This is a genomic window from Thermoclostridium stercorarium subsp. stercorarium DSM 8532, assembly GCF_000331995.1.
GTDB lineage: Bacteria > Bacillota > Clostridia > DSM-8532 > DSM-8532 > Thermoclostridium > Thermoclostridium stercorarium.
Genome location: NC_020134.1, coordinates 1,209,234 through 1,324,576, shown reverse-complemented (window position 1 = coordinate 1,324,576; position 115,343 = coordinate 1,209,234). Strand labels below are relative to the sequence as shown.

Annotated in this window: 94 protein-coding genes, 1 tRNA gene, 2 pseudogenes and 4 riboswitches (2 of these 101 cut by a window edge); of the genes and pseudogenes, 15 read left to right on the top strand and 82 right to left on the bottom strand. The window is 43.0% G+C overall.

All coding sequences use genetic code 11. The annotated features are described in order from the left end of the window. Nucleotides 1-1,014: the 3' portion of a Gfo/Idh/MocA family protein gene (locus CST_RS05710; protein ID WP_015358893.1), read on the top strand. 15 nt of this gene lie to the left of the window's left edge; the window shows 1,014 of its 1,029 coding nt (coding positions 16-1,029); its start codon lies off the left edge, out of view; it ends in the stop codon at nt 1,012-1,014. A 9-nt stretch (nt 1,015-1,023) separates the two neighbouring features. On the opposite strand, the gene CST_RS05705 is transcribed toward CST_RS05710, so the two are convergent. The 4 genes and pseudogenes from CST_RS05705 to CST_RS13220 form a co-directional block, all read right to left on the bottom strand. After that, nucleotides 1,024-3,867: a glycoside hydrolase family 3 protein gene (locus tag CST_RS05705; protein WP_015358892.1), complete on the bottom strand. Its 2,844-nt coding sequence runs from the start codon at nt 3,865-3,867 to the stop codon at nt 1,024-1,026. A gap of 216 nt (nt 3,868-4,083) precedes the next feature. Next, nucleotides 4,084-4,191 (bottom strand): OadG-related small transporter subunit, encoded by a 108-nt coding sequence (locus CST_RS13905; protein WP_410177103.1) that lies wholly within the window; start codon nt 4,189-4,191, stop codon nt 4,084-4,086. A 42-nt stretch (nt 4,192-4,233) separates the two neighbouring features. Further along, on the bottom strand, nt 4,234-5,496 hold the full coding sequence (locus CST_RS05700) for a sodium ion-translocating decarboxylase subunit beta (protein WP_015358891.1): 1,263 nt from the start codon (nt 5,494-5,496) through the stop codon (nt 4,234-4,236). A gap of 320 nt (nt 5,497-5,816) precedes the next feature. Further along, nucleotides 5,817-6,188: pseudogene (locus tag CST_RS13220) on the bottom strand (IS30 family transposase); the annotation flags it as partial. Between the two features lie 60 nt (nt 6,189-6,248). On the opposite strand from CST_RS13220, the gene CST_RS05690 reads away from it, so the two are divergent. After that, the gene (locus CST_RS05690; protein ID WP_015358103.1) at nt 6,249-7,475 is read left to right on the top strand and encodes an IS256 family transposase; all 1,227 of its coding nucleotides are present in this window, start codon (nt 6,249-6,251) and stop codon (nt 7,473-7,475) included. A 19-nt stretch (nt 7,476-7,494) separates the two neighbouring features. Here CST_RS05690 and CST_RS13380 read toward each other — a convergent pair. The 9 genes and pseudogenes from CST_RS13380 to CST_RS05650 form a co-directional block, all read right to left on the bottom strand. After that, nucleotides 7,495-7,626, bottom strand: a pseudogene (locus tag CST_RS13380) (IS30-like element ISCth2 family transposase); the annotation flags it as partial. Between the two features lie 150 nt (nt 7,627-7,776). Next, nucleotides 7,777-7,983 carry a heavy-metal-associated domain-containing protein gene (locus CST_RS05685; protein ID WP_015358890.1) on the bottom strand — a complete coding sequence of 69 codons (207 nt, stop codon included), beginning with the start codon at nt 7,981-7,983 and terminating at the stop codon, nt 7,777-7,779. A gap of 122 nt (nt 7,984-8,105) precedes the next feature. After that, the gene (locus tag CST_RS05680) at nt 8,106-9,176 is read right to left on the bottom strand and encodes a type I phosphomannose isomerase catalytic subunit (protein WP_015358889.1); all 1,071 of its coding nucleotides are present in this window, start codon (nt 9,174-9,176) and stop codon (nt 8,106-8,108) included. Nucleotides 9,177-9,192: 16 nt separating this feature from the next. Next, a complete protein-coding gene (gene pfkB, locus CST_RS05675; RefSeq protein ID WP_015358888.1) occupies nt 9,193-10,137 on the bottom strand; it encodes a 1-phosphofructokinase in 945 nt (314 codons plus the stop codon). A 64-nt stretch (nt 10,138-10,201) separates the two neighbouring features. Then, entirely contained in the window at nt 10,202-11,359 is a 1,158-nt protein-coding gene (locus tag CST_RS05670; RefSeq protein ID WP_015358887.1) for a DUF5711 family protein, read from the bottom strand. A 35-nt stretch (nt 11,360-11,394) separates the two neighbouring features. Continuing rightward, nucleotides 11,395-12,882, bottom strand: coding sequence for a S41 family peptidase (locus tag CST_RS05665; RefSeq protein ID WP_015358886.1), 1,488 nt, complete (start codon nt 12,880-12,882; stop codon nt 11,395-11,397). Nucleotides 12,883-12,973: 91 nt separating this feature from the next. Beyond that, nucleotides 12,974-14,506, bottom strand: a complete 1,533-nt coding sequence (locus CST_RS05660; protein WP_015358885.1) for an S-layer homology domain-containing protein — start codon at nt 14,504-14,506, stop codon at nt 12,974-12,976. Nucleotides 14,507-14,527: 21 nt separating this feature from the next. Continuing rightward, on the bottom strand, nt 14,528-16,489 hold the full coding sequence (locus tag CST_RS05655; RefSeq protein WP_015358884.1) for an S-layer domain protein: 1,962 nt from the start codon (nt 16,487-16,489) through the stop codon (nt 14,528-14,530). 151 nt (nt 16,490-16,640) lie between these two features. Next, nucleotides 16,641-17,444, bottom strand: a complete 804-nt coding sequence (locus CST_RS05650) for a CvpA family protein (RefSeq protein ID WP_015358883.1) — start codon at nt 17,442-17,444, stop codon at nt 16,641-16,643. Between the two features lie 414 nt (nt 17,445-17,858). Between CST_RS05650 and CST_RS05645 the strand changes: the two genes are divergently transcribed. After that, nucleotides 17,859-19,619, top strand: a complete 1,761-nt coding sequence (locus CST_RS05645; RefSeq protein ID WP_015358882.1) for an Rqc2 family fibronectin-binding protein — start codon at nt 17,859-17,861, stop codon at nt 19,617-19,619. A gap of 38 nt (nt 19,620-19,657) precedes the next feature. Here the strand turns inward: CST_RS05645 and CST_RS05640 are convergent, their stop codons facing one another. From CST_RS05640 to ylxM, 6 genes are all read right to left on the bottom strand, one after another. Continuing rightward, a complete protein-coding gene (locus CST_RS05640) occupies nt 19,658-20,965 on the bottom strand; it encodes an amidohydrolase (protein WP_015358881.1) in 1,308 nt (435 codons plus the stop codon). Nucleotides 20,966-21,087: 122 nt separating this feature from the next. Beyond that, entirely contained in the window at nt 21,088-21,453 is a 366-nt protein-coding gene (gene trxA / locus CST_RS05635; RefSeq protein ID WP_144050616.1) for a thioredoxin, read from the bottom strand. Nucleotides 21,454-21,648: 195 nt separating this feature from the next. Continuing rightward, nucleotides 21,649-21,879, bottom strand: coding sequence for a KH domain-containing protein (locus CST_RS05630; RefSeq protein WP_015358879.1), 231 nt, complete (start codon nt 21,877-21,879; stop codon nt 21,649-21,651). A gap of 74 nt (nt 21,880-21,953) precedes the next feature. Next, complete coding sequence (rpsP, locus tag CST_RS05625) at nt 21,954-22,199, bottom strand: 30S ribosomal protein S16 (RefSeq protein ID WP_034837838.1); 246 nt, start codon at nt 22,197-22,199, stop codon at nt 21,954-21,956. A 75-nt stretch (nt 22,200-22,274) separates the two neighbouring features. Beyond that, nucleotides 22,275-23,618, bottom strand: coding sequence for a signal recognition particle protein (ffh, locus tag CST_RS05620; RefSeq protein ID WP_015358877.1), 1,344 nt, complete (start codon nt 23,616-23,618; stop codon nt 22,275-22,277). Between the two features lie 15 nt (nt 23,619-23,633). Next, entirely contained in the window at nt 23,634-23,987 is a 354-nt protein-coding gene (gene ylxM, locus CST_RS05615; RefSeq protein WP_015358876.1) for a YlxM family DNA-binding protein, read from the bottom strand. A gap of 354 nt (nt 23,988-24,341) precedes the next feature. Continuing rightward, a riboswitch (Lysine riboswitch) is annotated at nt 24,342-24,522 on the top strand. A gap of 160 nt (nt 24,523-24,682) precedes the next feature. On the opposite strand from ylxM, the gene CST_RS05610 reads away from it, so the two are divergent. The 3 genes from CST_RS05610 to dapB are packed head-to-tail and all read left to right on the top strand — an operon-like array spanning nt 24,683 to nt 27,356. Next, on the top strand, nt 24,683-25,684 hold the full coding sequence (locus CST_RS05610) for an aspartate-semialdehyde dehydrogenase (protein WP_015358875.1): 1,002 nt from the start codon (nt 24,683-24,685) through the stop codon (nt 25,682-25,684). Between the two features lie 5 nt (nt 25,685-25,689). Further along, the gene (gene dapA / locus CST_RS05605) at nt 25,690-26,568 is read left to right on the top strand and encodes a 4-hydroxy-tetrahydrodipicolinate synthase (RefSeq protein WP_015358874.1); all 879 of its coding nucleotides are present in this window, start codon (nt 25,690-25,692) and stop codon (nt 26,566-26,568) included. 32 nt (nt 26,569-26,600) lie between these two features. Further along, nucleotides 26,601-27,356: a 4-hydroxy-tetrahydrodipicolinate reductase gene (gene dapB, locus CST_RS05600; RefSeq protein ID WP_015358873.1), complete on the top strand. Its 756-nt coding sequence runs from the start codon at nt 26,601-26,603 to the stop codon at nt 27,354-27,356. A gap of 61 nt (nt 27,357-27,417) precedes the next feature. On the opposite strand, the gene CST_RS05595 is transcribed toward dapB, so the two are convergent. The 9 genes from CST_RS05595 to CST_RS05550 form a co-directional block, all read right to left on the bottom strand. Beyond that, nucleotides 27,418-28,350, bottom strand: coding sequence for a YesL family protein (locus CST_RS05595; RefSeq protein WP_015358872.1), 933 nt, complete (start codon nt 28,348-28,350; stop codon nt 27,418-27,420). A 157-nt stretch (nt 28,351-28,507) separates the two neighbouring features. Further along, a complete protein-coding gene (locus CST_RS05590; RefSeq protein ID WP_015358871.1) occupies nt 28,508-28,879 on the bottom strand; it encodes a zinc ribbon domain-containing protein in 372 nt (123 codons plus the stop codon). Nucleotides 28,880-29,262: 383 nt separating this feature from the next. After that, nucleotides 29,263-31,191 (bottom strand): ABC transporter ATP-binding protein, encoded by a 1,929-nt coding sequence (locus tag CST_RS05585; protein WP_015358870.1) that lies wholly within the window; start codon nt 31,189-31,191, stop codon nt 29,263-29,265. After that, complete coding sequence (locus CST_RS05580) at nt 31,191-32,927, bottom strand: ABC transporter ATP-binding protein (RefSeq protein ID WP_015358869.1); 1,737 nt, start codon at nt 32,925-32,927, stop codon at nt 31,191-31,193. The genes CST_RS05585 and CST_RS05580 overlap by 1 nt, the downstream gene beginning before the upstream one ends. Before the next feature lie 4 nt (nt 32,928-32,931). Then, a complete protein-coding gene (locus CST_RS05575) occupies nt 32,932-33,411 on the bottom strand; it encodes a MarR family winged helix-turn-helix transcriptional regulator (protein WP_015358868.1) in 480 nt (159 codons plus the stop codon). 278 nt (nt 33,412-33,689) lie between these two features. Continuing rightward, nucleotides 33,690-34,415 carry a DUF554 domain-containing protein gene (locus CST_RS05570; RefSeq protein ID WP_015358866.1) on the bottom strand — a complete coding sequence of 242 codons (726 nt, stop codon included), beginning with the start codon at nt 34,413-34,415 and terminating at the stop codon, nt 33,690-33,692. Nucleotides 34,416-34,527: 112 nt separating this feature from the next. Then, nucleotides 34,528-36,339 (bottom strand): chitobiase/beta-hexosaminidase C-terminal domain-containing protein, encoded by a 1,812-nt coding sequence (locus CST_RS05565; RefSeq protein ID WP_015358865.1) that lies wholly within the window; start codon nt 36,337-36,339, stop codon nt 34,528-34,530. 677 nt (nt 36,340-37,016) lie between these two features. After that, complete coding sequence (locus CST_RS05555; protein WP_015358863.1) at nt 37,017-37,667, bottom strand: ABC transporter permease; 651 nt, start codon at nt 37,665-37,667, stop codon at nt 37,017-37,019. A 10-nt stretch (nt 37,668-37,677) separates the two neighbouring features. Then, nucleotides 37,678-38,406 carry an ABC transporter permease gene (locus tag CST_RS05550; protein ID WP_242823598.1) on the bottom strand — a complete coding sequence of 243 codons (729 nt, stop codon included), beginning with the start codon at nt 38,404-38,406 and terminating at the stop codon, nt 37,678-37,680. Between the two features lie 7 nt (nt 38,407-38,413). Here CST_RS05550 and CST_RS05545 point away from each other — a divergent pair, with 7 nt between their 5' ends. The 3 genes from CST_RS05545 (at nt 38,414) to CST_RS05535 (ending at nt 39,401) form a co-directional block, all read left to right on the top strand. Further along, entirely contained in the window at nt 38,414-38,602 is a 189-nt protein-coding gene (locus CST_RS05545) for a hypothetical protein (RefSeq protein ID WP_169316000.1), read from the top strand. Between the two features lie 158 nt (nt 38,603-38,760). After that, nucleotides 38,761-38,846 (top strand) — tRNA-Leu (locus tag CST_RS05540). Between the two features lie 204 nt (nt 38,847-39,050). Continuing rightward, entirely contained in the window at nt 39,051-39,401 is a 351-nt protein-coding gene (locus CST_RS05535) for a HEAT repeat domain-containing protein (protein WP_015358861.1), read from the top strand. A 68-nt stretch (nt 39,402-39,469) separates the two neighbouring features. Here CST_RS05535 and CST_RS05530 read toward each other — a convergent pair whose 3' ends face one another. After that, complete coding sequence (locus CST_RS05530; RefSeq protein WP_015358860.1) at nt 39,470-40,600, bottom strand: amidase domain-containing protein; 1,131 nt, start codon at nt 40,598-40,600, stop codon at nt 39,470-39,472. Between the two features lie 215 nt (nt 40,601-40,815). On the opposite strand from CST_RS05530, the gene CST_RS05525 reads away from it, so the two are divergent. Next, nucleotides 40,816-41,445: a VanW family protein gene (locus CST_RS05525; RefSeq protein ID WP_242823597.1), complete on the top strand. Its 630-nt coding sequence runs from the start codon at nt 40,816-40,818 to the stop codon at nt 41,443-41,445. Between the two features lie 102 nt (nt 41,446-41,547). Here the strand turns inward: CST_RS05525 and CST_RS05520 are convergent, their stop codons facing one another. The 4 genes from CST_RS05520 to CST_RS05505 all read right to left on the bottom strand — a co-directional run bounded on the left by CST_RS05520 (nt 41,548) and on the right by CST_RS05505 (nt 47,902). Beyond that, nucleotides 41,548-41,763, bottom strand: a complete 216-nt coding sequence (locus tag CST_RS05520) for a hypothetical protein (RefSeq protein ID WP_015358858.1) — start codon at nt 41,761-41,763, stop codon at nt 41,548-41,550. A gap of 85 nt (nt 41,764-41,848) precedes the next feature. After that, on the bottom strand, nt 41,849-42,454 hold the full coding sequence (locus tag CST_RS05515) for a DUF3298 and DUF4163 domain-containing protein (protein WP_015358857.1): 606 nt from the start codon (nt 42,452-42,454) through the stop codon (nt 41,849-41,851). Between the two features lie 66 nt (nt 42,455-42,520). Then, complete coding sequence (locus tag CST_RS05510; protein WP_015358856.1) at nt 42,521-46,276, bottom strand: phosphoribosylformylglycinamidine synthase; 3,756 nt, start codon at nt 46,274-46,276, stop codon at nt 42,521-42,523. 240 nt (nt 46,277-46,516) lie between these two features. Further along, nucleotides 46,517-47,902 carry a S1C family serine protease gene (locus tag CST_RS05505; protein WP_015358855.1) on the bottom strand — a complete coding sequence of 462 codons (1,386 nt, stop codon included), beginning with the start codon at nt 47,900-47,902 and terminating at the stop codon, nt 46,517-46,519. 225 nt (nt 47,903-48,127) lie between these two features. After that, nucleotides 48,128-48,261: riboswitch (cyclic di-AMP (ydaO/yuaA leader) on the top strand. On the opposite strand from CST_RS05505, the gene CST_RS05500 reads away from it, so the two are divergent. Beyond that, nucleotides 48,262-49,029 (top strand): LysM peptidoglycan-binding domain-containing protein, encoded by a 768-nt coding sequence (locus tag CST_RS05500; RefSeq protein ID WP_015358854.1) that lies wholly within the window; start codon nt 48,262-48,264, stop codon nt 49,027-49,029. A gap of 65 nt (nt 49,030-49,094) precedes the next feature. Here the strand turns inward: CST_RS05500 and CST_RS05495 are convergent, their stop codons facing one another. The 4 genes from CST_RS05495 to CST_RS05480 form a co-directional block, all read right to left on the bottom strand. Next, nucleotides 49,095-50,567 carry a sensor histidine kinase gene (locus CST_RS05495; RefSeq protein ID WP_237266379.1) on the bottom strand — a complete coding sequence of 491 codons (1,473 nt, stop codon included), beginning with the start codon at nt 50,565-50,567 and terminating at the stop codon, nt 49,095-49,097. Next, entirely contained in the window at nt 50,564-51,250 is a 687-nt protein-coding gene (locus tag CST_RS05490) for a response regulator transcription factor (protein ID WP_015358852.1), read from the bottom strand. The genes CST_RS05495 and CST_RS05490 overlap by 4 nt, the downstream gene beginning before the upstream one ends. Nucleotides 51,251-51,378: 128 nt before the next feature. Beyond that, the gene (locus CST_RS05485; protein WP_015358851.1) at nt 51,379-51,909 is read right to left on the bottom strand and encodes a spore maturation protein; all 531 of its coding nucleotides are present in this window, start codon (nt 51,907-51,909) and stop codon (nt 51,379-51,381) included. A gap of 2 nt (nt 51,910-51,911) precedes the next feature. Next, entirely contained in the window at nt 51,912-52,499 is a 588-nt protein-coding gene (locus tag CST_RS05480; protein WP_015358850.1) for a nucleoside recognition domain-containing protein, read from the bottom strand. Nucleotides 52,500-52,788: 289 nt separating this feature from the next. On the opposite strand from CST_RS05480, the gene CST_RS05475 reads away from it, so the two are divergent. Beyond that, on the top strand, nt 52,789-53,031 hold the full coding sequence (locus tag CST_RS05475) for an AbrB/MazE/SpoVT family DNA-binding domain-containing protein (RefSeq protein WP_015358849.1): 243 nt from the start codon (nt 52,789-52,791) through the stop codon (nt 53,029-53,031). Between the two features lie 50 nt (nt 53,032-53,081). Here the strand turns inward: CST_RS05475 and rsmI are convergent, their stop codons facing one another. Both rsmI and CST_RS05465 read right to left on the bottom strand, forming a co-directional pair. Next, nucleotides 53,082-53,972, bottom strand: coding sequence for a 16S rRNA (cytidine(1402)-2'-O)-methyltransferase (gene rsmI / locus CST_RS05470; RefSeq protein WP_237266378.1), 891 nt, complete (start codon nt 53,970-53,972; stop codon nt 53,082-53,084). Beyond that, a complete protein-coding gene (locus CST_RS05465; RefSeq protein ID WP_015358847.1) occupies nt 53,950-54,795 on the bottom strand; it encodes a fumarate hydratase in 846 nt (281 codons plus the stop codon). Before CST_RS05465 ends, rsmI begins: the two co-directional genes overlap by 23 nt. A 329-nt stretch (nt 54,796-55,124) precedes the next feature. Between CST_RS05465 and CST_RS05460 the strand changes: the two genes are divergently transcribed. Further along, nucleotides 55,125-55,739 carry an ECF transporter S component gene (locus CST_RS05460; protein ID WP_015358846.1) on the top strand — a complete coding sequence of 205 codons (615 nt, stop codon included), beginning with the start codon at nt 55,125-55,127 and terminating at the stop codon, nt 55,737-55,739. Between the two features lie 116 nt (nt 55,740-55,855). Beyond that, on the top strand, nt 55,856-56,695 hold the full coding sequence (coaW, locus tag CST_RS05455; protein WP_015358845.1) for a type II pantothenate kinase: 840 nt from the start codon (nt 55,856-55,858) through the stop codon (nt 56,693-56,695). A 47-nt stretch (nt 56,696-56,742) separates the two neighbouring features. Here coaW and CST_RS05450 read toward each other — a convergent pair whose 3' ends face one another. The 18 genes from CST_RS05450 to CST_RS05365 form a co-directional block, all read right to left on the bottom strand. Continuing rightward, nucleotides 56,743-57,759, bottom strand: a complete 1,017-nt coding sequence (locus CST_RS05450) for an elongator complex protein 3 (RefSeq protein WP_015358844.1) — start codon at nt 57,757-57,759, stop codon at nt 56,743-56,745. After that, a complete protein-coding gene (gene rnc, locus CST_RS05445) occupies nt 57,756-58,475 on the bottom strand; it encodes a ribonuclease III (RefSeq protein WP_015358843.1) in 720 nt (239 codons plus the stop codon). The genes CST_RS05450 and rnc overlap by 4 nt, the downstream gene beginning before the upstream one ends. Before the next feature lie 77 nt (nt 58,476-58,552). Beyond that, a complete protein-coding gene (fabF, locus tag CST_RS05440; RefSeq protein ID WP_015358842.1) occupies nt 58,553-59,788 on the bottom strand; it encodes a beta-ketoacyl-ACP synthase II in 1,236 nt (411 codons plus the stop codon). A gap of 114 nt (nt 59,789-59,902) precedes the next feature. After that, on the bottom strand, nt 59,903-60,133 hold the full coding sequence (locus CST_RS05435; protein ID WP_015358841.1) for an acyl carrier protein: 231 nt from the start codon (nt 60,131-60,133) through the stop codon (nt 59,903-59,905). Between the two features lie 63 nt (nt 60,134-60,196). Continuing rightward, entirely contained in the window at nt 60,197-60,934 is a 738-nt protein-coding gene (gene fabG / locus CST_RS05430) for a 3-oxoacyl-[acyl-carrier-protein] reductase (RefSeq protein WP_015358840.1), read from the bottom strand. Nucleotides 60,935-60,983: 49 nt separating this feature from the next. Continuing rightward, nucleotides 60,984-61,916 (bottom strand): ACP S-malonyltransferase, encoded by a 933-nt coding sequence (gene fabD, locus CST_RS05425; RefSeq protein WP_015358839.1) that lies wholly within the window; start codon nt 61,914-61,916, stop codon nt 60,984-60,986. 19 nt (nt 61,917-61,935) lie between these two features. Beyond that, entirely contained in the window at nt 61,936-62,928 is a 993-nt protein-coding gene (locus CST_RS05420; protein ID WP_015358838.1) for a beta-ketoacyl-ACP synthase III, read from the bottom strand. A gap of 1 nt (nt 62,929) precedes the next feature. Continuing rightward, nucleotides 62,930-63,928: a phosphate acyltransferase PlsX gene (gene plsX, locus CST_RS05415; protein ID WP_015358837.1), complete on the bottom strand. Its 999-nt coding sequence runs from the start codon at nt 63,926-63,928 to the stop codon at nt 62,930-62,932. A 6-nt stretch (nt 63,929-63,934) separates the two neighbouring features. After that, nucleotides 63,935-64,579 (bottom strand): transcription factor FapR, encoded by a 645-nt coding sequence (gene fapR / locus CST_RS05410; RefSeq protein WP_015358836.1) that lies wholly within the window; start codon nt 64,577-64,579, stop codon nt 63,935-63,937. A gap of 116 nt (nt 64,580-64,695) precedes the next feature. Beyond that, the gene (pgsA, locus tag CST_RS05405) at nt 64,696-65,265 is read right to left on the bottom strand and encodes a CDP-diacylglycerol--glycerol-3-phosphate 3-phosphatidyltransferase (protein ID WP_015358835.1); all 570 of its coding nucleotides are present in this window, start codon (nt 65,263-65,265) and stop codon (nt 64,696-64,698) included. 24 nt (nt 65,266-65,289) lie between these two features. Beyond that, the gene (rimO, locus tag CST_RS05400) at nt 65,290-66,630 is read right to left on the bottom strand and encodes a 30S ribosomal protein S12 methylthiotransferase RimO (RefSeq protein ID WP_015358834.1); all 1,341 of its coding nucleotides are present in this window, start codon (nt 66,628-66,630) and stop codon (nt 65,290-65,292) included. Nucleotides 66,631-66,751: 121 nt separating this feature from the next. Next, nucleotides 66,752-68,356, bottom strand: a complete 1,605-nt coding sequence (gene serA, locus CST_RS05395) for a phosphoglycerate dehydrogenase (RefSeq protein ID WP_015358833.1) — start codon at nt 68,354-68,356, stop codon at nt 66,752-66,754. A gap of 103 nt (nt 68,357-68,459) precedes the next feature. Next, a riboswitch (glycine riboswitch) is annotated at nt 68,460-68,534 on the bottom strand. 2 nt (nt 68,535-68,536) lie between these two features. Next, a riboswitch (glycine riboswitch) is annotated at nt 68,537-68,612 on the bottom strand. A 212-nt stretch (nt 68,613-68,824) separates the two neighbouring features. Next, the gene (locus CST_RS05390; protein WP_015358832.1) at nt 68,825-69,091 is read right to left on the bottom strand and encodes a YlzJ-like family protein; all 267 of its coding nucleotides are present in this window, start codon (nt 69,089-69,091) and stop codon (nt 68,825-68,827) included. Next, entirely contained in the window at nt 69,088-69,846 is a 759-nt protein-coding gene (locus CST_RS05385) for a ClpP family protease (RefSeq protein WP_015358831.1), read from the bottom strand. Before CST_RS05385 ends, CST_RS05390 begins: the two co-directional genes overlap by 4 nt. Before the next feature lie 199 nt (nt 69,847-70,045). Continuing rightward, on the bottom strand, nt 70,046-71,539 hold the full coding sequence (locus CST_RS05380) for an IMP dehydrogenase (protein WP_015358830.1): 1,494 nt from the start codon (nt 71,537-71,539) through the stop codon (nt 70,046-70,048). Between the two features lie 140 nt (nt 71,540-71,679). Continuing rightward, on the bottom strand, nt 71,680-72,588 hold the full coding sequence (ftsY, locus tag CST_RS05375; protein ID WP_015358829.1) for a signal recognition particle-docking protein FtsY: 909 nt from the start codon (nt 72,586-72,588) through the stop codon (nt 71,680-71,682). Nucleotides 72,589-72,660: 72 nt separating this feature from the next. Further along, a complete protein-coding gene (gene smc / locus CST_RS05370) occupies nt 72,661-76,239 on the bottom strand; it encodes a chromosome segregation protein SMC (RefSeq protein WP_041746643.1) in 3,579 nt (1,192 codons plus the stop codon). A gap of 243 nt (nt 76,240-76,482) precedes the next feature. Continuing rightward, entirely contained in the window at nt 76,483-77,856 is a 1,374-nt protein-coding gene (locus tag CST_RS05365; RefSeq protein WP_015358827.1) for a citrate/2-methylcitrate synthase, read from the bottom strand. A gap of 440 nt (nt 77,857-78,296) precedes the next feature. Here CST_RS05365 and CST_RS05360 point away from each other — a divergent pair, with 440 nt between their 5' ends. Further along, nucleotides 78,297-78,716, top strand: a complete 420-nt coding sequence (locus CST_RS05360; protein WP_015358826.1) for a YggT family protein — start codon at nt 78,297-78,299, stop codon at nt 78,714-78,716. Here the strand turns inward: CST_RS05360 and CST_RS05355 are convergent. From CST_RS05355 to CST_RS05240, 25 genes are all read right to left on the bottom strand, one after another. Beyond that, nucleotides 78,709-79,212 carry a GAF domain-containing protein gene (locus tag CST_RS05355; RefSeq protein ID WP_015358825.1) on the bottom strand — a complete coding sequence of 168 codons (504 nt, stop codon included), beginning with the start codon at nt 79,210-79,212 and terminating at the stop codon, nt 78,709-78,711. The two genes, CST_RS05360 and CST_RS05355, sit on opposite strands and share 8 nt — an antisense overlap. A gap of 159 nt (nt 79,213-79,371) precedes the next feature. Next, a complete protein-coding gene (locus CST_RS05350; RefSeq protein WP_410177091.1) occupies nt 79,372-80,121 on the bottom strand; it encodes an NAD-dependent protein deacylase in 750 nt (249 codons plus the stop codon). A gap of 74 nt (nt 80,122-80,195) precedes the next feature. Then, complete coding sequence (locus CST_RS13810) at nt 80,196-81,455, bottom strand: 2-hydroxyacyl-CoA dehydratase (RefSeq protein WP_015358823.1); 1,260 nt, start codon at nt 81,453-81,455, stop codon at nt 80,196-80,198. After that, nucleotides 81,428-84,439 (bottom strand): acyl-CoA dehydratase activase, encoded by a 3,012-nt coding sequence (locus tag CST_RS05345; RefSeq protein WP_015484963.1) that lies wholly within the window; start codon nt 84,437-84,439, stop codon nt 81,428-81,430. Before CST_RS05345 ends, CST_RS13810 begins: the two co-directional genes overlap by 28 nt. 162 nt (nt 84,440-84,601) lie before the next feature. Then, nucleotides 84,602-85,180 carry an HDIG domain-containing metalloprotein gene (locus CST_RS05340; RefSeq protein WP_015358821.1) on the bottom strand — a complete coding sequence of 193 codons (579 nt, stop codon included), beginning with the start codon at nt 85,178-85,180 and terminating at the stop codon, nt 84,602-84,604. 292 nt (nt 85,181-85,472) lie between these two features. After that, nucleotides 85,473-86,489 (bottom strand): glycoside hydrolase family 130 protein, encoded by a 1,017-nt coding sequence (locus CST_RS05335; RefSeq protein WP_015358820.1) that lies wholly within the window; start codon nt 86,487-86,489, stop codon nt 85,473-85,475. Nucleotides 86,490-86,502: 13 nt separating this feature from the next. Next, a complete protein-coding gene (locus tag CST_RS05330) occupies nt 86,503-88,032 on the bottom strand; it encodes a glycosyl hydrolase (protein WP_015358819.1) in 1,530 nt (509 codons plus the stop codon). Between the two features lie 112 nt (nt 88,033-88,144). Continuing rightward, entirely contained in the window at nt 88,145-89,635 is a 1,491-nt protein-coding gene (locus tag CST_RS05325; protein WP_015358818.1) for an ABC transporter substrate-binding protein, read from the bottom strand. A gap of 50 nt (nt 89,636-89,685) precedes the next feature. Next, entirely contained in the window at nt 89,686-90,675 is a 990-nt protein-coding gene (locus tag CST_RS05320) for a carbohydrate ABC transporter permease (protein WP_242823596.1), read from the bottom strand. A gap of 53 nt (nt 90,676-90,728) precedes the next feature. Further along, nucleotides 90,729-91,637 carry a carbohydrate ABC transporter permease gene (locus CST_RS05315; protein ID WP_015358816.1) on the bottom strand — a complete coding sequence of 303 codons (909 nt, stop codon included), beginning with the start codon at nt 91,635-91,637 and terminating at the stop codon, nt 90,729-90,731. Further along, nucleotides 91,634-94,219 (bottom strand): DUF5696 domain-containing protein, encoded by a 2,586-nt coding sequence (locus CST_RS05310; protein ID WP_015358815.1) that lies wholly within the window; start codon nt 94,217-94,219, stop codon nt 91,634-91,636. The genes CST_RS05315 and CST_RS05310 overlap by 4 nt, the downstream gene beginning before the upstream one ends. Before the next feature lie 9 nt (nt 94,220-94,228). After that, the gene (locus CST_RS05305) at nt 94,229-94,852 is read right to left on the bottom strand and encodes a Yip1 family protein (RefSeq protein ID WP_015358814.1); all 624 of its coding nucleotides are present in this window, start codon (nt 94,850-94,852) and stop codon (nt 94,229-94,231) included. Next, nucleotides 94,849-96,327 (bottom strand): NHL repeat-containing protein, encoded by a 1,479-nt coding sequence (locus tag CST_RS05300; RefSeq protein WP_015484961.1) that lies wholly within the window; start codon nt 96,325-96,327, stop codon nt 94,849-94,851. Before CST_RS05300 ends, CST_RS05305 begins: the two co-directional genes overlap by 4 nt. 6 nt (nt 96,328-96,333) lie before the next feature. Next, entirely contained in the window at nt 96,334-97,227 is an 894-nt protein-coding gene (locus CST_RS05295) for a carbohydrate ABC transporter permease (RefSeq protein WP_015358812.1), read from the bottom strand. A 1-nt stretch (nt 97,228) separates the two neighbouring features. Continuing rightward, the gene (locus CST_RS05290) at nt 97,229-98,197 is read right to left on the bottom strand and encodes a carbohydrate ABC transporter permease (protein ID WP_015358811.1); all 969 of its coding nucleotides are present in this window, start codon (nt 98,195-98,197) and stop codon (nt 97,229-97,231) included. A gap of 10 nt (nt 98,198-98,207) precedes the next feature. Next, on the bottom strand, nt 98,208-101,132 hold the full coding sequence (locus CST_RS05285; RefSeq protein ID WP_015484960.1) for an extracellular solute-binding protein: 2,925 nt from the start codon (nt 101,130-101,132) through the stop codon (nt 98,208-98,210). Nucleotides 101,133-101,416: 284 nt separating this feature from the next. Continuing rightward, nucleotides 101,417-102,454: a LacI family DNA-binding transcriptional regulator gene (locus CST_RS05280; protein WP_015358809.1), complete on the bottom strand. Its 1,038-nt coding sequence runs from the start codon at nt 102,452-102,454 to the stop codon at nt 101,417-101,419. A 257-nt stretch (nt 102,455-102,711) separates the two neighbouring features. Continuing rightward, nucleotides 102,712-104,325 (bottom strand): ABC transporter substrate-binding protein, encoded by a 1,614-nt coding sequence (locus CST_RS05275; RefSeq protein ID WP_144050598.1) that lies wholly within the window; start codon nt 104,323-104,325, stop codon nt 102,712-102,714. Continuing rightward, complete coding sequence (locus tag CST_RS05270; RefSeq protein ID WP_015358807.1) at nt 104,288-105,268, bottom strand: carbohydrate ABC transporter permease; 981 nt, start codon at nt 105,266-105,268, stop codon at nt 104,288-104,290. Before CST_RS05270 ends, CST_RS05275 begins: the two co-directional genes overlap by 38 nt. After that, a complete protein-coding gene (locus tag CST_RS05265; protein ID WP_015358806.1) occupies nt 105,265-106,260 on the bottom strand; it encodes a carbohydrate ABC transporter permease in 996 nt (331 codons plus the stop codon). The genes CST_RS05270 and CST_RS05265 overlap by 4 nt, the downstream gene beginning before the upstream one ends. Then, nucleotides 106,257-108,506 (bottom strand): DUF5696 domain-containing protein, encoded by a 2,250-nt coding sequence (locus CST_RS05260; protein ID WP_242823595.1) that lies wholly within the window; start codon nt 108,504-108,506, stop codon nt 106,257-106,259. The genes CST_RS05265 and CST_RS05260 overlap by 4 nt, the downstream gene beginning before the upstream one ends. Nucleotides 108,507-108,510: 4 nt before the next feature. Then, nucleotides 108,511-110,577 (bottom strand): YIP1 family protein, encoded by a 2,067-nt coding sequence (locus CST_RS05255; RefSeq protein ID WP_015358804.1) that lies wholly within the window; start codon nt 110,575-110,577, stop codon nt 108,511-108,513. Nucleotides 110,578-110,598: 21 nt separating this feature from the next. After that, nucleotides 110,599-111,471, bottom strand: coding sequence for a carbohydrate ABC transporter permease (locus tag CST_RS05250; protein WP_015358803.1), 873 nt, complete (start codon nt 111,469-111,471; stop codon nt 110,599-110,601). 17 nt (nt 111,472-111,488) lie between these two features. Continuing rightward, the gene (locus CST_RS05245; protein ID WP_015358802.1) at nt 111,489-112,409 is read right to left on the bottom strand and encodes a carbohydrate ABC transporter permease; all 921 of its coding nucleotides are present in this window, start codon (nt 112,407-112,409) and stop codon (nt 111,489-111,491) included. A 3-nt stretch (nt 112,410-112,412) separates the two neighbouring features. After that, on the bottom strand, nt 112,413-115,343 hold the 3' portion of the coding sequence (locus tag CST_RS05240) for an extracellular solute-binding protein (protein ID WP_015358801.1). 33 nt of this gene lie beyond the right edge of the window; 2,931 of the gene's 2,964 nt are visible here — the last part of the coding sequence; its start codon lies beyond the right edge, outside the window; it ends in the stop codon at nt 112,413-112,415.

Here is a 115,343-nt window from a genome sequence, read left to right as displayed (position 1 = left end):
TACGGAAATACAGGCCACGCCACAACAGCACTGGCTGCAAGGAACAAACTCCCCGGGGTTCAGTACACCGCCTGCTGTCCGAGTTATCCGGGAGAAAACCTGAACAAGCTTCATACTACGGCGAAAAAACTCGGCATCACCCTTCTTCAGTATTCGTGCCTTGATGAAATGCTCGATGCGGAAAAACCCGATATTCTTGTTGTGGACAACCGCTTTGCCGAACGGTATCCCGTTGAAACGAAAGCCCTCCTGGCGGGGATACATGTTTATGCCGACAAACCCATTGCCACAAATCTTTCTGACCTTTTTGATCTGTACAAAACAGTCAGGGAAACGGGCAAGCACCTTTGGGCAATGCATACAACGCGTTATGAACTGCATTTTTACACCGTCAGGCAGTTAATACTGAACGGCGCCATTGGAAAGGTAAGAATGGTAAACTGTCAGAAATCCTACCGCCTTGGGACGAGGCCTGATTTTTTTAAAAAAAGGGAAACCTACGGCGGCACAATTTTATGGGTTTCAATCCATGCCATAGACATGATTCGCATGGTCACGGGAAAGGAATGCCTTTCGGTGTATTCAACCCAGTCTTCTGCTGACAATTTCGGCAACGGTGAAATGGAAATCATAGCAACGTCAACTTTGGAATTGGAAGACAACATTCTTGCAACAATTTCCACCGACTACTACCGCCCCGCGAATGCTCATTCCCATGACGACGACAGGCTGAGAGTGGTAGGCACCGAAGGAATTATTGAAGCAGCCCGCCGTGACGGAGAACATGAGGTACGGTTAATAAATGCTTCAAACAACGGCTTTACGCCGATAAAACAATTACAGCCTCCAATGATATTCGAGGATTTCGTCCATACCATTGAAGGCCGCATTTCCGGAATATTCAGCATGCGTGAAACGTTTTTAAATGCTTATACCGCAATCCGTGCACAGGAGTCCGCAGACAAAAGGGAGGTAATACGTATCAGCCATCCGGTTAATTTCAGCTTCGACTGACATTTGTCTTTATGTAAATTTAAAATTACTGATATTGGCGCTGCCGTCGAAAACAAAATATATATCATGATGTCCTGACGTCCGGGCAACATTACACTGTATATGGGCCCATTCCATGCTAAGCCGTCCTTCCGGCATTGACGGGGCACAGGTATTCGGTATGAAAAACTTACCGATTACCTCGCCGTCCGGTGAATCAATCCTTACCGTAACATTTGCCCCCGGGGCGGCGGCACTCGCCTGTACAGTTAGACAGCTCACTTCCCGTTTGAACAATACATTGTGAAAAGATATCCAGCTTCCTTTTCCAAGCGCCTTTACCGAGCTTCTGCCGTTTTCAAACATGTCAAAAACTATGTTTTCATAATAATCACAGTTTTCCGCCCAGGTTGTAAAAGTCAGATCCCTTTCAGGAATAACCTCACCGTCCACCGGAATCGTTTTCTGAAGCCGTATGTCTTCGGATGAGGCGCCGGCCATTATCGTAAGCAGGCATTTTTCAACGCAGTATATTTCCCGGCTTACGTCGTAAAAACAAAACTCCTCGGGTTTAAGTTCAAATTCAACCGTTTGGGTTTCGCCCGGGTTAAGGCAAATCCTTTTAAAGCCTTTAAGCTGTTTCTTCGGCCTTTTAACCTTTGATTCACTAAATGAAATATAAAGCTGTACCACTTCCTCGCCGGCAATTTCGCTTACATTTGTCACATCAAGACTTATCCTCAATTCCGATCCTTTTTTCAGGACATCGGCGCTGAGCTTCATGTTCCCATATTCGAACGAGCTATATGAAAGGCCATACCCAAACGGATACAAAGGCTCCCCGTCAAAATACATATATGTCCGTTTAGTTTTGATTATGTCGTAATCCATAATCGATGAAAGCTGCTCAGACGATTTATACCATGTCATGGGTAACCGGCCGGCGGGATTATAATCGCCGAACAGAACATCTGCAATGGCATTTCCCATTTCCTGCCCGCCATGGGCGGAGTAAATTATTGCAGGTATATTTTCATTCGCCCAGTTAATTGCCACCGGATATGAGCTTATTAATACCAGGACGGTGTTTTTGTTCACCGAATATACTTCCTTCAGCAATTTTTCCTGATGAGGCGCCAAAGATATTTCAGGCCTGTCCATTTCCTCCTTGCCGTTAATCACAGGATTGTTTCCAAGCGTAACCAATACTATGTCCGCATCCGCAGCAACGGCTTTTGCCATACTTATGCCGTCCTTAACAGTTTCAAGAATGAATATGTCATCTTCACTTCTGTTAAGGTAATCCTTTTCAACGATAATACCCGAACTTTCATCCGAAAATCCGGCAACGTTTCCGTTGTATGTTTTAATTGTGTACTCATTGCCGCCTTTCGGAATTAAATTGAACAATTCCTTGACAAACCAGCCGAAGGCCCTGTCTGACACCGCCGAAAGCCTGCCTTCGCAGGTAACATACTTTTTATTCGTAATATTTTTCAAAGTAAAGCTCCCCCATCCCCAGTCGGTAAGACTGAACAGCGATTTATCCGAGGGCTCGGCGCCGCAGGCACGCAGTACCCCGCTATCATCCGGCTCAATATATTTCATACCGCGCACCGATTTTATCCGAACGAGATCAGAACCGTCCGTAAAGCTGATTTCTGCATTCGGGAGCTTATTTTTCAGGCCGTCAAGAATTGTAACCTTATACGGATACGTTCCACTGTACCAGTCATTATAAAGCTCATCACCCATAGGTCCGATAACGGCTATCTTTTTTATTTTCTCCTTTTTCAGCGGAAGAATATTTTCATTTTTCAGAAGCACTATGGCTTTCTGCGCGGCTTTATATGCGACTTTACAATGTTTCTCACAGCAAAGTACATTTTCCGGGATATTTTTGTATGGATTCTTATCACTTTTATCAAACTGACCGTACCTGATCCTCATTCTGAAAATATTAGATATTGCCCGGTCAATATCCTCTTCGGTAATTAAACCTCTTTCAAGCGCTTCCCTTGCGGAATTTATAACCAGTTCAGGCTCGTCGGTGAAACAGTCCACCCCGTTCTTTAACGCGAGTGCAAATGTCTCGGCATGGGTTCTGCAGAATTTATGGTCATTTACGTTTTGCCTGAAATCTTCGGCATCGCATACGACAAAACCTTCAAGCCCCCATTTTTCCTTTACAACGCTTTTCACCCACGGATTTACAATCATTGGCAACCCGTTTACCTCATTGTATGCCGTCATAATACATTTGGCACCATATTCGGTTATAATCCTTCTGAAGGGCTCCCAGTAATATTCCCTTATACTCCTCGGATTAATGCTTGCGGAACATTTAGTTCTGTCTTTTTCGTTATTGTTGGCAAAAAAGTGCTTTAAAGTCGTGGCCGCCCTTAAGTAGAAGGGATGATTTCCCTGCACCGCTTTCACAAGTGTTCCTGCCATTGCCGCCGTCAAATACGGATCTTCTCCGTACGCTTCCTCGGTCCTTCCCCATCGCGGATCCCTTTCCATATCAACGGTGGGAAACCATATGCTCAGCCCGTGTTTTTCATCACTTTTCTGATAATAAACCCTGTATTCATCGCCAATTACATTCCCTATTTCCTCCATTAATCCCGTATCCCATGTAGAAGCAAGACCTATTGTCTGAGGAAATACGGTGGCTTTTCCGAGCCACGCCACTCCATGAGCCGCTTCCCCGCCGACTGTATATTCTTTTATGCCAAGCCTGGGTATTGCGGCTTGTTTTGTCGGAAGCAGCGATATTTTCTCGTCCAGTGTCAGATTTTCCAGTAAATCCTTTATTCTCTCTTCCAATGGCAGATCCTCGTTAAGAAACCGGCTTTTGTTATTTACCGTCACGTTTTTTCACCCCTGAATCTAAGAGTATTTTCGGGACATTTTTACAAAAAGTTCAAAACGGTATGAGGCAGCTTTCAAAAACATATTTTCCGTTAATGATTTTATCAGCAACCCAACTCATGATATTGCAGTATTATAACAAAATATACCATTAATTTGACTTTTTTATAAATAAAAAATGGCGGTTAGTCATTAACCGCCGAAACCGAATTTATTCTAATCTTTATTGTCCTCATTGCGATATGGTAAAATTTTTCTCAGAATCAATATAACTATATAAAAAAGTATTATTACTGCAAAAGTGCCCAATAAACCATATTCCATAAGTTTTAACCCCAAATAAATATCGCTCATTCAAATCACTCCTTATAATGTCAGCAACCACGGTACAAGGGCAAGGACCATACCGCCTGCTACGATAGAACCCAACTGCCCTGCGACATTGGCTCCGACCGCATGCATTAATATGAAGTTACTGGGATCTTCTTTTATGGCCATCTTCTGGACAATTCTTGCAGACATCGGAAATGCGGAAATTCCGGCAGCACCGACCATCGGATTAACCTTCTCTTTCGAGAACAGATTCATCAGTTTTGCCAGCAGAATTCCGCCCACTGTATCGAAAACAAATGCTACAAGACCCATTAACATTATAAAGAGAGTGGTCGGGCTTAAGAAATTTTCATAATACATCGTTGAACCGATTGTAATACCGAGAAGCAACGTAACAAGGTTTGAAAGTTCGTTCTGGGCAGCCTTTGACAGTCTTTCAACAACCCCGCACTCCCTTAACAGGTTACCGAACATTAACAAACCGACAAGAGCAACACTGCTCGGCACAATTATACCTGCAATAATGGTTACGCAAATGGGGAACAGAATCAGTGCTGTCTTTGATACCTTAACGTCTTTGTATTCCATTCTGATCATGCGTTCTTTTTTGGTTGTAAGCGCTTTAATGACAGGAGGCTGAATGATGGGCACAAGGGACATATACGAATAAGCAGCTACGGATATTGGCCCTAACAGGTGTTTTGCGAACTTGGATGCGACGAATATTGACGTCGGTCCGTCAGCAGCACCGATAATGCCTATTGAGGCAGCGGCTTTCAAATCAAATCCCAAGCCCGGGAAAATCTTGTTCAAAACAAGTGCAACCAGTACGGTAAAGAATATACCAAACTGAGCGGCAGCCCCAAAGAAAATCATTTTCGGAGTTTTAAGAAGGGGAGTAAAATCACACATTGCACCAACCGCGATGAATATAAGGCACGGGAATAATTCTGTAAGGATACCTGAATTGAATATTATCTGCATTAAACCGGGTTCGACTTTGTAAGCCTGTCCATTTTCAAAAACATAATTGAAATGCTCGGTGAAGAATTCTTGTAAAGCTGGGAACTGATTTACTATTTTCGTTACTGTCTCATCCAACACGGGTTCATATTCCCAAATGGACTTGAAGGGCAAGTTAACCAGAATTGCACCGAAACCGATTGGCAGCAGCAGCATGGGTTCATAATCCTTCTTGATGGCCAGATAAATCAGTATTCCGCCGATTGCATACATGATCAAATACTGCCACTTAAACTCCAGAACTCCTCCGAAGATTTGTGCAAGTTGTTCCATAAAAAACACCTCATATTATAAGGATTTTTATGTATGCATAAAAAAATACCAAAACTTAAGTTCCGGTATAAGCTTCGCTTTCATAATTAATTATGATTAACTGACCGGATGCCTGAGCATCTGCCTGGCGATCAGTTAAACAGGGACCCCTGCAAGCTACCGTCTTAAACCTTTCAATGCAACATTATATCCTAAAAAAACAAAAATATCAATGTTTTCTACTTAACAATTATGCATTTATAAATTGCAATATTAAATGCCGTGAAAAATTTGGTAAATCCATTGCTTACTGGAATAATTACTGGAATAAATTCTATACATCATACCGCCATTTCTATGGCTGACCTATAACCAAACATTCTTCTTGGATATTCATTAATCCATCTCTCTATACTTTTTATTTTTGCTTTACTTACTTTTGATATATCTGTTCCTTTTGGTATAAATCTTCTTATCAGTTTATTAATATTTTCGTTCGTTCCTCTTTCCCAAGAACTATAAGGATGAGCATAATACACTTTCGTCCTGTCCTTGCCTGGCTCTGTTTTTGATTTCTCTATCCCTCTATAGTCCAAAAACTCTGTCCCGTTATCTACTGTTATCGTTTTAAACTTCTCCCTAAATTTCCTTCTATACTTCCTTTTTAATTCATCTATTGCTTTGATTACTGATTCCTGCGTTTTGTCTGGTAGTGGGTGTTAAAATAAAATTGTGTCTGGTGTATAATAAAATCACAAAGGAGGCTGGTAATTATGGATAAAAATACCTATTATGAAACAGTCAAAAATATGGCGGTTGAAAAAGTATTAAACCAGTATTGCTCTGATTCAGATCCATCACGCCCTGCCCTCAAAAAGTTGCTGGAGGATTTGCTCGACTGGTTTATGTTGTCTGAACGCCAAATCTATCTCTTGAAAAACGAGAACGACAAAGGCAACGGCTTTTATGATAGAAAACTTGGTACACCTATGGGTAACCTGGACATCTCTGTCCCAAGAACTCGCACTGGCGATTTCAGACCCCACATCCTACCTGAACCGTATAAAAGGGTGGATGAATCCTATACAGACCTTCTTATGTCCCTTGTTGTCAACGGTTATTCAGAATCTTCTCTCTTAAATACCCTCAAAAGCCTCAACCTTCCTTACTCTGATGATGAACTCAACAAAATCAAAGATGACCTAAAAAGTGAATTAGACCTTTTCAAACAACGGGAATTACCCGAATCGGTGTTTGCTTTATTAATCGATGCTTATCATTGTGAGATAAAAGACGGCTCAAAAGTGAAGAAAGCCGCATGCTACATAATCCTTGGCGTTGATATGGAAGGTAAGAAAGACATCTTTGGCCTTTACACCTTCTTCGGCAAAGAAAACAGAGCCGATTGGAACAAGGTCTTTGAAGACTTGATAAACCGCGGTCTTAAACGAGTTTTAGTGGTTGTAAGTGATGATTTCCCAGGTATTATCGAGACCGTCAAAGCTGTATATCCATATGCTGATCATCAGCTCTGTTTTGTACACCTTCAGAGAAATATCCGCAAATACATGACCAAAGCTGATGCCGCAGAATTCAATAAAGAACTCGATAAAATAAAATTTGCTTCTTCCTTTGATGAAGCTGTTCAAAAGTTTTATGACCTTTGCAGTAAATTTAAGAGTAAATATAGCCGATATATGAACATTCTCATGGAGAAAGCAGAACATTATATGGCTTTCATTAAATACCCCGAATCCTTGAGGAAGCATGTTTATACTACCAACAGTGTAGAGAGTATCAACAGTCTAGTTGAAAAAATTCGGATAAGATCGGGTGGTTACTTTAACTCTGTCGAAGTATTGGAAATTAACATATATTTACAGAGGGAGAACTTGAGGCGGACAAAATGGAAAAAAGCGGTACCAATGATAAATGCTCACATTTATGAAATACAACAAATTTTCCAGTTACGTTACTTTAATCAGACACAAAATTCTTGACAACTCTCAGGTACAACTATATGGCGTATCTTTCTCTTTCATTTAGGTGTTTGTTTTTTCTTGTTTCTGTGTTATTATTCATATATAACTCATGGTACTCCTTTGCTAATGTTTTTCTTTGGTTATTAAACATTTTACAATGGATTACCATGAGTTTTCTATATATTACGGCATTTTATTTTACAACTTCCCTAACAATTATGCATTTTGTACTGTTTCATATACAATTTCTACTGTTAAATGCAATAGTTTCAACAGATAAAATCAATGAAAAAATTATATGACAAAAACAACACAAAGGCTATTTAACTTCATAGCCTTCGTCTTCAATTGTTTCCCTTATTAATTTTTCGTTTATTTTTTCGTCGTCATACTCAATATAAATTTTTTTGTTTTCAATATTAATAATTACATTCTCCACACCGTTAATTCTTATTAAAGCGTTTTTTATGGTTTGAGCACAATCTTCGGTCAAGGCGTTCACTGTCAAAATCAATTGAGATTCCATACTCAAAGCACCCCTGAAAACAGATTAATTTATAATATGGGAATAGCCTACGGATTTTGCAATACAGACAATTATAGCATGTAAAATCCTTTTTTTTCAATGGTTCTGTCGTTCCGTATCTGCTAATTATTAGGCTTCTGCCAATCAAGTCCTGCTATTTTTTCCTTTATTTCCTCTTTTTTGTATCCCATCTCCATAAGTTTTCCATATATGTCGGCATCCAGATCAGGCACATATGTCTTCAGGAGTGTCAGTTTTCCCTTTATCCGGTATTCTCCAATGCATGCGGGAATTAAAACCGTTTCCCCCTGCCCAATGCTCACCCTTTCATTTTGATATCCGATTTCCCCGCTGCCGGCAATGCAAATATAGGCGTGAAACTTTCTGAAATTTGTCTCCTGTGTTATATTACCCGAGATTTTATATAATTCAACACAAAAATGTTTATTCGCCACCAAAACTTTCAAGGAAACGTTATCTGATCTCTTATATTCCAGGCCTTCATAGGGATACTTAATATCACCTGCGTTAAAATTAATAACCTGCATTGCCTTTTCAATATGCAGCGGCCTTAAGTTTCCGTGCGCATCCCTTCTGTTATAATCATACACTCTATAAGTGACGTTTGAGCTCTGCTGAATTTCGGCAAGTATAATCCCGTCACCTATGGCGTGAATTAGGCCCGCCGGAATGTTGATAAAATCCCCAGCCTTAACGTTTATATAATTAAGGCAGTCCTCTATCCTGTTTTCTCTTACCGCTTTTTCAAAATCTGATTTCGTAATGCCCTTTTTCAGTCCGTAAACAAGTTTCGCGCCGGGTTTCGCATCAAGAATATACCACATCTCGTTTTTGCCATTATCCCCTTCATGGGCTTTTGCAAATTCATCATCAGGATGGACCTGTACCGAAAGCCTGTCATTGGCATCAATAAGTTTTATCAGCAACGGAAAACCTGCGCTTTCAGCGCCCAACTCCCCGACAATATCTCCGCCGAATTCCTCAATCATGGATTTCAGTGTCCTGCCTTCATAAATACCGTTCCGCACAACACTCATACCATCGGGATGACATGCCAGTTCCCAGCTTTCAGCAACTTTCCCTTCCGGAAGCTGTTTTCCGAATTTTGAAAGATTTCTGCCACCCCAGATGTAATCCTTATATACAGGATGAAATTTCAACGGATACAGCATTTCCACCAACTCCCGCTTAAATTTCCTCAATATGGACTTTGTCGTATTCTTTCTTAATATCCTCCCATTCCGCCATATCCGAGCCATCAAGAGCTGCAGTGAGACTACCTGCGGCAGAAGTTATTCTGGCTGTTTTCTCAGGCGGAAAATCATTTATAATACAATATGCGAGCGCAGCAACCATTGCGTCCCCCGAAGCAACCGTTGATTTTATCTGAACAGGTATTGGCATTGCATGATATATTTTATTCCTGTAACTCAGTATAGATCCTTTATCGCCGAGAGAAACAAGTATAAGCTCAATCCCAGATTTATGCAGAGATTTTATTTCATCCTTTATTTCTTTGTAATTTATTTCTTTGTAATCTGAAAAGGTTTTGCCGGTTAGACGTTCAAATTCGTGAATGTTCGGCTTAATTGCAAAAGGACGCGCACCGCATCCATGTCTCAGGGTTTCCCCGTCGGCATCAAGAACGGTCCTAACCTTCATTCCCGATGCCAGCCGAATACACCTGCCATAGAAATCAGAGGGCAAACCTTTCGGAAGGCTTCCCGACAGGATTACAAGCTCACATTCCTCAAGGTATTTCATTAAAAGTTCAGTGAATTTTTCTGCTTCTTCTTTTAAAATAACCGGCCCGGGCTCATTAATTTCTGTAACAATACCGGTTCTAATATCTATGACTTTTATGTTGATGCGGGTCTCCCCTGAAATTACAAGAAAATCTTTCCGAAAAACATAATCGTCCAGCAAATCCATGAAAAGCCTTCCGTTAGCTCCGCCGACAAAACCCGTTGCTATTTGTTCCATACCGTATGAACACAATGCTTTGGATACGTTTATTCCCTTTCCGCCCGGATCGGTTCTCGCATTCTTAACTATGTTCAGCTCTCCCTTTTTTAGTTCTTCCACATAAAGGGTTTTGTCTATTGCAGGGTTAGGCGTAACCGTCAAAATCATATGCAAACACCTGTTTTATATATTTATATATACGCATACAATGCATATACAAACAATAAATATGCTATCTGCCAGAAATGTTATAAAGAACTGCTTCATGCTCGGTTACAAGGAAAGCCTGCCCGGTATTTACAAAATGTACATCCATGCTTAAGCCCGGCATTGAAGCCTCGCCGATAACTTTACCGGAACTGTCGTAAAAAGTTACTTTCGAGCCAAATACAACAGCAGCGGTATTTTTATAAGTCACAATGCTCTGAACATTGTTCCTGGTTTCAATGCTTTTTGTCTCATCGCCATTGGAATTGTAAAACTTTATCATTTTCTTTTCACCGTTTAACGCTACGACAACGGCGTTGTTCTCAAAAAGCCCCGCTGCAGCAATATTATCCGTATATTTCTGCGACCACAGCAGCTCCAAATCACTGTTATAACAAAAAAGTCTGTAATCGCCTACGAAAACATACCGGCTGCCGTTGCCGTACATAACGGGATACAGACCCTCAATCTCAACATTAGCCAACGGAGCTGTTTTCCCGCTGCTTTCATATATTCTTATAATAGTAGATATATCGGTCGAATTCATTCCAAGACCATAAAGTATAAAACTGTTACCGCTATTTAATGTTTTAAAATAATAAGGATAATAATCGTCAATATACATCGCACCAAGGCTTAAACCCGTTTCGGGGGAAACAAACTGCAGCGTACGCTTGTAACCGTTGTTGCCTGCAGTAATAAACAATATATACCTCTCGGTCGCTTCCCCGAAAGCTATTTCTTCATCCAATGTTTCTTTCAGAACTACTTTTCCGTCCTTTATCACCATGTAGGATTTCCCGTTTTTTTCATATACAAGTATCCATTGCCCGCTTATATTAAGAACGGGATGCCGCACTTCATGAGTATAGTACCAGATCTCTTCCCCCTCGGGCGAAATCAGCCTGATATCATAATTTGTAAGCACCAGTAAATTACCGTCATATTCTGCAGTCCGGGAAATGTCAAGATCATCAAAACTGATGTTTTTTGCCTGGTTTATTGAGTTTTCAATGTGGAGCTTCTCAGCAACTGCCTTGAGATTCAATGTACTCCAGTCAAAATTGATATCATTTTCATCCATCGAAATTAAAACTGCAGACAAAATGACACTTATTAAAATTATCAATATAAGTATCTTCAGAGCAATTTTAACAGGTTTTACCGTTCTTTCCTTTGTCATTTGTACCTCAGCATATTCCCCGTTTAGGTTATAAGTTAATTCAACAGTTTCAGAAGCTCAATGGCTTTTGCCAGCGGCTTGTCAATCGTAAAACGAAGATTGTTCAAATCTTCATTCAGTTTGTTCTTCGTTGTACCGTCCAACACACCGGTTACCTTAATCCCCTTATCCGCCTGGTATTTTTTCAGCGCGTCACTTGTCTTTGCGTCAAGAATATTATCCGGGGTATCGATATCATACCCCTTAATCTTCAGTATTTTTTCACAGCTGTACACGTCATTGCCCACGCCGTTTAACTCTATCGTCCTGTCTGAACCCAGTTCCTTAATACTGTTTATGTCTATTCCTTCAATAAGGCTATAATCTTCAACGGCAAAGTCGGGTATCAATCCCACTCCGTCAATCATTCTGCCGTTCCTGGTCAGGTAATGACCGGTGGTTATCTTAACCCAGCCAATAATATCCGACTGCATTACCCGAATGTTGTACTTATTCATCCACTCATAACCATCCACAATGCTTTCCCCGCACAAACTTTTATATTTTTCATACGCTTCAGGGTTAAGAATTGGGTATACATTCTGGAAAACGCCCTTGCCGAAGGTTTTGGTCCCCACCAGGAAACCGTCCCCTGAATCCTGTATGGCGCCCGCAAGAATTTCCGATGCGCTCGCGGTATTACCGTTAACAAGAACAGCTGTCACATATTTCGGTTTTTCAAGATGGGAACGGTAAACCACATCCTGATATTCTTCGGATTTAAAATCCAGGGTTGTTATAATTCCTTTTGACACAAGGAATTTTGCAATGTTTACTGCCTGACTGACCTCGCCTCCGGGATTGTTCCGAAGATCCAGAACCAGTTTCTTTATTCCCCTGCTGTCCGCTTCCTTCAGGGCCTGCCCGAAATAATGGGCGCTGTTGCTGCTGAATGACTCAAGTTTTATATACATAACATCGTCATAAATTTTCCACTCAACGGGACTTAAATTTACAACATTCCTTTCCACGCTGAAATAAATTATCTCGTCAGACGAGCCACGTATAACTCCGATTTCTACAATAGTCCCCTTTTCACCCTTTATAAGGTTTGCTATATCCTGTGTTGACAGCCCTTTCACATCCTGCCCGTTAACCGTCACAATTATATCATCGGGTAAAAGCCCAGCACTTTCAGCCGGAGAATTGTCAAACACGCGTGTAATAAGCGCCCCTTCCGAGGTTTGCATTATTTCAACGCCAATCCCCTGATAGTTACCTTCCATTGACGTGAAAAAACTTTCTGCTTCTTCCATATCATAGAATACCGTATAATCATCCAGACCGCCGAAAATACCTTTCAGCGCACCTTCCAAAAGCTTTTCTCTTGTTACGTCCCTGTAATAGCGTTCCAGAACCATATTCATAACGCTGTCAAGGTAATCGGAATATTCTCCCGCGGCATTGACAGGTAATACTAATATGTATGATAAAACGATAATAAAAGACAAAAAGCATACACAAAACTTCTCAATCTTCTTCATTACTTATCCCTGCTTTCTGCATCGTCAGCCCAATTTCGACCTACATTACTCTTAAAATTTTATCACCGTTAACCAGTTCTTTCAATAATTTTTACCAGTAGCTTAAAAAGCGTTCACGGTAATCTTTTACCAGCTCCTCGCCCATGTATCTGATAAGTTTGTATAAAAGCACCGACGCATCTTCGTAGGTCATGTACCTGTTAGGATGGAAATAACCCCTGCTGTCACCACTGATAAGACCTATTTTATAGGCCACTGCTACATAATTCCTCGCATAGGCAGGGATTTCGTCATTATCAACAAAAGGCGTTACCGCATATGGATACGGCGCAAGACTTTCAAGACCAAGAGCCCTAATCAGCATCGTTACTGCTTCCGCAGAAGTTATATTCTTTTCCGGCGAAAAGTATGCATCGCCTGTTCCCTGAATTATGCCACGGCTGTTTGCCTTTTTAATATCCTCATAAAAAGGATCATCGGTTGAAACGTCCCGGAAAGGTGAAATTTCCGGAGTTTTATTCCGTGTGGTTCTCGCGGTCGTTTTCTGCTTCTTTGTTATATCCGGATCCTCAGGGATATCTTTTATCGCTCTTACCACCATTACGGTAAATTCCTTTCTTGTAATATATTTCGCCGGATTAAAATCCTCCCCTATACCCGGTATTATTCCAAGGCTGAAAAGTACCTTTACCGGTTCTTCGGCCCAATACCCTGCCAGGTGTTTCAAATCGGGAACTTGTAATCTGGTAAGAACCGGTGTGGATTCAATCCCGATTCTCTCTTTATAATCCTTCATAACCCCGGTCGGTTTTCCGTCCTTGTCAAATTCAGGAAGCTGCGCTTCATACTCAAGAACACTCTCTTCGTAATCCTTCTCCACGTATCCTCCTTCAAAACTTATCTGATACGGTTGGTTTTCAACGTATTCAAATCCCTTCTTGGCAACGCTGGAAACGAAAATTTTGGCCTGACCGCCCCATGCCACAGTTTTCCCGCCTATTTCCGGTCTGGCGGCAATGGCGACATCCACATTCGCCGATTTTGCAGAGCTCCAGTACTGATCATATCCGTACTGGCTCCCCGTCATTTCAACAGTTATCGTTCCGCCGCTGTTTATTCTGTAGGTTTTCCTTAGAATATACTCACCTGTATTGTAATAAACAGCAGGACGCGCATCCGTGATGCCTGAACGGGTGAATTCATAATTTGTTAATTCAAATATTTTGCTCCCCACCTTAACTATCTCTGTCGGCTTTTTTGAAATACTGCTCTTTTCAGTGGTCTGTCCGTTTTCATTCGTCGTCTTCACTGTTTCCATAACAATTGTCCGGGTAATCGTAGCATTCTGTTCCTTATTTTCAAGATTATATTTATAAGTGGTGGTAACCTTTTCATTTTTCACATTTTTCTTAACAGTCATTGTGCCCTCAAGTATAATCGGGGTTCCTGTAAGAAAACACACTTCACGGTATGTGTATGTGTTTTCTTCAAAGGGATTCGCCGCCGATATTCCCCCCTCAAAACCCATCGACCCCACATATGCCGAAGAAACAGTAGGGCTCAGGAGTATAAAAGCACAAAGTATAAAAGATATAACAGCTGTTTTTCGGTCTCTCAATTTCATTCCAATCCCCCGTGTTCGCAATTAAAATGTATCAACAATCACAACAAAAGCGTTTTCGCCCGTTTCAGACTTAATTACGGTTATCCTGTCCCCTGTCTCCAGCTGGGACGCATCAATGATTTTGCCGTTTTTCATAAAAACGGTATTGGGCAGGAATGAAAACTGCACCTCACTTACTTCTTCCCACTTAGCCTGACTGTCATTGTACCGTATTCCGTCCCTGATAACCAGCGATGTGGCGGGTGTGACCACATGATTGAAGGCATCCTTTTTCAATCCCGGCAAATCATATATTCTTCCCTTATAAACCACATCGCCGAACGGAGCGGTACTCACAAGAAGGGCTTTCCCCTCCTGAGCAAGAACGTAAACAGTACGTTTTTTATAACTTTTCTCACCCGCATCGTCAAAAAGAGTCAGGTCTATTCTTCCGTCATCATCGAATACCCTTGTAAGCATTGGATCAATAGTCAGCGTCTTCCTGACGTTATTATACTCCCAGTCGGGTTCCCTGAATTCCGAGAAGGATTCAAGAGTCATACTGCTTAGCAAATCAATCTGGGCTATCCTTCCGCGGAGCAGCGTCACCCCTGTATCCAAAAGCTGTTCTTTGACCCAAATGACATTTGCTCTGACAGTTCCGTCGCTCTGAACACCTGTAACGAAATAGGCATCATCCATGATTTTAATCTGGTTAGGACTAAGAAGTTTTCCGTTTTTTACTATTATTGAACTGTTATCATAATTTATATATGAACTTTTATTCAAAAGAGAAAGCCGGCCACGTCCGGGATCCACATCAACAATCGTATCTCCGGAAATTTCGGCTTTGAGCTCGTCATCTGCGAAGGCAAGGCACACAACCGATTCCTTGCCTGTTATATTTTTCCCGGTTGCGATATATACCGTCGAACCATTCATACCTTTAGGTATACCCGGGACGTAGTTCTCGTTTATATTCAATTTACTGAAACCATACCCTGGCATTTCCCAAATGCCGTCCTTAAACTGCTGGATATTATGAACAAGGATACTGTTACTTAGTTTGTCATAAGAATAAAATTTTGCTCTGTAAACGGCATCTATCTCTGTTTCTTTCTTTTTAGCCACAATTTCCCCTATTATTGTCTGGTTACCGCTTGTCTGGATCAATATGCGTACCTCGTCTCCTTCCTTAATGTCACTCCATTGAGCCTTTTTCTTATCAATAAAAATTGGGGTATTGGAAGGAATGCGGTATTGCACCACGTCTCCGGACGTTGTTTCCAACTGAAGCAACCAGTTTCCCTTTGTCCTCACCCTTCCATAAACCGGATAAAAATTATCGGTAGCGCTTATTTTAACTACCGTGCCTTCACCGTTCACTTTCACAAAAACGCTGTCCCCCGGCTTTAAATCTTCGATGTCGGCAGGCTCACCGTTTTTGTATACCTCAACCTCATCGGCTCTCAGATATGAATATGTACGGTAATAGGAAAGAGCATTCCTTAAACCAGGTGAAGTACCTGACCCATCAGGAAAATAAAGGGTTATATATCCCAAACCGGTGTTATTCTCCTCAAGAATACCGTTGTAAATACCCGCTTCCTGCAACAGTAATCCGTCAACACTAACCATCCTGGTTACAATATTGTCTTCCATCGTAACAACCATTAAACTCTCGGGTTTTATATCACTTAATGTCCCCTGAGCTGAACCTATATAAATGGGACATTCCCGGCTTACGGTCAATTCTACAAAAACACCCGTGGATTCAATGCTGTAAATTTTATCCCGGTTAACTGATCCCGGATCAGGAGACGAAAGCTCGAGCAGAGTTTCGGCCCGGACGGTCCTGTTTGTCGGATTTACCGAAAAGATACGTACAAACCTGTATTTCACACCTGCATCATTAGCCACAGTATCGACAGGAAAAACAGTTATCATAATAAGGGCAATTATCAAAACTGCAATTCTGCTCCTGTTTTTCTTCGCAAATACCAATTTTATCCCCCGTTTCAACCAAACATATTCTATATTTTTTTATCGGAAAAGTGTCGGGATAAATGAAGTAAAATACTGTTTCAATAATATGACAAAAACAGACAGGTCGGTTTCATATGCGTTAAACCTAAACTAAAGGAAATGTTAATGCTTACAGGGATTTTTTTGCGAAAATTAATCCCAATATCACCGATTCACCATATTCTTTTGGTATGGCTATGATATTGAGCGAGCCAAGAAAAGGAATGACATAAAACATTGCCACATAAACAATGACGCAGCCTATAACCATTCCAAGAATCATGCCTACCGTTTTGTTCGTAGTGCTCAAGATACCGCTGTGGGAAATCAGCGAGTTAATCATTCCGCCGATGATGGAAACAATCAGCTTAACCAAAAAGAAAACAATAATAATTGAAATAACCTTAAGGACTGAAAAAACAAGGAGATCGGCCAAAGACGCAACAGCGTCGCTTAAAACATTCGCTCCAGCTTCCAAAGGATTGGCCATGTCAAACAACTGCCCCAATATCGTATTGTCATTCAGAAATTCTTTCAGGACGGGATATTTCTCAAAAAGCTGGTTACTGTTTTCGATAACCGAAAAATCAACGCTTTGCCTGAACGCAGGAACGGTGAATCCTGAATAGGCTTCTTCAAGGGTCTTGACTATTGTTTCCCTGATATTCGTCTTTTCCATAATAAAAAGAGCCACAGGTTCGGAAAAAAGGGCAGAGCATACAACGGCCGCTATATACCCTGCCAAGCTGAAAACTGCCTTAATCAGCCCCCTGACATAGCCAACAAAAGCACTTATGAATATAACACCAATAATGGTATAATCGATCCAGTTCAGGCCCCATTGCAGTATATAATTCAAAAATACTACGGCTGCAAGGGCAATCATCAGAATCACAATGGGAATCCGGTCTATATTTAAGCGCTCCCGCGACATATTTACCTCCAGAAAAAAAATCATCGTACCAGCTTTTTCATACCCGTGACACTAATATATCATGTATACCACGAAACAGCAATTACTTAATGAAAGTGGACATATTCACCATCAGAAACAGTATAATCGAAACTATCAGAACACTTATCGCAACCGATCTTTTTTTCAGAAGCATAGCAATTTCTCCTTTCAGAACTGAGATGAACTCATAAAAACATTGCAGTTGCTTTGATCTCTCTATAGGCTTGTCCTGACTGGAAAAAATTATAACACATTTTATTGATTTTGTAAAACAAAACTAATAAAACTGTAATATTTCCCTTTTTGAGAGTTATCATTTCTCTATTCCCCGTTGTATGCTAAAATAAAGCATAATTATATCCTAAGAAACATGGCGAAACGGAGTGAAATGAAATGCCTTTTGACGGAATTGTTGCGGAAGCCGTGGCTGACGAATTAAGCAAAAAAATATCAGGCGGGCGTATTTTCAAAATATACCAACCTGAGAAATATACACTGATATTTCATATCAGGGCCAATAATGAAAACTACAGGCTTTTAATGAACTGTAACGCAAATTCGGCAAGAATCCATTTAACTGAACTGGACCTGGAAAACCCTGAAACTCCGCCGGTATTTTGCATGCTTCTCAGAAAGCACCTTATTGGCGGAACCGTAACTGCAGTTGAATGTCTGGATTATGAGAGGATTATTAACCTGTATGTGGAATCTTCCGATGAACTCGGAGACAAAAGCATAAAAAAGGTCGTCGTTGAAATAATGGGAAGGCACAGCAATATAATTCTTGTGAACAGCTCAGGGAAGATTATTGACGCAATAAAGCACATTGATCAGGACATAAACCGGGTAAGGGAAATAATGCCTGCAAGGACATATGTCTTACCTCCTCCGCAGGATAAAACAATTCCCACCGAACTGAATATTGAAAATTTTATTCTATCCCTTGAAAATGAACAAATCCCCATTTCCAAAGTCCTGCTGAACAGGATTAAGGGCTTCAGTCCGGTGCTTTGCAACGAAATCTGCCACAGGGCCGGAATTGAACCCGGCACTCCTGCAAACAGCATAAAAAGCGAAAAGCTTTCCGTGTTGACCAGAGTATTGCAAAATATTACCAATACTATCAAAAGCGGAGAATATTCACCAAATGTGGTGATAGATGAAAACCTGAAAAAGGCGGTTGACTTTCACGTAATTAAACTTACCCAGTATGGGTGGTTCAAAGAATACGGCAGCATCAGTGAGGCAATTGACAATTATTTCAGATATACTGCCGTCAAAGACCTTATAAAGTCAAAAACAAATGAACTGATAAAAATTGTAAAACAAAACATTGAGAGATGCGAAAAGAAAATTAGCATTCATGCCACAACCATTGATGAAAACTCCAATATGGAGACTTACAGGTTATACGGGGAGCTTATAACCGCAAACATACACATGCTAAAAAAAGGAATGAAAAGTTGCAGGTTGCTGAATTACTATGAGCATGAGGAAACTTATGTAGATATTGAACTTGACGAAAGTCTTACACCCCAGGAGAACGCACAGAAATATTTCAAAAAGTACAGCAAGGCAAAGTCTGCCATGGCTTTCGCGGCAGAACAGATGAAAATTGCAAAAAGAGAGTTGGAATACCTTGAAAATGTTCTTTTCAACCTCGAAGAAGCCAATTCTGTCGAAGAGGTGGAAGAAATTCGTGAAGAGCTGAGTAACCAGGGTTATATACGGAAAACGGCAAAACCGAAAAGAAACGTTCAGAAATCCGGTCCTCTTTGTTTTAAATCGTCGGAAGGTTATCAGATATGGGTTGGAAGAAACAACGTGCAAAATGACGAACTGACGCTTAAATTTGCAAAACCGGATGATTTATGGCTTCATGCGAAAAATATCCCTGGCTCGCATGTTATTGTACGCGTTCCCGATCCAATACCCGAAAAAACTTTATTCGAAGCTGCGTCTCTTGCGGCATGGTTCAGCAAGGCACGCAATTCATCAAAAGTTCAGATTGACTATACCAGGGCAAAATACGTCAGAAAACCTTCCGGCGCAAAGCCTGGTATGGTTGTATATGTAAACTATAAGACAGTGGTTGTGGACCCAAAAGAACCTGCTTTTCTGTCTGCGGAGAACAATCAGTTCATCGGGCAATAATAAGTGCCCGACGAACTGACGGGTTTATATATCTTGTTTCACCCGAAAAGTCTTTGGCATACTTTATTGACATTATACAGGATTTTTTCGGTGTCCAGTGTTTTATACTCCCCTTTATCATACAAAATTCTCCCATCAACGAAAACTGTCTCTACATCTGAAGCCTGGGCGGAGTATGCCAGATTGGAGACAGGATTGTGTTCAGGCAGATAATGGGGTTTTGAAAAATTCAGAATAACCATGTCTGCAACAAAGCCTTCTTTTATCTGACCCACGTTATTAAATCCCAATGCTTTTGCCCCGTTAACCGTGGCCATTTTGAACGCCTCTTCCGCCCTAACTGCCAGCGGATCCCTCCTTACTCCTTTATGAATAAGAGCGGCAAGGTTCATTTCTTCCCACATATTTAAATTATTATTGCTGGACGCACCGTCGGTTCCCAAAGCAACGTTTAAGCCTTTTCTTAACGCTTCTGGTACAGGCGCGATTCCGCTGCCGAGTTTCAGGTTGCTTCCCGGATTGTGAACAAAAGATACGCTTTTTTCCTTCATTAACTCCATGTCCTGTTCGGTTACATGAACACAGTGCGCGGCTATCGTCGGCAAATCAAAGAGCCCCAGGTCATATAAATGCCGAACAGGCGTTTTCCCGAACTGATTAAGGGAGTCATTATGCTCTTTTAAAGTTTCGTCAACATGAACATGAATGCAAGTACCGAATTTTTCAGCCGTATTTCTTATCGCTCGGATATATTTTGGGGCGCATGTATATATTGCATGGGGCGCAAACGCAACCCTAATCCGATCATTCATTGCACCGTGCCATTTTTTGAATGTCTCAACGGCTTCCTTTATTCTGTAATCATCGCTGTAATCATCCTTATCCTCATTATTCGTCAAACCGCGGGAAAGTAACGCACGCATCCCGGATTCCGCAGTGGCTTCGGCGATCCGGTCAACAAAATAATACATGTCATTGAAACAGGTGGTACCGCCTGCGATCATTTCCATCATTCCAAGCAGCGAACCCCAATATACGTCTTCATCGGTAAGTCTGTCTTCTATTTTGAAAATATGATCAAACAGCCATGTGTGAAGATCCAAATCATCGGCATAACTTCGCATCAGAGTCATCGGAACGTGGGTATGCGCATTAACAAGACCGGGAATTAACACCTTTCCCGTACCGTCTATTCCGACCTTTCCTTCGCCTTTTGAACCATCGTTTTTATTCCCGCCCACATAGGTTATTTTGTTTCCTTCGGTTTCCACGGTGGCATTTTTGATTATTCTCAGCTCGTCATTATCCCATGTTACAACTGTAATGTTTTCTATATGATATCCCATGAAAAATACCTCCTGCATCAAAAAGGCTTTCGGTTTTGATTATATCCCTTTCCGGCTTTTAATGTCAAAATATTCCTTAACCAATTAAAAAGCCGGAGAATCTTTTGTCTCCGGCTCTTTAATTACAGATGTTTATTCAGCATGTTGGAAAATTCCTCTTTTGATCTTGCACCTATAACAGTATCCACTATATTTCCGCCTTTAAACACCATTAAAGTAGGAATTGTCATAATTCTGTATTTCTCAGCCAATTCACCCTGTTCATCCACATTTACCTTACCGACTTTTATTTTGCCGTCAAACTCGTTGGCAAGTTCATCTACAATCGGTGAAACCATTCTGCAAGGCCCGCACCACGGAGCCCAGAAATCCACCAGTACAGGCTTATCAGACTGAAGCACTTCCTGTTCAAAATTGTCCTTTGTCAGCGTCAAAACATTGTTTGCCATTGAAATCTCTCCTTTGTATTTTATTTTGCTGTGTTTCATCATTAATTCGGGTTTCAAATATGATTATATATGATCTTTTATTCCCAAACTACTTCACTTTTAACATCAATCTGCAATTTTTCACTGAAAATCGGTCACCGGAAATAAAACGAAAATGCTGTCTTAAAACCGGACGAACTGATTTTAAGACAGCATGCTAAGTAACAAAACAGAATTCCTTTCGTATGGGCCAAATTATTGAATTATTTCAACTACAACACGTTTGTTGTTGCGCATTGCTGCTGCCTTCATAACAGTACGGATAGCTTTGGCAATGCGGCCCTGTTTTCCAATAACCTTGCCCATATCTTCTTCTGCAACTTTTAATTCGAGGATAAGTGATCTCTCACCCTCAACTTCTCTTACAGATACATCATCAGGATTGTCAACTAATGATCTGGCAATGCTTTCCAAAAGTTCCTTCATTAATAACCCTCCATTTAGCATACGATATATTTTAGTCTATGGTAATTGAAGTTTTATACTCTTTCAATCCCGCATTATTTTGTAATTCCGCAAATCTTCAAAAGCTTCTTAACAGTATCGGTAGGCTGTACGCCTTTTCTCAGCCATTCTCTTGTTTTCTCCTCGTCAAACTTAATTTCGGAAGGATTTGTAAGAGGATTGTATGTTCCTACCTGATCAATGAATTTTCCATCTCTGGGTGCTCTTTCATCTGCTATTACTATTCTGTAAAACGGTTTCTTTTTCGCACCCATTCTTCTCAAACGCATTTTGACTGCCACCTGTCTCACCACCTTTCACGTCGAAGAGTAATATATTAAAGAGATTTCTTACTTTCCTTATGCTAAGCACATGAGCTAAAACGGCAGCCTGAAGCCGCCCAGACCTCTCAGTCCCTTCAGCGCCCGGGGATTTGAGAACATCTTCATCATTTTCTTCACCTGCTCGAACTGTTTCAGCACCTGATTAACCTGCTGGATTGATGTTCCGCTTCCCTCGGCGATGCGCCTTTTACGGCTTGAGTTTATAATGGAAGGATTTTCACGTTCTTTTTTCGTCATTGACTGTATAATCGCTTCCACATAAACCATTTGTTTTTCATCTATCTGTATATCCTTTAATACCTTGCTGTTTACACCCGGCAGCATTCCAAGGAACTGGCTTATCGGCCCCATATTCTTTATCTGCTGCAACTGCTCAAGAAAATCGTCCAATGTAAACTGCTGTGTTCTAAGTTTTTTCTCCAGTTCCAACGCTTTTTTCTCATCAAAGCTCGCCTGAGCTTTTTCAATCAGCGTCAAAACATCGCCCATTCCCAGTATCCTTGAAGCCATTCTGTCGGGATAAAACGGCTCAAAATCACTTAACTTTTCACCAATTCCGACAAATTTAACGGGTTTCCCCGTAACAGCCTTCGTTGAAAGGGCCGCTCCACCTCTTGTGTCGCCGTCAAGCTTCGTAAGGATTATTCCGTCAATATCCAGTCTGTTATTGAAACTCTCGGCCACATTTACGGCATCCTGCCCAGTCATTGAATCCACTACAAGGAGAATTTCGTGCGGCTTTACACTCAACTTTATATTCTCAAGTTCATGCATCAGTTCCTCGTCTATATGAAGCCGCCCTGCGGTATCTATGATCACGGTGTCAAACTGCATTGATCTGGCATAGTCTACAGATTTCTTCGCAATTTCAACAGGACTTGTGCCTGTTCCCATTTCAAAAACCGGAATGTCAATCTGCTTACCCAGAACCTGCAACTGTTTTACAGCAGCCGGCCTGTATACGTCACAGGCAACAAGCAATGGCCTTTTTCCCTGTTTTCTGAGGTAGTTAGCCAGCTTTCCGCACACAGTTGTTTTTCCCGCACCCTGCAGCCCAACCATCATGTAAACCGTAGGCGGAGAAGGCGACACCGTAAGTTTTGCAACCGCCCCACCCATCAGCTGGATAAGTTCTTCGTGAACTATTTTTATTACCTGCTGACCAGGAGTAAGGCTTTCAAGCACTTCCTGTCCAACGGCTCTTTCGGATACCTTCGCTATAAAATCCTTTACCACTTTATAGTTAACGTCGGCCTCCAGCAGTGCCATCCTTACTTCCCGCATCATTTCCTTAACGTCTTTTTCGGTTACGCGGCCGGCGCTTCTTATTTTCTTCATTACATTCTGCAGCTTTTCCGATAAACCCTCAAATACCATACTTTCCTCCGGATTCTACAATTCCTGTATTATTCTCTCCAGCTCTTCTATACACAGGTTGATTATTTTTTCGTCTTCCTCTCTGTTCACAAATTTCACGCTGCGTAAACTGGACAATATATTTTTCAATGCCTCTTCGTGTCTTAAAAACCTTTTGGCGTGCCCAAGCTTCTCTTCAAGTTCTTTTAGCGTCTTCTTCCCCTTTTTTACACCGTCATACACGCCCTGACGGCTGATATTCAGTTGTGACGCAATCTCTCCAAGGGTATAATCGCTGTTATAATACAAATCCAATATCTGATATTGCCTCGGCGTTAATAGCTGCCCGTACAAATCGAGCAGTATTGCCACTTTTGCATATTCTTCCACAATTAAACCCCTGTCAAGTACAATTACTTTACAGCTTTAAATTATACCTTCCCGGGTACATGTTTGTCAACCAAATATTAAATAATTCTTTTTATTCCGCCTGTACTTTATTGTTTCAATATTCAGCCATCATTCAATATTTAACGTTACCAGCAGAACATTTCGGGCAAAAAATAATAATTATTCAGTTTGTGTGAATTTTCTGTTTGACATGGCTATTATTTGATGTTATTATTACTGTAACCTGAAAGCATAAACCTTAACTCTTGAAAATTGCCGGTTACGGATTCACAAAACTGAAGCAAAAATGCCGGATACCGAATAAATTATAACATAGGCACTGAAAAATGAATATCGGAAGATAGAGGTGCATTTTTTATCAGTAGGTCCATTGAGGTATATGGGTACCGATGATATGGGCTGAAAGGAAAAAATGCCGAAGGAAAATTTCACCCATATGGAGTTTTCCTGGTCCTTCAGTGAATAACTGCTGGACTGTCATCAATTTTTCAATTGATGGAGCGCTATCGGTAGTAAAAGTACCTTTGTCCCTGCCGGCAAAGGTATGCGTTAACTGCTGAGAGTCCGTCAGCAGTTTTTATTTTATAAAGCGAGTTTGAAACGGTGAACATGGCATTTATTCTAATGTTGTAAATCAATATTTAATATAGTATAAATATTTTGGAGGGTTTGTTATGAGAAAGTACAGAGTGGCTGTTGTCGGCGCTACCGGAATGGTAGGGCGGATGATGCTGAAGGTTCTTGAAGAAAGAAACTTTCCTATTTCAGATCTGTTTCTGTTTGCATCAGGCAGATCAGCCGGTCAGAAACTTACTTTCCAAGGAAAGGAATATACGGTTGAGGAACTGAATGAGAACTCATTTGACAGAGGCATTGACTTTGCTCTTTTTTCAGCCGGAGCGAGTGTCAGTCAGAAATACGCACCAATTGCCGCAGAAAAAGGTTGCACTGTTATAGACAACAGCAGCGCATGGAGAATGGATCCTTCTGTTCCCCTTGTTGTTCCTGAGGTAAACCCTGAAGACATCAAATGGAATAAGGGTATAATTGCAAACCCGAACTGTTCTACAATTCAGGCAGTTGTGGTATTAAAGCCGTTGCATGACAAATACCGCATAAAGAGGATTGTTTATTCGACTTACCAGGCTGTTTCAGGTGCGGGAATGCAAGGTTACAAGGATTTGGAAGACGGGCTTAAAGGTGAACCTCCGAAAAAGTTTCCATATCCGATCGCAGGAAATATACTGCCTCATATTGATGTGTTTACAGACAACGGGTATACGAAAGAAGAAATGAAAATGATCAACGAAACGAGGAAAATACTGCACGACCAAAGCCTTCGCATAACCGCCACAACCGTCAGGGTACCGGTATTTAACTCCCACAGCGAATCCATAAATGTCGAGTTTGAAAAGCCTTTCGATCTTGATGATTTGAGAAATACATTAAGGGAAGCACCCGGTGTCATTGTTCAGGACGATCCTGCAAATAACCTTTACCCCATGCCAATCACGGCATCAGGCAAAGACGAGGTTTTTGTCGGAAGGATTCGAAGAGATGAAAGTGTTGAAAGCGGCGTAAATTTATGGGTTGTTGCTGACAATATCCGCAAAGGCGCTGCAACAAATGCGGTCCAGATTGCTCAGCGGCTTGCCGAATACCTCGAAAAGGAGTGATATCCTTGAAAAATCCTATTTTTGAGGGCTCATGTGTGGCCCTTATAACCCCATTTACCGGCGACGGGGTTAATTATGAAAAGCTCGAAGAACTTATTGAATGGCAAATAAAAGAAGGAACCGATGCTATTCTTATTTGCGGAACCACAGGCGAAGCGTCGACAATGCCCGATGAGGAACATAAGGCGGTAATTAAGTTTGCCGTTGAAAAAGTGGCAGGAAGAGTACATGTTATGGCCGGTACAGGAAGCAATGATACACGGCATGCTATTGAACTAAGCAAATATGCCGAATCTGTAGGCGCCGATTCAATACTTACCGTAACTCCCTATTACAATAAAACCACACAGGAAGGATTGTATCAGCATTTTAAAGCCATAGCAGAATCGGTTAAAATTCCCGTTGTACTGTATAACGTTCCGTCAAGGACAAACCTGAACATAAATCCCGAAACTTTAAAACGCCTGTCCGAAATTCCGAACATCGTTGCGGTAAAGGAATGCAACCTGAATCAGGTAGCGCAGACAAGATATCTTTGCGGAGATAATCTTGTAATATATTCTGGGGAAGACGGCAACGTTGTTCCTCTTCTTGCCCTTGGCGGAAAAGGGGTTATTTCGGTTGCCGCGAACATAATTCCTGCAGACATGCATAAAATGGTTCGTTCATTCCTGAACGGTGACATTGAAACAAGCCGAGAAATACAGATTAAAATCGTTAACCTTGTTAATGCCCTGTTCTGCGAAGTTAACCCAATACCGGTAAAAGCCGCAATGAACGAGATGGGAATGAATGTTGGAAAATGCCGGCTGCCGCTGGTTGACATAAGCGAAAAGGGGCTGAACACCGTGCGCGCCGCGCTTTCCGAGTACGGTCTGATTTAAAACATTTCTGCTTTCACGAAAGGATGAATAGAATGGTAAGAATTCTTTTAAGTGGCTGTAACGGTAAAATGGGTCAGGTAATAACAAACCTTGCACGTGACCGTGAAGACGTCAGGATTGTTGCAGGATACGACATACATGACAATATCAAAAACGATTATCCGGTTTTTACGCAACTGGAAAACTTCAACATACCTGTGGACGTTATTATCGATTTTTCTCACCCTTCGGCGCTTCAAACGGTTTTAAATTTCGCCCTTGCAAAAAAAATCCCGCTTATAGTCGCCACAACCGGCCTTTCCGATGAACAGGCGGCAAAACTGAAAGAAGCCTCGAAGGTTATCCCTGTCCTTCATTCGGCCAACATGTCCCTTGGCGTGAACCTTCTGATTGATCTTGTTCAGAAAGCGGCGAAAGTTTTATACAGCAATTTTGATATTGAAATAATTGAACGCCATCACAACCAAAAAATTGACGCACCAAGCGGAACGGCTCTTGCCCTTGCCGATGCAATAAACCAGGCAGTGCCTGAAAAATACAGGTATGTTTACGACCGGCATTCAAGCCGCGTTAAACGCAGCAAGGACGAAATAGGTATACATTCGGTGCGGGGCGGAACAATAGCAGGCGATCACACCGTTATTTTTGCAGGAAATGATGAAATCATCGAATTGAGGCATGTAGCCAACAGCAGGGATATCTTCGGAGTGGGCGCATTGAAAGCAGCAGTATTCATTCATGACAAAAACCCAGGTTTTTATACGATGAAAGACTTGTTAAATATTTAAGGGCGGCTAATAAACCGCCCTTTTTATTTCTTCAAGACTATTCCCGTTAATCCAAGCGGACTCAGTTTTGTTCATTATTGTTAGTCTCATCATTATTGCCGATAATCGGCGTATCTGAAAATATTTTTTCTTCGTCACTTGTTTCCCCGTTTTCCTTATTGGCCTGCAGAACTGGCTGTATCATGTATTTGTCTATCTTGGAGTAAACGTAAAAGTTTGTTATATAGCTTGTTAACCCCATTGTAATGAAGATAAACATAAGATAGCCTATCACCGGATAATAGAACGAGAAAAACACTATCAGGAATATGACAATCAGTATTAAAAGATTCGGGAAAAATTTCATTATGGCAAACAGGAATGCATTCTTGTATAACTGCCTTATGGTTAAATCAAACGTAACCATCATCGGGTATATATACATGCTCATCATCATAAATATCAAAAAGGCCACAATGATAAAAGCAGTTGCGGCAGTCATAAGCAGATTGTCCTTGTTGAAATTCAGGTAGAAATAAATATCCAGAATTACAAGCACGGTAAAAAAGGCATTTATAATGCTTACAATCATGCTCTGCTTAAAATTCTTTATCGCCTGCTCTTTAAAATCTCCCCAGATAAACGCATGCTCCTCACGGGAATAATTTCGCAGAATGTACGTCATCCCGGCCTGAGCCGGCCCTACGGTAATTAAAGGCAGGCAAACGAATATCGTCATCAACGGAATTGTTCCGAAGAACAAACTGTTTGCCATTTCTTCAGCGTCCATTACCGCATTCTGCGTTATCAGCGCCTGAAGGTAAGCTGCAAAAAAGACCAGGAATAAAAGCGCCGGTATATTAAAAACACCAAAAAGCATGTTAACTTTGACAATATTCCAGAATTTTCTTCCAAGTACTTCAAAGAATATCCTGATTCTCGGCTTCGGAGGCGCATCCTTGGGCACTCCGGGTCCTTCCCTTGTATAGTCAAAAAATCCAAACAACCCAGCCATAGCAAACCTCTTTTTCTTTTGATTTTTGATTTCTGATTATTTATTCAATACAAACCATTACAAAAATACAAAATTAATGACAAAAAGTCTAATAAGTAATTAACTAAATTGTAACAGAATAAAAAACCTTATTCAATACGGGTTTTTGTCCGCCTGCTCAGAGCTTTCCTCCACAGTACGGACAAAAGTTATATTCCGCGGGTATATTGGTTCTACAGTTTATGCAGTACTTAAACGGAGAATAATTTCCCAAAGGCCTTAAATTTTCTTCTCTGATCTCGGCATAAGGATTGTTCTCAAATTCCCTGCCAACCACGGGATCCAGTTCATACAGCCGGCCACAGCATGAGGTTTTTGCGATGTATCTTATATTCCACCTGAAAGTTGGTATAAAAAATATATGAAAATATCTGTATGTCTTAAAAATTTCATATCTGGCCAGGCTTCCGCATGACGGACATATAATGTTGTTATATGCACCTATATACTTATCCTTGTCCTGTACGCCAAACACTCCCACAAAAAACATATAACCACTCTTTTTCCCGGTAATTGTTTACTTCTGTTCTATATATAATTTAACACCCTGAATAATAATATCAACAGGAAAATAAAAAATCAAATAAGCACAAGAATAAATTGATTTAATGCTGTAATTTTTGAAAAAATTATGTCGCCATCACCTTCAGAATTTAAAATCACGTAATTATTACCGGATTTTCCCATATATCTGTTCCATATACTGTTCCACGTTGTAATGTGATAAACATATAAAAAAATATAATACCTTATATCGCCATTGGTTTCATTCCTTACCGGTTATCAGATCATAAAGATGTGAAAACGCAAAAACCGGTCTATTGCCCGTAACAGCAACAGACCGGCCTTTTCATTTTTAAAGAAGCTGCCTTTTCAGTCCAGTTCCGCCTGACCGGTGTAAAGCTGATAATACCTGCCGCCCAGGGCAAGCAGCTCTTCGTGGGTGCCCTGCTCTATAATTTCGCCGTGTTCCAGTACAATAATCAGGTCGGCATTTCTGACGGTAGACAGCCTGTGGGCGATTACGAAAGTGGTCCTGTTTTTCATTAACTGGTCCATACCGCGCTCAATGTATTTTTCCGTTCTTGTGTCTACCGAACTTGTGGCTTCGTCGAGTATAAGGATAGGAGCTTTTGATATCGCGGCCCGGGCGATATTCAGAAGCTGCCTTTCACCCTGGCTGAGGTTTGCACCGTCGCCTTCAAGCACCGTATCATATCCTTGGGGCAGCCTTTCAATGAATGAATGGGCACAGGCTATCTTGGCCGCCTCAATAACTTCCTCATCGGTTGCGTCAAGACGGCCGTACCGGATATTTTCCCGTACAGTTCCGGAGAACAGATGGGTGTCCTGAAGCACCATTGCTATATTGCTTCTTAATGAATCTTTTTTTATGTTCTTGATATTTATACCGTCAATTAATATTTCTCCCTCATCAATTTCATAGAATCTGTTAATCAGATTCGTAATGGTTGTCTTTCCCGCCCCTGTGGAACCCACAAAGGCTATTTTCTGTCCCGGTTTGGCCGTTACATTTATATTTTTCAGTACAACTTTCCCAGGCACATAACCAAATGTGACATTTTTCAGTACCACTTCCCCTTTTATTAACCTTGCACCTTTCACACGGTTTGACCTTGCACATATTTCAATTGCTCCGGGCGAGTCATTTGTTTCGGGTGTTTCATCCATAACTTCAAATACCCTTTCCGCACCGGCCAATGCGGCATAAATAACATTCATCTGCATCGAAAGCTCATTTATCGGTCTTGAAAAATGCCTTGCATAGTTTGTAAATATGGTCAGACCGCCAATATCAAAGTTTTCCGTCAGGCAAAGAACCCCGCCTACCGTTGCGGCAATTGCAAAGCTTACCTGGCTCAGATTACCCATGACAGGTCCCATAATACCGCCAAAAAACTGTGCTTTCATCTGCTTTTCCCGCAGATTGTCACTTAGGAATTCAAACTCTTCAATTGTAGTTTCTTCATGGCAGAACACCTTTATTACTTTCTGCCCGGTAATGGTTTCCTCAATATACCCGTTTACCGCACCAAGGGCCTGTTGTTGCCCCGAGAAATATTTCCTGCTCTGTTTTCCTATCAAACCTCCCACATAGGCCAGCAAAGGTGTAATTACAATGACAATTACCGCAAGGATCCAGTTTGTAACAAACATAAGAACCAGAGTGCCAAGGAGGTTAATAATACCTGAGAAGATCTGCGGCAGCGTATTATTAAGCATCTCGCCCACTGAATCAAGGTCATTTGTAAAACGGCTCATGAGATCGCCATGGGTATGGGTATCGTGATATTTTAACGGAAGCCTTTGTATTTTGCTGAACAAATCTTCCCTGATTTTTATCAAAGCATTCTGGGAAACTCCTATCATGATTCTCTGCTGCAGGTAAGAACATACTGCCCCCACCAGATAAATGCCTGCCATCGTCAGTATACCGATTAAAAGATTGCTGACTTTTTCCTGTGCGGTTTTTCCGGACGATACGAGATTGTTTATGATCGGGCGCAGAATATAGCTTCCTGCGAGATTCGTCAGAGTACTTCCCAGAACACAGGCAAGAACAAACAGAATTTTAATCTTGTCCCGCCCAATATAAGCAAGCAGTCTGTTAACCGTCGCTGAGGCGTTTTTTGGTTTGCTGCCTCCTATACGTCCATGCGGGCCGCCTGGCCTTCTGCCACCCGGACCGGGCATAGGCATTTTTCCAGGGCCTGCAGTTGCGTTTATATTCCCGTATCTGCGCAATAATATTTCTTTTCTCTCTTCACTTATATGACTCATTATGCCGTCACCCTCTTGTCTACCTGCGAGTAATAAATTTCAGCGTATGTTTCACAGTTTTTCAGTAATTCTTCGTGTGTGCCCACACCGACAATTTTCCCGTCATCCAGTACAACAATCTTGTCGGCATTGATTACCGAAGAAATCCTCTGGGCAATTATGATTTTCGTCGTGCCCTTTAGCATCTTATTTAGATTTTCCCTTATTCTGGCCTCGGTAGCACTGTCAACCGCACTGGTACTGTCGTCAAGAATAAGTATTTTGGGTTTTTTCAGCAATGCCCTGGCAATACACAGCCTTTGTTTCTGCCCGCCGGACAAATTCACTCCACCCTGTCCAAGCTCAGTATCGTATCCGGCTTCAAATGAAGTAATAAAACCATGAGCCTGGGCACTTTCGGCGTATTGGTAAATTTCCTCGTCATCTGCATTTTCATTTCCCCATTTGAGGTTTTCCTTAATGGTTCCGGAGAACAGAACGTTTTTCTGCAGTACAATACCCACTCCGTCGCGAAGGTTTTTAAGTGAATAATCCCTGACATTGACATCGTCCACGAGGACTTCACCAAGATCAGCATCATATAACCTTGGGATTAACTGCACAAGGCTTGACTTGCCGCTGCCAGTTGAACCTATTATGCCCACGGTTTCGCCGGGGTTTATGACAAGATTGATATTCTCCAAAACCCATTTTTCGCTGTTTTTGTAATATTTAAAGTGAACACCCCTGAATTCTATCTTACCATGTTTAACGGTAAGCTCTTTATGCTTTGCCTCGTCATCGGTCAAATCAATGCGGGTATTGAGAATTTCATTGATACGCCTTGCGGAGGCAATGGCTCTTGAGGCATTCAGAATAATTATTGAAACCATTATAAGCGACATCAGTATCTGAATAACGTAATTTACAAACGCAGTCAGGACACCCGATGTCATATTGCCTGCAATAATCTGATTTCCGCCAAACCATACAACGGCCAATGTCGTTATATTCATCGTAATAATCATGAGAGGCATCGTGAAAATTACGACTTTCATCGCACTGACTGTACTTTCTTTTAAATCGGTATTGGCCTTTTTGAATTTTTCTTCCTCATACCGTTCCCTGACAAATGACTTTACAACCCTGATATTGGTTAAATTCTCCTGAGTCGTAGTATTAAGGGCATCGAGTTTTTTCTGCATGTTATTGAACCTTGGGAAAGCGACTTTCAGGATGATATAAATTGCCAGAGACAGCAGCGGAATTACGCACAGGATTACCAATGCAAGTTTTGAATTCAGCGTAAAAGCCATAATTAGCGCACCTATAAGCATTCCGGGGGCTCTTAACGCCATCCTCAACATCATCTGGATCATATTCTGTACCTGGGTAATATCATTCGTTAACCTTGTAACCAACGAGCCGGTGCTGTACTGATCAATGTTGTAAAAGGAAAATTTCTGGATTTTTCTGAACAGGTCTTTTCTCAGGTCGTTGGCAAAACCTGTGGAGGCCTTAATTGCGAAATACGCCCCGCCTACACCGCCTCCCATCATGCACAATGCCGTAATTATCATGATTATACCTGTTTTGACTATATAAGAAATGCCTCTGCCTCCGACTATACCGTTATCAATGATGTTGCTTAATAACAGAGGCATGACCACTTCACCGATAACTTCCACAATCATAAGTATGGGACCTATGATAAAAGCAGATAAATATGGTTTTGCATATTTCCAATACCGTTTCATCGCTTTATGTCCTTTCTTTCTTGGATTTTATTTCTTCCTCCATTTTGTTTAAATTATTGTCCAATTTTTGTAATAAAACAAACAGGGTGCATTTTTCATCATAAGTAAACCCTTCAAAAACTTTTTGATTGGTCTGTTTAAAAATCTGTTTGCTTTGTTCTACAACATTGTTCCCCTTCTCCGTAATAATGATTTTATTAAGCCTGTTATCTCCTTCATCGGTCTCCCGTCTAATATACCCTTTATTTTCCAGTTTTTTAAGCGATACTGCTATCGTAGCCGCAGACACGTCCATCGATCTGGCAATATCGTTTTGCGACACGTTTGGATTACGGGCAATCTCCATCAGTAATCGGTGCTGGGCATGGTAGACCCCTGTTTTATCAAGGTAATGCTGCATTATTTTCCTGTGTTTTATCGCAAAACTGATCAACTGATGAATAATTTCTTTATTACCAACCTTTTCAGCATCATTACTTTCCATATTTCCAATTTCTCACCTCCTCATTATTAGCTTGTTAATCATTAGCTAGTTAACATTTGCTCATTATATCATTACTGTGCTACCGGTGTCAAACATATGTTTCATACAAAAAAATGCTGTCTCAACGCAGCGTTTTGTCATTTTGCCTAATTTCCGTATTTTATTTTTTTCAGCTGGCAGATATCCAAGAATGGGACCATTAAACGTAAGTTTTTTTGCAATCATTGGATTTTCCGGTCAGGACACAGCTTGCAAATACGGGACTGCCTTTTGTTTTCTCAGAAAGAAACCGGCAGAAAAGCGGCAATAACTGCAAGAACAATCGCCGGAAGCATATTGGCAACCTTTATTTTTTTGCCCCATACAAGGTTCAGCCCCACACAGAAAATGAGAACCGAACCGACAAGCGACAGGTATTTCATCGCCAAATCGGTCATTATGGGCTTTAACAACGAAGAAAGGGCAGTTATAACCCCCTCAAATATGAAAACAGGAACGGCGGAGAACATACATCCCTTTCCAAGGGAACAGGTCATTACCATGACAATGATAAAATCAAGTATTGCCTTGGTTGCAAGAATTGACCAGTTACCTGTTATCCCGTCCTGAATTGCGCCGACAATGGCCATTGCCCCGATACAAACGGTCAATGACGCTGTTACAAAGGCATTAACAAAACTGTTGTCATTTGAATTCCCGGTTTTTAATCTCAGCCATTCGCCGAATCTTTCAAACAAATGTTCAATGTCAATGATTTCGCCTATCAGGGTACCTATTGCAAGGCAAAGGGTTATAAGCATTGTCTGACCGCTGCTTATAACGTTGTCGTTAACGGTAAGCATTCCTTCCATTGCCCCGGCAATACCTATAAAAAGAACACTGATTCCACATGACATTTTTAAGGCTTCCTGATGGCGTTCCTTTAAGAATTTTCCGAAAAACATCCCTGATAAGCCGCCACCAATAATGCCTATTGTGTTAATAATTGTTCCCAGTCCGACCATTTGCCATCACATCAACGTTAAATCCGCACGGATAATCTTCCGACAAACAATATAATTGATTTTGCCATATATGCATCAGTGGATAATATTTTACCGTTCGCAGCATTGCAGATTACTCAATGGCATTAAATAGTCTGAGCATTGTCACGTAGGATTGTTCACGGGTGTAATTGCCGTTCGGAGAAAAACGGCCGTTACCCACTCCGCCCATAATCGCTTTGTCAGCTGTTTTATCCCTCAGTGACGAAACAAAAGCAATGGCTTCCTTTGCCCACTCGGCAAACTCATCGCTGTCGGCAAAGGTCTGAGGTTTACCATTTGTTTCGGTAATTCCAAGAACCGCCGCAGTACGCATCAGCATTACGGCAGCCTCCTGACGGGTAATCAGACCATTCGGGTTAAACCTGCCCCCTCCGATTCCTTTTACAATCCCCAGCGCATTGGCTGCGAGAATTTCTTTGTCCGAAGTATCGGTAAAAACGTCATACCGTATTGAAACATTGTTTTCCCTGAGCAATTTTTCAATGGGTTTCCCGGTTTTCTGAACCAGGAAATTCACCGCCAGCCTGCAAAAATCAGCCCGGCTTATGTTTTCACGGTAACTCTTCTGCATTGATGGCGGTATCAGTTTCAATGATATAGCCTTTTCGATGTCTGAAACGGCCCATTCGCTGACTTGTTCTATATTGTAATGGAAAGTGTATACTTCACTTTGTTCTCCGTTTATGTAAGAAATCGCCTTTATAACCGTTGTTTTATCGATATATATCGGTCCCATGTACCAGTTGCTTTTCGGTGTCGGTATGGATCCGTCGGTGGTATAATAAATGTCCGCGTCAGGCGTTTCACAGAATAAAGCCACTTCCATTCCGTTCAGATAAGTGCCTTCTTTCTTGTCGGCTTTCACAGGTGCCGGCTGAAGGAGGTTGAACATCTGGACGGTGTATCTGATTTCGGCGGGGGATCCGCCTTTCGAAATTCCTGTAATCGTTACATCGAATATGTTATTTGCTTCATACCCGTCAATATCGGGCCTGAATATAATGCATTTTGGCATTCCGTAATTGTTATTGTCCACATTGAAATAACCGTTGTCTCCGCCGGAAATACCGTTACGGCTGAAAACCCATGTTTTCCCGTCATTTTTTCTTTCCAGAATTACCTTGACATCGTTAATTGAAGGATAGTCATATTCATCGCCGAGATTCACAGACCAGGCGATATTTCTGTGCATAAGCTCCACAGGCATGTAGTTTTTGGCCGGCCACGCAATAAAATCATATTTAATCGCATTTTTCCGCGACCAGTCAAATACATATGTATCCGAGTACCTTTCGCAGTATCCAAAGCCGGTCTTCTGCAAAGGCGGATTCAAAAGCCACCTGCGGTGTCCCACGCGATCGATGTTGGATGAATCCGAATCATCCATGTACCCGAAAATTGTACTCAGGATGTTATTGTAACCATAACTGCAGTTTGAACTGCTCGGCCCTTTATACGCAGTTTCATAAAATTTTTCAGGCATGTCGCCGGGCTTTTGTGGAGAATGCGTCAAAGTGTCCAAAGCCGCCAGCAACACAGCGCCATGCTGGGCATAATTTGTGTAGGTTTCATCAATATAAACATCATCGGGCAAACCTGCCACATAACGCACGAAATTAAGGGCATTAAGCGCCTCCTGAAGATATTTGTCCTTAACCCTGCCAGCGGCATATGGAAATTTGGAACTGGGCTCGACGTCGTATTCCACGTTCTCCCACCCGGCATTTATTATTCTGAAAGGCTTTTCATAATATTTGCCCCTTATTTTTTCAATGGTTCTCTCCTGAAGAGCGGTAACGTCTGCAAGGCTATCCAGCGACAATACAGATATTGTGCACACCAAAAACAAAATAAAAAAAGCGTTCTTTACTTTTCTGTTCATTTTTACCTCCCGTTGTCAATAAAAAATACTTCTGCGTTACAGATTTGAGTTTCAATAAACACTGTTAAATATCGGCATACGGCGCATTTTCATATACGGGTTTATGCTCAAAGAACTCAGAAGTACTTGTATTTTACCTTTATTGTTTCTTTACATCAATACCGGGACACATCAAAATACAGTAATAGCAAGTTCCGCATATTTAATCACCGGGCTGAATTCACCAGGATATTCCGTATGCTCTGCTTTATTTGCCTTTTTTAAGAATAAAAGCAGCCGGTTTATTTACAAAAAACTGTTGATAACATGGTTTATATGTATAACACTGGTTTTGCCGTTTAATCCGGCAAAATACCGAAAATATCCGGGGAGTTTCCATGATTAGACAGGCCGATGCGGAAGATGCCGCTATCATTCACAAAATCATGCTATCTGCCTTCGAGGAATACAGACACACCGATGCTCCGTCGGGCGCGCTTAAGGAAACCGTAAGCTCCATTGAAGCGTCTTTAAAAAAATGGCTCCGAAAAAGCCTGCTTTATTATTTGGACGGAGTTCCGGAGGCAGAGCAGCCTCTTTTTATTTCCAGGCCAATTTTCACCCTCAGGCCGCTACATCCGAACTGCGCATTCGGTTTATCGAACTTATGCAGGCAATTAACACAAAAAAACAATTCATTACAAAATATTTTCCCAATGGGAGAGGCCTGTCTGGCTGAGCACACCCATGCCGATCGTCAGCAGCGAATGCGGGAAAAACATTCCCAAGCCCGCTACATACATGCCAAGACCGGCAAATGCAGCACACAGCCCAATCCCAACAGGGGCTGCAAAGCTTTTTATACGCATTGACAACGCAAGTTGAAACGAGGCAATTGTCAGCGAAGCCATCCAGCCCCGGAAAAACCATCCGGTCAGTTCACCGGGAAGCCCGGAAGTCAGCCCCGCCAGTTTGCCGCCGATTAAATACAGTATAAATAAAAAAGTCTGGATAAACAGCAAAAGCAAGGCAGCCACTGTAAGTTTGGCCAGGAAAATACACGGGACAGATACCGGTGCGGTCATGATCATGTTCCAGTTTTTATTCAGATGTTCCAGCCTCCACATATATGCACACAATACGGCTATAAGAACGGGCAGAAAGAATTCCCCGTAAAATAACCCCACCTGAGACCATAAACTGTACCACTCTTTTGTCAGTATATCCCTGTTAACAGAAAAGTTTGCACTTCCAACCAGCACGCTTATGACCGGGAGAATCACAAGTATCATCCATATCCGTGAATGCCGCAGTTTCATCCATTCAGCGGAAATACACCGTTTTAACATAATTCCCCTCCTATATTTCCTGTTTTGACACATGAATACTTCCTGCAAAGTAAAAGACAATTCCGACAATAATAAGCCGCGCTGCTGAAGACAGTAATGAACCGTGGTCCCTTACGGTAAACCAGACGCTGCCATTCATGTAAACCTGGGTTACAGGGCACAAACCCGTATAGTACGACCATATAAAAATTTTTCGTACTTTTTCCGGAAACAAATCGGCCACCACGCCGAGAAAACCTCCAATCATGCCAAAGGCCAGTGCAAAAGCCTGGTTTTTCACCGCCATCGACAACCACTGCTGCAACGCAATAACAGTCATACTGACCATAACCGTTCCCGTTAAAAATCCGGACAGCAGAAATACCGGCACGGGACGGGCAAAACTGTTGGTTAAGCCGAATATTGCGACAGCGATAACCTGAACCATGCATACCGCCGCCATGATGATGAATACCGAAACATACTTTGCCGCATAAAGCCTGTTTTGCCTTACAGGAAGGGTCAGCAGCATCTTCAGCGTATTTCCTTTATGCTCCATATCCCAAATCCGGGATACACACACCGAAGTAAGAACAGGTAAAAACAAGCCATTCATCGAGGCCACAATCGAAATAAGCGCTTCCCATCCCACATTGCCGGCATTTCTGGAAATTGATTTTCCTGTTACGGTAAAAGCCCAGGTCAAATCGGTAATTAACGATATAGTGGCCGAATTCAGTTCCACCGCAGAAGAACTCATGGTATCAATGGAAAATATGGTTAACGCCATCAATCAGATTTCGGCATCTGCCAATGAAGAAGCTACGGGTGCGGCGAACATTGCCCAGAAAACCGAAATGATTGTCAACATGTCTGAAAACGTTGTGAAGCTGGCGGACAAATCTAATGAAAAAGCCGAGGCGTTAATTAGACTGGTCAATCAGTTCAAAATATAAAAAAACTGCCGCAACTCTCGATCTTTGCGGCAGTTTTGACTGAAATTTACTTTTTCTAAACGAGCGGAGGACAAAATTGCCGGCAGAAATGAAAAAAATACTTGACACCTTTGATGTTCCTTAGTATAATAAATTTTGCCGTTGAAAATTAAAAACGCGCGGATGTGCTGGAATTGGCAGACAGGCACGTTTGAGGGGCGTGTGTCGTTATGGCGTATGGGTTCAAGTCCCATCATCCGCACCAGAAAAAACCGATCTTTGTGCATAAAGATCGGTTTTTTGTTATCCCGCTATTTCTTCCCATCCCGAACCAGACTCATCTTTCCGTGCAACATGTGTTTTATATGTGTTTCAAGTGCACCAGGTGATATATTTTTTCCATTGATTTGAAAAGGTCTGGAAAATTATATATAATATATGTGATTAAAGATAAGGAGGTAAAGTATTTATGGGAGTTTCACTGAAAAAGATTGAAAAATGGGAACAAAAAAGGAAAGAAAAGAAACTCCTCAGTGTACTTCTGAACAACGGCAATGATGAAATCCGCATCCACGCCATTCGTGCTTTGGCCAGCTTCGACAGTCTCGATGTCATTAATTCACTGGTTAACCTGTTAAGGGACCGAAATCCGGAAATCCGTTTGGCGGCGGTTGAAACGCTTGGCAAAATCGGCTCAGGCAAGGCGGTTGAATTTGTAAAATTCATGGTGGAAAAGGAAAGTGACGAAAAGGTTAAGGAAGCGGCAAAAAACGCCCTTGCCGCAATAAAGGAAAAAGCAAAACAGGAAGAATCCGCATAATGAAAAACTTCAACAGGCTGCCTTTAAGGCGGCCTTTTTTAAATTTGTTGCGGATGTTTACAGAAAACCTAATAATTAACCCTGATCAGCCAGAATTTTATACCTTCATCGCTCCATCCCAAATCCCAAGGCACTTTAAACCTGTCTGTATTATGGCAGTTTACAAGTGTATAACCGCGGGAATCCGCACCTGTCACAACCGAAATATGAACCACTTTCCCCTTTTTTTCATAGGCGATTATATCCCCCGGCAGAAGTTTGTAGGAAAGTTTCAGAACTTTGTCGTAAGTTCCGTGTATGATTAGGGAGCCACGTCCACTGTACAACAGGTAATCCTTAAATCCCTGGGCATTCACCCACGCCCTGCTTCCATCCTTGTCATAATTCCATGCGGCGTTTTTCTTAAACCCTCCTTCATACAGTACCTGGGAAGCAAAATTCGCACAGTCGCCGCCAAGGGAATTATAGTTTTTATATTCGGTATTGTAGCGGAAATAATATTCCTCATTATCACTTGCACCACAATACAAATCGGCATATTCAACCGCTTTTATTCTTCTTTTGTTGAGATTTGAAAAATCCCTCGGGCCCTGGCTGAGAATAAATGCCTTATTATCTTCGGCTTTTAACGTATCCGCATTTAACGAATCCGCAAAAGGATCGGTGTACCATTCCCTGGTTATCAGCCAGTTGTCGCCTTCCTTTGCAAAATCCATGATATGGTAAGTGGCAATTCTGAATTTGTTCGGAGTATCGGGCATATTGACATACTCATACGTGTATTCGGTAATGGCTGAAAAATTGGCAGTAACCTTGTTTCCCTGTTCCTTTACCCATCTTATTTTCATAAAAGTGTCTATGCCGGTAAAATTCACGCCTTGTTTTTCAGCCCAGTTGTGCAGGTATTTAATTTTTTTCTGCTCATGCTCAAAAGCATAAGTTCCAAGCCTCGTATTCAGATTATACAACGGCCTTATTGCTTCTATGTCGTTTTCCAGCATGGCTTTGTCGCGGATTTGAATGATTTCCTTAACATATTCACTGAATTTTTCAGAAAGGTCGCCGCTTACGGGTACAGTTTCATCCCAGAGCAAGGAACTGTAATCATTATAATCCTGTGCTAAAAGCAAGACAGAAATAATCATGGCTAATAACGGTAAAAACAAAACAATACGCTTAAGCCGGATAAAAATGAACATAAATTAAACCTCAGGCATACCGTACCCCAAATGTTTTCATTTATTACTATATGACCAATATACCATTTATATCCTTTATGGTCCTTAAGGAAGATTTTTGTTTTTTCCTTTATTTTTTAATAAATCAATTATATGCTTAACATTTTTTATGGGTTTATTCAAAAAATATATTCCGGGTGGTTAAATTGAAAAAAGCAAAAATTTTTTTGACAATTATGGCAATAATTCTTATTTCGGGTTGTTTAGCGAACAGAACGGACGACAAAAAAAGCAATGAAAACGCCGCCGAGGATGAGCTGGCGCCGGTTACGGACACACCTGTGCCTCTTTCAATGCCACCGACCTCACCGGCTGTAACAACAGCCCCCGAAAACACCCCCACACCCGATCCAAACCTCGTAAGCAGCTTTGCCACAGTCATTTACGACAAAAACGAAAACAGGGTTAACAATATAAAAATTGCGGCGGAAGAACTGGACGGAACGATAATAGAACCCGGTGAAATTTTCTCCTTTAACGAAACCGTCGGCAGACGTACAAAAGAAAAAGGGTATAAGGAAGCGACGATATTTGTTGACGGAGAAAAAAGCAAAGGAGTCGGGGGCGGAATCTGCCAGGTAAGCACAACTTTATACAATGCCGCACTGGAGGCCGGTTTAAAAATAGTTGAGCGCCACAGGCATTCACGGGAGGTATCTTATGTAGAAAAAGGAAAAGATGCGGCAGTTGCATACAATTCAAAGGATCTGCGCTTTAAAAATACAAAAGACTACCCGATTGAAATAAAGGTTACTGTCACCGAAGACGAAATCCGTGTATCAATTTACAAAAAATCCCAAAAATAAAAGCTTACCGGAGAGAAAGAATTCTTTCCGCCGTAAGCTTTTATTATCTTGCCAAAATGGCAGTATAAATGTCTTTCTTATTTGCACGGAACGTTTATCAGTCTACGTGTTCCTTTGCTGATATTTTAGAAGAAATTCGCGGAATTTTGACGCATGCATCCCTTCTTCTTCAGCAAATTTTTTAAACACTTCCCTGAGTTCTTCATCATCCACCCTCTTGGAATATACTTCAAAATCCCTCGCAAGTTCCATCGAGTTTTCCCATGCCCTCATAAGCCTGTCATAGTCCGTTATTTTAACTTCATTTGCCTCTTCCATTCAAATCACCTGCCCTGCTTTTAATCAACCTTATTATTTGTAACACCAGGTTAAAATATACAGGGCATGTAAATTTAAATATTCTTCATATGAAATACCCCAGCCGTGTGAGCAGGCCGTTTTCCGGAATTACACCCGAAAGCATGTACAGGGGTATCGGGAAATACGGAAATCCCGCGGCATACGGCGACAGCTCGTAAAGCTGATAATATACAACAAGAGTATGATCCGAAACATAATAATTCTGGTTGGGCGAGATACCCTTAAAACCGTCCAGGAGCGGTATATCCCTCTCCTTAATCTGCCGCTTTATTTCTGCATTGATTATATCCGCATACCCCGGGCTGAAAAGCTGGCTGAGCTCGAAGCTTTCGCCGGTCAGCGTATCCATTGTAAGTGACTTCGCAACCGTCATAGGATGCGCTCCGCCAAATTCCGCCATGCCCACAAGCAATATGCTCAGTATTCCCCTTTGGTTGTTTTTGATTTCAAACGAACCGTTGATTGTAGTCTTCAAACCCGGCTGCGCCAGTGATTTTATCAGCTCCATGACAGCATTTCTTATTTTCACGTTCATCAGCGCAGTTGCATTGACATTTTCGTGCCCCGCAGCCTGCGGATACAACATTGTTATGTCTGGCCTGCGGTATACACGGGTAATTATATCAACAGGCCTCCTTATCAACAACATGCTAACCCCACGCCCTATTGATTTTTTCATTTTATTCTATGCTTCAGGCATGGGTTGTGAGCACGGTTATTTAAAATATTCTACCCCTGCTTCGAATAGCTTCTGATCCTTTTCCCCGGGTACGTTTTTCAGTGTATACTTCGTATACCGCTCACTATGGCCCATTTTTCCGAATATCCTTCCGTCAGGACTGGTTATGCCTTCCACTGCATGCAGCGACCCATTGGGATTGAACCGGATATCATATGTAGGATTCCCGTCAAAATCCACATATTGGGTTGCAATCTGGCCGTTCCTTGCAAGCTCTTCAAAAATATCGTCATCGGCGACAAATCTTCCCTCCCCGTGGGACACAGCTATCGTATGAATGTCTCCGGGCATGCATTTTGACAGCCATGGTGATAATGTGGATACAACCTTTGTTCTTACAACGCATGAGACGTGTCTTCCTATTTTATTAAACGTCAACGTAGGACTCTTTTCGTCAAGGCTCCGGATTTCGCCGTAAGGCAGAAGCCCAAGTTTTATCAGAGCCTGGAAGCCATTGCATATCCCGAGCATCAGCCCGTCGCGCACCTTTAAAAATTCCATCACGGCTTCGGCAAGCTCAGGATTGCGGAATACCGTGGCGATGAATTTTCCCGAACCGTCGGGTTCGTCACCGGCACTGAAGCCTCCCGAAAGCATTATTATCTGACTGTTTTTGATTTTTTCTTTCATGATCTTTACTGATTCTTTTATATCTGCCGGAGTAAGGTTTTTCATTACAAAAATATCGGTAACGGCTCCAGCCCTTTCGAAGGCCATTGCGGCTTCATACTCGCAGTTTGTTCCGGGAAAAACAGGAATAAATACCCGCGGTTTCGCGAAAGTACCGCTGTGGTGCACCGGTTTCATTCCGTCGAACATTATATTCATTGGCTTTCTTTCTTCTTCCTTTACTTTCGTCGGGAATATGCTTTCCAACGGCGACTGCCACAATTCCTTCAGTTCATCCAAATTCCACTTTTCATTACCGACGGAAATCACGGGCTCATCAGTCGTTTCTCCGAGGACTTCGTAATCAAGTCCTTCAAACAGTTCATCAATGTCGTGCCCGCCCGGTACCTCAACCACAATGTTTCCGTAGTCGGGCAAAAACCACTTTTCAGGGCTTATTCCTGTCCTTGAGCTAAACCCTATATCGTTTCCAAAAGCCATTTTGCAAATGGCTTCGGCAATACCCCCGCATTTCACCGTACATGCTGAAACAATCCTGTTTTCGGTTATTAAACCATGCAGCCTTTCATAAGTCCTGTCCAAATGTTCAAAATCGGGAAGCCCGAGCTCGTCCCTTTTTATTTTTACAACGGCAACTGTACTTCGGGGATTTTTAAACTCCGGAGATATAACCTTTGTAACATCGCAAACGCTGACAGCAAAAGAAACAAGCGTCGGAGGCACATTAAGGTCCTTAAAAGTCCCCGACATGCTGTCCTTTCCGCCGACAGCGGGAATTTTCATCTTCATTTGGGCATAAAACGCACCCATCAACGCGCTGAAAGGCTTTCCCCATTTAACGGGATCATCTCCCACCTTTTCAAAGTATTCCTGCAATGACAGTCTGACTTTTCTGTGATCCCCGCCCATAGCAACAATTTTGGCCACCGACTCAACAATGGCATATACCGCCCCGTGAAACGGGCTTTTTGATGAAATATCGGGATCGAATCCGAAGGACATTAGTGTGCCCGTTCTTGTTTCTCCGTTTGCTACGGGTATTTTAGCCGCCATTCCTTCAGCAGGCGTTAACTGATTCTTGCCTCCAAGCGGCATCAGAACCGTGCCCGCCCCCACCGTGCTGTCGAACATTTCAATAAGGCCTTTCTGACTGCATACATTAAGCCGCAGGAGATTATTTTTAAAGTTTTCGGAAAAATCCCGGCCGTCCTTCTGCCCGCAATTGTCAAAAATATTCCCGGGTTCCTTAACGGTTACCTTTGTTCTCCGTTTTACCCCGTTGGTATTTAAAAACTCACGGCTGATATCCACTATTTTTTCTCCGTTCCATTTCATTACGAGGCGATTAGTGTCGGTAACCCTTGCAACAATGGTTGCTTCAAGATTCTCTTCCGCGGAAAGGGCTATAAACCTCTCTGCGTCTTCCTTCGCAACCACCACTGCCATTCTTTCCTGGGATTCCGAAATTGCAAGTTCAGTTCCGTCAAGTCCCTGATATTTTTTCGGAACGGCGTCCAAATCTATCTCAAGGCCGTCGGCAAGCTCTCCGATTGCAACCGAAACACCGCCTGCGCCGAAATCATTGCATTTTTTAATTAGCCTTGTAACCTCGGGATTTCTGAATAAACGCTGTATTTTTCTCTCTGTCGGCGGATTTCCTTTCTGCACTTCCGCCCCGCATTTTGTCAGGGATTCTTCGGTATGCGCCTTCGATGATCCCGTGGCGCCGCCGCATCCGTCACGGCCCGTCCTGCCGCCGAGCAGAATAACCACATCACCCGCTTCAGGCTTTTTCCTGACCACATTGGATTTTGGGGCTGCTGCTATTACTGCGCCTATTTCCATCCGTTTGGCCACATATCCTTCGTGATATATCTCATTAACCTGGCCTGTCGCAAGTCCCACCTGATTTCCGTATGAACTGTAACCCAATGCCGCTTTCCTTGTTATAACCCTTTGCGGCAGTTTTCCGGGAAGTGTCTGAGTTACCGGAGTTCTTGGATCACCGCTTCCCGTGACCCTCATCGCCTGGTATACATAGGCCCTTCCCGAAAGCGGATCACGGATGGCACCGCCAAGGCAGGTTGCCGCTCCGCCAAATGGTTCGATTTCAGTCGGGTGATTGTGGGTCTCATTTTTGAACATTACCAGATAAGGTTCCTTTCTGCCGTCTATATCCACATCAACAACGATGCTGCATGCATTGACTTCGTCGGATTCATCCAGGTCATTAAGATATCCCTCTCTTTTCAGTTCTTTCATGGCCAGTGTTGCAATATCCATAAGGCAGACGGGTTTTTCCCTGTCCTTATACACTTTTTTACGCGTCTCAAGATACAGATTATAAACTTCGGAAATTTTTTCGGATACAGAACCTTTGTCAAAGGAAACTTCTTCTATTTCTGTAAGAAATGTCGTATGACGGCAGTGATCGGACCAATAGGTATCAATTACTCTTAATTCGGTAACGGTGGGATCTCTCTTTTCGGTATTTTTAAAATACTCCCTGCAGAAGACAAGATCTTCAACGGACATTGCAAATCCCAATTCGGTAATAAGTTTTTCCAGGGCTTCTTCATCCATAAGGGTAAAACCCTTTATTACATCAACCATGTCGGGTACGGCGTACTCTTCGCGGAGTGTTTCGGGTTTTGTTAAAGCCGCCTCCCTGCTTTCAATCGGGTTTATATAATACTCCTTAATTTTTTCAAAATCCTTGTCGGAAATATCCCCGCCAATTGCTATTACCGTGGCAACCCGTATTTCAGGCCGCTCGGTTCCGGATAAGAGCTGAATACATTGGGCACAACTGTCTGCACGCTGATCATACTGTCCGGGGAGATACTCCACTGCAAAAACCCTTTCATTGTCTCTCAGGGGGAGTTCCTCTTCATAAACGTAATCAACCGGAGGCTCGGAAAAAATAAGTGTTTTCGCCTTTTCATAGTCTTCGTCCGAAATACCTTCCACATCATATCTGTTTATAATTCTGACATTTTCAATTCCTTTAATTTTCAGGTATTCGGTTATTTCTTCCATTAATTTACGGGCTTTTACATCAAAACCGGGTTTCTTTTCAACGTAAATTCTCCTGACAGCCATTATCCTTCCTCGCTTTTTTATAAATTTTAAAACACTAATTTAAGACATATTCTGCCTTACTAAATCTATCATATTTTGCAAAACAGTTCAATAAAAACTGGCTAATACCCGGAATATGGACATTGGGCGGTGAAAAGATTATTCATGAAAACACAATCCTGAAAGTAAAAAGACGCAAAAAAGACGACCGCATGTATTCTGCGGCCGTCTTCCAAAATTTATTTGCTATATTTTACTCAATCAGTTACCCTTATCTTCACCGAGAGTTACTTGTATGTCCAAGTATTCTCCGTCGTATTGACCTCTCGCATTGGTGTTCTTAATGCGGTAAATTCTTAACGTTACCGTGTCACCGGCTTTATACTTGTTCTTTTCATTTTCCAGTTCGCTGAAAGTTTTTACAGGAACACCGTTAAATTCAACTATTATGTCTCCCGCTTTAATACCGGCATTATAAGCCGCACTTAAAGGCGAAACGTCTGCAACCAGCAATCCCACCGGAACATTATAACTTTTTGCCAATTCTTCGGTAAATCTTGTATCAATTGAAACACCAAGCTGCGGGCGTCCTTTTACATATCCGTCCGAAATCAGGCTGTTTGCAATTTCCATCGCAGTGTTAATCGGAATTGCAAATCCAAGCCCTTCATATTCTGAACCACTTATTTTTACCGTATTAACACCGATGACCTGTCCTTTTGAGTTAACCAGCGCCCCGCCGCTGTTGCCGGGGTTGATTGCCGCATCGGTCTGAATAACTTTCAGCGTCTTTCCGTTTCCAACCTGAATCTCACGGTTTAATCCGCTGATTATTCCCTGTGTTACAGAACCCATAAACTCAAGACCCGCAGGGTTCCCTATTGCTATCGCCAATTCCCCTACTTTCAGTTCGTCGGAGTTGCCTATCTCCGCTGCCGGAAGCTCTGACAGCTCTATTTTCAGCACTGCAATATCGGTTTTTTCGTCCCTTCCGACAACTTTGGCCTCATAGGACTCGTCAGGCTGGTTTGGAAGAATAACCTCGATTGAAGCCCCTTTTGCAATCTCGTTGCCTGAGCTGATTGCATCTTCAATAACGTGGTTGTTCGTAAGAATGTACCCGTCACTTCTGATAATAATGCCAGAACCTGAACCGCTGTTCTGCTGTGCGCCAAACCAATAATTGCTTACCCAGTACGTTACCTTAATACCTACTATTGAAGGGCTTACTTTTTCTGCAATGGCGGTTGCGGGAGATTCATAACTGCCGACAATCTCCACCTGCTTAATCTGCTGCACTCCTGTCTGAGAGTTTCCTGACGACTGGTTATTCTGAACCACGGCAGGAGCACCGAACTGGAACCATGCCCCGACCACTGCGCCTCCGATAACAGAGCTTATAAGAGCGACAATTATCATTGGAACAAGCATTTCGCGTATTTTACCCTTGCGCGGTTTCTCATAGCTTTCAGAATAAAAAGAGGATGTTTTCAGATCATCATAATTCTGACTCTGGTTCTGACTATATGAATTATATGATCCATAATAGCTGTAGTAAGAGCTTGTATTTTGATGGTCATTTGACGAATAACCCTGGTATGAGTATGAATTATTATTATCATAATAATTGTTATTAAATTCACCCATATCCAATCTCTCCTTTCCGACCGGTACTCACCTATGTAACCGTAAATGTATTTTTGTCCTTTAATATATATTTTCAGATTACGCTTTTATTCTAAACATGATTTTTTAAGTCAGTATGAATAATTTGTTAAATGTTATTTTCATTTAAATGTATCTTTCCTCCACCTTCCACCGATACTATATATTTCAGGTTTACAATAACCATCCATTCCTGTTAAAATGATGGGCAGAAAAAAGCCGAATTTCCCTAACGGGAATACGGGGGAACAATTTTGGGGTGAATCCTTATACGACGTATAAGGTAGGGCGCCTCGGCCCAAACCCGTCAACTAACCTCGGAGGCTGTTAGGAGGGAAAAAATGAATAAAAAAGCAAAAGTATTTTTTGCAGTGCTGGTATTATCATCTCTGGTTCCGACCTTTGCCAACGCTGCCACCTATACCGTGGTAAAAGGTGACTCACTCTATACATTAGGTCAGCTTTTCGGAACCACTTCAGGCACACTTATGACCCGGAACGGACTTAAAAGTACGGTAATTTACCCGGGTCAGAAGCTTGAAGTTCCTGCAACCGTTTATACGGTTCAGAAAGGTGATAGCCTATACCTGATTGCAAAAAAATACGGGATTACACTGAGCGCCTTGAGAAAGGCCAACGGCAAATGGGACGACATGATTTACGTGGGACAGAAGCTTATAATACCGGGATCGGCGTCAGTAACCGCTAACAGCGCCGCTTCAGCAAACAATAGTGCAATTTCGTATACCCAAAGCGATCTTGACCTGCTGGCAAGATTGATAACAGCCGAGGCAAACAATCAGCCATACACTGCGAAAGTGGCAGTTGGCGCAGTTGTTATAAACCGTGTGAAGGATTCCCGCTTTCCGAATACCATAAGGGGCGTTATATATGAGAAATCCTACGGATATTACCAGTTTACGCCGGTACAAAACGGGATGATAAACAAGCCGGCATCACAGGAAGCACTGAAGGCGGCGTATGATGCGTTAAACGGTGTCGATCCTACAAACGGAGCGTTATACTTTTTCGACAAAACCGCAACGAACAAATGGCTTTGGTCCAAACCCATTGCCTTAAGAGCAGGTGACATGATTTACGCATATTAATTTGAGCTTATTGGCCCGGAGAATTTCCGGGCTCTTTTATTTTTTGTCAAAAATCCGAATTTTTATCATGCCGCCGGAAGCCAGAAAGTAAATGTGGTTCCCTTTCCCAGTTCGCTTTCAACGGTTATATTCTCCTTATGGGCATTAAGAAGGTTTTTTACAATATACAGCCCAAGTCCCACGCTTGTTTTGTCCTTGCTTCTTGACTTGTCCGCCTTATGGAAACGGTCAAACACAAAAGGTATGTCCTCGGGAGGTATTCCCTGACCGTCATCCGAAACAGAAATTTCGACTTTGTTTTTTACGTTTCGTACCGACACCGAAATATTTCCGTTTTCCTGGGTGAATTTAATGGCGTTATGGATGAGGTTGATTAAAACTCTCTGTATTGCATCCCTATCGGCGTAAACGTACATTACTTCCTGCTCAAAACTCGCCCTGAAATTTATGTTTTTGCTTTCAATAAACTGCTGAAGCTGAATAACGCTAAGCCTTATCACTTCGCATACATCGAATACTGCGGGATTAAGCTTTATTTCCCCCGCTTCCATCCTTGCAATGTCAAGTAAATCGCTTACAAGCCGGTAAAGACGCTTTACCTCATCCTTCACAATACTCAAATAATATTTCTGCTTATCTTCGGGTATGGTCCCGTCAAGAATCCCTTCAATGAATCCGTTTATTGAAGTCATAGGGGTACGCAGTTCATGGGAAACGTTAGCTATAAAATCTCTTCGCATTTTCTCAAGATTTTCCAGATTGTCAAGCATCTGATTGAACGTGTCCGCCAAAACCTTTATTTCATCATTTCCGTTAAGATGTATCCTTGTGCTCCATTTTCCCGACGATATTTCCCGCGCCACATCGGTCATCTGTTTCAACGGATTTATTATTCTTTTCGAAAGAAAATACACCAAAATATAGGAAATAATCAGTGAAATAAAAATTGCGGGTATTAAAAGGCTAAAAATGGTATACCCGGTCTTTTGTATTTCGGGTATCGGAGTATGCATCAGAACGTTTCCCCTCAGCTCTCTTCCGTCTACCCTGATATCGGGGAAATAAAAGGGAATTTTGACCGTGAGCCATTTCATGCCGGTATCCTCAAACAAGCCGTAGAATGTCCCTATTTCGGTTTCGACACCGTCGGATTCACTTACTGCGTATTGTTTCTGTTCAGGCAGCTGATATATACCTCTTACCATGTTAAGTTTATTCGCAAATTCGCCGGGAATGGACGAATAAGCGAAAAGATAGCCTCTGTCATCGGCTATCCAGATCAATGACGATGTGTTGTTGGCAAATCCCTCCAGCAGATTCTGAAATATAAATGACGACATGGGATCGAGCCTGTTTTTTAAAACAATGTCAAGAGCGGACAAAATCTTTTGGCCGTAAACGTTTAGAACCTGGGTACGCTGTTCCACTACGTATTTGTTAATGGCAAAATTAAAAAATACTGCTGCAATGGAAAAGCACAGCAGCAGTACCACCAGGAACACGGCAAGGATTTTGTGAAAAACCGATCGAAACATCATTTCACCTCAAACTTATAGCCTACACCCCAAACTGTTTTCAGCTGCCAGTGGGGATCAGGCGGTTCAAGCTTTTCCCTGAGCCGTTTCACATGCACATCCACCGTACGGGTATCCCCGTAAAAGTCAAACCCCCAGACATTTTCCAGCAGCTGCTCCCTTGTAAAAACCTTATTAGGGTTGGACGCAAGGAAATAAAGAAGTTCCAGCTCCTTTGGCGGCAGCTCCATTTCCTTTCCGTGAACACGGATGGTGTAATTAGACTTATTAACAACAAGGCCGGGGAAAATTAGCTGTTCCTGTGAATTATCCACCCTGTCATATCTTCTTAATACCGCTTTTATTCTTGCAATAAGTTCCTTGGGTTCAAAAGGTTTCGCAACATAGTCGTCTGCGCCCAGTTCAAGCCCGAGCACCTTGTCGAAAGTTTCATCCCTTGCGGAAAGCATAATTATAGGTATATTACTGAATTTGCGTATCTCCCTGCATACCTGCCATCCATCCATGCCGGGAAGCATTATGTCAAGAATTACAAGATTGGGCGTAAACTCCCTGAATACTTCAAGAGCCTGTTTTCCGTCATGTACGGCAATGTTTTCGTAACCTTCCTTGTCAAGATACAGTTTTAAAAGCTGGCATATGTTAATATCATCATCCACAATCAGAATCCGGGTTTTATTATTCATGGTTAAAAACCTCTGCATTCAATAGTATAGGCTATTTATCGGCAGACACATATATTATCTATTATCTGATCTCAAATTTCAAGATAACCGGGGTAAAATAATCGCTGAAAATGCAGACGAACCATGCACTACTGAAGGATACGACAAACCACCACCGCCGAAATCAGCCCGGCGAAAGCAGCGATAAGTGAAACCCAAAGAGTATATCTTGTTTTCTTTACTCCTATTGCGCCATAATAAACAGTGATGGTATAAAAAATCGTCTCGGTTGAACCCATTATTACCGAAAGAGTTCTGCTTATTAACGAATCAGGGCCGTATTCTTCCAGTTGCTTCTTTAAAAGTCCGAGGGATGCGCTTCCCGATATGGGTCTTATGATTGCCATTGGCAGAATTTCTTCTGGTATTTTAAGAAAAGCCGCCAGCGGTTTCAGCAGATGCACAATCATGTCAAGAGCCCCCGAGCTGCTTAAAATTTCAATACCAAGCATAATCCCGACAAGCACGGGCAATATTCTTACCGTCGTCTCAAGCCCTTCCCTGGCGCCTTCAAGAAATGTATCAAAAACAGGCACTTTTTTAATAATTCCCGAAAGAAGGATTATTATTATCAGTGCAGGAATGGCCGATTTCGAAATCCAGCTCATAAAAACCGTCATTTTTAACCACGCCTTTTGTCAAAACTCCTGAATATAAAATAGAACAGAATGGCTGTTACCGTTGATATTAAAGATGAAATCCATACATGGGGAATTATCGAGGCGGGATTTACCGAACCTGCGGCATCCCTCAAAACTATTACGCTGGTGGGAATAAGCTGAATACATGAAGCATTTATAACCATAAACAAAATCATATCATCGGTGGCGGTATCCTTTTTTTCATTAAGGGTTTGAAGGCTTTCCATGGCTTTAATACCGAGGGGTGTGGCGGCATTTCCAAGGCCGAGAAGGTTTGCGGTAAAAGAAAGGACAATTGCTCCTGTCGCAGGATGGTTTTCCGGAATACCGGTGAAAAGACCTGCAAAAAAATCCCGTGTGGCTCTCGTAATTGCATTTACCATTCCGCTTTTCTGTGCAATTTTCATAAGCCCCGACCAAAGACACATAACTCCTGTAAGAAGTATGGCAAGGTTAACACCTTCTTCCGAACTGGCAATTACCGCTTCGGTTACCTGTTCCATTCTTCCGGTTATAAGCCCGCAGACAATACCGACAATAATCATTCCCACCCAGATATAGTTAAGCATTTTTACCCCTTCATTATTGAAATTAAACCTGTCCAGGTTATAATATTATTCATGGCCACGGTTTATAACTAAAAAATTTTTTAGTTTTTTTGTTTACAGAGTTAAAAACTGGATATAAAATTGTAGTAAAAGGATTTTTATCCTACTAATTGTATTAAGTAAATAATTGTTAACAATTTATTAATACGGTAAAAACCCATTGACGTTTATTGGCATTTATGGTACGATAAGATTGAATAATGTCGAACATTGTTTTGAATTAACTTGTTTTCAGGGGGGTGGAACTTATATGAAATCAACAGGCATAGTTAGAAAGGTTGACGAACTGGGTAGAGTTGTTTTGCCTATCGAGTTGAGAAGAACTCTCGACATCGCAGAAAAAGACGCTCTCGAAATATATGTGGACGAGGAGTCAATCATTCTGAAAAAATACGAGCCTGCTTGCATTTTCTGTGACAATGCAAAGGGCATCACCGTTTTCAAAGGCAAAAACATCTGTCCAGATTGTTTAAAGGAATTAAAGAATTTATAATTTATAGCCTCGCGAATGCATAAAATCCGACTTTTATAAAAAGTCGGATTTTATGTTTTCCGCATATATTGCGCATATACTTCCCTTTTCGTTATGCCCCTGTCCTTTGCCACCAGTTTCATTGCTTCTTTTTTGTCATAGCCCTGACTGAGATAGAAATTCATATGCTCATCCAGACTAACCGAAAGCCAGTCCTCTTTTTCGCAGTCATCCTTTTTCGGCGCGCCTTCAATAACCAGAACCATTTCGCCTTTCATCCTGTTACCCGATTTGAGACTTTCAATTATTTCCGACAGGGTTCCGCGGATTACCTCTTCGTATTTTTTTGTAAGCTCCCTGCATAAGGCGCCTTTTCTGTCCCCTAAAATCTCTTTCATTTCTTTCAATACATCCAGGCAATTGTGAGGGGATATATAAAAAACCATTGTCCGTCCTTCATCAATAAGCAGTTCCAGATATTTTTTCCTTTCGTTTTTATCATGGGGCAAAAATCCCTCAAAGGCAAACCTTCTGATTGGAAGACCGGACAGTACCAAAGCCGTTACCGACGCCGTACATCCCGGTATCACCGTTACGTTTATGTTATTCTCTATTGCAAGCCTTACCAAATCTTCACCCGGATCGGAAATTCCAGGTGTTCCTGCATCGGTTATAAGGGCTATGTTTTTCCCCTCAAGAAGATGTTTTATTATTTCCTCCCCTCGTTTGGTTTTATTATGCTCGAAATAACTTATAAGCGGTTTTTTTATTTCAAAATGATTCAGAAGTTTCAAAGAATGCCTTGTATCCTCCGCCGCTATCAAATCCACTTCCTTAAGGGTTTTCAGCGCCCGATAGGTTATGTCTTCCAGGTTACCAATGGGTGTGGCAACCAGATAAAGCGTTCCCGTTTTTACCTCTTCCATCCTTACAACCCTTTCATTCAATAATGGCCGAAGCATGTCTTGTGGCATGGCATCCTATGTTTACAGCCACAGGAAGCCCGGCTATATGCGTCGGATAAACCTCAATATTGACTCCCAGAGCCGTGGTATTCCCACCAAGACCGCCTGGGCCAATTCCCAGCCTGTTTATACTGCAAAGAAGTTCCCTTTCAAGTTCGGCGATATCGGGATCGGCGGATGAAGATCCGACCGGCCTGAGCAAGGCCTTTTTTGAAAGAAGGGCTGCCTTTTCCATCGTTCCGCCGATGCCCACCCCTACGATAACCGGCGGGCATGGGTTTGGGCCTGCGTCGCTTACCGTTTTTATAACAAAATCCCTGACACCGTCAATTCCGTCAGAAGGCTTGAGCATTTTCACCGCACTCATGTTTTCACTTCCAAAGCCTTTAGGGGCTACGTCAATTCTGATTTTATCGCCGTCAACAATTTCGGTATAAATTACCGCCGGTGTGTTATCGCCGGTATTTACGCGTTTAAGCGGATGTTTAACCACTGATGCCCTTAAATACCCTTTTCTGTATCCGCGCCGCACCCCCTCATTGACGGCATCATAAAGGTTACCACCGACTATGTGCACATCCTGGCCGACCTCAAGAAATACAACAGCCATACCTGTATCCTGACAAATGGCAATTCCTTCGTTTCTGGCTATATCGGCATTTTTTATAAGTATATCCAGCACCGTTTTTCCGTTTTCTGAATTTTCGGCGTTCAGAAAGGTTTTCATGGAATTGTAAATGTCGGGATTTAAATAATAATTCGCATCAATGCAAAGCTTTTCCACACATTCAGTAATTCTGTCCACATGAATTTCCTTCATAAATCCCATACCCCTGTCCAATAGTCATACGGTATTTGCCATTATAATTTTGTCTGCGTACAAAACCCAACGGGTATAAATTGTAACGGTTAAAGAATTACTGCGTCTTCTGTAAGAAGTTCCCGGCGGTTGAAACAATTATACACAAGAAAACTCCCAAAATCAAATTTTCGTTATTGGAAAATTACTATTGAAATGGCATTCGGGTATGTGTTAGTATTATAGGAAATAAAGCCGGTATTCTTTTACAGAAACCGGACGGATTCTTGAGCGTTTTATATTTCGACTTATATCCATAATAATTATGGAATAAGAACGGAGGGTTTGAGATGAATAACGAAAACGCAAAGTCAATGTTTACCGTTCGAAAGATCGCCGTTACAGGCGTACTTTCAGCGCTGTCCATCGTTCTTAATTTTACTCCGCTCGGGTATATCTATCTTCCCGGTCTTGCTGTTCAAATCACCACAATGCATTTGCCCGTAATAATTGGCGCGATATTGGAAGGGCCTGTTGCAGGGGCATTTATCGGTCTTATTTTCGGACTTTCAAGTTTTTACACTGCCGCCACTTCGCCGCTTCCTATAGCTTTTGCCTTTTTGAACCCTTTGGTTTCAATAGTGCCGAGAATTCTGATTGGTGTAGTGGCTTATTATGTTTATCATGCGATGGACAGGATACTGGGCGACAGGCGCACCGCAATATCAATCGGCACATCGGCGGTACTCGCCACCACAACAAACACCGTGGGTGTTTTGGGCACAATCTACCTTTTTTATGCGAAGCGGTACATTGAAGCTATGATATCAATGCTTGGTTTGCCCGAAACGACCAGCCCTTCATACATTTTTATATCCGCGGTGCCCAATTATATCGCTGAACTTATCGCTTCAGTGGTAATATGCATTCCGGTAGTGCTTGCCATTCGAAAAATACGGAATTAAACCGTTACTTTTATAAAGCTGATTTTCAGTGAGTTAGCTGTACATGTCCTTTCCGGTCAGTGGTTTTCATCCTCTGACCGGAAAAAATTATTATAAAAACGGGAGTCGGATTGACAATGATTCTTGGAATTGATATCGGAGGAAGTACGACAAAAATAACGGGTTTCAAGGATAACAAAATTATCAGCCCGATGATGGTGCGCGCAACCGACCCTGTTTCTTCCATGTACGGGGCGTTTGGCAAATTTATCGCTGTAAACCGCCTTCAGCTGTCGGACATTTCCTTCGTTATGATTACAGGTGTCGGAGCTTCATATATAAATGAGCGTATTTATCAAATCCCTACGGGAAAAGTGGAAGAGTTTTACGCTATAGGAATGGGCGGTCTTTTCCTGTCCGGCCTTTCAAAGGCTGTGATTGTAAGCATGGGAACGGGTACTGCCTTTGTAAGGGCGGAAAAAAGCGGCAACGTGCAACACCTTGGCGGCACCGGCGTAGGCGGCGGCACGCTGCTGGGGCTGTCAAACAGAATGCTCAATATCCGGCATTTTGACGATTTGATTGAAATGGCCAAAAGCGGAAATCTTGAAAATGTCGACTTGCTCATTAAGGATATTACTATTGAAAAAATTGAAGGATTACCCCCTGAAACAACGGCATCCAATTTCGGAAAAATAAGCGATCTTGCCACAAAAAACGATATTGCCCTTGGCATTATCAATGTGGTATTCCAGACGATTGGAGTAATGTCCATTTTTGCGGCGCGAACAGATCAGACCCAAGATATTGTTTTAACGGGAAACCTTACAAATGTCCCGCAATCCCGTGAAATTATCAACGGACTTTCTAAGCTCCATCCCGAAAGATTCCACATACCCGAACATGCCGAATACGCCACCGCGCTGGGAGCGGCAATAGCTTATTCGTCAGGCGGAAAATACACCGAAATAAAATAATTGTCCGCTGAAATCCCTTAACTAAAAGAATAACAGTAAACAGGTAACTAATCCCGGAATTCCAGCTCAAAGGAATTCCGGGAATTTTGATCCCCTATCACCTTTACAACCGAAAACCGGTAATTTTCTTTCAGAAAATCAACATTCCTTCTGTTTTGGCCCGTAACCAGTGATACGTCAGAAGGGGCCACGTGGATTATAAGCTTCCTTTTATTATGCATGGACGTTTTTTCAATTGTTTCGGTAATGCGGTCCAGCCATATTTTTGAATAAACAAGGGCGCCAAATGCGGGATGCACCGGACCTGCAACTATCTCATTTTCCCTTATAAGCTCTTCGGCATGAAGCCCTACCCTTATGACTTTTATACCGGCATTCTCATACATGGGCACAAGTATACTGCACCACCGAACAGCCTCGTCCAGCGACAACGGGATGTATTTTCCGCCGATATATTCCTGTTCCAAAGCGGTGTCTCTTATCACCAATGTTGGATAAATTCTTGCCATATCGGGCTTGAGCTCAATAAGCCTTTTTGCCGTGTTTATGCTCTTTTCAAGGGTATCCCCCGGAAGCCCGAGCATTGTCTGAACTCCAAGGCAAAAGCCATAATCCTTAACCAGCCTGCATGCGGACAATGCAACCTCAGGAGAATAATTTCTGTTGCTTTTTTGCAGTACTTCTTCATCCAGGCTCTGTATTCCCAGTTCAATAACTTTGACCGGGTATTCCCTTAAAAACGCCAATATTTCTTCATTAATATAGTCAGGCCGCGTTGAAAGCCTAATCCCTTCTGCTCGGCCTTCCTTTACATATTGGCGGGCAATGCCGAGGTATAGTTCCTGCCGGTGCCTTGGAAGCCCGGTAAAGCTTCCGCCGAAAAAGGCTATTTCACACCGGTCCCCTTCCTGTGTCGTTTTCAGATGCTCGTCTATTGTTTTTCTGACTTCCCCTTCAGAAGGTGCGCGGACATGGCCGCTTATTTTTCTTTGATTGCAGAACGCACAATCATTCGGGCATCCCTCATGGGGTATGAAAATGGGAATGTTTATGTGCCTGCTCATAACTCAACTGCCTCTGCCTTAATTCTGTTCAGTGCGTCGCCTGCGGCCTTCTGCTCGGCCTCCTTCTTTGTCTTTCCCGTTCCCTGACCCATCTGTTCACCGTTAACCAGGACCGCAACGGTGAATACTTTGTCATGATCGGGACCGGTTTCGGAAATGACGATATATTTAATATTGGAATTGCTGCTTTTCTGAACCTCTTCCTGCAGCTTTGTCTTATAATCACTGAACAGGGTGCCGTTGATTGCTTTTTCGTAATTTTCCTTGAGAAAACGGCTTACAAAATCACTTGCTGGTTCAAGGCCGCCATCAAGGTAAATACTGCCTATTATCGCTTCCATGGCGTCGGCAAGGATTGACGGTCTCTTACGTCCGCCCATAATCTCTTCGCCTTTTCCGAGCAGCAAAACCTCACCGACATTTAACTTTTTTGCGCATTCCGATAAAGATGCTTCTGATACGACTGAAGCCCTGAGTTTTGACATTTCGCCTTCAGGCATGTCGGAAACTTCTTTAAACAGCCTGTCGGTGATCAGGAAGTTTAATACGGAATCGCCGAGAAATTCAAGCCGTTCATTGCTGCTGAGCCCTTCGCGGCGGTGTTCATAGGCATAGGAACTGTGGATTATTGCCTGAAGTGCTTTACTTTTGTCCTTATAAACATACCCAATATTTTTCTCCAGCAGGTTAACACGCTCCAAATCGGAATTCTTCAAAATAACAACCTCCTTAAAAATCCTGAAAGCCCGCCACATTTTGTAAAACAATTCCCTGTGCCGAAAGCTGCAAGGATTCATTCGTATTTTTTCATTATAATTACCGCATTATGACCTCCGAATCCCAAAGCATTTGACAAAGCATAACGGATGTCCTGTTTTCTCCCTTTGTTTGGCACATAATCCAAATCGCATTCCTCATCGGGATTATCCAAATGTATCGTCGGCGGAATAAAGCCTTCCTTCAGAGCCATTGCGGTAATAATCGCCTCAATGCCGCCGGCAGCCCCAAGCAAATGCCCTGTCATGGATTTTGTCGAACTCACCGCCAGTTTATAGGCATGCTCGCCAAAAACCTTTTTAATAACCTTGGTTTCAGCGGGGTCATTCAACGGGGTTGAAGTTCCGTGGGCATTTATATAGTCAATATCTTCAGGCTTTATGCCCGCATCGGCCAAAGCAAACTGCATTGCCTTAATTCCGCCCGCGCCTTCAGGATGCGGTGCGGTGATATGATAAGCGTCACATGTACATCCGTAGCCAACAATTTCGGCTATAATATCGGCCCCTCTTCTTAATGCATGCTCAAGTTCTTCAAGGACAAGTATCCCGGCCCCTTCACCCATCACAAAACCGTTACGGTCTTTGTCAAAGGGCCTGCACGCCGTTTCAGGATTGGGATCGGTTGCCATTGCCTTAGCAGCCGCAAAACCGGCAAAGGACAGTTGTGTCAGCGCAGCCTCAGAACCTCCGGTAATCATTACGTCGGCAAGTCCGTTCCTTATGGCATGAAATGCATCGCCTATAGCGTTGTTCGCCGTAGCACATGCCGTTATCACACATTCGTTAAAACCGCAAACACCAAATTTAATAGCCACCTGTCCCGACGCCATATTCGCAATCATCATCGGAACAAAAAACGGGCTTACTCGTGAAGGTCCTTTTTCCATCAGGACTTCCTTCTGCTCTTCAAGAGTCTGTATTCCGCCTATTCCCGAGCCGATTATGACACCGACACGGAAAGGATCCTCCTGTGAAAAGTCGAGCCTTGCTTCTTCCACTGCCATAATTGCCGCAGCCATTGCATACTGAGTAAAAAGATCCATTCTTTTTGCTTCTTTTTTATCCATATACAAAGTGGGATCAAAATCAGTTATCTCAGACGCAACCTTGGTTTCCAACGTACTGCAGTCAAACTTCGTCACCCGGGTTATTCCGTTCTTTCCCTCTTTTATCGCATTCCAGAATGTTTTGGTGTCTTTCCCGAGAGCATGAATTACGCCTGTTCCTGTTATTACTACCCGCCTTGCCATTTTAACATCCTCCCTGCATATCTTTTTTAAACCGGAACCGGTATTTATCACAAACAATCAGTTGTATTATAAAAAAAGCCCCACCATTGTGGGACTTTTTTTATTCAACTGTAATCAGGAAGTATGTGCTTTAATATACTCTACAGCATCTCCAACTGTTACAATCTTCTCCGCATCCTTGTCTGGTATTTCCAGGTCAAATTCTTCCTCCAAAGCCATAATCAACTCAACAATATCCAAAGAGTCAGCTCCCAAGTCGTCGATGAAGGAGGCTTCCATTGTTACCTCACTTTCGTCCACACCAAGCTGATCTACTATAATTTCTTTTACTTTCTCAAATATCACGTTTTTCACCCCCTTCCAGACAGGAATCATACACCTATAGTATTTCTATCAACATTGATAATATTACATAACCATTCCACCGTCAATATTAATTACCTGCCCGGTAATATATCTGGCCATATCCGATGCCAGGAAAACCACCGCATCCGCCACTTCGGAAGGAGTCCCGGCCCTCCGGAGCGGAATTGCGGCGAGGAATTTTTCCCTGATTTCATTGGATAAACCGCTTGTCATATCAGTTTCGATAAACCCCGGGGCTACGGCATTGCAGGTGATGCCCCATGACCCCATCTCTTTTGCAACTGCCTTTGTGAAGCCTATCAATCCGGCTTTTGATGCTGCGTAATTTGTTTGTCCTGCATTTCCCGTTATTCCCACCACAGAGGAAATGTTAATTATTTTCCCCTGCCTCTTCCTCATCATGATTTTTGTTGCCGCTTTCGTGCACAAATACGCACTCTTTAGGTTCACGTCAATAACCGTATCCCAGTCTTCGTCATTCATTCTGACAAGCAGTTTGTCCCTCGTTATACCCGCGTTATTCACCAACACGTCAATTGTGCCGAAAGTTTCTACCGCAAAGTCGATAAGAGCCTTTGCATTCCCCGGATCGCTTATGTCGCCTTCAAAGGCCTTAACGCTATAACCCTTCTCAACCAATTCCCTTTCGGTATCAAAAACACTTTTTGAAGTGCCGTTAATAACAACATTTGCGCCAAGGGCAGCAAACTTTTCGGCTATCGCTTTTCCGATTCCCCTGCTTGAACCGGTGACCACCACTGTTTTCCCCGTAAAATCCATTTTCCGCTCCCCTTTATACATCAGAATAAATTTGAGTGTTCTTAAACACTCATCTCAGTTCACGCAATGTATTTTCAAGGGAGGACATGTCTTCCACATTCAGTGTCCTCACGTTTTTATCAATCTTTTTTACAAATCCGCTGAGCACTTTCCCGGGGCCTATTTCAACAAACGTATCAACGCCGTTGCCAACCATAGTTCTTACACAATCCTCCCACAAAACAGGGTTTGATACCTGCTTGTAAAGAGATTCCCTTACATATTCCGCAGAAGGCACAACTTCACCGTTTACGTTTGCAACAACCGGAACCTTCATTTCATGTATCTGAACTTTTTCCAGCTCTGCCTTGAGTTTTTCGGCTGCCGGTGCCATAAGACTGCAATGGAACGGCGCACTTACGGCCAATGGCACTGCCCTTTTCGCCCCGAGCTCAACGGCGATTGCCGCCGCTTTTTCAACAGCCTTCGCCTCACCAGATATTACAATCTGCCCCGGGCAGTTAAAATTGGCCGGTTCAACAACCCCTTCATCTTTAGCCATCGCACACGCATCCAGTACCTGTTCCCTTGAAAGGCCGATTATTGCAACCATGGAACCAACGCCCACCGGGACGGCTTCCTGCATGAATCTGCCACGTAGTTTCAGCAGCCTGACCGCATCACGAAACAAGAAGGTCCCCGAATACACATGGGCAGCATATTCACCAAGACTTAATCCTGCTGTAAAATCGGCCTGAATACCCTCTATCAGCAAAGGCTGAAGACACGCAATACTTACAGTTACAATCGCCGGCTGGGTATTTTCGGTTATTTTCAAAGTTTCCTCATCGCCGTCAAAAACCATCTTTCCAATGTCAAACCCAAGAGCTTCCGACGCTTCGTGGAAAATTTCAGCAGCTTCTGGGAAATGATCGCATATTTCTTTTGCCATTCCTACATACTGGGATCCCTGACCCGGAAAAATAAATGCAATTTTACCCATTTTCCACCCTCCGTTAAAACTATTTTCCCCATGTCAGCAGTATTGATCCACAGGTAAGTCCTCCTCCGAAAGCAACCAGTACCACTGTGTCGCCTTCCTTAAGTCTTCCGCTTTTACTTTCCATGTCCAGTGCGACGGGAATCGACGCGGACGATATATTGCCCGTTTCATGAAGGATCACCGACAGTTTTCCCTCATCAATCTCCAGCCTCTTCGCCGCGCTGCTTATAATCCTGAGGTTTGCCTGATGGGGCACAATCAGATCCACTTCGTCTATTGTAATATTTGCTTTATCAATAACTGCCCTGACCGATTCGGCCATTGCTTTTACAGCAAAGGTAAACACTTCGCCACCGTCCTGCCAGATAACCCTTTCCTTTCCCGCCCTTCTTTTTTGCCGTTCTTCTTCGGGTATATAGCAGCATGGAATTGTCAGGTTGTGGCCAAGGTTGCCGAAAGCCGCAAGGTAGCTTTTCCTGATTCCGAACCTCTTATCCACTCTTCCCATAACAACAGCGCCCGCCGCATCACCGAACAGGACACAGGTACTTCTGTCTTCCCAGTCTACAATGCGGCTGAGCCCTTCGTTCGCAACGATTAATACATGTCTGTAATAACCCGTTTGTATAAACTGCTGGGCGACAGTCATTGCATAAACAAACCCTGTGCAGGCGGCGTTTACGTCAATTGCCGCAGCCCTTTCGGCATTTATTTCTCTTTGGATCAGACATGCCATTGAAGGCGAAAGGTAATCAGGAACTTCTGTTGAAACAATGATCAAATCAATATCCATAGGTGTTAGACCTGCATCCTGAATAGCAAGCCGAGCGGCTTCAGCACCCATGACATACGACGGAGTATTCTCATCCAGCAGGTGCCTTTTTTTCATGCCTGTACGCCTTACTATCCATTCATCCGACGTATCTACCATTTTTTCAAGATCGCTGTTGGTGAGAATTCTGCCAGGCAAATATTTGCCTGTACCGAGGATGCCGATGCCAAAATCAACCATATTAAACCTCCATATTTCCTATTCTTTCCCTGATTTTTTCGATAAACCCGCTGCTGGAAATGGCGTATGCGTTTATTATGGTATTCTGTATTGCTCTGGCAGTGCTGTTACCATGGCATTTGAAAATCAAACCGTTGGCGCCAAGTATCGGTGTACCGCCCGTAATTTCAGGATCCACGCTGTCTTTTAGCTTTTTCAGGTGAGTCTTTACAAGGAGGGCGGAAATTTTGGAAAAAAGGCTTCTGTTAAAAATTCTTTTCATATGATGGAAAAAGTATTTTCCCGTACCTTCCATCATTTTCAGCATGGCATTACCGGTAAAGCCGTCGCAGACAGCCACGTCTACCTTTCCTTCGGCAATATCCCTTCCTTCAATATTGCCGATGAAGTTCAGATCACATTTCCGAAGTAATGACAGTGCTTCCCTCAACGTATTATTTCCCTTTTCATCTTCTGTTCCTATATTCACAAGGCCAATCCTTGGGTTTTCTCTTTTGTAAACATGCTCCATGTAAGCCGAGCCCATGACGGCGAACTGAACATAGTTTACAGGCCTGCACTGCGTGTTCATCCCCGCATCCACTATCATTGTACCTCCGCACATTGAAGGCACAACCGGCGCCAGTGCCGGCCTTAAAACACCTTTTATAGTACCCGCCACAAGCAGAGTTCCTACCAGCAATGCGCCAGTGCTGCCGGCGGAAATAAATATCTCCCCTTCATTATTCCTTATTTTCCCAAGGCCTATAACCATTGACGAATTTTTTTTGTGTCGTATCGCCTCGGTGGGTTTGTCGTCATTGTATATTACTTCGGGCGCATGGGTTATTAAAATACGGTTACCGTTGTATCCGTACTTGTTTAAATACTTTTCTATTTCCTCTTCTATTCCGATAAGCTCTATATCAAACCCTTCCTTTGACTTCAGAGCTTCAATACATCCCTTCACTATTTCCTCGGGTGCATTGTCACCACCCATTGCATCCACCATAATCCTCATTCAAATTCAGTCCTTCCCCGGAGGGTTTTCGGTTTTCAAAGCTTCGACGTTATTAACATTAACGTTTCCGTCGGTTTTGCCGTCATCAATCGATACCAGTATGAATTTTCCCCTGAACACTTCCTGTTGCCTGTGGTAAATGAAAACCCACACAATATAGCTTTTGTTTCTGGCCCGTTTAACCGTTGCCTTTGCCACAAGTTTAGAACCGGCATAAACAGGAATTTTGTATTTTATATTTGCAACTCCCACCAGGGCCACTTCGGCATCTATAACGGCAATTGCAAGAGACTCGGCCAAAGAGTATATATAATGGCCTCGCACTATTTTTGACTGTGAAAATACCATTTCATCGGTTGTTTCCAAAATGGAAATACCGCTTTCGCCAAGCTTTATTTCCACTATTTCCCCTATTATTTCATCAGCCTGTAAAGCCCTTACTTTCTGGTGATTTAACGAAGCAACCTCCCTAATTCTTTGCCGAAGCTCGGGTATGCCCAGCTCCAGCCTGTCCAGACGGACCGTGGGCACACTTACATCGAGATATTCGGCTATATCCTCATCTGTCATGAACGGATCCTCTTTTATTATCTCTAAAAGCTTTTTCTGTCTTTCCTTTTTAGCCTTCGAGCTTTTGTTCAAATGCAACACCCTGCTTCCCCGAGCCATTAAATTTATGACCAACTAATATGTTCTGCTGTTATGAGTATATAATATTTCATTCAGGAATGCAATAGTTTAATTATAAAAAATGTAGATTTAAATGACTAATTTTTAATTCTGTCCCAATTGCTCTTAAGATAATCATATCCCGAGTAAATGGTCAGAATAACCGCAACCCACAAAAGGATTTGACCCACGGGTATACGCGTAAAAAGGGAAAACGGGAAATCACGCAGGAGAATAAAAAACACAGCAAGCATCTGAATAAAAGTTTTCGCTTTTCCCTTGTTGCTTGCGGCAATTACAACACCGTCTCCCGCGGCAATAATCCGGATACCGGTAACGGTAAACTCCCGGGCAATTATAATAACCGCCGGCCACGCGGAAATATCCCCGAGTTGTATAAGGGCCATCAATGCTGATGTTACCAGCAGCTTGTCCGCAATAGGATCCAGAAATTTGCCAAAGGTGGTAATTGAATTCTGTTTGCGCGCTATAACACCGTCAAGATAATCGGTAAAAGACGCCAAAACAAATACGACAGCGGCTATGAGCCTTCCTGTTTCAGGCCGTATCGGCAAAAGGGTTCTGCCGTTATACACCGGCAGAAGCAGAATTAAAAAAAACGGTATCAAAAAAACTCTGAACAGCGTAATCTTATTTGGCAAATTCATTATAAAAACATCCCCCTCGCGAAACTAATCATAAACCACTTCTCCGACAAGATCCATGCCGTTGGTGGCCAGTATCCTTACATTCACAAATGAGCCGATATCTACCGGCTTTTCCGAGGTAAAGTATATCACCGGATCAATCTCGGGGGCCTCACCGTAAGAACGGCCGAAATAAAAAATACCGTCATCCGCCACGCCTTCCGCCAGTACCTCATAAACCCGTCCCACTCGTTTTTCAATAAGGGGTTTAACCAACTCCTGCTGCAGGAGAATTATCTCTTCCCTCCGTTTCCGCTTTACCGATTCTTTTACATGGTTCTTCATTTTCGCCGCAGGAGTGCCCTCCTCACGGGAATATGCAAACACCCCCAGCCTGTCAAAGGAATATTTCTTAATAAAGTCCTTAAGTATATTGAAATCCTCCTCGGTCTCACCGGGAAAACCGGTTATAAGCGTGGTTCTGAGCACAATGTCAGGTATCTCGGTACGCAGTTTAACAATAAGCTCGGCAAGTTCCTTTTTTCCGGTTCTCCTGCCCATAGCTCTGAGGATTTTATCCGACGCGTGCTGAATTGGAATGTCCAGATACTTCAAAAGTTTCGGGTTACTTTTGAATTCATTTACCAATTCTTCGGTCACTCTTTCGGGATAACAGTATAACAGTCTTATCCACTTTAAATCCGCAATTTCCGATAATCTTCCGATAAGTTCCACAAGCCTGCATTCCCCATACCTGTCTTCTCCGTATCTGGTCACATCCTGGGCTATAAGAATAAGTTCCCTTGCGCCGGCTTCAACAAGCCTTTCAGCTTCAGATACAATGCTTTCAACCGTCCTGCTCCTGAACGGACCGCGTAAATACGGAATAATGCAGTATGTACAGTGATTGCTGCATCCTTCCGCTATTTTCAGGTATTGCGACCGGCCTGACTGGGAAAGCATCCTGATATTGTCAAGATAGTCCACATCCTTCGGATCATTGACAAAAAGCTTTCTTCGGCCTTCGCCCTTCACATGTTCACTGATAACCTGCCGTATTTCCTGAATATTACCCGTTCCGACAACGGCATCAACTTCGGGAATTTCTTTGATGATTTCATCTTTATATCTCTGTGCCATGCAGCCTGTAACTATAAGGGCTTTCAGATTTCCTGTCTTTTTGTACAGGGAAGCATTCAGAATTGCGTCAATGGCTTCCTCCTTTGCATCATTGATAAAGGCGCATGTGTTTACTATAATCGCATCTGCGGTGCTGAGGTCGGTGGTAATCAAATATTCGTCCTTGTTCAGCATTCCAAGCATTATTTCACTGTCCACGAGATTTTTCGGACAGCCGAGAGATATACATCCTACCTTAATCTGCATATAAACCTCCAAAAACATTGTTTCTATACCAGAGTATTTTAAGCATATCAAAATAATATACCATTTTCCAGCATAATAAAAGGCCGGTTGAATAACCGACCTTTTTAACCCGTATAAACCGTTAAAAATTAAGTCTTGAGGCCTTTAACACTCCTTCAATTTGTAAAAGTTTTTGCAGTATTTCATCGGACACTTCGGTATCGACACTCACAAAGGACACTGCCTTTTCTCCCTTTCTGTTCCGGCTCCATTGCATTGCTGCTATGTTTATGTTGTTTTCCCCAAGCAGCGTGCCGACCTTTCCGATAATCCCGGGAACGTCTATATTCTGAAGAGCCAGTACATGGGGGGTGGGCTCAAAGTCAAGCTTGTATCCAAAGAAATCAACAATTCTTATAACATCCTTCGCAAACACCGTACCCGACACCGAAAGATCCCTGTTCGGAGTGGTAAATTTCACCGTTATCAGGTTTGTATACTTATCAAGATGCGAGCTCTTGCTTTCAACCAGTTTAACCCCCAGTTCCCTGAGTTTTAATTCGGCGTTGATATATGTCACATCGGGATCGCCGGCACTGTTGAGGAAGCCCTTAACCGCCGCGAGAGTTATGGCTTTGGTTGCAATGTTGGCTATGTCGCCGCTGTATATTACTTCAATTTTCGTAACCCTGTCCTTCTCGGCCTGGTAGTAAATGCTTCCAAGTTTCTCCGCCAGGTCGATATACGGTCTCAGCTGATTTATATCCCCTGATACCGGAGGCATATTAACCGCGGGTACCAGTTCACCGTTCAAAACCCCTTCAACCAGTTTTGCGACACCGATACTTACATTATAGTTCGCCTCTTTTGTAGACGCCCCGAGATGCGGGGTGTAAACAACATTTTCAAGGTCAAGCAGCGGATTCCAGAAGTCCTGCTCTTCCGGGCTCTTTGTATAATTTGGCTCCTTTTCCAGAACATCCAGTGCAGCCGCTGCGACATGACCTTCGACTATGGCGTTGTAAAGGGCTTTTTCGTCGATCATGCCGCCTCTGGCGACATTCACTATACGTACTCCCTTTTTGCACATTTTAAGTTCTTTTTCACCGATTAATCCCACATTCTGCGGACTTTTCGGTATATGTAACGTTATCACGTCGGAAACCTTTAAAAGTTCTTCAAGGTTTTCACATCTTGTAATACCCAGCTGTTCAAATTTTTCGTCGGCAACGTATGGGTCATACCCCACAACCTTCATGCCAATTCCAAGAAGTTTCCTTGCAACGATTGTACCGATTTTGCCCACACCGATTATTCCCGCGGTCTTTCCCTCAAGTTCCTCGCCGACAAACTTGTTTCGCCTGAAATCCCTGTTTTTCGCGGCATGATGCGCCTGAGGGATATTTCTGAAAATGGCAAATATCATTGCCACCGTCAGCTCGGCCGCTGCCATAATATTTCCTTCGGGCGTGTTAACTACGGCTATACCCCTCTTTGTGCATTCCTCCACGTCAATGTTGTCAACGCCGTTTCCGGCTCTGCCCACGACTTTCAGATTCTTTCCGCGTTCAATAACATCCTTTGTTACTTTTGTAGCGCTTCGTACTATAAGGGCGTCATAATTTTCTATTACCTGAAGCAACTCCTCCTGAGAAATTCCAAATGGTGTATCCACCTCAAATCCTTTGCTTTTCAAATATTCAATCCCGTCCGGTGCCATTTTGTCGGTTACTATTATTCTCGCCATGGAATACCCCTCCTAAAAAAATAAGTCAAACCAAATTGTTTGACCTCTGAAAAAGTGCAGTATATTCATTCAGGAATTCAGCCATATGCCAAACCCCCTGAATCCTCTGTCCTTTTGCCTGAGAGATACACCCATAACGGGCTTGCCCCTTCGGCGCCATACCTGGTCTCTCCAGAGGTCCGTCCGACTGAAGTCTTTTAACCTGAGAGATTTACTCCTTCGGTGTGCCCTGCGGCAGCTCTCCTTCAGTCATCATCCGGCTGTATTCAGTTTGCTTTACTAATTATTGTTATTTATATATTACTATTAAAATTCCAAAAGTCAATAGTTTCTGTTAATATTTTATCAATCTATTTAAAGTTTTTCTCGCCCTGCCGTGAAAAAGGTCTTTTCAGATTGAGCGATGCACCGGCAAACTATGTAATTGTGCCCGGCATACAAAAAATCCCAGAATACCGGGTCCTGCATCTACGTCAGTCTCAGTCCGTCGGTTATTATCTCCCATTTTACCTCCGGCCCTTCCTTTTCGGACGTTATGGCGATAATTCTGTTTCCCGGCGTGAATTCAGGGTTCAGATACACTTTCGGGTTTGTTGAAATCAACCTTTCAACGGTATACGTATTATTATCGTTTCTCAGGAGGATAACCTTCTCACCGTTTATTACCACTTCCATCCGTTCCTGTTTGTTTTCGGAATAATACAACTGTTCAAAAGGTACTATTGAGTATATCATTTGCGGTTATCCCCTTTCTTTTTCTTCTCTATTAGCTCGTCAAGCTTTTTCAGCGCCGATGAAAGACCTCCCACTTCGTCTATGATACCGTGCTCAACTGCTTCGTGCCCGAACAAAATGGTTCCGACGTCATTTGCCAGTTCTCCCGTTTTTAGCATTAATTTTCTGAATGCATCCTTTGAAATTTTTGAATTCTTCGCAACAAACTCCACAACCCGTTCCTGCATTCTTTCAAAATATTCAAAGGTCTGGGGAACTCCTATTATCATACCGCTAAGCCGAAGGGGATGTATTGTCATCGTCGCGGACGGCGCAATGAAAGAATAATTGGTCGACACCGCCATCGGCACTCCAATACTGTGTCCCCCGCCCAGAACCAGTGAAACCGTCGGTTTTGACATCGATGCAATCATTTCAGCGATGGCAAGCCCTGCCTCCACGTCTCCGCCTACGGTATTCAGGATAAGCAAGAGACCGTCAATCTTTTCATCATCCTCAATCGCCACCAGTTGAGGCAAAACATGCTCATATTTTGTGGTTTTGTTCTGAGGGGGTAAAACCACATGGCCTTCTATCTGGCCTATAATGGTAAGGCAGTGTATATTCCTTCCTTTTTCCTTAACCTCGACGGTTCCCATTTCCTTTATATTTTGCATTTTTTCATTCGAAGACTGCTGTTCATTTCCGCCGGTTTCCTTACTTTCGTTTTTTTCTTCGCTGGCGGCCTGCTTTGCAAACAATATTCCCGAATCCAAAAAAATAACCTCCCCAAAACTTATCTTAGATAAGTTTTGGTCAAACGGCCATAAAATATTCCTTCATTAAACATGAAAATTTTACCGTTGCCTTTTAACTTAAAAAACAAAAAGGTACCGTTTTGTCTGCTTTCATGCCGAAAACATACCGCACGGTACCATTTAGTATCCCTGATAAAAGGACAAGATTTTTTACCTGTTAATAGTCACTTTCCTTGAGTATCACGTCATGGGCGCCGCCTTCAATAATGCTTGTGGAAGAAACCACCACAAGGCGCGCCTTCTGATAAAGTTCCTTGATATTTCTGGCGCCGCAGCTCGACATCGTGGCACGTATTTTCGTAAGGGTCACTTCCAGGTTGTCCTTTAGTTTACCGGCATAGGGCACATAACTGTCCACGCCTTCTTCAAACTTCAGATTGCTGTTTCCTCCCAAATCGTACCTTTGCCAGTTTCTTGCCCTGTTCGAACCTTCGCCCCAGTATTCCTTAACATAATTGTTACCGCGTTTCACCTTTTTCGTCGGGCTTTCGTCGAACCTCGCAAAATAACGGCCCATCATAACGAAGTCCGCACCCATGGCCAAAGCCAGCACGATATGATAGTCGTGTACAATACCGCCGTCGGAACAGATGGGAATATAAATTCCTGTTTTTTCAAAATATTCGTCACGGGCCTTTGCCACTTCAATTACCGCACTCGCCTGCCCACGGCCTATTCCTTTCTGTTCCCTGGTGATGCATATTGAGCCTCCTCCAATTCCCACCTTGACGAAATCGGCTCCCGATTCCACAAGGAACATAAAGCCTTCTTTGTCAACCACATTTCCTCCGCCGATTTTTATTTCGGGGAAATTTTCCTTTACATACCTTATTGTGTCCCTTTGGAACTCGGTAAATCCGTCGGAGGAATCAACGCAAAGCACGTCCACTTCAGCCTTTACCAGTTCAGGAACCCTTTCCTTGTAATCCCACGTGTTAATGCCCGCTCCAACCATGAGCCTCTTCTTTGAATCCATCAGCTGTTCGGGATTGGCTTTGTGATCATCATAGTCTTTCCTGAAAACAAGATAGTGAAGCCTTTGCTCATCATCGACTATCGGCAGGCAGTTTAATTTATTCTCCCAGATAATGTCGTTGGCTTCACTCAACGTTATTCCAAGCCTGCCAACAACAAGATCCTTAAAAGGCGTCATGAAATCGGCTACCTTTTTGTCCAGAGGATCCCGGGACAAACGGTAATCCCTGCTGGTAATAATTCCTAACAGCTTTCCGTTGGCCGTACCGTCATCGGTAACGGCTATTGTGGAATGTCCTGTCTTTTCCTTAATTGCCAGCACGTCCCTTAAGGTTTGGTTTGGCGATACATTGGAATCGCTTACAACAAAACCCGACTTATGTTTTTTAACTTTTCTGACCATCTCCGCCTGGCTTTCAATGGGCTGTGAACAGTATATAAATGAAAGACCTCCGCATCTGGCCAGAGCAATCGCAAGCGTATCATTTGAAACCGACTGCATTATTGCACTGACAATCGGTATATTTAACTTCATCGGGGGATTTTCATCCTTTGAAAACTTCACCAGCGGTGTGGTCAAATCAATCTTGTCCGGTGTGCAGTCTCTGGTGGTCAGGTTCGGCAAAAGCAAAAACTCACTAAACGTTCTGGAGACTTCCGGATATATAATGGCCATTCTACCCCTCCTATAGTTATTTTACTCTCAGATAAAACCGGTTGTAACGAAACCCGCGGTCAACTATCCGATTAAATTTTATCCATTTTATAAAACTTTCCTTCAGTTGTCAATCGGTTGTGAAATTAAAATATAAACGGCTATGAAAACAAAGCTTCGGCAAAACTTGCGGCGTCAAAAGGCTGCAGATCATCTATTTTTTCCCCGACACCTATGAATTTTACCGGAATGTCAAGCTCAGACTTAATTGATACTATAATTCCTCCTTTTGCCGTACCGTCAAGCTTTGTAAGAATCAGTCCCGTAACACCGGTGGCTTCGGCAAAGGTTCTCGCCTGCGAGACGGCGTTCTGACCTGTCGTAGCATCAAGGACCAGAAGTGTTTCAATATCCGCATCGGGGAGTTCCCGGCTGATAATCCTGAAAACCTTCTTGAGCTCTTCCATCAGGTTCTTTTTGGTATGCAGACGCCCCGCGGTGTCACAGATCACCACATCATATCCCCGTGCCTTTGCCGCCTGAATTGCGTCAAAAATAACCGCTGACGGATCAGAACCCTCGGCATGCTTTATTATATCCACCCCTGCCCTTTTAGCCCATATTTCAAGCTGATCTATCGCCGCCGCCCTGAAAGTATCACCTGCTGCTACGAGAACCTTTTTCCCCTGCATTTTCAGCATATGGCACATCTTGCCTATTGATGTGGTTTTGCCCACGCCATTGACACCAACCACCACAATTACCGAAGGCTTTGTGTTAAGGTGCAGCCCGGTGTCACCCGAACTTAAAATACTGGTTATTTCTTCCTTTAACAGATTTTTTACCTGCCTGGGATCGGTTACTTTCTCGCTTTTTACCCTTAGTTTCAAATCATCAATTATTTTAAGCGTTGTTTCAACGCCCACGTCGGAGGTAATAAGTATTTCCTCCAGCTCTTCAAATAGCTCCTCATCTATTTTGCCCATTGAAACAAGCAACTGATCAATTCTTTGTGTAATGCTTTCCCTTGTTTTTTTCAGACCGTTTTTCAGTTTCTCAAAAAAAGACATCCTTCATAGCTCCTTTTTCATTTATTTTAATATAATATCCTAAATTCACGTTTATTTGAAATAAATTATTATTCACACCGCTTTGTCAACATCACTGAGCTTTAATGAAACAACCGATGATACGCCATGTTCCTGCATAGTAATTCCATACAGTGCATCCGACGCTTCCATAGTACCCTTTCGGTGGGTGATCACTATAAACTGGGTTGTACCGGCCAGCTTTTTAATATAATCAGCAAATTTATAAACATTCGCATCGTCAAGGGATGCTTCTATTTCGTCAAGAATGCAGAACGGCGCGGGACGAAGCTTCAGGATCGCGAACAGCAGGGCTATTGCTGTCATCGCCCTTTCTCCACCCGACAGAAGCATCATGTTCTGCAGTTTTTTGCCCGGAGGCTGGGCTATTATTTCTATACCGCATTCCAGCACATTATCCGGATCCTCGAGCACCACTTCCGCTCTGCCGCCGTCGAACAGTTCTCGAAATACATCGTTAAAATTTTTGTTTATGCGTTCAAACTCCTCCATAAACTGCTTCTTCATCACCGACAGCATCTCTCTGATTATGCGGTTCAGTTTTTCCTCTGATTTTACCAAATCTTCCTTCTGTTTTACCATAAAATTATATCTTTCCTTTGTTTTGCCATAATCTTCTATTGCAGAAACATTAACAGGACCCATCTCACGAATTTCGGCCTTCAGTTCGTTAATTCTTGATTGAAGCTGCCTTATGTTCGTAATCTCCATTTTATATTCCTGTGCAGTCCCATAGGTTAATTCGTATTCATCCCACAGCCGGTTCTGTAAAGCCTCAAGCTCGGCTTCAAGTCTTGTTTTCCTTATTTCCAGCTTATTGTACTGTTCCTGCAGTATTTGTATATTACTGTTATGCACTGAAACCACTTCGACCATGCCCGAAACCTCTTCTTCCAGTGCGGCAACCTCCTCCGAAATGCTTTCAACTTTCATCAGTTTCCCTGTCTTAATTTCATTCCTTGCCCTGATTTCCTCCCTCAAACCTGCAATTTCGGATTTTAGATTCTCAATTCGTTCCCTGTTTTTAGCCTGATCCTGAATCCTCTTTTCAATATTTGCCTCAATCTGCTTCTTTTCCTCGTTAAGGTTCCTGATTGATTCCCGGATCTGATCCATGCTCTCCAGGATGGAATTAACCGAAACCTTGTAATTATTTATGTCTGCATGGACAGCATCCCTTTCGGCCTGTTCTTTTTTCCTTTTTTCCTGCCTTTCCTCAATCGTGGCTTTAAGGTTTTCTATATCCTGCTCAATTTCGTCAATCCTTTTCCTTTCCAGTAATATTTCCCCGTCTATGGTTTCAATGTTTTTCAAAAGCTCCTTTTTCTCCGCCGACAGCATGTCCTGTTTGGATTTTAACTCTTCAATCGAATTTTTGACTGAAAGAATTCTCTGTTCTTCCCGCAAAACAGTAAGTTCCAAATCCTGACGTTCCTTTTGAAGAAGCCGGAGCTCGTTTTCAACCCTGTTAATGTCACTGACTTTATTACGGCATGCTTCTTCAATTTCCTGAAGCTTTGCGCTTAAAACCTGAATTCTTTCGTCCAGTTCCTTTATAATCCGATTCCGTGAAAGAAGGCTTGAAGTCTTCGAAGGCTGGCTTCCGCCGGTCATCGAACCGCCCGGGTTTAACACTTCGCCCTCGGTTGTAACCACCCTGAAACCGTACTGATATTTTCGCGATAATTCTATTCCGTTGTCAATATTGTCTACCACAACCGTTCTTCCCAAAAGATTGGTTATAATATCCCTGAAATTAGGAGCACATTCCACCATTTCCGACGCAAGGCCGAGATAGCCTTTTTCGTTCTGAAGCTTCTTCACGGTATCAGGATCCATCGGCCTTGGCTTTATCGCTGTAACAGGCAAAAAGGTGGCACGGCCGAGGTTATTTTGTTTAAGATACTCAATTGCATTTTTAGCGGTATATTCATCCCTTGTTACTATATTCTGCAGTGCCGGGCCAAGCGATACTTCAATCGCCGTTTCAAAATTATCACGAACGGTGATAAGCTGCGCCAAAGCCCCGTAAATTCCTTCCCCAAATCCTTCTTTTTCACGGCATGCCTTAAGGACGGCCTTTACACTGTGACTGTAACCTTCAAGGCTGTTTTCCATATCCTTCAGAATTCTGCTGCGGGATTTTACGGCCTGCAGCTCCGAAATACATCCGTTCTGCTCTTTACGGAGAGCGTCCAGGGCATTTTTCAGCTCATGCAGCTGTTTTTCCTTGCCGTTTATTTCTTCCTTTTTGTTCTCAAGGCAGTGTTTATACTTCAATAAATCGTTCTGGACCTGCTCAAGTTTTATTCTTTCGCTGTCCAGCTCCAGAGCCGTCCTGTTTATTTCGGCCTCCAGTTTCTTCTGTCTTGTATGGAAAGATTCCTTTTCATTTTTAAGGCTGTTATATTTTGTTCTGCACTCCGACAAAATATCAAGCTTGTCCATAACTTCCTGTTTCATAAATTCAATACGCTTTTCACTTTCGTCAAGCTGTGAAAGAATCGCGGCAAGCTTCTCTTCTGCTTCGTAAAGCAAACCTGTGTATTTTTCCCTGTCTTTGTCAAGAGCCATAAGCCTTGCGTTTCTTTTCTCAATGTCGGTTTCCAGTGTTTTCAGCCTATTTCTCAGTTCATCTATATCCTGGTCGGACGCTGCATTATTCGATTCCATGTGGTTTATTTTTTCCTCGTCCAGCTTTATCCGGCTTTCAAGCTCACTTATGCACTTATCGGCCTCAATAAGTTCAGCCCGCAGTGTCTCAAGAGTTTTTTTAAGCTTGTCCAGTTTTTCGGTTTTACCACGGTTTTCTTCTATTTTCTCTTCCAGAATGCTTTTTTCTTCCCTGATTTCCTGTTCAACTTTTTTAAACTGCTCATCTATTTCTTCAATCTTCTCCCTGCTCTTTTCTATATTGTCCAGATAAAGCGCCACCTCCAGTGATTTAAGTTCATTGCTCAGGCTCAGGTATTTCCTTGCCTTTTCGGCCTGTTCCTGCAAAGGTCCGAGCTGCGACTCAAGCTCGTGGATTATGTCGTCTATTCTGAGCAGGTTCTGTCTTGTGCTTTCCAGCTTCCTTTCGGCTTCATTCTTTCTCATTTTGTATTTCATTATACCGGCTGCCTCTTCGAAAATTGCACGCCTGTCTTCGGGCCTTGTGCTCAAGATCTCGTCAATCCTGCCCTGACCGATAATGGAATAACCGTCCTTGCCCACTCCGGTGTTCATGAAAAGTTCATTTATATCCTTAAGCCGGCATGGAGTTTTATTAATGAAATACTCACTTTCTCCCGAACGGTACACACGCCGCGTTATTGTCACCTCAGAGAACTCAATCGGCAGCGTTTTGTCCGAATTGTCAATCAGCAGGGAAACCTGCGCAAAGCCAACAGGCTTGCGGTGCTGGGTGCCTGCAAAAATAACGTCTTCCATTTTGCTTCCGCGAAGGGATTTGACACTCTGTTCTCCAAGAACCCAGCGCACTGCATCGGAAATATTGCTCTTTCCGCTGCCGTTTGGCCCCACTACCGCAGTTATACCCCTATTGAAATGCAAAACTATTTTATCGGCAAAGGACTTAAATCCCTGTAATTCAATGCTTTTTAAGTACAATCCGTCCACCCCGAAAAATTTTTCTAAGTTTTTACCAAGACAAGTATAATACCGAAAATACCTGTTGTTATCAGGAATAACGCCTTTTACGTATAACAAACTTATTTTACCATAAATTAATTTCAAAGCAACATAACCTTTTTGGGCATTGCCATTTGAATAAATAGAAAAAGCAGGATTTTACCTGCTTTTCTAATTCAGCGTTTTTCAGATTTTATATATTTCCCTCCGGTAACAAATTATTTATTTTCTCATATGTAACGGAACATACTCAGACATTTCCCTCACATACTTGTATGCCGGACGGATAATTTTACCGCCGTTTATCCTTTCCTCGATTATATGAGCGCACAGCCCTACCACCCTTGCCACCGCGAAAATGGGAGTGAACAGATCGGTAGGTATATTGAGCATGTCGTATACAAAACCAGAATAAAAATCCACATTGGCACACATTCTCTTGTTTGTTTTCTTTACCTCGTTGAATACTATCGGAGCAAGATGTTCAACCTTTTCATAAAGTTTATATTCATCCACCCTTCCGGTTGCCTCCGCCAGCTCTTTGGCCTTTTTCTTCAAAAGCACGCACCTCGGATCCGACAGGGTATAAACAGCATGACCGATACCGTAAATTAACCCGCTTTGATCATAAGCGCCTTTTTTCAGAATTTTGGCAAGATAGTCGCAAATCTCGGAGTCATTGTCCCAGTTTTTAACTTCCCGTTTTATCTCATTCATCATTTCAATTACTTTCAGATTGGCACCGCCGTGTTTCGGCCCTTTAAGCGATCCTAACGCAGCCGCTATGCAGGAATAAATGTCGGTACCGGTGGAGGCAACAACATGGCTGGTAAATGTGGAGTTGTTTCCTCCTCCGTGCTCTGCATGCAGTATTAATGCGATATCCAGGGTTGAAGCTTCAAGCTTTGTATATGAACAGTCTGGCCTTATCAGACGCAGAATGTTCTCGGCCGTTGACAGTCCGGGATCGGGCATATGTATGAAAAGACTGTTACCGTTATGGTAATGTGACTTGGCCTGGTACGCATATGCGGCTATTAGCGGCATTCTCGCAATTATCTCCATGCTCTGCCTAAAAAGATTCTTTACACTTGTATCCTCCGGATTAGGATCATAGGAATAGGCAACAAGGATTGTGCTTGCCATCTTGTTCATGATATTTGCACTTGGCGCTTTCATTATAATGTCGCGGACAAAACCGTCAGGCAGGCACCTGTGACAGGCCAGCACCCTCTTAAACTCATCCAGTTCCTGCTGATTTGGCAACTCACCAAACAGAAGGAGATAGGCGCATTCTTCAAAACCAAGCCTGTCCTCCTTCATACAGGCTTCCACAAGATCATATACGTCAATACCACGGTATATAAGACGCCCTTCCTGAGGTATTATTTTTCCGTCTTCAACGGTATAAGCCTGAACATCACCAATTTCGGTGAGCCCCACCACTACACCAGTTCCGTCCTCGTTTCTGAGCCCGCGCTTAACATTGTATTTTGTATATAAATCAGGACTGTAATAACTTTCCCTGCCAATTATCTGAGCTGAACGTTCATAATATTGATCCAGTTCTTCGTTTGTCATCGAAATGTTATTCATCCCCAATCCTCCCCCATGTCATCCCATATATATTCAATATATTTCTTAACCGGTTTATATTATTGATTATTGTAAACACTTAAACATTCGATGTCAATAGTTTTATGAAATTCATTGTTTAATAAATTTCATTTTACGTAAAAATATAATTTTTGACGCATAAATAATTGTTTCGGGGTATTTATGCAGAATTATGTCTATATATTAGTATTCATTATATTTCCTTTTTTCCGTTATATGCTTAACAATCAAAAATATGCAATTTCTTTTTATGTGACTTGCATCTTTTTAACCCCTCATTAATTAAATTACCGCTTTACGGTACGTACAACCGGCCTCTTACACGAAAACAGCTCCCTTGCAATGTCAAACGTATAAAAAAATTTCCTGCTGTCAATACTAAACTACAGCTTAAATTATAATAACGGGAGTAAGGTAATATGGAACGGGCAAAAGAATCGGTCAATGAAAGAAAAGATAATGTAATTCACTTAACAAGACAGAATTCACAGGATGTTGTTACCGAACGGGGGCATAAACCATTGTGGTATATAAGGACAAAAAGAATTATCTATTACATTCTTGGAGTTCTGGAAACCATTCTCGGACTCAGGTTTGTCTTTATGCTTCTCGGAGCCAACCCAAGAAGTGGATTTACCTCGTTTTTATATGCGATAACCGGGATTTTCATAGCACCTTTTACCGGCATCTTCAATCCTGTGTCGGCTCCCGGACTCGCGGCAAGATCGGTATTTGATCCTGCCACGATAGTCGCAATGGCCATTTACGCACTTGCAGTCTGGGGCATTGTAAAACTGCTGCATATCAGAGCATCAAAAAACAATCCTGATTTTATATAAAATTTTCGGGCCAGTTCAAATACCGGTTCAAAATACTGACGAATTCCGACAGCCCCACGGCGTCCTCGTCATCAAAACGGGCTTTTACCGGGCTGTCTATATCCAGAACGCCTATAAGCCTTTGATTTTTAATTATCGGTACAACGATTTCAGACCTGGATGCAATATCGCAGGCAATATGTCCGGGAAACTTCTCCACGTCATCGACAATCTGTACTTTCCTTGTTTCCGCCGCGGTGCCGCACACACCTCTTCCCGGGCCAATCCTTATGCATGCCGGTTTTCCCTGAAAAGGGCCCAAAACCAGTTCATTCCCCTTCCATAAATAAAAACCCGCCCAGTTAATATCGGGAAGAGTCTGATACAGCAGAGCACTGGCGTTTGCCAACCCTGCCAGCCAGTCGCGGTCATCGCTTATTAAAGCGGTGAGATAATTATTTATTTGCCTGTATAATTCATTTTTATTTCCGGCATTGATTTCCTTTATTTCAAACATACAATCCTCCCAATTCCAACCGCATAATTCTTTTTTCCAAATATGCTTCCTGCACCGTTTCTGCGTTATTGCCCCTGCTTTTCCATATTTTCAGGCAAAACGCCCCCTATTCATACTTTACTCCCAAAGCAGCCTTTAACTGAATTTTCCGGTTACCGTTTACGGTTTCAGCCCGTCAACAATCTGTCTCATAACCTTCCCGGCACTGTCGTGAATCACAAGCCTTGCCCTGTAATCGAAAGGAGTCGGATCCATGTTTATGATAATCAATTTATCGCCACGGTAATAGTTCAGCAAACCCGCCGCGGGATAAACAACAAGACTTGTACCTATTACAAGCATTGCATCTGCCTTCACCGTTAACTTCATTGCCCTTGTCAGGTCCTTTTCATTTAAAGGTTCCTCGTACAGTACCACGTCGGGCTTTATGATACCGCCGCATTCGTCACATTTGGGCACGGGCCGGCTCATTGCGAACAGTTCGTCCAGAGAAAACGCCTTGCCGCATTTCATGCAGTAATTCCTGCGTGTTGAGCCATGCAGTTCAATTACATCCGAAGAGCCAGCGTCCTGATGCAATCCGTCGATATTCTGGGTTATAACCGCGAGGACGTTGCAATACTTCTCCATTTCGGCAAGCGCTTTATGGCAGTCATTTGGCTTTGCGTCCCTGTAAACCATGTTATTCATATAATAGTCGTAGAAAATTTCGGTATTGTTTATAAAAAACGTGTGACTCAGCAGTACTTCCACAGGATAATCATATTTTTTCTTTTTCGGCGGCCCCACGTTTGATCTGAAATCAGGAATGCCGCTTTCGGTGGAGGCGCCTGCACCGGTAAGAACCACAATGCTTTCAGACTCTCTGATAAGTTTTACGGCTTCTTCAACCATGTTCATAAAAAACACCTCCCGTTCAGCCTGACAAGCAGGCCTGAAAAGCAATATCCATTACCTCTATTTTAATCAGCTTACAGCCAAATTCAACCCGCCCTGCTTTTTGCTTCGGTAAGCATCAGTTTTATTCTGTTTTCCTGGTTTATTCTCGAAGCACCCGAATCATAATCTATCGCTACGATATTTACATCGGGATGCCTCATCTGGAAAGGCTTCATCATCCCCTTTCCCGCAATGTGGTTCGGCAGGCATCCAAACGGCTGGGTACAGATTATACCGTCCACACCCTGTTCGGCAAGCTCAAACATTTCAGCCGTAAGAAGCCAGCCCTCGCCCATTTTCGTTCCAAGCCCTATAACACCTTCGGGCAATGTCCGTGTCCTGTCAAAACACCCCATCGGCCTGAAATCGCTGTTTTCGGTAATACTGCGTATGACATCCCGCTGTTTTCCCACCAAATACTTATACAGTATTTTGCAGAAAAACGCTTTTGCCCGTTTGGTACCGTAAAGTTTGGCATCAACAACACCATTATAAACGCAGTACAGGCAAAAATCTAAAAGCCCCGGCAGAACGGGTTCGGCTCCCTCGGATATCAAAAAATCCTCAAGATTGTTATTCCCGATCGGCGAAAACTTTACATAAATTTCCCCAACTATGCCAATCCTTATTTTTTTCTCGTTTCTGCGCGGTATTTTTGAAAAATCCCTGACTATCTCCGCATAGTTTTTCTTTATCCTCTTATAGCTGATTCTGCTGTTTCTGCCCAACTCATCCGAAAGCCTTTCTGCCCATTTTTCGGCAAGCGCGTCGCTTTCACCCTTGTTAATTTCATAAGGCCTGCACTGGTTTCTGAGTGTCATAAGCAAATCCCCGTACAAAACCGCATACATCATCCGGTAGATCATCGGAACGGTGAGCTTAAATCCCGGGTGCCTTTCCAGCCCGTTAAAATTCATTGATATTACGGGTATATGCGGAAAACCGGCTTTTGCAACCGCTTTCCTCAGCAACGACACGTAATTCGACGCCCTGCAGCCGCCGCCTGTCTGAGTAAGCAGTAAAGCGGTTTTATCAGGGTTGTATTTCCCGCTTTCGAGAGCATCCAGCAACTGGCCTATTACAATAAGGGCGGGATAGCAGGTATCATTATGTACGTATTTTAAGCCCTTTTCAATTATATGTTTTCCCGAAGTGTCAAGTACCTTTACCCGGTATCCGTATGAATTCAGGATTCCCGCTATCATTTTGAAATGTAAAGGCAGCATTGTCGGAGCCAAAATAGTGTAATCCTTTTTCATTTGTCTGGTAAAAAGTACTATTCCTTTTCTTTTTGTTTTTCCCATTTTTGCTTCTCCCTTTCCTCCAATGCTCCCAAAAGGCTTCTCAGCCTTATCTTTACCGCGCCCGGGTTGGCTATTTCGTCAATTTTAATCTGGGTGTATATTTTACCGTGCTTTTCCAGAATCGCCCTGACTTCATCGGATGTAATGGCATCTATTCCGCAGCCGAACGAAACCAATTGCACCAGTTCACAGTTTTCATGATGTCCTGCATATTCGGCCGCATTATAAAGCCTTGCGTGATAAGTCCACTGATTCAGCACTCCGACATTTTCAGGTTTCATAACATCACTTATGCTGTCCTCGGTTATCACCACAAAACCGAGAGATACTGCAAGCTTGTCTATTCCGTGCCCTATTTCGGGATCAACATGATAAGGCCTTCCCGCAAGAATAAGGACCCTTTTGTTGTTTTCTTTCGCATACTCAATGGCACGCCTTCCCTCGCTGCGCAATTCCTCCATCCACCTGTCATATTCCCTGAATCCCGAATTGACAGCCCTTTTTACCTCCTTAAGGGTCAAATCCTGATGCCATGGCTTTAAAAGGGAATACAGTTCCTTTGCCAGTTCCCTGCGACTGTTAATGTTCAGATACGGATAGAGAAACCTGGTGTTTTTCAGTGATTCCATGTTGCCGTTCAGGACTTCGGAATAATATGCTACAACCGGGCAATTGTAATGGTTATCTCCCGTTTTTTCATCAAAATTATACGTAAGGCACGGATAGAATATGTAGTCGGGTTTCTTTTCAATAAGAGTTTCTATATGGCCGTGCATCAGCTTTGCAGGATAACATACAGTATCCGAAGGTATGCTGCCCTGGCCTTTTGTATAAAGCTCCCTGCTTGAAAAGCCTGAAAAAATTACCCTGAAGCCCAAATCGGTAAAAATCCTGTGCCAAAACGGGGCAAGCTCATACATTCCAAGCGCAAGGGGCATTCCGATTGTCCCCCTGATATTTTCACCCTCGGAAAGGCTTTCAAGCCTTTTACGCTTGAACTCATGGAGATCAGGCACCTCTTCGGTTTTGGAATATTCCCCGCCCAATCCCCTTTCGCATTTATTTCCGGATATGTATTTTTCCTTTTCCGAAAAAATATTCACGGTAAGGTGGCATTTGTTGCCGCAACCTTTGCACACCGTAGAAACCGATCTGTGGGTGAAATTTTTAAGTTCGTTTTCATCCAGAACCGACGACTTATCAAGTTTCAGCGACATGGCATACAGTGCTGCGCCAAATGCCCCCATCAGCCCTGCAATTTGAGGCCGTATTACGTTCCTTCCTATTTCCAGCTCGAAACTGCGCAGCACCGCGTCATTTAAAAACGTTCCACCCTGCACTACTATATTCTTTCCCAGCTCGTCGGCCGAACCGGCGCGAATCACCTTATATAGCGCATTCCTCACAACGCTCATCGACAGTCCCGCCGAAATGTCCGAAATGTCAGCCCCGTCCTTCTGTGCCTGTTTTACCGAAGAATTCATGAAAACGGTGCATCTCGTTCCCAAATCCACGGGAGCTTTGGACTTCAGCCCGAGTTTTGAAAATTCCTCCACATCATACCCCATTGATTTGGCAAAAGTCTCTATAAACGAACCGCATCCTGAAGAACATGCCTCGTTCAGCATTACGCTGTCTATCGTCCCGTTCCGTATTTTGAAACATTTTATATCCTGTCCGCCTATGTCGAGGATAAAATCAACATCGGGGTTGAAATGCCTTGCCGCTGTAAGATGCGCCATTGTCTCCACAATACCGGCATCAATATGAAAGGCGTGCTTTATAAGTTCTTCACCGTATCCTGTCACCGCCGAGCCCTTTATCGTTATCCGGTTTCCGCAGAGTTCGTATATTTTAAGGAGCTGCCGCCTGATTATGTCAATCGGATTTCCCTGATTTGAACCATAATATGAGTAAAGGAGTTTCTTATCCGCCGACATTAACACAAGTTTTGTTGTAGTGCTTCCACAATCAATTCCAAGATAGGCATCGCCGGTATATTCATTTATGTCCAGCCGTTCCACCGTGGCTTTTCCATGGCGCTTTCTGAACTCTTCATAGCTTTCCTCGTTCTCAAAAAGAGGCCTGAGGTATGAGGTAGTCTGCCTTTTGCCTGAGCATTTCTCAAGTTTTTCAACAAGCTCGGAATAGGATAAACCGTTCTGCTGTTTTGAAGCAAACAGGGCAGCTCCGAGCGCCACCGAAAAACGCCCGTATTCCGGAAAAACGGCGTTGTTTTCGTCCAGCTTAAGGGTTTCCACAAACCTTTTCCGCAGGCCCTTGCAATAATACAACGGCCCGCCGAGAAACATAACCTTTCCTTCTATTTTCCGCCCCTGGGCAAGGCCGGCGATTGTCTGATCCACGACAGCCTGAAAAATACCGGCGGCTATATCTGCCTTATTGGCCCCCTGGTTCAGCAAAGGCTGAATGTCTGACTTCGCAAAAACACCGCACCTTGAAGCTATCGGATAAATTTTCGTACTTTGAAGGCTGAGCTTGTCCAGTTCGTCTATAGACATATTCATTAACGTTGCCATTTGATCTATAAACGCACCCGTACCGCCTGCACAGGTTCCGTTCATCCGCTGTTCCAAAAAGCCTTTCAGAAAAATTATTTTCGCATCTTCGCCGCCAAGCTCAATTACAACTGAAGTATCCGGTTCAAGCTGCTTCACCAGCTCGCTTGTTGCAAAAACTTCCTGCACAAACGGCAATTCTGTGTCACCGGCAAGCCCCAGTCCTGCTGAACCGGAAACGGCAATATAAAGCCTTTCGTTACCAAGCAACGGCTCAATTTCAAGAATCATTTCGCGGATTTTATGCCTCACCTGGGAAAAATGCCTTTCATATTTTGTGTATACAATTTCACCGTTTCGCACCAGAACCAGTTTGGCAGTGGTGGAACCCACATCAATCCCAAGAAGGCTTTTGTTACCGGTATTAAGTTTTACTCCGGCGATACCGCTTAATTCCGATTTCATTTTCTCTGTGTTTCTCCTATATGAATGAATTTTTATATTTCTGCAGGCTAAGTTTTCTATAAGCCTTATTTTCACCAAACAGACAATACCCGCCCGAAATTCCGAAATCTTTGTATTGCTCGGAATAACGGGCTGAAATAAAACAATTGCAGATTTAACAATTTACAGATCTCCCTTAAGCCCAATTTCCTCGGCAACTTTACGCATGCCGTTTATTGTTTCGGCGATAATGTAATCCAGTTCAAGGCCAAGCATTTTCGCTCCGCTTTCAATTACATCCCGGTTGACTCCCTGAGCGAAGCTCTTCTGTTTCCACTTTTTCTTAACCGATTTCACTTCGGTATCCAGAATACTTTTGCTCGGCCGCATTAAAGCCGTGGCATAAATCAACCCCGTAAGCTCATCCACGGTATATAAAACTTTTTCCATTTTTTCAACGGGTTCGACATCTGAACAGATTCCCCATCCATGGCTTACCACAGCATGTATATAATCCTCGGGCCAGTTGTTCTCTTCCAGTATTTCTCTGGCCTTTTTGCAGTGCTGATCGGGATACATTTCATAGTCGATATCGTGAACAAGGCCTATTATTCCCCATTTTTCAGGGTCTTCTCCGAAAATTCCGGCAAAATGCCGCATCACCGCTTCCACCGTAAGAGCATGCCTGATAAGGCTTTCATTTTTATTGTATTTTTTTAAAAGTTCAAAAGCCGAATTTCTGTCCGGTTTCACCGCACTCATTTCAAACCTTCCTTCTCCTTTGATTTTTTGCGCTTTATCCGCAGGTTAAAACAATGAGTTTCCATTTATTTTAATAGATTATTATAGCATAAAAAAAAATTTTTTTCACTTTTGCGTTTTTTGGATAAGCAGAACTGCGTATTTCTAAGACCGCAATTCGCTGAAGGCTTTCCGAACCTCACAATTTTTCCTTCCACCCCTTCACGGCATAAAAAAAGAACCCAGGGACTTCAAGTCCCTGAATCCCCCCGTAACCCTCCTGCTAAACCATTGTGCCTATACAGGACCGGTATCAAATCCCTATACTCCTGTCATCATTTGTAGCCTCATCATTAGCCTTAATGAAATCAATGATTTCATCCACGGTTGTAAATGCCAAAGCCACATAACTGTCGGCAGCGCCGTAATAAATGGCAATTCTGCCGGTATCAGCATCACACAGTGCGGCACACGGGAATACCACATTCGGAACAAAGCCTCTTTCCTCGTACCATTCTTCCGGAGTAAGTATGTAACTGCCCGATCTGTATTTCACTATCGACGGATTGTCAGTATCCAGAATACATGCACCCATACTGTACACATAGCCACTGCATGTCAGGACCACGCCGTGATAGAACAGCAGCCATCCTTCACTGGTTTCTATGGGTGCCGCTCCGCTTCCTATTTTAAGAGACTGCCACCATTGCCCGCCTTTTGACATGACATGTCTGTGTTTGCCCCAGTAAATCAGGTCAGGGCTTTCACTTAAAAACACGTCTCCGAACGGGGTATGTCCGTTATCACTGGGTCTGGAAAGCATTACAAATTTGTTGTTTATTTTTCTTGGGAACAATACGCCGTTTCTGTTGAACGGCATAAACGGGTTTTCCAGTCTGACAAAATGCTTGAAATCCTTGGTTTTTGCCAGCCCCAAGGTTGGGCCGTAAAAATCGGTGCACCACACAATGTAGTAGGTGTCTTCAATTTTTATAAGCCTCGGATCATAGGAATATCTGGGCATGAAAGGTTCGCCCTTTTCATTCACAAACTGTATTTTCTCTTTTTCAAATTCCCATACTATTCCGTCCTTGCTGAACCCAACGTACAAATGGGGTATTCCGTCGGTCTGTTCGGCTCTGAAAACCCCGACAAAACCGCCGTTATACGGTACAACTGCACTGTTGAAAATTCTTGCCACGCCCGGAATGGGATTTCTTCCCGTAATAGGATTTTTAGAGTACCTCCATACCGGCCCTGTAAAATCCGACGGCTTATCCTGCCATGGAATGTTTGGTAAACTTTCACCGTAAATTTTTACTCTGCTCATTTCCAATCCTCCTCTATTTTCCGCGATATTTTTTCAAATCAGGTAATTCGTCAAGGGTAATAACCTTTTCATGGTTATATACCTTGTTAATCATATATTTCTCGTTATATTTCTCCGAAAGCGTATAAGTTTTATTTAAAACCATAAATTCTCCGCTCCATATTCCGAAATATGACCACACCGTTCTGTCCCTGAATGCCAGATCGGGATCGAAAAGGCATCCGTTTTCGGTCATTGCTATAATTTTTCTTGTACCGGTCCATTCCAAAATCTCGTTAAACTTAGGTGCCTGAGAACTGTACACTTTTTCGCCGGGATATATATCAATGCCGACAATGTCGACATACTCGTCACCGGGATACCATTCAGGGTCCTGTCCGTTCCATACCCAGATCAGATTATGAATGTCGTGGGTATTTGTAAGGCGGTCATAAAGCAGCTTGTAAAGCTTTTTATACGGTTCGGGCCCCGAAGCCCCCCACCAGAACCAGCCGCCGCTGGCTTCATGCAAAGGCCGCCATAAGACCGGCACATCGGCATCCTGAAGTCTCATCAATAACTGGGCAATTACGTCAATATCGCGTATCAGCAGCTCATATCCCTCAGGGTCTTCGCCGTCCATTATTGCCCTCAGATCAATATTCGTGGCCTCTGTGTAAAAACCTTTCCACCAGGGCTTGTCCGGTGTGTTGTACAGATATCGTTCGGGTGCGTTCCAGTGCCAGCAGAATGTTACAATCCCGCCTTTTTGCGAAAATTCAACCGCGTATTCAACACTTTTTCCAACCGAGCCGTAAGCCGCCCTTGACGGAGTGTAATCAATGAAATCAAGTCCGAGCATGGCGGGATATTTGCCCGTTGCCTGATATATGGCTTTGAATTCAGGCCCGTTGAACCCCTTTTCGCTGTATTGTCCGGATATTATATACTTTCCGTACACATCGGCCAGATACCGCTTCAGTCTTTTCGTGCTTTTTGTAGCTTTCGGATCAACGGTTTCATACGATACTTTGTACACATCGTCACCCGGCGGTGAAGCCGAAGTTATCTCCAGCGCATCCAGGCGAATCCACCCCCAGGACTTAACCAGTTTAATCTTCTGTCTTCCTTTTGGTAAAAACACCCCATTCAATACCGAGTTCTGAAAGTCATCGCCGTTAATCTTTATCACTCCTACCTGTTCATCGTTAATATATACATAATTTTCCTTGTATCCTCCGTAAGCGGAACTGATAAAGTTCAGGTTATAAAATCCGTCCTCCGGAATAAAAACCGTAAACGTTATAGTATCGTCATCGTCTTCAATTCCGGTTAAATAGCCGTTTCCCGAAAAACCCGGATGACTGTTTTCCACCCTCACATTCCCCGTTGTAACGGCTATATCCTCAGCTTCAAGAAAAAGTCTGAAATTCTCACCGCTTCCCGTATTCTTCACTCCTTCCGACAAACCTTTTTGCCTCCCGGTGCCGTTTTCGGTACCGCAGCCGGACAATACAATGAACATAATCATTATTGATACAATTTTGATATTAAGCCTGTTCACAGTACTTTCCCCCCACTTGTGGCCAGGAAGAACGGTTCGGCGGAAAATTCATCCGGTCAGGCTGCGGCATTCCAAACCGCCAATACCGCAACCTGACGGTTTTCATAAGTTTTCATTTTTTCCAGAAGGCATCAAGAGCGTCCTGCAATACCGGTTTTGCAGCCTCGACAGCCTGGGATACGGTCTTGTCCTTATTTACGACAATCGGCCACCAGATGGTTTCCCCAAAATCAAATCCGGGCAGATTCATCCATAAATCCAGTTTAAGATTTTTTCCGCATTCATAGGCCATTTCCACATCTTCCAGCCTCTGAAAACAGCTTTCAAACCATGAAGGATCATCCCTTAAGGAGGTATCGCCCTTGTGCCAGTTCATAAATTCCTCAAAAATCTGGAACACTTTGCCTGCATCCTTTACGCCCACCGGGATCATATACCAGTTGCCAGATACCGGGCTGTAAACCTTTTTGTCGCTGCTCGGCCCGAAAGGATAAGGTACAATGCGGTATTCAAACGGCAGTTCCGAACCTTCCTGCAGCGCCGCATCCGCTTCCTGCTTCAATGCCCAAGCCTGCGCAGTCCACATCATAACCTTGCCATCGGACCATGCCAGCAGGTTGTCATTCCAGTCCTCGGCATTCCACGGTCTTGCAGATTTGTCTATGTTATACATCTGGTTAATTAACTCAAAAACCTCCACGGTCTCTTTTGAGCTCAGACCTTCCTGTTTTCCCGCCGCTATCGAACCGTTGTTGTTCATCATCAGACCGTTGACAAGATCGGGGAATACTCCGCCAAACCCATAAACATCTATCGTCCCGTCATTGTTTGTATCTCTTGTTCCTGCTATGGCATATTCCCTGAATTTTTCCCATGTCCACTGACCTTTCTTGTAAAGTTCCTGCGGATCCTCCAGACCCAGTTCTTCCATCATTGTCCAGTTATATCCCAAATATATTCCGCTCATCGGAATCCCCTGTTCGGCGAACAGGTATGTACCGCCCAGTTCTTTTGTTTCCAGCGGTTTTAAAACAACTTGTTTGCCAAACAAATCGCTGTATTCCGGAACTATATCCTCCAGCCTCTGGGCCAGACCGTTCGCAACAGCCGGGATACCGAACTGAAGATCTGTCAGATAAATATCGCATTCTGGCGAACCTGCCGCAATTGATGTGTTTATGCTTTCAATAATGCCGTTCCACCCAAGGTTTACATATTCAATCCTGCAGTTGTATTTTTTCTCAATTTTTCTGACATTATCAAGCTTCATCTGCGCCGTTTCGGCATTGCTCATTCCCGGGTCATCGGTTATTTTTGTGTGCGCACTGGTATAGTAATAGTCCCACCATATCCCCACTTTAATTGTCCTTCCGCCGAAATCAAACGCCGGGTATGGATCCTCGTCTTCTGCAGTCTGTTCAGCAGGTTTTGTTTCGTTTTCGGTTGAAACAGGCTCTTTACTGCCATTGTCTGTCACGCCGGTTTTGGTGTTGGTGCCAATTGACGCGGTATTCTTTGATTCCGGTTTCCCGCACGATGCAAAAACAATCAGCATCGTAAGCATCAACAAAGCTGCAATGACCTTCCTGCAGTTTTTTTTCACAAAAAATCCCTCCCAACTTATTTTTATTTCATACAGACACGAGGTCTGCATCATCCCACAATTCCGCTTCTTTCTATACCTTCTACGAAATACTTCTGCAAAGTGAAGTAGATGAACAGAATTGGCAGAAGAACAAGGGTTATTCCTGCATACACTGCCAGCTGCGATATCAGCGGATCTTTGACCTGGTCCGCGAACTCAACGGTTGCCTGAAGAGTGGAAAGCCTGAAAGTGAGGATATGACTTGTCGGCATTGAAAACAGCCTTGCATAGAACATATCGTTATACTGCCATACCATAGAAAACACTGCCACTGTTATAACCGCAGGCATGGCATTGGCAAGCATTATGGCAAAATATGTATACCATGGGCCAGCGCCATCGATAAAGGCTGCCTCTTCAATCTCTTTAGGCAATCCCCTGAAAAACTGGCGGAAAATGTATATAAACAGTCCAGATCTTAAACCTGTGCCGAACAGCGTCATAAGATACATCGGTGTTTCGGAGGAGAGTAAATTTGCGGCTTCTCCCGTGACAGCCTCAATTATCCCTAAAACATCCCATTTTCTGAAATGCTGATACAGCGGAAGCATGATAACATGGGCCGGAAGAACAATTGTTACAATTACACAGCCAAATAAAAGTTTTTTCAGCGGAAAATCAAACCTTGCAAAACCGTAGCCCACCATTGAGCAGACAAAAATCTGGATCAGCGTAATGGTGACAATATAAACCAGAGTATACCCCAGAGTGCGGAAGTAATCGAGGCGGACAAAAGCCCGTCTGTAATTCTCCAGAGTGGGGTTCAGCGGAATCATGAACACCGACGGATTATATACATCCGAGCCCGAGAAAAAGGAATTGCTCACTATATTGATTACCGGACCCAGTATTATATACGACATTCCGATAATTATTACCGCCCTGAAAACTGAAAAAAGAACCAACTTTACCCTGCCAAAAGCTCCTGATCTGAAAGTTACGTCGTGCGCCTTTTCATTTATCTTCCTGTAATAAACCATGACATTCCTGGCGTTCAAGGTTCCTCTTCCTTTCCGGATATTATTTCTTTTAGGTCTTATTGTCTGCTTTATCAGTTGTAATAGAATGTCTTTCTTGAAATCAAAGCGCTGACGATTACCAGAATAAGACACACAACTGCGGTGCTGAGGGTGCTCATTGCAGCGCTCAGTCCGTAGTCATAATTTGTGAAAGCCACTTCATACGCTAAATCAACCACTTCACTGTTAACAAAGAAATCCACTATTGTATACACTACATTTGTCAGTATCAGCGGTGAGACCATCGGAAAAGTTATTTTCCAGAAGGTTTCATAAGCCGTAGCCCCTTCTATTTTGGCACATTCATAAAGCGATCTCGGTATTGACTGTAATGCGGCAAGGAAAATGATAATTTGCACGCTTGAAGCCCGTACTATTTCGAATATTCTCGCCACAAGTCCTGTAATATAGTCCACCAGTGCCACCGGCAACCCCAGGTCTTCAAATATGTACAGAAAATAATCGATATTTATCTGATTGGTCTTGGACAATTCGGCAATTGTGGCACTCGCCCCGCCGGTTATGTTCCTCGTTGCCTGTTCGAGGCTCTCAAGGACCGCCCCCGACCCCAGAAGTATGGGCAGGAAAAAGATAATCCGTACAATGCCCCGGCCTTTAAACTTTGTATTGAGCAAAATGGCCATAAACAAGCTGAAAAATATAATGAACGGTATGTCTATTAAAACATCTCTGATGGAGTTTACAAGTATCTGGTTGAAAGTTGCATGTTCCAGCAGCGCATACCTGTAATTCTGCAGTCCTATATAGGTTGCCCGGTATCCCCCGATTTTCATGATTTCAATTTTGCTCAGCGAAAACCGCACATTCAATACCAGGCTTCTGACATAATAAACCAGGAAACCTATCAACCAGGGCATTATGAACAACAGTCCTGTCACCGCTCTTTTCTGACTTAATGTAAATCTGATTTTCCTTTTCATCCCCCGACCTCCTTAATGGCATATCCCCTGGCCGGAACCGTCATATTATCCGCGATTGCATCCTCATTGTTTGTATTTACATAAATCGCCACACCATTGTCATATGTGATCCTTTTGACGCCCTGTTCAAGGACTTTGTGCTCGATAATGTGGCTGCCTGTTGTACGCTTCAATATTTCATTGACCCTGTGATATATATCTGCCGCATCTTCAAGCCATGTTTTATAAAAAGTGGAATAAAGGCTGTTTAACCCGGAATACTTTATTTCGCTTGAATTTTTATACGACAGTGTAAAACGCGGGTATAAACCGAATTCTATAAGCCGAAGTATTATATCCTGTTTGTCATAGCTGTCGCTTAAATTTATTGCACTTCCTGCATAATCGATACAGCCGTGTATCACCATCTGGTAAAAGGGAATTTCCTCATCCACTATAAAAAAACCGTTATGATTCGACGGAACGTCCTCAATATCGGTGGCATAGGCCCACGCGTAAGAATTTGCCGCCCTTATCATTATATTTTCCTTTGCGCCCGACAGCTTCCTTAACTGTTCCATAACAATCTGTTTTGCTTCCTGCCTGTTAATCGGATTTCTCCTTCTTTTGTCGGATGCCACTGTGCTGCCCAAATCCCTCAGCGAAATACCCGATATATTTACTTCTTCAATCCCCGATCTGAACTTTTCTACATGGCGCACAAGAAATTTCGGAGAAGCTATATTGTAGTTGGTCTCCGGATAACCGAGACCCCCGGTTTGCCTCAATGTGGCGGGATTAACCCGCCCGAGGGAAACCACAAACCCCACATAGTATTGCGAACTTTCCAGCCTCCAGTTATAATTGTCAGCTTCAAAGGAAACTTTCTGAAACGCCACGTCGCCGAAAAGTTTCGAGCCCATTCCGGCAAGCTTTCGGTTTAGTTTCTCCAGTTCTCTTTTACCGCCCAATATTTTTTCAACTTTTACCCTTCCGGGCACATCGTGATAATAACCGCCGTTAAACCATCCAAGGTAATTCACTCTGAGATTGGTAATGTCTCTCTCCGCCAATTCATCGATTATTATCCCTGCCTCTTCAAAAGTAGTCATCGGGTATACTCCCATGTAGGGAACCCCAAGAAAGCTTTTCTGAAGCTTAACTCCTCCGACTATATCCAGGTAAAAGGGAATGGAATCCTGCTTTTCATCTTTTTTTCTCAAAACTCCCCTGTTAACAAGTTCATTGCGGTAATAGTTCGCCATTCCCGAGTAACTGGCGTTTTCCCGTTCAAGAAAAGCGTATGTGACGGTATAATTAATGTCATATATATCTTTTTCAAGGGTGGGCAAATCGGCCGACACCCCCGTTACCCCAAATACCGAAACTTTTTCCGATCCTCTCAGCAGAAAAGACGGATATACGTAGTTATAACTGTTAATATTGCCCGAGACATCGGCAACTATCGCCGCCATCGTGTCCCCGCCGGTGATTTCGGCAAATATTGCGCTGTTTTCTCTTTTGATACCGAAAACAGGCATCATAGCATTTACGGTGTCTTCAACAACGGTATATGACTGCGCGGTTTCATCCACACCGTAAACATACTGCATATATCTCTCGGTTTTCTTCCCGTTGTTGAAGTAAATAAGCGAGCCCGAGCCGTTTGGTACAAGAATATATCCTTTTTCATTCGTTCCAGCCGCTCCGAAAAAACACAGAAGGTCTATTCTCTCAATTTTACCTTTTCCCGTTTCCTTAATCCGGCCTGCGGGAATTGAGACCTGCAGCTTATCCCCTATCAGCCGGTATTCCAGCGGAATCGTAAACGTGGTCGGTTCCTGGAAATCGCCTGCAGACGCCGTTTCGGCGTCGTAATAGAAATCATCCCTGGTGTACCCTGCCTGCTCGAAAAGCTTATTCAGCTTTTGCAGCCCCACTTTGCTGCTCTTCGTCCCCGGTGTAAGCTCCATAAACCCTTCAAGGGTCTCAGATTTTCTGTAACTGCTTCTGACTGTTCTTGCATCGGAATCGCTGAGCTTGCTGAGCACTTTTTCTTCAAGCCTTTCTTCGCTTATATACGGCGGCACGATCCCCGTCGGACTTTCCATGTTTCCAAGCAAATATATGTACCTGATACCATTTTCGAGCGACTCTATCTCAAACTGCCCTCTTTCCACGCTGTAGTCATAATTATACATCGTAGCCCGTGTCATCGTGCTGTCGTAGTACGTTACAACCAGCTGGGAATTCAAAGCCGTTTTGTTCCTCTGGCTGGCGATCTGATCTTCCTCGCGGTCGGGAGGGTTGGAATAGACAATCTCCCCGTTTCTCTTGTCATATACGGCAATCTCGGTAGTTTCAGTGTCGGTATAAAGTTTCAGAAATTCGGTTTCGGCAACCAGAACCATGCCGTCTACTGAGGGATTCCTGTCTTCCAGAGGCTTAAACTCCTTTCCCTCTTCGTAAGCATAGTCAGCCAGGCATTCTTTGTACTCGTCGTAAAAGAAATAGTGTATGCAAATGTAAGCCATATATCCCGACATCGCGACTAAAACCGCCAATATTGGTATAAGATATATCTTGCCTTTTCTGTTTTTCATTACGCCCACCTACAATTTCAGAATTATTTCGGTATACAGGCTGTATAAGAATGTGTAAACCTGCTGAAGCAGATACAGCAGCAGTAATATGATGAAAATTATAATCAGCAGCGCAATAAAGCTGAGAATAAGTGTTATCACCGTCTTTCCGAAAGAATAGTTATGTATTGTCATAATGCCGATTATTGCAAGTATTACGGTGAATATCACCGAAACGTTTATTAACAGGTAGTACAGTCCTTCTTCATTCTGGGCCACAAACCACGAAATAACCGTGGCAGGTACAAACGTAAGAACCATAGGAAGCATGGAATACCCCAAAACTATAATAATATCCTTAAACCTTCCCTCGCCTTCCATCAGGCTGGTTATCGACCAGTTGGAACAGGCCAGAAGAAGCACTGCGAAAAATATGCCCAAAACTTCCCTCCGGCTGTCAACGGTGCGGGGATTTATATAATTCACCACAAACCCCGCGTACCGTCTGTTCAGCGAATATGACAGCCCGAACAGGAACACCAGCAGCAATGCAACCGGCACGCTTCCCTTATCCCGGTGCCTTATTTCATAAAAACCGTCAAACGGATGGAACATGCAATAAAACGGATACATCAGCTTTTCCCTGTTTATCATGTTACAGCCCTCTTTCTGCCGTTAGCAGCCTTGATTTTCCTCACCAGCGAGAAAACAAACCTTGCGAGTACCAAAACCACTATACCCGTAAATATATAACCAAGATTGTCCTCGAGAATATCATCCCTGTACCTTTTATAGGCAATGGAATAATATTCCCTGTCCATTCCCAGCCTGAAATACTCCATTGCCTTTTTGTTTTCCCCTGCCGCAAGGTATGATTTTCCGATCCCTACATATGCCAGTTCATAGTTTGAGTCAAGTTCCAATACCTGTTTCCACAGTTCCACCGCCGAAGCTTCGTCTCCGTCATATCTCAGTTTTACCGCTTCGTTAATGAGATTACCGTACCTTGTTTCCACAAAGGTCATAATCTCGCCGCGGTAGGAATCCAATACCAAAATCCTGTCTCCGTCAGCTTCTATCGCCACAGGATTCTTAAAAGTGCCTTCCTGGCTTCCCCTGCCTCCGAAAATATACAACAGGTTTCCCTCATCATCATAGGTAAATATTCGTCCTCTCGTAAAATCCAGAATTGAATAAATCCCGGACCCACGGTATACCACGTCCACAATTCTCGAAGCGCCTGAATAATCGCCTGAAAGTCTCCAGTACATGTCCCCGCTTAAAGGTATTTCGCCGGTTACATTTCGCGTGCTCTTCTTAATGACATCCTGGCCTTTCGGGTTAAGCTTTCTTACCGACTGTTTCCCGTCGGCATCGATATTCGTAGCATACACAAACCCGTCATCATCAATGTCCAGACCCGTAAATTCAGTCGGGATAAACTGGATTTGTTTTTCCCTCTGTTTTTTGGTGGAAAATCTTCTCCATATTTTTTCATAGGTGCTTATCGTAACTTTTATGGTACCGATAAATCCTGTGAAGTTACCGTTTTCGTCAAAAGCCATAATCCCCTGAAACATATTCTTAGCGACAACATACACCCTTTCAGCATAGTCCGTGACAACCTTAAGGGGCGCAAAAACAAAGTCTTCAGGCAGAACTTCGGAAGTGGGATTACTGATTATTCTGTTTAAAGTTCCGTCCTCATTAAGTACTACTATCCGGAAATTGTTGGTATCGGCTATATACAATTTGTTGTCGGAAGTGACGAATATACCGTGGGGAGCATTGAAGGCATCGGTTTTCCCGCTGTTTTCAAAACTGTCAATAATACGCTCCAGCTTCATTCTCTCATTCAGTACCACTATGCGGTTGTTGCCGGTATCGGCGACATAAATCCTCCGGTCATCAGCCACGAATATGTCCTGCGGATTATTAAACGGACCGCTTCCCGCACCTGTTCCGGAAACGTTCCCTGCGGGTATGTACGCTGCCGGGGTATAGTATATATAGCCCCAGTAATCATAGTTATAAGTATGGTAAGGAACACTTGAAACAGCCAACGCAGGAACGCATTCCGACACCGTTATTAAAATGATGGCCGTAATCACCCAAATTTTTCTCATCATCTTTCCCTATTCCTTCATTCCCGATGTGGTCATGGTTTCAATTATGCTGCTCTGGCATATGATAAAAAACGTAATAGGTATCGCGGCAATAATCAACGTAACCACTGCAGCAGCTCCCTGCCTTGCAGGGCCGCTGTTTACAATCTGCAGTAACGCGTACTGCAGCGGTTTTAGCTGTTCATCCCGCAGAAACTGGCTCCCCGTGTTTCCCCACATGGTCTGGAACTGCAATACCGCCAGTGTAAGCCATGCGGGCTTTACATTCGGCATTATTATCGACCAGTAAATTCTGTACTCGCCCGCCCCGTCAAGCCTTGCCGACTCTATTATTGAATCGGGGATTTGTTCCATAAACTGTTTCATCAGATATAATCCGAGTCCGTATGAAAACGCAGGCAGAATAACAGCCCAATAAGTGTTGTTGATGCCGAGTTTCGAGATAATCAGGTAGTTTGGCACCTGCGTCACCTGCCAGGTAAACATAAGCGACAGTACAACTATATTGAACAGCAGATTTCTGCCCGGGAAATCATGCTTAGCCAGCGGATAAGCAGCCATCGATGCAAATATTACATGTCCAAGGGTTCCTCCGCCCGTGATTATTACCGTGTTCAGTATATATCTGCTGAAAGGCACCCATGAGTTTGCCATAAGTACCTTAAGGTCAGCAAAGTTATCAAGGCTTGGATGCCTCGGAAACAATCTGGGTGGATACCTGAACAGTTCGTCCAAAGGTTTGAACGCGTTGCTCACAACAAAAACCAGAGGTATGGCCATGAACATACCGCATATCCCCATGAATATAAACAGGGTTACGTTTCCCGCCATCGATCGGTTCAGGGCTACACGGCTCTTAAGTATTTTTTTGTGCGTTTTTTTATCGCCATAAGCCCTTATCATGTCATGTTCCTACCTTCCTTATCATTCTCTGGACCACTTTGTTCGAACCAACCATGAGAATGAACAAAACATTGGCTATGGCCGATGCATAACCCATCTCGTACCTAATTGAACCATAGTCCATAAGGTGGGTTACTATCGTGGCACCGGCATAATTTACGCTGGGATTTCCCGCCAGATTAATCGATATATCCGCAACGGCAAAAGACTGAGTAATCTGCATCACAGCCCCAAAAAGCAGCTGTGGCCTCATCGAGGGAAGTGTTACATACCAAAGTTCCTGCCACCGGTTTTTTATTCCGTCTATTGCCGCCGCTTCATACAATGTCCTGTCAATTGTTTGAAGTCCTGCAATAAATGTTAAAAATCCTGTTCCGAGGCTCAGCCATAACTGTACGATAATAAGAAACATCAGGACATATTTTTCGGTCTTCATCCAGATTTTTTCCTGATCAATCAAATCAAGGCGCAACAGTATTCCGTTTAAAATTCCGTATTTGTCACCCCTGAGTATCAGATTCCATACCACATAGGCATTTCCTGAAATGGACGGTGCGTAAAAAATCAGGGTTATGAAAGCCCGCAGTTTCCCTTTGAATTCATTAATAATCCATGCGAAAAGAAGACACATCATATAGCTTATCGGGCCTGTTACAACCGCAAATATCAGCGTGTTTTTTATTGCAATCCTGAATATGTCGTCATTCAGAAACAACCTTATGTAATTGCCCCAGCCTATAAATTTCGGCGGCTCAAGAACATTGAAGTTGGTAAAGCTCAAAGCCATGGACATAATAACGGGCAATACCGTGAAAGTAAAGAAAAGGATAAAATACGGAGCCACCAAAACATAGGATGCCTTATGCTTTTTAATTCTGTTAATCAGCGACCATTCAGCCGAAACTCTGGCCTCAGCCGCACCGTTCAAAGACACTTTCGCCGATTTACCGGTACTTATGCCTGTTTTCATTATTTTCACCCTATTTCTTTTTCAGGTCATCGTCGGTCGGCAGACCAAATTCTTTTCTCTTGAAGGTTATTTCGTCATTTACGTACCTTACATATTCGGTCAGTGCTTCCCTCGGCTGCATCTTGTTTTTGTCCTCTGCTATAACCACTCTGTAAAAAGCGTTATTTACATTTCTCCAGGTGTAATAGCTTCCCGGCACCTGAGGTATTCCTTTCAGCCATTCGAACTGGCTTTTCAAGGCATCATAATCCTCGGTAGGCCACGGAAGGCTTTCGAAAGCTTCAATATTTGCGGTGGGATGCCTTGCCGCAGCGCCCATCAATGCTTCCATTTCCCGGCCGTAACGAATTTGAGTTTCTGCAGAAACCCACCATTTCATAAACTCCCATGCCGCTTCCTTATCCTTTGCCCGGCTCATCATAATAACCGCCGATCCGGCACTTGGTACGGAATGATCCACCGTACCGTCCTCCCTGACCGTGCCGGGAACCATCGTAAATCCCCATAATCCCTTGATATCGGGTGCCGACACCTGAAGCTGGTTATACAGCGTATAGTCGGCAATCACAATCGGCGCCTCTCCGGTTCTGAAACGCTGATCCACTGGGGTTTCCCTGTCCAGCCTGTAATCAGTGTAGAATTTACAGTACCCTTTAAAGGCCCTTACGGCAGTATCACTGTTCAGAACCGAAGCGGTGGAATTTTCGTTGTAATACTGACCGCCGCTCTGGTACAAAAGCATTGCGAAAACCTGTTCGGACGGCAGCATTCCGACATCCATCTGATTTTTGCTCAGCACCGAAAGGGCCGCCTTCATTTCATCCCACGTTACCGGCACTTCAAGCCCGAGTTCATCCAATATATCCTTCCTGTAAAACATCATAAGACAGGTTTCGGTTTCAGGAAGGGCAAAAACGTGCCCGTCAAATTCATACGGAACCATTGCGCTTTCCCGAAATTGCCTTTTCACTTCTTCCAGATCGGGGAATTGGGACAAATCCACAACTGCATTTCTCATACCGTAATTTACCGGGATATCACTGGAAACCTGCACTGCCACGTCAGGCCCCTGACCCGCCAGTGTAGCCTGCAAAAGCATCCCCATATCCACCAGTTCGAGGTTTACATTTATATTCGTTTGCGGAGTAAATGACTCATCTATCAGCGATTTAAGAACATTTGCCTGATCACGTCCCGAACCGATCCAAACGGTAATCGTCCTTACATCTTCCCCTTCTTCGGCCACATTGCCTATGGCGTTATAATCAATCACGAAGGAATAAAATAGGGATTTGATGGTGTGGACAATTCTGGCCAACAGCGAATTATTCGGTTTTGGCACTTGAACATCGGGAGAATGAATATATATTGTATCCAGCGCGAGGGGTTGCTCAAGCACGCCCGTAATCCAGTTTCCCAGGGCACTTATGTCAATTTTAAATGAAGTAAGTATTTTGGGCAGTCTTTCAACATCGGCTATTACATAATCAAGCTGTCTAAGCATTGTATTCAGCGCCGCTTCACGATCGCTTCCCGTCCCAGCAACCGCCCTGAGTTCTTCCATCGCAATTGCAAGACTGTTTCTTTCTTTTTTAAGCTCCTCCACTATTCCCGGAATATTCTTTTCAATATGATAGTCCCTGTACTTGTCAGGTTCCACGCCTGTAATACGTATAACCTTTCGATAGATCGCATTAAGATTTTTTACAATGTCTTCCACCCTGCTTACAATGCGGGAAAAATCCCCTAATACCACTTCCATTCTGAGCACGTGTTTCCCTTTTTCAAGATAGAATTTAAAGTTTTCGCCGTTCTCATCACCCAGCGTAATCAATCTCCATCCGCTGTAATATTTGAATCCGTAATCGCTCATTTCTTCAAAAGGGACTTTTCCGTCAATCATTATTTTCCTTGATGTGTAAATACCCCTTACAAAATTCTGTCTGGCGTGCAAGGTTATATAATAATATCCGCTTTCGGGGACCTCAAAATCCCATTCCAGCCACTGACCGACAATTTTCCAGTTGCCGTTGCTTCCAATCGTGTTATTTCTCAATTCCTTCGCGTCATAGGGGGATACTGCAGGAGATGATCTGTCCTGAGTGGGATACAGCATCGGGGAAGATTTCCTGTTTGCGTGCTCTGCTTCAATTCTGACCATATGTCCCGATGTATCGGTAGCTCCCCCGGCGTCGTATTTTTCCTTGACCAGGTCGTACGGGAGTACTTCCCCTGTGTTGCTCAGAATGATTTTCCGGATAACCATCGGCTCCCTGAGGGAGTACAAAGTGATTGTATGAATTCCTTTCCCCAAATAAACGGCAAGTTCCTTTGTCTCATACCCTTCACTGTCGTAGCAAAAACCCGTTATCCACTGCGGCGCTTCCACCTGCCTGGGTTTCAGGTCATTCCCCCTGTTGTCCCTTAGCCATTCATCCCGTTCATTTACAAATATTCTCGGGAACTCCACAAGGCTGAGCTCCCTGTATGGCAATACACCGTCTATGAATATCGCCCTCTGTATGGCGGCGCTTTTTCCTTCAACAGGATAATAAAGTATGGAGATGTTATAAAAACCTTCTTCCTTTATGTCCACCTCATATTCAATAAACCCCTTTTCACCGGTGTATACAGATATACCGTCCATTCCGTGAAAATCGGCGAATTTCCGGACTTCCATACCTTCGACCCGGACATAATCCTTTGCTTCTATTATGTATTCCGCATCGGGTTTCCTTTTAACGTCATAATTTTTTATATAGTCGCTGAAGGAAATACCATTTATATTAATCCCTGCAAGCTGAGACTTATATTCATCGGTTGAAAGATTTGTCCCCGCTGCGGCCATTTGCTTCAGCAATATGGCAGACAAAATAATTACCGAGACAACTGAAACAAGAAAGACTATAAACTTATATACTGCCGTCTTCTTCATTTTTGCAATTCCCTCTTTATACCGTGCAAATATGATGCATTTATTAATGCATTTATCTTTGCAATTTGTATTATAGTACAAAACTGTATAAATTGCAATACCAAAATTGTCAGTTTTAACAATTTTATATGTATATATATGTTAATTATGGTAATTTAATAACATTTATATTTCTGTGCATTTATATTGCAAAATATTATTTTTTATTGTATAAAATGCAACAAAAAAACGGAGTTTTCCTCCGTTTTGTCATTTTTAGTACACAATCAGTCCATATTCCCGTTTTATATATTTTTTTTCGAAGATTCCCGGAAAATAACCTGAACCTCAATGATAACAATTTCTTTCGGAAAATCAGGGTACTGCATCCTCCACATCAGCTGCTGAACCAGTCTTCTTCCCAGTCTTTGCTTCGGCACGCGGACAGTGGTAAGGAACGGTTCTGCCCGTGTAAGGTCTTCAATATCGTCATAACCGGTAACGGCTACGTCCCCGGGGACCGACACTCCCCTGCTTTTCAGATACCTGATGACATCCAGCGCAATGTCATCATTGGCACAGACAATGGCTTCAGGAATATACGGAAAACCATCCAGGGCCGCTTCCACTTCCTCGGCCGCATAATACCTGTTTTTAACGTGGTGCGCAGCAATAATGGAATTATCCGCTTCAATGCCTGCCTCTTCAAGTGCTTTCAGATATCCCTGATAACGGTCATTGATCGTCCTGCAGTAAGTTATGTCGCCAATAAAACCAATCTTTTTCATTCCTCGGGATATCAGATCCGAAGTTATCGCCTTAACACTGTTAATTCCTTCGCAAAGGACTATATCACTGTGGTGGGCGATTGTCTCCACATTCCCCGGCGCATCCAGAAATACGGTGGGAATGTTCTGTTTCAGAATCTTTTCTATGTAATTCTGAGAAAACACGCTTAAAATTATAATCCCGCTTACATCCTCTTCCAAATCAAGCGGAAGAACCAGGTTTTTCTCATCTTCCTCACTGATGAAATTAAGCTGCAGTTTAAAACCGCACCTGTTAAGTTCTTCCGAAATCCCCATAATAATGCTGTTCCAGAAAAGGGAAATTTCCCTCTTGAGCAAAACCACGACTGTTTTAATTTTATCCGAGACGGTACTCAATCCCGATTGTTTCAAAACTGCAGGAGACAATTTGGTATATCCCATCTCATAAGCTTTTTTAATGACCATGCATTTAGTTTCATAAGAAACCTGATCACTGTCCCTGAGCGCCTTTGAAACGGTATTCCTTGACAAATTCAGCTCTCTTGCGATATCCTGAATCGTTACTCTTTTCACCGTATTTTCTCCTTTTGGCTATATTACATTTTGAATTTTACTGTGCAAATAAATTATATTTGCACAATAAAAGTTTACTATAACATTGCATTTTTTGCAAGCAGCTAATATTTATAAAACTTATCTTTATTATCTGTTTTATTTTTATGTGACGGTTAAATCTCACATATAATACTGATATTTACTGAATTTTTCAAAACAAAAAGCAGGGTGTAAAACCCCTGCTTTTAATTTTGCATAAGTTTGCATTTTTATTTTTATTCATAGGTTTCAAAGGCTTTCATTGCCTCTCTGTTTGCCGCATTTGCCTTTTCGGTCAAATCCCGAACAAAATCATGGGCATTTACTCCGCCGTTTATAACCGCATCTTCAACCCCAGCATATCCTTCCGCAAGGAACGTTGCAAAGCCCGGTATCATGGTTCCGCCATACGGAATGGGCTCTTTACAGTGTTCAAGGAAATAATCGAACCATGGGCCTCTGCCGTAAGGATCATCATCCCCGGGGAAGAACTTTCTCACTTCCTGCCATACCTTTTCACTCAAAGTTATCGGAAGCGCGTCAAGCGACAGCCTCGAACCGTCGGGATTCGTGAGGGTGCTATAAGCCTCAAGTTTTGCCATCCATCCCTCTTCGCTCCAGTTCATGAATTTCAGCAGCTCATAGGCTTCGCGCGGATATTCGGTTGCTGACGAAATTCCGCCGAAATCCAAAGTTCCCATTGTGTGCTTGCTTGTTGTTCCCTTGGCCCTTGGCACAAGATAAGGTACATAAATAAGCCCTTTTTCCAGATATTTGTCCTGGGCAAACAGATTGTTAAACGTCCACCATGCGTCGAACTGAAAAGCTATTTTGCCTGAATCCGCAGCCCACATGTTTCTGTCGCCAAAGGCTTTTTCCGCTTCATCCGAACCGAATGGCGGCGCATGATAGCCACCGTTTATCAGTTCAGCTTCAAGATTAATTCCGTCAGCCCAGTTTGTGAAATCAAAAGACTGACCGTCCCATCCAAATTCGCCCCAGCAGTTGTCGTCGGCCGCAACCGGATACCATGTTACAATTCTTCTGTACTGATTGAATCCGTATATGCCAAGTTCCGGCACGGTCATCTTTTTCACATATTCAACCATTTCCTCCCATGTCCAGTCCATTGGCGGCATTTCCACGTTTAACTGTTCAAACAAAGCCTTATTGGCAAATATTGTTTCAGGAAAGAATTTCACAGGCGTGGCCCATTTTCTGTCGGTGCCGTAATATCCAAACCTGCCTTCGTTTATGGTTTTCAGTACGTTATCGGATTCCGGATCGTTTTCCCAATATTCGGTCATATCCCCGAGCAGCTGGTTTGCTATTGCAAAATCGCATTCTCCCAGTATCCAGAAAGCATCAGGCATTTGCCCGCTGGCAACAAGGTTTAGGAGGGCATCGTTATAACCTTCCAGCGGGAGGGTTATAACTTCCACCGTTATATTCGGGTATTTTTCCATGAACCTTTTTGCCAAATGGGTTGTAAGCACCTCATTTTCCCAGGATGCATAAGACAGTGTAATATTTTCGGCAGTCATCGGAGGCAAAGATTTTGCTTTTTTTGTATCTTCATTCTGCGCTGCATCGGTTTCGCCGGAACCTGCGTCACCCGACGGTTGTACTTCAGACACCGCCCGCGTTCTGTCCCCGCCTTTGTCATTCCTATTGCGGTCACATGCTGCAAGCACTGTAAAGCATAAGAACATAACAAGTAAAATTGGCAACGCTTTTTTGATAACGTCCATCGGATAATCCTCCTTTTTGTCGTAATTTTTATCGTTTACCACCGAACTTACGCTTCGGTGATTATTCACCGGTAATCCCTGTTCTGTCAACGCTTTCAACAAAATTCTTCTGAAGGAAGGCGTACATTATCAGAAGCGGAAGTATGGCAAGGAAAGTCCCCGCCATTTTAATTGATTCGTTTATGTTTCTCAGCTGTTCCTGATTCCGCTGGTTATATTGTGCATATATATTCTCGAAATGCTTGAGTTCCACAACCAGCGTGGTCCAGTCATTGGAAGCCTTCGTCCCCACTCCCGAGATATACAGGGTTGTAAGGTAGGATTCATTCCAGTACCATACAAATGAAAACAGAAAAACCACCAATATCGCCGGTGCGGCAGAAGGTATTGCGATTTTCAGAAAAGCTCTGATGCTTCCCGCGCCGTCGATTTGCGCAGACTCAATCAGGGATTTCGGCATCTGTCTGAAAAACTGATAAAATATCAGTATGAAAATCTGTGCATAAAACCCCTGCCCCAAAAGTGCAGGCAAATTGAAGGCGTGCAGGCTTCCGACAAGTTTCAGCTTCGTGAACAGCACATATGTCGGCATCATTGTGACCTGTTTTGGCAGAATGAACGAAAATATCAGTATCGCCATCATTAATTTTTTCCCTTTGAACTCGAACCTGGCAAAACCGTAACCAATCACGGCGCATGAGCATACTTGGATAACGGTGGGAACGACCGCAACAACAATGCTTTTCAGGAATGTATTCCAAAAATCCATTGCCTTTGCGGCGTTAATATAATTATCCAGATACAGACTTGACGGTAACCAGTTGATTGACACATCCAGCAAATCATCCAGTGACATTAGGCTGGTGCTTACCATATAAAATAACGGGTACAAATATATGAAGCCGATGACAATAAGCAGGTAATATCTGAACAACAAGTAAACCAGACCCTGCCTGTCATTTGTTCCTTTAAGGAGCTTTATCATTTTTTCTTTATTTAAAGCCTGAAATAAATTGACCCGTACGCTTTTAACCGTTTTCACCCTGTACACACCCCTTTGGGTTTCTTTCCGGAACGCCTTGCCTGTCTTCTTAAAAGCTTCCTTCTTTCCTTTTCCTCTATTGCTTTCATTTTTTCAAACCTTTTTATCTCAGCCTGATATGTATCCCTGTTTCTTAAAACCAATGCAAAAAATCCCACAATTGCGAGAACGACCACCGAGTACAGCCACGCTTTGGCCGATGCAAAGCCATATCCCCTATTTACTGCGAACATGTCATTGTATATTGAATTAATTATCACGTTCTGCTCATTCCCCGAAACATAAATCACCGTATACACGGCATTAAGCAAAATCATAGGCTTGGTTATCGGCAACGTTATTTTCCAGAAACATTCCCATCCCGAACCTCCGTCTATTTTGGCAGCTTCATAAAGCGAATTATCTATTTTCTGCAATGCAGCAAGAAATATGAGTATCTGAACTCCTGAGTACCACAGGATTAGAATCATGTTGTTAAAAAGGTTCGCAACCGGCTCTACCATAAATGCAGGCAGGTATGTATCCAAAACCCTTATGATTCCCGAAACATTCATCGCCGGTATGCTGGTGGCACCCTGATCGGCCAGTTGAATCATTACAGGCCCGCTTACTACAATAACGGGAAGAAAATATATTGTCCTGAAAAAACCCTTTCCTTTCAGTTTTTCATTCAAAAGCATTGCAATAATGAGAGCAAATACCACAATGACCGGCACGGAAATCAGGGTATTCAGCAAATACCTTATCATATTTTCAATAAACCACACGTCAAGCCTGAACAGGTCAGTATAATTTTTTAAAGCGATAAACTCATATTTTCTTCCTTTCGGGGAAATCTTTACACTGCACAGGGAATAGTAGAATGACTGCCCCAGCGGAATAATCAGGAACGTCAAAACTCCGATTACCCACGGTGAAACAAATAAATACCCAGTCAAAGCTTCTCTTTTTTTCAGCCCGCTGTTCTTTCTTGCAAATACAATTTTTTTCATTTTCCTCCACCCACCACATAAGACATCGGTTCAATGGCATATCCGTCTGCCGTAATTACCCTGTCGGGATTGTAATTCAAATATATTTTCACGCCGTTATCGTAGCTTACGACGGTAAGCCCGTTCGAAAACTGACTGTGGGAAATTATCTTTGCTCCCTGAGTGAGATCGTTTATTTTTTTCAGCTCGTTATAGTACCTGATTATATCGTCTTTGTAGACAGCGAACCTTGAACTGTATATATCCGAAGAATTTGTGTATTGCAGTTTTGCGGGATCTTCATATGTAATGTAAAATGACGGATAAACTCCGGTTTCAACCAGTTTAAGGAAAAATTCCTCCTTGTTTGCCTCAAAATTTACATATTCGGAGTACATCGGGATTAAGCCCTTAAGGGCTATTGTCAAAAACGGCACTTCTTCATCGGTGAATATATAATTTGAAGTACTTATGGGCATATCTGCTATGGCATTGGTATATTTCCACAGGTATGAAAAAGGCTTTTCCATAATGAAATTCAGTTTCCCGCTTAATTCCGAAACGGCAGACTCATAAATATTCGCAGTGTCAACCCTGGTGTAAAGATTCCCTTTATGGGTATATGTAAAAAGGATATTTGTAATTCCACCGAGCATTATGTTTGTTACACCGTTGTTTATGTAGGATTTTGCCGACCTGATCATGACCTGTCTTGTCTTCGCAGGGGTTAAAAACCTGAATTTTTCAAACACATCCTTGTATGTCATTTCCTCATAAACCCGTTTAGTTATCTGTTTTACAACATTAAACGCAGCGTTTTTTATAGAAGGATTTATCCTTAGCGAATCCTGATATAAATAAAATTCAATTCCTGAGCTTTCACATTCCCTAATCAGTGCAGTAAGTTTTCCATTTCCCCCTATGTCACCGTCGGCAGCGTATTTTTCTATGGGCAGCGCATTTATCCCGTCCTTCTGCCACCCCTTGTAAACCGAAATTATATCGGTTACGCCGGCATCTTTCAGTTCTTTGTAAATCTCTTTTATATTGTTCACCGTCGTCATCGTTACATTCCGCTTGAAAATCAGCCAGTTTTCTTTATCAATGCCGAGAAAATCCAGGCGAATCCTGAAATTGTCATGTCTGGGAACGACGATTCCGTGTTTCAGAAGAAAATCGCGGTATTTCAGCGCCAAACCTGTGTAATTCGCATATTCACCCGAAACAAAACAGTACCTTACGCGGATGTCAAATTCATTTCGCCTCTCTTGCCTGGCAATAACATGCCCTTCCCTTTTCCCTGTGGGCTGGATATAAATCTGCCTCAGGATAAATTTCGAACAGATCCAGTTATAATCGGTATACGCACCATTGGGATAAGCTTCTATTTTGGCGCTGTAATCTCCGCTCTCTATAATTCCCAGGTACCCCATTTCTGAATCGGTATGTACCATTCCAAACACCGGTGCCATAATATTTTCTGCTTCATTAACCGACTGGTACCTGTTCATAAGTAGTGACAGGGCATAAGGTTCATCAATGCCTATATTTCTGCCATATACATATTGAGAATAATTCGAGGAAAATCTTCGGTTCTTGTCGTTAAGATATATCATGGCGCCGTTGCCGTCGGGCACCAGCATATAACCCGATCTGTCCCCCATATGCGTATGCCCGAGAAAAGGATAAACATATATTTCCCCTATTTTATACTCATCTTTGTCTTCAACGATTGACCGGTTGGGAATTTCAACAATCAGCTGATCCTCTGAAAGTGAAACATGAACGTCAAAACCAATGCCGTATTCTTCATAGTAAAGTTTCGCATAGAAACCGTCGCCGGTTAATTTCACATCCCTTTCAGCCTCGTCTGCTCCGACCACTACATGGTTCAGGTTAATTCCTTTTATAAGTTTCAGAACAATTCCCGACTTTAAAAAACTCTGCCATCCTGCAATGGCATTGCCACGGACATCTCCTTCCACAACCGATTCCATTATCGCGCCCGTTGTTTTGTCCCTTACGATAACCGACAGTGAATCCTCTTTAAAATACAGCTGGTAATTATCGCTTTCAGCAACAAGTTTATGCCCCTTTATATTTTTTGAAGGCTCAGTAAAAATCACTCCGTCAGGAAGTTTGTCGTCCATTACTGCCCGGTATTTAAGACCGAGCTTTTCATTCTGTGCCGGATATGCCGAAACTTTTGGGTTTATAACAACCGACAGAAAAACAGGAAGGAAAATGGACAATATTTTGCGCACCATATTTTTACGACTTCTCAAACCGATACACCGCCTCTCCGATTATCGCCTCGATAAAGTCGTACACCTGAGTGGTCAGCACATACATGATGAAGATAAGAAGCACCACTATCAGAGCAAAGAATGCGGTCAAAAGTATCACCTTAACCGTCTCTTTTACCGAATAACCGTTTATCTCTTTAACCGCTATAAAAAGCAGGACTGAAATCCACAAATAGAGAAAAAAGTTGGAAAATTCCACCAGAAATATTTCATTATAAGTTATCACATTGCTTAACAGCACAACTAAAATCTTTATAACAAGATACGGCCCGAGGGAGTATGCATATGCCGCATACAGCTGCCTGAAAGTGGCTTCTCCGTCATTGATGGCGCAGACAAGGTATGAACAGGCGGTCAGCAGCAGGAAAAAAGCTATAATTCCGCCGATATCCGAGAAAATCTTATACCTCCCGTCGGGTATTGTTTTTACTATAAAGCCTGTTGCGTATTTATCTATCAAAAATACGATTATAAACAGCGTTAAAAGTATATTTGCGCACAGGTACGAGGCCTTGTTTTCCATTTTTATGCCATAGCATCCGTCTATCGGATGCCTGATGAAATACCATGTGTAATTAAGCCTTGATACCAGCGGCCTGTTTTTAAATGAGACCGCTGCGGCTGCTGCACGGCTGAACAGTCCGTACTTTTCCCGAATTGATTTAACCAGTTTCCATAATGCCCCGATTAACACCAAAACCAGCAATATCGTAACAAGATTATTCTGAAGCCAGATATTGCGCACTTCCCAGTAAGCATCGGAATACCCTGCGGTGTCTTTCGCCATTCTGAAATATCTCATTGCTTCCGAATAATTTCCTTCCTGAAGATATGCCTGCCCGATGGCCTGGTTTGCGTAATCGAAAAGGCTGTTCATTCTGAGTACTTCCTGTAACGGCAGCATACTCTCGTTATATTTCCCCGACTGGTACAGGTACAGTGCTTCATGCACCAGATTTGTGAATTCGGTGGGTTTAAAAACCTGGATTTCGTTCTTCTCCTGGTCAAGCACAAACACATTGTCATTTTTGTCCACGTCAACCGCGACGGCTTTCTGAAAAAGCCCTATCCTCAGGCGCCCCGAATCCTTTCCGCCGAATATGAAAAGTAAACTGCCGTCCTTGTTGTATTCGTATACATATCCCTGTTCAGAAACAACATAAATGTTCTCATAGTTTCCCACCGAAACGGCTGACGGAAGGGGATCCACATAAACCGCCTGTATAAGGTTTTTTCCTGCCACATTCAGTTTTCTAAGGCCGGTATTGTCCTCCGAACCACCCTGGGTAACGGTATATATAAGGCCTTTTTTATCAATAAACAAATTCTTTGGGGTTTTCGGAAGATTTTTGGGGAGTTTTGCAAGCTGTTCCTCTGTAAGTATTGCCCGTCTGAAAATATCAAGGAAAGTAACCGAAGTCAGATTGGTTCCGTAGTATCCAAGAAAGGTTCCGCCGCCAGCGGGACTAATCTGAACAATGCCGTTGGTATTTCCTTCGCAGATGATATACATTATCCCTTTTGCGTCCACCACAAGTTTCTGCGGTTTAAACTCAACACCTTTTCCATAAAGGGGATGATCGGGTTTGGCGTATTCGTTGACCACTTTTCCGGCCCGATCCATGACAATAACTTTCTGCGCGCCTTTGTCCGCCACATACAAATACTTGTCATCAGTTACGAAAATACCCGTTGGCTCATTAAGCACCCCTTCCCCGTATATTTCCAGCAAATTCCCGTCGATGTCGGTTACAAGTATTCTTTTTCCGCCGGTATCGGCTATATAAATCTCCCCGTCGGCTGTTATCTTCATATCCGATGCGTTTCTGAAGGAATGTTCACCGACTTTGTTTATGGTTTTAACAGGTATGTACGCCGACTGGGTTTCCACAACCCTTCCATACCCGTCCAGCGTAAAAGTCTTATACGGAATATCCGCCATCACATACAGCCCATTAAGCCAAAAGGCCGATGCAAAGGTGATTAAACCCGCCATTAATTTGGGCAAAAGCCTTCTTTCAAACCTTTTCACGAGTAAACCCCCATATCCCGATTACTTCAGCCCCGAATGCGCCATTGTGTTCATGACATTGCTCTGCAGGATGACAAACAGCGCCAGATTTGGCACGAACATAACAAGGCCTGCAGCCGCAGCCATTCCCTGTCCGGCAATTACATTCCCGGCACCCGTCAGTGTATTCATATAAAAAGGAAGTGTTCTTAAGGTCTCATTGGAAATGTAATAGGACGAACTCATTACATCTCCCCATACCTGCTGGAATGAAAGAATGGCACCCGTTGCCACGGCCGGTTTTATTAGTGGAAGGATAATTCTCCGGTATACGGTAAAATCACCAGCTCCTTCAATATACGCCGCTTCAATCAGCGAATCGGGAACCTGGTCGGTAAACTGCTTTATCAGGAACAAGCATACCGGCATTGCCATTAAGGGTAAAATGAGCGCAAAATACGTATCAATTAATCCAAGGGCATTTATTATCAGGTACCTCGGTATCATAACCGAAACAGGTACAAACATCAATGCCGCGTTGTTTATTTCCATAAGGGTTACCTTGCCCTTAAACCTCAGTTTTGATAACGCGAAAGCCGCGAGGGTGGAAATAAATACGGAACCGGTCACCGTTGTCAGTGTTACCAGAAATGTATTAAATACATACCTGCCGATGGGAATTGCTGACGTTGACGTAGTTCTAAACAGTTTATAAAAATTATCAAGTGTAGGCCTTATGACAAAAAACCTTGGAGGATAAGCAAACAGCTCATCCATTGGCTTGAAGGCATGGCAGAATATAAAAACTATCGGGAGAAGCATGAACAGAGCCAGCGGCAAAAGAATCAGCATAATTTTTATCTGGCTTCTGTCGAACCTTTTAGGATTTATATAATTTTTCCGGTACCTTGCCATTCCGACCACCCGCCCCGTTAATATTCCCTTTCGGAAAACAGCCTTTTTGAAACTCTTGAAAAAACATATACCGTCAGCAGCAAAACCACTGAAACCGCAGACGCGTATCCCATTTCGTAACGGATAAAGCCATAGTCTTCAATATGATTCACCACCAGCTGTCCGGCATATCCCGGTGTTGGATTTGCCCCCGAAAGCTGAACGCCTATCATACCGTTCTGGAAAGTGTTTACTATAGACATCACCGCCGCAAACAGCATTTGAGGTTTCATTGCGGGTATCGTAATATATATGACTTCCTGGAAGCGGTTTTTTACCCCGTCAATTGCGGCAGCTTCGTACAGAGTTTCGTCCTGGTTCAGGATTCCTGCGAGAATTGCAAGAAAACCCACGCCCATGCTGCTCCATAACGCAACTATAATCATTATCGTAAGCAGATATCTTTTGTCGGTAAGCCATTGTACAGGTTCTGTAATTATTCCGAGCCGAATCAGCCACGCATTGATATATCCGGCCTGATCCCCGCTGAACAAAATCCTCCACAGCACATTCATCGCCACCCCTGAGGTAATTGACGGCGAATAGAATACAAGGGCAAGTATCGTCCGCGGAACTTTTGGCAGCTGGGAAAGTGCCCATGCCACCAGGAACGACAATATATACCCTCCCGGCCCCACTATAAGCGCGTAGGTTATTGTATTTGGCAATACATACTGCATGAAAATTTCATCCTGTGTCACTAAATTCACATAATTCATCAGTCCGACAAAGTCAGGAAATTCAAGGGTGTTAAAATTAGTTACCGACAGCATTATTGCCATCGCAATCGGGATCAGGATAAAGACAAGGAACAGCAGTAAGTACGGAGCCAGAAAAACATAAGCGTTAAGGTTGTTTTCCCTGCTTGAAAGCTTTTTTCCCGTTTTCAACGCTTTCATCCCCTAATTTTCACCATATAATATCCGGCGTACTTTTTCGAGTGTAGGTACTTCATATTCCTTTATCATTTTTCCGTCATGGGACATATACCCAAATTCTTTCAGCTTTCTTTCGGTCTCCCTGTTAATCCTTTTCACGGCGGTATTAAGCGTAATTCTCAGGTCCCTTCCGTCCACTACAACGGCGTTGAAAGCGTTGCTCAGTTCCCTTTCGGTCATATAGCTTCCTGGAAGCCTTGGCGCTTCCAGTACCCATTTTGTCTGTTCTATTATAACGGCTTTATGTTTTGCGTCCCACGGAAGTTCGGCAAATGCTTCAAGATTGGCGGTATTCCATATGTATTCAGGCCCGTAGGTTATTTGAAGCGTCTGCCCGTACTCCACCTGCACCTCTTTTGACGTCCACCATTTTATATACTCCCACGCCATTTTTTCCCTTTCCTCAGTGCTTCTGAAAATAACACAGCTTTCAGCACCGCCCGACGTATACCTTACAATTTCGCCGTTTTCATTAACTATTCCCGGAACAACTGCGATATCCCAATTGCCGGCTATCTCCGGCGCGGCGTTTATAAGAAGGTTATACATCCCATACTCGGCTATTCCTATAGGCAGGCTGCCGTTTCTGAATCGCTGATAAAAACTTGGCACTTCCACGGGAAGATTATAAATTGTAAAAAGCTCCGTAAGTTCGGTAAACCCCTGAACAGTCCTTTCACTGTTCAAAGCCGTATTGTCTGCAGTTCTTCCATAAAGACTGCCGCCGTATTGGAAAATCAAAGGAGTGGTTCCGTGAAAATTCTTGAACGAACCCATGCCCGCCGTGGGATAGTAAAAATTCATGCCGCGTATCTGAAGTTCGGGAAGCATCCGTTTTACATCTTCAACCGTTTCGGGTATCTCCAGCCCCAGTTTTTCCAGTATGTCGGTTCTGTAAAACAATACCCAGAAATTGATGGTTTCAGGCACGGCATAAATTCCATCGCCTATCATCGCAGGGATATGCAGTCCGTCTGCAAACCTTGTCAGAACTTCCCTGAAATCCCCGAATTCGGTTATATCCTTCAACGCGCCTCTTATAGCCAGTTCGAAAGGTACCGAATAGTTTACCGACTGCGCCACATCGGGAGCGTCGCCCGCTGCATTTGCCATAATAAGCTTCCCCTGATCGGGCATAATTGAGACATCGACTTTAATTCCGGTTTTTGGAGTAAAACTTTCATCAATCATTTTCTGAAGCAGCTCCACATGTTGCCTGGAGCGGTTAACCCAGACCTGCAGGTGGCTTTCGTCCTTGTTGGAGGCCGAATACGCCTGATCGGCAAAAGAAGAGAAAAACCTTGCAATACTCAGATAAATGCTTTTAAAGAAACCAATACCTTCCGGAAGTTTTGCGTTCTTCTGATATATGTATATTTTATCAATTGCCAGGCGGTTATCCTTTAATATGTCAATAAAGTTAGCCAGGTACTGAACGGCGGAATTAGTGCTTTGCGCAAGTTCATCAATTCTGTATGGGATTCTGTTTGGTTCCCTTGCAAGTCTTCGTAAACTTTCCGCAGCTATTTTTGCATAGGATAAAGCACCTATTTCTTTTACTTTCGGGTTGTGCTTCCTCAAATCATTTCTCAGTCCGTCCAGCTCATCCGCCCATGTCAGGAGCCTTTCCCGGACATCGGGAATGTAGTTTACCAAATCCAGATCCCTGTATTTATCCTTATTTCTACCTGCTACCTTTGTAATTTCCAGCGCCAGGTCGTTGATACCCGAAATAATTCTTTCGGTTGTTTCCAGAGCATGCCTTATATTGTCTATACTAATTGTCAGCGAAATGGTATGTCTGCCTTTGTCCAAATACAAAGCCACAGGCTCTCCGTCATTATCAGTCAGTGTTAAATTCGTATAATCTTTCGTATATTTAAACGGATAGGATTTCAATAGCCTGTTTGGAATTTCCCCGTCTATCCTGATATCCAGAAACACGGGGAAATCTGTCTTGTCGCTCTGCCTGTATACAAAACCCATATAATAACATCCCGGCTCATCTATAAGAAATTCATATGAAACGGTCTGGCCTGCGTCTTTAAAAGACGCGGCGTCTATTACATTCAACACCTTTTTTGACGCATCATAAGGCGTCAAAGCAGTATTAAACTCGCATGTGGCGCGGATTGAAGAATCATTTCTGTAATCAATTCTCTCTGCTTCAATAATTATAATTCTGTCTCCGTCCATCGCCTCCTGTTTTGAATAATCGGGAATTTTGGTTTCACCGCTAAGGTAAATGTTTCCTAAAAGCATAGCACCTTCGGTGATGTTTAATTCAATTATGTTTTCCCCTTTTTTCAGCTCAAAGGCGAACGGGGCGGAATAACGGTAGCTTCCGTCCATAACAAACTTTTTTTCCCAGCGTGGCAGTTTTTCAGGGGATGAGACAATTTCGTTGCCATATCTGTCATAGGATTTTTCCTTTTTATCAATCCAGGTGCTCTCAAATACCAGGTTTTGCGCCTCATAAAACGGTATCCTGCCGTTAACCGACAGCGAAGCCTTTACCGGCAGAATTGAATCAGAACTGGGATAATAGTCAAAGCTTATCCAATACAACGCAGTTTCAGGCACATTTACCGAAAACAGGGCACATTCTCCCCGTGACAGCTCAATAACATCATTTCTGTATCCTTTATTATCCGAAACAAGTTTTCCACCTGATAATTCAGCAATATAGGAATTATTCACAGGAATTTCTATAACGTCTCCGGAATACATGGCCGCCGTATATCGGCTGCTTATGAATGAATAATTTTCTGCAGTGATTTTATTTAAATAATCAGTTCTGCTTATGTCGGAAGTATCGGGAAACGCTGAACCTGAAGAAACGCAATCAGTTGATGTGGTGCCCATGGTTGTCAGCATGGCGGTAACTAATAAAAC

Bases quoted from the DNA above. Each gene is read 5' to 3' on its own strand.
- CST_RS13905 (WP_410177103.1), bottom strand. From the start codon at position 4,191: ATGGAATATGGTTTATTGGGCACTTTTGCAGTAATAATACTTTTTTAT.
- CST_RS05700 (WP_015358891.1), bottom strand. From the start codon at position 5,496: ATGGAACAACTTGCACAAATCTTCGGAGGAGTTCTGGAGTTTAAGTGG.
- CST_RS05690 (WP_015358103.1), top strand. From the start codon at position 6,249: ATGGATAAAAATACCTATTATGAAACAGTCAAAAATATGGCGGTTGAA.
- CST_RS05685 (WP_015358890.1), bottom strand. From the start codon at position 7,983: ATGGAATCTCAATTGATTTTGACAGTGAACGCCTTGACCGAAGATTGT.
- CST_RS05680 (WP_015358889.1), bottom strand. From the start codon at position 9,176: ATGCTGTATCCGTTGAAATTTCATCCTGTATATAAGGATTACATCTGG.
- pfkB (WP_015358888.1), bottom strand. From the start codon at position 10,137: ATGATTTTGACGGTTACGCCTAACCCTGCAATAGACAAAACCCTTTAT.
- CST_RS05670 (WP_015358887.1), bottom strand. From the start codon at position 11,359: ATGACAAAGGAAAGAACGGTAAAACCTGTTAAAATTGCTCTGAAGATA.
- CST_RS05665 (WP_015358886.1), bottom strand. From the start codon at position 12,882: ATGAAGAAGATTGAGAAGTTTTGTGTATGCTTTTTGTCTTTTATTATC.
- CST_RS05660 (WP_015358885.1), bottom strand. From the start codon at position 14,506: ATGAAATTGAGAGACCGAAAAACAGCTGTTATATCTTTTATACTTTGT.
- CST_RS05650 (WP_015358883.1), bottom strand. From the start codon at position 17,444: ATGTCGCGGGAGCGCTTAAATATAGACCGGATTCCCATTGTGATTCTG.
- CST_RS05645 (WP_015358882.1), top strand. From the start codon at position 17,859: ATGCCTTTTGACGGAATTGTTGCGGAAGCCGTGGCTGACGAATTAAGC.
- CST_RS05640 (WP_015358881.1), bottom strand. From the start codon at position 20,965: ATGGGATATCATATAGAAAACATTACAGTTGTAACATGGGATAATGAC.
- trxA (WP_144050616.1), bottom strand. From the start codon at position 21,453: ATGAAACACAGCAAAATAAAATACAAAGGAGAGATTTCAATGGCAAAC.
- CST_RS05630 (WP_015358879.1), bottom strand. From the start codon at position 21,879: ATGAAGGAACTTTTGGAAAGCATTGCCAGATCATTAGTTGACAATCCT.
- ffh (WP_015358877.1), bottom strand. From the start codon at position 23,618: ATGGTATTTGAGGGTTTATCGGAAAAGCTGCAGAATGTAATGAAGAAA.
- CST_RS05610 (WP_015358875.1), top strand. From the start codon at position 24,683: ATGAGAAAGTACAGAGTGGCTGTTGTCGGCGCTACCGGAATGGTAGGG.
- dapB (WP_015358873.1), top strand. From the start codon at position 26,601: ATGGTAAGAATTCTTTTAAGTGGCTGTAACGGTAAAATGGGTCAGGTA.
- CST_RS05595 (WP_015358872.1), bottom strand. From the start codon at position 28,350: ATGGCTGGGTTGTTTGGATTTTTTGACTATACAAGGGAAGGACCCGGA.
- CST_RS05590 (WP_015358871.1), bottom strand. From the start codon at position 28,879: ATGTTTTTTGTGGGAGTGTTTGGCGTACAGGACAAGGATAAGTATATA.
- CST_RS05585 (WP_015358870.1), bottom strand. From the start codon at position 31,191: ATGAGTCATATAAGTGAAGAGAGAAAAGAAATATTATTGCGCAGATAC.
- CST_RS05580 (WP_015358869.1), bottom strand. From the start codon at position 32,927: ATGAAACGGTATTGGAAATATGCAAAACCATATTTATCTGCTTTTATC.
- CST_RS05575 (WP_015358868.1), bottom strand. From the start codon at position 33,411: ATGGAAAGTAATGATGCTGAAAAGGTTGGTAATAAAGAAATTATTCAT.
- CST_RS05570 (WP_015358866.1), bottom strand. From the start codon at position 34,415: ATGGTCGGACTGGGAACAATTATTAACACAATAGGCATTATTGGTGGC.
- CST_RS05565 (WP_015358865.1), bottom strand. From the start codon at position 36,339: ATGAACAGAAAAGTAAAGAACGCTTTTTTTATTTTGTTTTTGGTGTGC.
- CST_RS05555 (WP_015358863.1), bottom strand. From the start codon at position 37,667: ATGTTAAAACGGTGTATTTCCGCTGAATGGATGAAACTGCGGCATTCA.
- CST_RS05550 (WP_242823598.1), bottom strand. From the start codon at position 38,406: ATGAGTTCTTCTGCGGTGGAACTGAATTCGGCCACTATATCGTTAATT.
- CST_RS05545 (WP_169316000.1), top strand. From the start codon at position 38,414: ATGGAAAATATGGTTAACGCCATCAATCAGATTTCGGCATCTGCCAAT.
- CST_RS05535 (WP_015358861.1), top strand. From the start codon at position 39,051: ATGGGAGTTTCACTGAAAAAGATTGAAAAATGGGAACAAAAAAGGAAA.
- CST_RS05530 (WP_015358860.1), bottom strand. From the start codon at position 40,600: ATGTTCATTTTTATCCGGCTTAAGCGTATTGTTTTGTTTTTACCGTTA.
- CST_RS05525 (WP_242823597.1), top strand. From the start codon at position 40,816: ATGGCAATAATTCTTATTTCGGGTTGTTTAGCGAACAGAACGGACGAC.
- CST_RS05520 (WP_015358858.1), bottom strand. From the start codon at position 41,763: ATGGAAGAGGCAAATGAAGTTAAAATAACGGACTATGACAGGCTTATG.
- CST_RS05515 (WP_015358857.1), bottom strand. From the start codon at position 42,454: ATGTTGTTGATAAGGAGGCCTGTTGATATAATTACCCGTGTATACCGC.
- CST_RS05510 (WP_015358856.1), bottom strand. From the start codon at position 46,276: ATGGCTGTCAGGAGAATTTACGTTGAAAAGAAACCCGGTTTTGATGTA.
- CST_RS05505 (WP_015358855.1), bottom strand. From the start codon at position 47,902: ATGGGTGAATTTAATAACAATTATTATGATAATAATAATTCATACTCA.
- CST_RS05500 (WP_015358854.1), top strand. From the start codon at position 48,262: ATGAATAAAAAAGCAAAAGTATTTTTTGCAGTGCTGGTATTATCATCT.
- CST_RS05495 (WP_237266379.1), bottom strand. From the start codon at position 50,567: ATGATGTTTCGATCGGTTTTTCACAAAATCCTTGCCGTGTTCCTGGTG.
- CST_RS05490 (WP_015358852.1), bottom strand. From the start codon at position 51,250: ATGAATAATAAAACCCGGATTCTGATTGTGGATGATGATATTAACATA.
- CST_RS05485 (WP_015358851.1), bottom strand. From the start codon at position 51,909: ATGACGGTTTTTATGAGCTGGATTTCGAAATCGGCCATTCCTGCACTG.
- CST_RS05480 (WP_015358850.1), bottom strand. From the start codon at position 52,499: ATGCTTAACTATATCTGGGTGGGAATGATTATTGTCGGTATTGTCTGC.
- CST_RS05475 (WP_015358849.1), top strand. From the start codon at position 52,789: ATGAAATCAACAGGCATAGTTAGAAAGGTTGACGAACTGGGTAGAGTT.
- rsmI (WP_237266378.1), bottom strand. From the start codon at position 53,972: ATGCTTCGGCCATTATTGAATGAAAGGGTTGTAAGGATGGAAGAGGTA.
- CST_RS05465 (WP_015358847.1), bottom strand. From the start codon at position 54,795: ATGAAGGAAATTCATGTGGACAGAATTACTGAATGTGTGGAAAAGCTT.
- CST_RS05460 (WP_015358846.1), top strand. From the start codon at position 55,125: ATGAATAACGAAAACGCAAAGTCAATGTTTACCGTTCGAAAGATCGCC.
- coaW (WP_015358845.1), top strand. From the start codon at position 55,856: ATGATTCTTGGAATTGATATCGGAGGAAGTACGACAAAAATAACGGGT.
- CST_RS05450 (WP_015358844.1), bottom strand. From the start codon at position 57,759: ATGAGCAGGCACATAAACATTCCCATTTTCATACCCCATGAGGGATGC.
- fabF (WP_015358842.1), bottom strand. From the start codon at position 59,788: ATGGCAAGGCGGGTAGTAATAACAGGAACAGGCGTAATTCATGCTCTC.
- fabG (WP_015358840.1), bottom strand. From the start codon at position 60,934: ATGGATTTTACGGGGAAAACAGTGGTGGTCACCGGTTCAAGCAGGGGA.
- fabD (WP_015358839.1), bottom strand. From the start codon at position 61,916: ATGGGTAAAATTGCATTTATTTTTCCGGGTCAGGGATCCCAGTATGTA.
- CST_RS05420 (WP_015358838.1), bottom strand. From the start codon at position 62,928: ATGGTTGATTTTGGCATCGGCATCCTCGGTACAGGCAAATATTTGCCT.
- plsX (WP_015358837.1), bottom strand. From the start codon at position 63,928: ATGAGGATTATGGTGGATGCAATGGGTGGTGACAATGCACCCGAGGAA.
- pgsA (WP_015358835.1), bottom strand. From the start codon at position 65,265: ATGAATTTGCCAAATAAGATTACGCTGTTCAGAGTTTTTTTGATACCG.
- rimO (WP_015358834.1), bottom strand. From the start codon at position 66,630: ATGCAGATTAAGGTAGGATGTATATCTCTCGGCTGTCCGAAAAATCTC.
- serA (WP_015358833.1), bottom strand. From the start codon at position 68,356: ATGGCGAGAATAATAGTAACCGACAAAATGGCACCGGACGGGATTGAA.
- CST_RS05390 (WP_015358832.1), bottom strand. From the start codon at position 69,091: ATGATATACTCAATAGTACCTTTTGAACAGTTGTATTATTCCGAAAAC.
- CST_RS05380 (WP_015358830.1), bottom strand. From the start codon at position 71,539: ATGGCCATTATATATCCGGAAGTCTCCAGAACGTTTAGTGAGTTTTTG.
- ftsY (WP_015358829.1), bottom strand. From the start codon at position 72,588: ATGTCTTTTTTTGAGAAACTGAAAAACGGTCTGAAAAAAACAAGGGAA.
- CST_RS05365 (WP_015358827.1), bottom strand. From the start codon at position 77,856: ATGAATAACATTTCGATGACAAACGAAGAACTGGATCAATATTATGAA.
- CST_RS05360 (WP_015358826.1), top strand. From the start codon at position 78,297: ATGGAACGGGCAAAAGAATCGGTCAATGAAAGAAAAGATAATGTAATT.
- CST_RS05355 (WP_015358825.1), bottom strand. From the start codon at position 79,212: ATGTTTGAAATAAAGGAAATCAATGCCGGAAATAAAAATGAATTATAC.
- CST_RS13810 (WP_015358823.1), bottom strand. From the start codon at position 81,455: ATGGGAAAAACAAAAAGAAAAGGAATAGTACTTTTTACCAGACAAATG.
- CST_RS05345 (WP_015484963.1), bottom strand. From the start codon at position 84,439: ATGAAATCGGAATTAAGCGGTATCGCCGGAGTAAAACTTAATACCGGT.
- CST_RS05340 (WP_015358821.1), bottom strand. From the start codon at position 85,180: ATGAGTGCGGTGAAACCGGACAGAAATTCGGCTTTTGAACTTTTAAAA.
- CST_RS05335 (WP_015358820.1), bottom strand. From the start codon at position 86,489: ATGAGCAGAGTAAAAATTTACGGTGAAAGTTTACCAAACATTCCATGG.
- CST_RS05315 (WP_015358816.1), bottom strand. From the start codon at position 91,637: ATGAAAAGGAAAATCAGATTTACATTAAGTCAGAAAAGAGCGGTGACA.
- CST_RS05310 (WP_015358815.1), bottom strand. From the start codon at position 94,219: ATGAAAAACAGAAAAGGCAAGATATATCTTATACCAATATTGGCGGTT.
- CST_RS05305 (WP_015358814.1), bottom strand. From the start codon at position 94,852: ATGATAAACAGGGAAAAGCTGATGTATCCGTTTTATTGCATGTTCCAT.
- CST_RS05300 (WP_015484961.1), bottom strand. From the start codon at position 96,327: ATGATGAGAAAAATTTGGGTGATTACGGCCATCATTTTAATAACGGTG.
- CST_RS05295 (WP_015358812.1), bottom strand. From the start codon at position 97,227: ATGATAAGGGCTTATGGCGATAAAAAAACGCACAAAAAAATACTTAAG.
- CST_RS05290 (WP_015358811.1), bottom strand. From the start codon at position 98,197: ATGAAAACAGGCATAAGTACCGGTAAATCGGCGAAAGTGTCTTTGAAC.
- CST_RS05285 (WP_015484960.1), bottom strand. From the start codon at position 101,132: ATGAAGAAGACGGCAGTATATAAGTTTATAGTCTTTCTTGTTTCAGTT.
- CST_RS05265 (WP_015358806.1), bottom strand. From the start codon at position 106,260: ATGAAAAAAATTGTATTTGCAAGAAAGAACAGCGGGCTGAAAAAAAGA.
- CST_RS05260 (WP_242823595.1), bottom strand. From the start codon at position 108,506: ATGGTGCGCAAAATATTGTCCATTTTCCTTCCTGTTTTTCTGTCGGTT.
- CST_RS05250 (WP_015358803.1), bottom strand. From the start codon at position 111,471: ATGGCAAGGTACCGGAAAAATTATATAAATCCTAAAAGGTTCGACAGA.
- CST_RS05245 (WP_015358802.1), bottom strand. From the start codon at position 112,409: ATGAAAGCGTTGAAAACGGGAAAAAAGCTTTCAAGCAGGGAAAACAAC.